Here is a 90,268-nt window from a genome sequence, read left to right as displayed (position 1 = left end):
ACGCAAATATTTGTGAGCACTGCCCCAGCTTCCACGCCGAGCCCAGTTCACTGCCGATCCTTGCCGCACAACGCGTTGATGCCGATGCACTCGCCCGCGACGCCGAACAACAAGGCTGGATCGCCGAAGCCGAACGACACAAACAGCTCATCACACGACTCGACAGACTGATCAACGAGGCCACCGCAGGATGACCAACACGAACACCCTCAACCGCGTCGAGCGCGCCTGCGCCGAGCTCCTCCGGAACGGACAGGCAGTCACCTTCACCGCCGTTGCCGCCCATACCGGCGTGGGCCGCACCACTCTCTACCGGGACGCCATGCTCCGGCGTGTCATCGAGGAGAACCGTCACCGCACCGCCGCCAGCGGCACCCTCACCGCCCCCACCGACGAGATCGCCACCCTCCGCGCCGCACTCGACACCCTCGCCACCAGCGTGCGGCGCCACGAAGAACAACTCCGGAAACTGACCTCCCGAAACAACTAAATCCTTAACCGGCCAATCCCCGCACTCCTGGGCCATTAGCCGGATAATGCTACGACAACGCCGTCATAGAGAACTTCTTCGGGCACCTCAAAGAAGAGCTCTTCAACCGCGTCCGATTCCTCAACGCCGACGCACTGACGGCCGCGCTGCACGACTACATCCACTGGTACAACACCGAAAGAATCTCCACCAAGCTCAACGGCCTAAGCCCCGTTCAATACCGCGTTAAGGCCCTGGTGGCCTAGAGCATGTCGCCTCATTCCGGTGTGTCTGGGGACGGAGCCTTTCCGTGAAGAGCCGATCCACTGCCCCCTAAAGTGAAGATCTCACAAACCGTCGTAGAGAACTTCCTTGGACACCTCAGGGAAGAGCTCTTCCGCCGTGTCCAAATCCTCGGCACGGAGGCACTGGCAGCAGCGCTGCACGAATACATCCGCTGGTATAACGCCGGGTTGCGTTCAGCCGCTCAGCTGCGCCCTCCTCAGCGGCGGCTCACGCGTGGCAGCAACGCGAACGCGCTCTCGGCAATCTGGGTCAAGCGGGCAGGACCGTGGCCGTACGCACCGACGACGTCGGTCCCGCGGATAACGGTCAGCAAGAGGTATGCAAGATCTTCAGCATCCGCGTCCGGGTCGATGTCTCCGTTGCGCTGCGCCGCGCGCACACACTCGGCCACCGCCATCACGAGCACAGCGAAACACTCGGCAGCAAGGCGCTGCACCTCGGCGTCGGAGGCGCCGATCTCCAGAGCCATCTTGCCCGCGAAGCAAGCAGCCGCCGCCCGGTCGGAAGCTGGGGACACATCGTCGGCAAGAGGCACCCCGTGGACGGCGCGGAGCAGATAGCCGTGGAGGCGTTCGAGTGCGCCCTCGTCCGGGCCGGCAAGCACCTTCGGCGCAACGTTTCCCAGCCGGTCGAAGTATCCGGCCATCGCTTGCACCAGCACACCGTGTTTACCGTCGAAAGCGGCATAGAGACTGCCACGGCCCAGGCCCGTGGCTGCGCTGATGTCGTCGACGCTCGTGCCGTTGTAGCCCGACTCACGAAATTGCCGCTCGGCGGCATGGAGAACGTGGTCGCGGTCGAAGGTTCGTGGTCTCGCCATACATACAAGGTAGAACCAAACGGTCGTTATTGACAAATCAGTACAGAACCCTCTAGCGTTATTGACTGTTCAGTACACAAACGTCTCCCCCCACATCTGGCGAGGCGAAGTCACGCCTATAGACGAAGGAATCAACATGCAGACAGCTTCCCCGGTAGCCCTCGTGACGGGCGCTTCCTCTGGGATCGGACGGGCGGCAGCGCGAGCCTTCGTGGACGCCGGCTTCGCGGTGGTCGGTACGAGCCGCAACGCCGCGAACGCCAGCCCGATTGCCGGGGTGTCGTTCCTCGATCTCGATGTAGCCAGCGACGAATCGGTCCATTCCCTGGTAGAGGAGGTGATCGAGCGGTTTGGTCGGATCGACGTCCTGGTCAACAACGCAGGCGTGGGCGCAGTCGGTGCCGGAGAGGAAAGCTCGATCAATCAGACCAAGGAGGTCTTCGACATCAACGTCTTCGGCTTGATGCGGATGACAAAGGCAGTGCTGCCCCACATGCGCGCCCAGGGCAGTGGCCGTGTGGTCAACGTCTCCTCGGTACTCGGTCTGATCCCAGCCCCCTTCATGGCCAGCTACGCCGCCACCAAACACGCAGTCGAGGGCTACTCGGAGTCCATCGACCACGAGCTTCGCGAACACGGCGTCCGGGTGCTGCTGGTCGAGCCGGCCTTTACAAGCACGAGTTTCGAGGCGAGCAGCCTTGCACCGGACTCACCCCTGCCGGTCTACGCAGCACAGCGGAAGATCTCCCGAGACGTACTGGCCACCGCTTTACGTACCGCCGACGACCCTGACGTTGTCGCAAAGGTGATCGTCGCGGCCTCCACCGATTCCAAGCCCGCACCCAGGTACACCGCCGGTTCGATGGCCGGACGCGTGAGCGTCCTGCGCCGGTTCGTGCCCTCGCGCGCCTTCGACAAACAGATCCGGAAGCTCAACCAACTGGCCGGCTGACACCGAAGCCAGCACCAGCATCTCTCGTCCGCCCAACCTCGAAACAGGCGCAACACATATGGACTTCGAACACGTCACTTTCGACTTGCCGCATGGCACTTTTCACGCTCTGCAGGGCGGTGACCCCACAGGTCAACCGACGATCTTCCTGCACGGGTTCCCGGACCACCCGCCGACGGCGAAGGCGTTCCTCGCCGAACTCGGCCGCCAGGGTCGCTACGTCCTCGCGCCCTGGCTTCGCGGTTACGCCCCGTCCCCGACCGCGGGTCCATTCGATTTCGCATCCTTGACCGGCGACGTGGTCGCACTGATCGACCAGTGGTCTCCCCGGCGCCAGGTGGACCTCATTGGCCACGACTGGGGCGCCTTCATCACGTACGACGCCACCGTCACCGCGCCGGAGCGCATCAAACGCGCAGTCACGCTCGCTATCCCCCACCCCCTCACATTCATCGGCCGGCCTCGCCCCGCCCAGCTCCGCCGGAGCTGGTACATGGCCTTCTTCCAGCTTCCCGGAAGCGGCATGATCGCCCGAGCCCGCGACTTCGCCCTCATCGACCGCCTCTGGCGTCAATGGTCACCAAGCCTGACGCTCGACCCGGCTCTCCAAGTGGAGCTACACGAGCACCTCGGAGCGAGCTTTCCCGCGCCCCTCAAGTACTACCGGGCGATGACTCGCCTGGGCATGCTGAAGGCTGCACGCCGACTCTCCCACCCCATCACGGTGCCCCTGCTGCACATCCACGGCGCAGACGACGACTGCATCCTCCCCCCGAACGTCGACGACCGGCATCGATACGCCGCTCCGCATGTGCGCGCGATCGTCCCCAACCTCGGCCACTTCCTGCACATCGAAGCCCCCGAAGCGATCGCGGAACGGATCGCGACATGGGTGGCGAGTGGCTCACCTGACCCTCGCGGCGAAACCAACCCAATGGCCGTCCAGAACCCGAAAGGCTGACCAAACCATGACTGAGACGACTCCTCCATTCACGAGCGACGAACTGGCCGAAGGCACTATCGACACGGTGGTGATCGGAGGCGGCGCCGCAGGACTGAACGGCGCTCTGATCCTCGCCCGTTCCCGCCGCTCGGTCGTCGTGATCGACAGCGGCTACCCCCGCAACGCGCCAGCGGAAGCCGTGCACGGCCTCCTCGCCCTAGACGGCACTCCGCCGTCCGAGATCCTTCGACGAGGACGGGAGCACGTGCGCCACTACGGCGGACGCATCGTCCTCGGCGAGGTAGTCACGGCTGAGCCTGCCGCCCCCTCAGCTGACGGGGATTTGCGGTTCACCATCACCCTCGCCGCCGGCCGCAGCATCACCGCCCGCCGCATCCTCGTGGCCACCGGCCTCACCGACGTTCTGCCGGACGTGCCCGGTCTCGCCGAGCACTGGGGGCACAGCGTGGTGCACTGCCCTTACTGCCACGGCTGGGAGGTCCGCGACGAACCCATCGGTATCCTCGCCACCGGTCCGGTCTCCATCGCCCACGCGTATCTGTACCGTCAGCTGACCGAGGACCTGACCTACTTCACGGACGGCACCGAGCTGGACGAGGACAACCGCGCCCGCTTCGCCGCCCGCGGCATCCGTGTCATCGACACCCCGGTCACCGAGGTCGTCAACGGCGAGGAGGGCGCTCTCGCCGGGGTGCGCCTGGCCGACGGTCAGGTTGTGGCCCGCCGCATCCTCGCGGTCCTTGCGCAACTGCAGATCCGCGCCCAGGGCCTGGAAGGTCTACACCTGCCCGTGCAGGACCTGCCGAACAAGGGCCGCAGTTTCGCCTCCGGCACGGCCGGCATCACCGACGTGCCAGGGGTGTGGGTGGCCGGCAACGCCACTGATCTGACCGCCCAGGTCGGGGCCTCCGCAGCGGCCGGCGCACTGGCCGGGGCCGACATCAACAGGATGCTGGCCATAGCGGACACCGACGCGGCCCTGCACGCGGCTGGACCGAGTCCGACACCCCATGTCTGAACGCGCCGGCGTCGAAACCACCACTCCCGAAAGGTACGAGATCCCATGATTGCTGCTGAAGACACGTTCGACGCGCCCAATCCCATGGACAAGAACATGACATTGCGACAGCGGGCCCTGGTGGTCGGCCTCGGGATCAGCGGGACCGCCTCCGCGCTGCGACTGCATCGCGCGGGCTGGGACGTGGTAGTGCTGGAGAAGGCCCCCGAGCGGCGCCGCGGCGGATACTTCATCGCCCTGTTCGGGACCGGGGTCGCCGCCGCCGAACGACTGGGCATCGCCGATGCCGTACCGAATCGCGTCGCTCCGGAAGCCTTGAGCTACGAAGTCGACCGCACGGGCCGGCGCCGGCCCGGTCTAAGCTACGCCGAAGTGTTTGGCGGGTCTCGCCTCGTCTTGCGGGGCGACATCGAAGACGCAGCCTTCAACGCCCTGCCCGACGAAGTGGAGATCCGGTACTCGACCGTGCCGATCGCGCTGGAGCAGTACCTCGACGGGGTGGACGTAGAAATCCGAGACCTGACGACGGAGACGGCCACCGTCGAACGGTTCGACCTGGTGGTCGGGGCAGACGGACTGCGCTCAACAGTGCGCCGGCTTGCGTTCGAACCCGAGCAGAGCCCAACCCGTCCAATGAACTACATGATCGCCGCGTACAGCCTGCCCGGGGCGGTACCTGGCTACCGCCCGCAGGACGGGCTCATCCTGGCCGAGGAGGGCCGATCAGCCTGGGTGTTCCCGTTCGCTGACCGCCCGCCGACGGTGCTGCTCTCCTACCGAACCGACGACGTGGACGCCGAGTTCACCCGGCCGGCCATCGACTCGCTGCGCGCCGCCTACGGCCCCGAGCCCACCGGCTCCACGCTCGGTTGGCTGCTCGATCAGTTCGAGAAGGCCCCGGACCACCTGTTCGACTCCGCCGAGCAGGTTCACCTCGACCATTGGCACCGTGGCCGAGTCGTCCTCGTTGGCGATGCCGCGTGGTGCCTGACCGTTTACTCCGGCATGGGGGCATCCACCGGCCTGGCCGGGGCCGACCTGCTCGGCACCATGCTCGAACGCCACCCGCACGACGTGCCACGAGCGCTGCAGGACTGGGAGGACCACCTGCGCCCGTTCGTCGCCCACCACCTCGGCAGCGGTGTGAACATGCGCAGCTTCTTCACCCCAGGCAACCGCGCCGAGTTGCTGCTTCGGTCCGCGATGATCCGCCTCGCCCGGCTGCCGATCGCCGGCCGGTTGCTCGCCAAGATGAGGACCAACAGCGCGGGCGTGCAGATGAAAAGTCTGGATATCGCCGACGCTGCAGCGTGAGGCCAACCCGGTGCGGACCGTGTCGACCTGAGCACATAGAGAGGCATATGCCAGCCAACACGCCCGCCGACAGCACCCGTTGACGACGGGCATTACCGCCACGCGAAGAAGGCTCCGTCCCACGTGGGGACGGAGCCTTCTCAGAAGAGCCGGTCGCTGGCCGCTAAAGTGGAGACCTCACAAATTTGAGAGTCCAACTTTCGGGGACCAGTTCATCCCGCCGGACCTTTGCTGTTTGGTGGGTTGTTGAGTGTGCCGGACCAGCCGTGCCGGATTATTCCTTGCCGAGCCCGGCCGCGGATGTCTTCTGCCCGGTGACCGTGTTCAGCGTGGTGAGGTCGAAGATGCCGTTGATGTCGGCCTTTTTGGTGGTGCCGGCGTCCACGCCGTCCTGCAGGAGCTTGGTGAAGGCGCCGGCGAGCGGGTCAACGGTGAACACGATGTTCTGCAGCGAGCGGTCGATGACGTCCTGCGGCAGCGCCTTCCCGGCGGCTTCCTTGAGTGCGGCGTTGACGTCGGTGGCCTTCTGCGCGGCCGGGGTGTCGTTGAGCCACTTCACCGCTTCGACGTGCCCCTTGAGCAGTCCTTCCACGGTCTGCGGGTGCTCGGCGGCGAACTTCTTGTTCACGATCAGGACGGTGGTGGGGAACGCGCCCGGCTTCCCGGTCAGCGAACCGTCCCACAGGTCCTTCTCATCCACCAGGACCTTCGCGCCGGCCTGGAGCACCAGGCGGGAGGCCCAGGGCTCGGGCAGCCACGCGCCGTCGAGCTTGCCGTCCTGGAACAGTTTCAGCGTCTGGGCGTTCTCGGTGGGGTTGATCGCCACGTCTCCGCCGCCGTCGGTGTTGGTCTTGTAGCCCTGCTTGCCCAGCCAGGCGCGCAGCGCCACGTCCTGGGTGCCGCCCAGCTGCGGCGAGGCCAGGGTCTTGCCCTTCAGATCCGCCGCGGTCTTGATCCCGGGCTTGACCACCAGCTGCGCCCCGCCCGAGGCGGCGCCGGCGATGATGCTGATGGACTCGCCCTTGCTCTTGACGAAGGAGTTGATGGCCGGGTTCGGGCCGATGTAGGTCGCATCGATCGCTCCGGCGTTCAGCGCCTCGATCGCCGCGGGGCCGGCGTTGAACACCTGGGTGGAAAGCTTGGTGCCGCCCAGGTTCTCCTTAATGAAGCCCTGCTTCACGCCCACCAAAGCGGCGGCGTGGGTGATGTTCCCGAAGTAGCCCAGCTTCAGCTCCGCGGCCGGGCTCGTGGCGGCGGCGGGGTTGGCTGCTGCCGGTTGCGTGTTTTGGGCGGCCGTGGACGCCACGGCGGCGCCGGCGCCGAGAACGGCCAGCACGCCGGCGGCGATGCCGATCTTGAGCCGGCGGGAGTACTTCGGGCTGCGGGTCTCACCCGCTGCGATGCGGGTGGATCCCGGGTTGTCCTGTGAGGTCGACATGGTGTTTCCTTCGGGGCTGTGTTGGGGGTGTTGGACTGAGGTTACGTAGAGCCTCAGGCCGCCCACAACGGCCGCCGTAGCAGGGATTCACCGGGCGTCGCGAACGTTCATCTTGAGTCGCAAACCGTTAAAAAGCGTCAGGCGCGGACGCCAGTGCGCCCAGTACGGCAGGCAGGAGGCGGTCGTTCCGCCCCCACACGGGATCGAGCAGCTCGAGGTACCAGGAGTCGGCAAGGACCAGGGCAAGCGTCTCGTTGCTTTCGTCGGCCCAGTCCCGGATCTGTTCGGATTCGATGGGGCTTTCGCTGGTCCCGAGGACGGTGACCACCTCGTCGCCGTCGATCGTCACCGGAATGGACGCGCTGCTCATCTCTCCGGGGGCGTGGGCGACGGCGACGATCTCGGTCTGCGTCGAGAGCTGCAGGAGAAGCCGTGCCGACTCGGCAGAGCAGAAGCCCGTCACGTACTGCCGCTGGGCGTGACTCGCCCCGGGTGGCAGGCCCGGCTGGGATTCCTTCGTGAAGAGCCCGCTGCGGTTGATCTCGGCGAGCTGCCCGGCGATGGGTCCGGTTTCGGCGTCGAAGCTTGGGGCGAGGGTTCCCGCCTGGTACTGGCTCTTGCCTTCCAGCCACCGTGCGGTCAGCTCGCCCGCGGCGGCAAGCGTGGTGGCCTGCCGCCACACTTCCCTGTCCACCAGGAGCCTGCCGTAGCCGTCCCGCTCGTCCGTAAAGTGATTGTTCATAGTTTCGAGCCTAGAGCCGTTTGCCGGCCGCCGGACAGGGGACATGACGGCGGCGGACGCAGGATGAACCGCCGTTACGCCGTGTATCCCACCGTTTCAGGGTGCTTTGACGGCGTTTTTCCGCTGCCGGATAGTTGCTGCCACAAGAACCTCAGCCGCTACTTCCAAGGGGAAAATCATGGCCCGCAACTCTCTCACATCCGGCCTCGGAACGCTCAGGCCCGGCGTTGGCCTGGCTCTCGCGGCCACTGCGCTGCTGGCGCTGTCCGCCTGCTCGGATCCGGGGGCCGCGGCCGCAGGAAATGCTCCCACAGCCTCCTCGTCCTCTGCGGGAGCCAAGACTTCCGGAGCCAAGACCTTCAACCTGTCTCCGCAGCAGGACCGCGTCCCGGTCACCGTGGACCAGGCCGCGGCCGCCCTCGTTCCGGAAGCCATCAAGAAGGACGGCAAGCTGACCGTGGCCGTCAGTCCGTTCGCACCGCCGCTGGCGGTGTACGCCACCGACAACAAGACGCCAGTGGGCAATGAGGTGGACATCGCCGTCGCGCTGGCCCAGACGCTGGGACTGGAGGCCGACATCGTGCCGACCGCCTGGGCGGACTGGCCGCTTGGCGTGGAATCGGGCAAGTACGAGGCCGTACTGTCCAACGTCACGGTGACCGAGGAGCGCAAGCTCAAGTTCGACTTCGCGAGCTACCGGGACGACAAGCTGGGCTTCTACGCCAAGAACGACAGCGGCGTGACCAAGGTCGAATCCGCCGCGGACGTGGCCGGAAAGCGGATCATCGTCGGCTCGGGCACCAACCAGGAAGCCATCCTGCTGCGCTGGGACGACGAGAACAAGGCCAAGGGGCTCAAGCCGGTTGAGTTCCAGTACTACGACGACGACTCCGCCTCGAACCTGGCGCTGCAGTCCGGCCGGGCGGACCTCACGTTCGGACCGAACGCCACCGCAGCCTACAAGGCCGCCAGCGACGCCAAGACCAAGCTCGTGGGCCTGGTGGACGGCGGCTGGCCGCTGAAGGCAAGCATCGCGGCCACCACCAAGAAGGGCAACGGCTTCGCGGCCGCCGCCCAGGCCGGGCTGAACCACCTGATCGACGACGGCAGCTACGCCAAGATCCTGGACCGCTGGGGCCTCTCCTCCGAGGCCGTGCAGAAGTCCGAACTGAACCCGGCGGGCCTGCCCAAGAAGTAGGCCCGCCGACGTACCTCCGCCGCCTGCCGGACGCTGCCGTTTGCTGAACCTATCGGTGGTTGAACACTGTGCGGCGGAGGAAGCCGTTCCGGAACTTTTCTTCCGGATCCATGGCGGTGGCCAGCGCCACGAAGTCCCCAAAGCGCGGGTACAGCGGCGCAAGGCCTGACGCGTCGCTGGTGAAGAGCTTGCCCCAGTGCGGGCGAGCGCGGAATGGTGCCAGCGCCGCCTCTATGACCGGCAGGAATGCTTCGACCCGCTGCTGGTCGGGCTGCCACGTGAAGTGGAGGGCGATCCCGTCGCGCCCGTAATTCGGGCTCATCCAGAGGTTGTCCGCAGCCACCGTACGGATCTCTGAAATGAGCAGGAGCGGCGTCACCAGGTGAGAGAGGGAGCGCATGGTCCGGATGGCGTCCACCGCGTGCTCCCGGGGTACCAGGTATTCGGACTGGAGCTCATCGCCCTTGCTGGGCATGTGCTCCATCCGGAAGTGGGCGAGCCTGTCGGACCAGGGCCCGGGAATACCCAGCTGCTCACTGCAGGTACTGCCGGCTACCCCCGGAATGGGGTGCTGCGCTTCCGCCGCGGGGGTTCCGCCGAAGAAATCAGCAGCAGCCGGCCCGGACGGATCCGTGGTCCGCCGCTTCAGCCACGCCTGCCCGGCCGCGGCGCCGGACCAGTCCGTGAACAGGCTGACGCTGTAGGCCGAGGACGTCACGGCATCGAAGTCTGCCAGCACCTGGTCCCAGGCGGGCTTTTCGAAAACCGTCTGGGCCACCTCGAACGCGGGCTCGATGTCCAGGGTCAGCCGGGTGACAATGCCCAGGGCCCCCAGCCCGACCACCATGCCCTCAAAGTCCGGCGTCTCGCCGCGGAGCGCGGCCAGGAGGCTGCCATCGGCCGTCACCATTTCGAGGCCGGCAACCGCGGTGGCCAGGTTCCCGTTGGTGTCCCCCGAGCCGTGGGTGGCGGTCGCCACGGCCCCGGCGATGGAGATGTGGGGCAGCGAGGCGAGGTTGTGGAGGGCGAAACCCTGGCGCTGCAGTTCGGCGGCAGCGGTCCCGTACAGGGTCCCTCCACTGACGGTGACCGTTCGGTTGGCGGCATCCACGGCGATTTCCGGGTCCAGCCTGTCCAGGGCGGCCAGGACACCGGCGGTGTCGGCGATGTCGTTGAAGGAGTGGCGGGAGCCCAGCGCCCGGATCTTGCCGGCGCCGGCTACGAGCTCCTGCAGTTCTTCAACGGTTTCCGGATGCGCCACGTGCTCGGCGCCGTAGGCGAGGTTTCCGGCCCAGTTTCGTTCGCTGACGCGGACAGGGGTCATTGCGGTTCCTTCTGGTTGGCGAGCACGGTCAGTTGGAGAGCACAGCGTCGTTGGCGAGCACTGTCAGTTCGACGGCGTCCGGCCGCTCGGCGGTGCTCTGGATGATGACCGATGCGCCGCTGCGGGCAGATTCGAGGACCGATTCCATGACGTCGAGGACGTGGTACGCCAGCCTCCCGCCTGCCCGCGGCTCTGCGCCCGGCGGCGTTGAGGCGAGGTCGGCGATGCCGAAGCCGCGGCCCGAGTCAACGTAGCCGGCCGACACCGGCAGGGTCTCCCATGCCTCGGCGCCGAGCGGAAACAGCTGGACTTCGCCGTCGAAATGGTTCGGATCCGGCACCACCAGCGATCCGAGTTCGCCGTGGATCTCGATGTTGGACGACTTGGAGTTTACGGCGTCAAAGCTCATGAACAACGTGGAGAGCGCGCCGGAGGCATGGACCAGGACCCCGGTGACGTGGGAGTCGATGTCAACGGGGACTCGTTCGCCCTGGCGCGGCCCCGAACCGATGGTGCGTGCGGTGCGCGTATGGCTGGCGGCACCCATGACCGAGACCACGGGGCCGAGCAGGGTCACCAGGGCGGTGACGTAGTAGGGTCCCATGTCCAGCAGCGGGCCGCCGCCGGGCTGGTAGTAGAAGTCCGGGTTCGGGTGCCACCGTTCGTGCCCGGGGGTCACCATGGTGGCGGTGGCGGAAACCGGTGCGCCGATCAGGCCGTCGTCGATCGCCTTGCGGGCGGTCTGGATCCCGGTGCCGAGCACCGTGTCAGGGGCGCAGCCGACGGCTACGCCCGCCTCGCGGGCGGCCTCCAGCACCTGCCGCGCCTCGGCCGTGGCCGCCGCCAGCGGCTTCTCGCCGTAGACGCTCTTCCCAGCGGCAATGGCCTTCAGGGCGACCTCGGCGTGCGCGGCGGGGATGGTCAGGTTCAGTACCAGGTCGACGTCGTCCGCGGCGAGCAGGTCCTCCACGGAGACGGCACGGACGCCGTCGTAGCCCAGGGCGACGGCCTCGGCGCGTGCGGGGTCCAGGTCCGCGACGGCCACCAACTCGATCTGGTCGAGTCTGCGGAAATTGGTCAGGTACTGGGCGATGATGGCGCCGCAGCCAATGATTCCTACTTTCAACGGCTTGCCCACAGCAGGCCCCTTTCAATGATGGTGCGTACGTTCTGGTCTTGGAGGATTTCGACGCGGTGGCCGGGGGTTGCGACGAAGATCCGGCCTTCGCCCCACTGCCGCGTCCAGATGGCCGGTGAGGTGACTTCCCGGTGCCAGGGGTCCCATTCGCGGGCTTTCTGGGTGGTGGTGGCGAGGACGTCGATGTAGTCGTCGGAGAGCACCCAGTACTGCTCGGTGACCAGATCGAAGTCGGAGATGCCCTCGGTGATGGGATGAGTGGCCGCGGCGGGCAGCATGTTCACGGTGTAGGGCACGTAGTTATCGGACTGCTCACCGGCGCACTCGTCCGGGTGCTTGCCGGGATGGCAGGCAAACTGGCCGCCGATCAGGTGCAGGTAGTCGGAGTTATTCCGGTAGGAATCGGCGATCCCGCCGTGCCAGCCGGCCAGTCCCGTGCCGTTTTCGACGGCGGTCCGCAGGCCGGCGAACTCCTCTTTTTCGATGGTGGTCATGGTCATGCACTGCAGGATCAGGTCGACGCCGGCCATGAAGGCAGCGTCGGCGTAAATCTTGGGCGACTCCTCGACGCGGACTTCATAGCCGTTGTCTTTAAGGTACGGAATGAAAAGTTCGGTGGCTTCGAAGGGCTGGTGCCCGTCCCAGCCGCCACGGACCACCAGGGCGGTCTTGCGTTCTGTCATGGGGTTCCTTTGATGAGCGCCGGCGGTGGCCGGCGGAAGTGTGGTCAGCGGGTGGCGAAGGCGGCGTCGAATGCCGCGGCGGGCGGGGCGATGGCAGCGAGGCCTCTCACGAGGGCGAGGGCCTGCGGGGCGCCGGTGAGGCGGTCCATGCCGGCGTCTTCCCATTCGATGCTGGTGGGTCCGGCGTAGCCGATCGCGTTCAGCGTCCGGAAGATCCTGTTCCACTGCACGTCCCCGTGCCCGGCCGTCACGAAGTCCCAGCCGCGGCGCGGGTCGGCCCAGGGCAGGTGCGAACCGAGCCGGCCGTTGCGGCCGTCGAGCTGGCGCACGGATTCCTTCACATGGACGTGCAGGATGTGTTTGGCGAAGTCCTGCAGGAACATCACGGGGTCCAAGTCCTGCCAGATGAAGTGGGACGGATCGAAGTTAAGCCCGAAGGCCGGCCGATGCCCGATGGCCTCGAGCGTGCGTTTGGTGGTCCAGTAGTCATAGGCGATTTCGGAGGGGTGGACCTCCAGGGCGAAGCGCACGCCAACCTCATCGAACACATCAAGGATGGGGTTCCAGCGGTCCGCGAAGTCCCGGTACCCGGCGTCGATCATGGCCTCGGACGCCGGCGGGAACATCGCCACGGCCTTCCAGATCGAGGAACCGGTGAAGCCCGTGACGGTCTTCACGCCAAGCCGGGCCGCGGCCCGGGCCGTGTCCATCATGGAGCGCGCGGCGCGGGAACGGACGCCTTCCGGGTCGCCGTTGCCCCAGACCTCCGGGGTGAGGATGTCCCGGTGGCGTTCGTCGATCGGGTCGTCGCACACGGCCTGGCCGGTCAGGTGGTTGGCGATGGCGAAGACCTGCAGGTTGTTCTTTTCGAGGATATCCAGACGGCCCTGGAGATACTCATCGTCCTCCGCGGCGCGGCGCGGGTCGAGGTGATCGCCCCAACAGGCAATCTCCAGCCCGTCAAAGCCCCACTCGCCGGCGAGCCGGGCTACCTCCTCAAAGGGCAGGTCGGCCCACTGGCCGGTGAACAGCGTAATAGGTCGGGTCATGGTGCTTTCCTGTTCTGTATTCATGCGCTTAGACCGCCTGCCACTGGCTGGAATGTGCCGCGCTGGATTCCACGGCGGCCAGCACCCGCTGGACCTGGAGGGCGTCCGCGAACGTCGGTTCCGGCTGCCGTCGTTGCGCCAGCGCGTTGACGAGGTCCACCACCTGGTGGGTGAACCCGTGCTCGTAGCCCAGGCCGTGGCCGGTAGGCCACCAATGGCCCACATAGGGGTGTTCGGGTTCTGTCACGAGGATCCGGCGGAATCCGGCGTCGGGGGAGTCGGCGGCCTCGTAGAAGGAAAGAACGTTCATGTCCTCGAAATCGAAGGCGAGGGATCCCTTGGTGCCGTTCAGCTCCAGGCGCATCGCGTTCTTCCTGCCGAGGGCGTACCTGGTGGCTTCGAAGACGCCGACGGCGCCAGCTGAAGCAGCGCCGCCGTCGAACCGGGCACTGAAGATCGCGGCGTCGTCAACGGTGACGGCCCCGCGGGGCGCCTCAGCGCCTGCGTCACCCTGCCCGCCGAGCCCCACGAGGTTCCCGGCCAGGGGCCGCTCGGGCACGAACGTTTCCAGCAGCGCCGAAACACCGGCGATCTTCTGGCCGGTGAGCCACTGGGCGGTGTCGGTGATATGCGCACCGATGTCGCCTAGGGAGCCGGATCCGGATTTGCCCTTGTCCAGCCGCCAGGTCATGGGCGCGTTCTCGTCGCTCAGCCAGTCCTGCAGGTAGTGGGCGCGGACGTGCCGGATGGTTCCGAGCCGGCCTTCCTCCACCATCCGCTTGGCCAGTGCCAGCGCCGGCGTGCGGCGGTAGCTGAATCCGCACATGGCGAACACCCCGCGCTTTGCGGCCGCCTCGGCTGCGGCGGTCATGCGCTCCGCCTCGTCCACGGAGTTGGCCAGCGGCTTTTCGCAGAGCACGTGCTTGCCGGCCTCAAGGGCGGCGACCGCGATTTCGGCATGGGTGTCGCCGGGGGTGCAGATGTCGACCAGGTCGATGTCGTCGCGTTCAATCAGGCGCCGCCAGTCGGTTTCGGCCGACTCCCAGCCCAGTTTCCCGGCGGCAGCCCGGACGCCGTCGGCGTTCCTGCCGGCCACCGCCGTGAGCTGCGGCTGCAGGGGCAGGTCGAAAAAGCGGGGCGCCGTCCGCCAGGCGTGTGAGTGGGCGGCGCCCATGAACGCGTACCCGGCCATGCCGACGCGCAGCGGCTGTGTATCAGTCAAGAGTGGTCCTTTCGGCTATTCGGTGGTCGAGGTTCTGGTGGTTGAGCTTCTGGTGGCGAGCTTGCCGAAACCGGGCCTCGACAAGCTCGACCACCGCGGCATTATTTGCTGAAGCCCGCGGTCAGGCCGCTGAGAAGCTGGCGCCGGGCCACAACGTAGAGCACCAGCAGCGGCAGCGTGGCCAGCACCACGGACGCCAGAACCGCGGGGATGTTGACGCTGAATTCGCCCTGGAACGTCCACAGCGAGAGCGGCAGCACGCGGGTGCCCGGGCTCTGGGTCAGGATCAGCGGGAACAGGAAGCCGTTCCAGACGTGCAGGGCGTTGTAGATGCCCACGGTGATCACGGCCGGCTTGGTCATCGGCAGCGCGAGGCGCCACAGCATGGACCAGTCGGAGCAGCCGTCCAGCCGCATTGACTCGAAAAGTTCGTTGGGCACGTCCCGCATGAAGTTGGAAAGGATCAGCACGGAGACGGGTATGGCGAACGCTATGGACGGCAGGATGAGCGCCAGCAGGGTGTCGTACAGGTGAGCGCGGGTGATCATCCAGTAGATCGGAATGATGGTGGCGTGCAAGGGAATGGCCAGCCCGAGCAGGAAAAGGTTGTTGGTCCAGCTCAGGAAGCGGCCCTTGCCGCGGACGATTGCGTAGGCGGCCATGAACGAGACGAACAGTGCCGGAATGACGGTGCCCAGCGTGACGATGACGCTGTTGGTGAAGTACCGGACAAAATCGTTTTCCAGGACCAGCTTGTAGTTGTCCAGTGTGGGTGCAGCGGGCGGCAGCATGGGGTTGGAGGCGAAGAACCCGGCCTGGTTCTTCAGGCTGGTGACCACCACGTAGTAGATGGGCAGGATGATGACGAGGAGCCAGAGCCAGCCACCGAGGCCGCCGAGGAGGTTCGGCCGGAAACGCGAGGCACGCCTGATTGCCGGACGGGGGGCCGCCGCGGTGCGGACGGGTGCCGCCGGCGGAACCGGAAGCTGTGTCGTGGAAGCCATCAGGCTCCTTCCAATTGGCTTGCGTTCCGGTTTTTGCCGCCAAGCCGCTGCAGGAGCAGGGCGAGGCCCAGCCCGATGGCGATCAGGATGACGCCGAGGGCACTAGCGGCGCCCATGTCGTTGGCCTTGAAACCGGTCAGGTACATGTGCAGCGGCAGTAGCCTGGTGCTGTAACCGGGGCCGCCGCCGGTCAGGACGAAAATGAGGTCGAAGTAGGCCAGGCTTCCCACCACCATGAGGGTGGAGGAGGTGATGATGGTGTACTTCAGCTGGGGCAGGGTGATGTTCAGGAACTGCCGGACGCGGCCGGCGCCGTCGATTTCTGCCGCCTCATACAGCGATGTGGGGATCTGCCGCACGCCGCCTTGGTAGATGAGCGTGTGGAACGGGACGAACTGCCAAGCGATGACGAACACCACCACGAACAGGACCAGGTCCGAGTTTCCGAGCCAGTCCTGGATCAGGAAGGGCACCTGGAGCCCGGGGCCGAGGCCGAAGTTGGGGTCCAGGAGCGCCTTGAACGCGATGGCAACAGCGGCTGACGATAGCAGCAGCGGCAGGAAGTAGAGGACGGCGAGTGCTGCCCGGTATTTCTGACCGCCCGCCGTGAACACCCCCAGCAGGAGGCTGATCGGCGCCTGCACGATGAAGGAAAAGAACATGATCTTGGCGGTTACGAGCAGAGCGTTGCCGGTGACCGGATCGCTGAGGACGGTCGCCCAGCTGCTCAACCCGTCAAGGCGGATCTCGCGTAGCCCGTCCCAGCTCGTGAAGCTGAGGAAAACCACGCCCGCCAGCGGCACAACGGCGAACACCAGGAAGAATACGAGGGCCGGCACTGCCAGCCACCCCGAGGGCCCCGCGTCGCGGACCCCCCGGCGGATGGAACTGTCTACAGCCACGGCTCTACTTTCCGATCGTGGCGTTCATCGTGGAGACAAACTGCTCGGGCGTGATCTTCTTGAGGAAGATCTGGTCAAGGTTGGACAGCATCGCGTCGCCCTGGGCGGGGCTCAGCGCCTGGTCCCAGGAGAGGGTGAAACTCGGGGCCGCCTTGGCCAGGCCGTAGACGAACGTGAGGAAGTCCTTGTCCGGTGACGCTGCGAGCTTGCTGTCGATGCCGTTGACCACCGGCACAGCCCCGGAACTGATCAGGGCGTCCTTATCGGTGTCAGTGAACATTCCGTCCTTGACGTAGTTGAGTGCGGCCTTCTTTTGCTCGTCTGTGGCCTTGGAAGAGATCGACCAGAAGTTGGACGGATTGCCGACGACGTTGGCGGGGTCGCCCTTTCCGCCCGAGACAGTGGGGAAGGTGGTGAAGCCGAGCTTGCCGCTGCTCACGAAGTCTGCCGCGTCCTTCTTCATGCCCTGGTAGATCCAGCCGCCCTGCACCACCATGGCTGCCTTGCCGGTATAGAGCAGGGCCTGGTCCGCGTTGCTGTCAGCCGCGATGGAGGAGAAGCCGTTCACGAAGCCGCCGGCGTCGACCAGTTCCTGGATCTTGGTCAGTGCCTCGCTGACCGCGGGGTCCGACCACGCACCGGCCTTGTTTGCAGCGATGTTGGCGAAGACCTCGGGGCCGCCGATGCGCTCAACAAGGTATTCCAGCCACATCAGGTCCGGCCACTTGGACTGCCCGCCCAGGGAGAACGGCGCAATTCCGGCCTCCTTGAATTTCGGCACGAGGGCCATGACGTCGTCCCAGGTCTTGGGCGGCTGGGCGCCGACCTTGTCGAACACTTCCTTGTTGTAGTACAGGACGACGGGCTGGACGTTGTTGTTGGGCAGCGCGTAGGTCTTGCCGTTGATTTCACCGTTCTTCAGGACGGAGGGAAGGTAGCGGTCCTTGACCTGGGGGTTCTCCTTGATGAACGCGGAGAGGTCCTCCACCTGGCCGGCATCCACGTAGGACTTCAGGACACCGCCGCCCCACCCGTAGATAAAGGTGGGGCCCTCGCCGGCGCCCACAGCTGTGCGGACCTTCGTCTTGTAGGCATCGTTGGCGAAAAAGTCCAGCTTGATGGTCTGGTCGCTGTGGGCGCTGTTCCATGTCGCCACCGACTTCTGCAGCACAGGCTGGTTGCCTCCGGTCAGTCCCCACATCGTGGCGGTGCCGGAACCTGCGGAGGTGGAACCTGCGGGGCCGCTGGAACCGCACGCCGCCAGACTGACAGACAGTGCGGCGGCGGAGATGGCCATGGCGGCGGTGCGCAACTTACGGGTATTCATCTGATCTTTCATCCGTCCTCCGGGGTCGGCGCTGATTGCCCGGGTGTGAGAGGTGGCAGGCCTGCCGTCCAACGGGAGGCCGCGTGCCGCTGATGATGATTTGTGTGGTCTGGGGTTTCGAAAAATTTCGTAAAACCTGCGACTCGTGCAACCCAAAGTAACGGTGACCCAGATCACCAGTCAAGACCAAAACTGAAAAAAGTTCAGAACGTTGACTAATAAACGGTTGACCTCGCGGGGCGCACGGTACAAACTGTTTGCATCGAAATTTTTCGAAACTTCCGGGGGTTCTTGTGTCAACTGTTCAGGGCGTGGACAGGCCAACGCTGGCCGCTGTCGCGCGGGAAGCCGGCGTCTCGGCTCCGACCGTCTCCAAGGTCATCAACGGGCGGGAAGACGTTGCTGCCGTCACCCGGGCCAAGGTTCTGGCCGCGCTTGAGCTCACGGGGTACCAGTCTCCCCTGCAGCGCAGGACGGCCGAGGGCCGCACACCGACCGTGGAAGTGGTGTTCGATTCCCTCAACTCCGCTTACTCCGTGGAGGTCCTCAACGGAGTGATGGAACATGCCGCCGCCGAGGACGTCCAGGTCATGTTGAACGTCACCAGCCAGCAGTCGGCATCAAAGCTGACCCCCGAGCGGCGGGCCCAGCGCATCCTGGATGAAGGCCGCGTGGGGCTGATTGTTGTGACTTCCGCGTTTGGGGAGGCGCAGCTGGACGCGTTCTACCGGCGGCACATTCCCGTCGTCGTCATCGATCCGCTTAATCCGCCGCCGGGAGATGTGGTGAGCGTCGGCGCGAGCAATTGGGCCGGTGGAAAATCCGCCACCGCCCACTTGCTGGAGCTGGGGCATCGCCGGATTGCCTACCTGGGCGGTCCGCCGGAAGCCGAATGCAGCCAGGCCCGCCAGCACGGCTACATGGCCGCGCTGATGGCAAGCGGGGTGGCGGTGAACGACGAGTACGTCGTCCCGGGCGTTTTCCGTCCGGAGCACGGCGTGCGGGGCCTGCGGAAGCTTCTGGCCCTGGATGAACGCCCGACGGCGATATTTGCGGCCAGTGACAGCATTGCCCTGGGCGTGCTTGCCGAGGCCCGCCGGCAGCGCATCCGCATTCCCGATGATCTGAGCCTGGTGGGCTTCGACGGCACGTTCCAGGCCGAGGAGGCGGTGCCCGCGCTGACGTCCGTGGCGCAGCCCCTGCAGGAGATGGGTCGGGCCGCAATGCGCTTCGTGCTGAGGCAGGCCCGGGGCGAGCTGCTGGACTCCCGCCGCGTGGAATTGGCCACTCACCTGGTGGTCCGCGAGTCGACTGCGCCGCTGACCGCCCGCCGCTGAGAGCCCCCGCTGAAGACCCCCGCCGAAGCACCCCGGTGAAGGGTCAGCTCAGCCGGTCAGCTCAGCAGGTCATGCGGACTGGCAAAGACCTCGCGCAGCCTGCTTCCCGCCGCCCCGCGCAGCGCAGCGGTCTGCCCGAGGCCGGAGAAGGCGACGCCGTCCGGGGGCACCACGCCGGGGGCGTAACTGCCGAGGCTCCGCAGCAGGCTCGGCCGGATCCACCGGTCCAGCCCGGCGAAATGCCCGCCCAGGATCACCGCGGACACGTTGACCATGCGGGCGGCGGACGCGAGTGCCACGCCCAGGTAATGGCCGGCCGTCTCCACGGCCCGGGACGCCTCCGGCGAGCCGGCCCCAAGGGCTCCCAGGAGTGCGGCCATCCGGTCGGCGGTCGTTGTGCCGTCGATGCCCGCGGCGGAGAAAATCGCCTGCTGTCCGGCGACGGTCTCCAGGCATCCGCGGCCCCCGCAGCTGCATGGCCGGCCATCGGGCTGCACCACCAGGTGCCCGATTTCGCCGGCATGTCCGCCCGGGCCCGCGAAGAGCTCGGACCCGAAAATGAGCCCGCCGCCCACGCCGACTTCGCCCGAGACGTAGAGGTAGTCCCGGAAGGAGGAGCCATGGCCGTACCAAAGTTCCGCCAGGGCTGCGCTGTTGGCCTCGTTGGAGAGGACGACGCCGAGCGGCGCCCCGGGGAGCAGGGCCTCCAGGTGCTGCGCCAGCGCGGCATCCCGCCAGCCGAGGTTCGGTGCGGTCAGGACGGTTCCGCGTGCCGGATCCACGAGGCCGGGCATCGCCAGCCCTCCGCCCAGCAGCACCATCCCGTCAGCCTCGGCTGCCGTGGTGACCCGCCGCGCCACGGCGCGTAGTTCCCCGAGCACCTCCTCCGGGCTGCCGCCCGGTGGCCGCTCAACCACTTCCTGGACGCGCACTTCACCCAGGAGGTCCACGACGCCGGCTGCCAGGTAGTCAACGTTGATCTCCGCGCCGAGCGCCCCCCGCTGCCGGTTGAGCACGAGTCCGCTTCCGGGCCGGCCGCGCTCGCCGTCGCGGGTGACCCCCACTTCCTCGACCAGTCCGGTTTCCAGCAGGCCGGCGACCAGGCTCGAGACAGACGCCTTGGTCAAGCCCGTGCGTGCGGCGATCTCGGCGCGGGTGCAGCGTTCCGTCCGCCGGATGGCACCCAGCGCCACGGCCAGATTCTGCCGGCGCACATCCTGCACCCGGCCGGGAGCCTCAGCCTGCACTGTCTACCCCGCGCATCGTCCGCCCTTCCGCTGTTCTTTCCGGCTTCTTTCGGCATCGCGCCAAAAACTATTGACCCAAGTTCACCACAAGCCATATAGTTCAGATTCCATACTAATTCGTTTCCATTTCTGGAACCACATCCTGCTAGCCCAATGAGGTGCTCACTATGGCTGTTACGCCAACCCCGGAAGACCGCTTTACCTTCGGCCTGTGGACTGTCGGCTGGACCGGCGCCGATCCGTTCGGCGTCGCCACCCGCCCGGCCCTGGACCCGGTGGAGGCGGTCCACAAGCTGAGCGAACTCGGCGCCTATGGCATCACGTTCCACGACAACGACCTCGTTCCCTTCGATGCCACGCCCTCCGAGCGCGAGCTGATCCTGAAGAACTTCAAGGCAGCCTTGGCCGAGACGGGCCTGAAGACCCCCATGGTGACCACCAACCTCTTCAGCCACCCGGTTTTCAAGGACGGCGGCTTCACCTCCAACGACCGGTCCGTCCGCAGGTTCGCCCTCGCCAAGGTGCTGCGCAACATTGACCTGGCCGCTGAACTCGGCGCCGAAACCTTCGTCATGTGGGGCGGGCGGGAAGGCAGCGAATACGACGGCTCAAAGGACCTCTCCGCCGCCCTGGATCGGATGAAGGAGGGCGTCGACACGGCGGCCGCCTACATCAAGGACAAGGGCTACGGCCTCCGCATCGCCCTGGAGCCCAAGCCCAACGAGCCCCGCGGCGACATCTTCCTGCCCACCGTCGGGCACGGCCTGGCCTTCATCGCCCAGCTCGAGCACGGCGACATCGTCGGACTCAACCCCGAGACCGGCCACGAGCAGATGGCCGGACTGAACTTCACCCACGGCATCGCCCAGGCGCTGTGGGCCGGCAAGCTCTTCCACATCGACCTCAACGGCCAGCGCGGCATCAAGTACGACCAGGACCTGGTCTTCGGCCACGGCGACCTGACCAGCGCCTTCTTCACCGTGGACCTGCTCGAAAACGGCTTCCCCAACGGCGGCCCGAAGTACGACGGCCCGCGCCACTTCGACTACAAGCCCTCGCGTACGGACGGCTACGACGGCGTCTGGGAATCCGCGAAGTCCAACATGGCCATGTACCTGCTGCTGAAGGAACGCGCCCTAGCCTTCCGCGCCGACCCCGACGTCCAGGAAGCCCTGAAGACCTCCGGCGTTTTCGAGCTGGGCGAATCCACCTTGGCCGCCGGCGAGACCACCGCGGACCTGCTGGCTGACGCCAGCGCGTTCGCGATGTTCGACGCCGACAAAACCGCCGAGCGTTCCTTCGCGTTCGTTCGGCTCAACCAGCTCGCCATCGAACACCTGCTCGGCGCCCGCTGATACCGGAATCCTCAACCGCTGCCGGGCCCGCTCCTGCGGGCCCGGCAGCACCGGCCCCCGCCCCGGCGTGGGCCCCGACCGAAAGAACAGCCGATGCCCCTGGTTGCCGGAGTCGACAGCTCCACCCAATCCTGCAAGGTGGTCATCCGTGACGCCGAGACCGGTGCGCTGGTGCGCCACGGATCAGCCCGGCATCCGCGAGGCTCCGAGGTGCACCCCGACGCCTGGTGGGAGGCCCTGCAGGAAGCGATCGCCCAGGCGGGCGGCCTCGACGGCGTTGCCGCGATATCAGTGGGGGGCCAGCAGCACGGGATGGTCTGCCTCGACGCGTCCGGCGACGTGGTCCGCCCTGCCCTGCTGTGGAACGACACGCGTTCCGCCCCGTCCGCAGCGGCCCTGATCAAGGAAGCCGGACAGGGGAGCGACGACGCCGGCCGACGGCACTGGGCCCGGACCACCGGTACGGTACCCGTCGCTTCCATAACGGCCACCAAGCTGCGCTGGCTGGCCGAGAACGAACCGGACAACGCAGCCCGCACGGCCGCCGTCTGCCTCCCGCACGACTGGCTCAGCTGGCGGCTGGCCGGGTTCGGACCCGGAAGCGGCGCGGAGGGCCTGGCCGCGCTCCGGACGGACCGCTCAGATGCCTCCGGAACGGGCTATTGGTCACCCGCAACCGGCGCCTACCTCCCCGAGGTACTTGGGGGCACGCTCGGGCACGTGCCCGTGCTGCCTGCGGTCCTTGCGCCGCTTGCCAGCGGTTTCGCCACGCCCGCCGGCGCACTGATCGGCCCCGGCGCCGGGGACAACGCCGGGGCGGCTCTCGGCGTGGCCGCCGGGGTGGGCGACGTCGTGGTTTCGATCGGGACATCCGGCACGGTCTTCGCCGTCGCCGACAAACCCACGGCTGATCCCCTCGGCCTGGTTGCGGGTTTCGCTGACGCAACGGGCCACTACCTGCCCCTGGTGTGCACACTCAACGCTTCCCGGGTGCTCGACGCGACCGCCGCCTTGCTGTCGGTGAGCCTGCCGCGGCTCTCCGAGCTCGCGCTTTCTGCCGGTCCCGGCGCCGACGGCCTCGTCTTCGTCCCGTACTTCGAGGGTGAGCGCACCCCCAACCTCCCGGACGCGACGGGCTCGCTGCACGGGATGACGCTGCAGAATTTCACGCCGGAGAATCTGGCCCGCGCCGCCGTCGAGGGAATCGTCTGCTCCCTCGCGGACGGGTTGAAGGCGCTCACGGACCTGGGGGTTTCCGCGGAGCGGATCATCCTGGTTGGCGGAGGCGCGCGCTCCGCCGCCGTGCAGCAGGCGGCGGCAGCCATCTTCGGCCTGCCGGTCGTGGTGCCGGAACCGGGGGAGTACGTGGCCGACGGCGCGGCCCGGCAGGCTGCCGGCGTGCTCCTGGGTTCCTTCCCTGAATGGCAGAGCGCAAGGGCCGCCGTCGTCACCGCCCGTCCGGCCCCCGACGTGCTCGCACGCTACCGCGCCGCCGCCGCCGGCGGCCACTTTTAGTGACTGCCGGCGGGCGGAGTGCCCGTTCCGGCGAGGCGACCATGCCGCCGTCGTCAGTTTGGCCGCATCACTGAGCGGGCTGCAGTGCCGGATCCGCAGATCCGGGTTGCCGGGCACGGGCGCGTTTGCTCTTGGCGAACCGCAGATACAGCGACGGCACAATGAAGAGGTTGAGCAGCGTTGAGGTGAGGAGGCCGCCCAGGATGACGATGGCCATCGGGTGCTCGATCTCGTGGCCCGGCACGTCTCCCATGATGACCAGCGGCACCAGGGCGAGCCCGGTGGCGAGGGTGGTCATGAGGATCGGCGACAGCCTTTCCCCTGCGCCCCGCAACACGAGCGGACCGCCGAAGGCGACTCCCTCATTCCTTTCCAGGTGCTGGCAGTGGCTGATGAGCAGGATGCCGTTTCGGGCCGCGATTCCCATGACCGTCAGGAACCCTACGAGCGATCCGAGCGAGAGGACCCCGCCGGTGAAATATGCGGCCAGCACCCCGCCCACCAGCGCGATAGGCAAGGTGAGGAGGGCGAGGAGGGCCAGCCGCCAGCTCCGGAACGATGCCTGCAGGAACACGAAGATCAGCGCCAGGGCCGCCACCGCGAAAATCGTCAGGCGTTCGGTGGCAGCCTGCCGCTCGGTGTATTCGCCAAGAAGCTGCACGCTGTAGCCTTCGGGCAGGTCAAGGGATTCCAGCCGGTTCTGCAGCTGTGAGACCACCTGGCCCAGGTCCGCCCCGGCATCGATGAAGGAACCGACTTCGACCCTGCGCGAACCGTTGGTCCGGTCGATGAGGTTCGGGGTGGGCTGTACGCTGACCGCGGCGACATCGGCAAGGCGCACACGCTGCCCGCTCGGCGTATCGATGGGCAGGTCCTGGATGCTCGTGACGCTGGTGCGGGTCTCCGGAGTGCTCCAGACCTGGACATCGTAGGCCCTTCCGTCCCGGAAGACGTCGCCCACCTCTTCGCCGGCCACGAGCGTTGCGGCCGCCCGCCGCACGTCGCCGGGTTTCAGCCCGTACTTTTCCGCCGCCGCGAGATTCACCTTGACGGTGATCTGCGGCACTTCAACCTCCAGGGAGATGTGCGCATCGTCAGTTCCCGGGATGTCGGTGAGGATCTTGTGGATCCGTTGTGCCTGCTCACGCAGCACGTTGAGGTCGTCCCCGTAGACGCGCACCAGGATCGGTTCGCTGGCGCCGGTCAGGACTTCTTCGATCCTCTCCTTCAGGTACGTCTGCACGTCACGGTGCAGGCCCGGGTAACCGTCGACGACTTCCTGGACCGCTGCCACTGTCTTGTTGTAGTCGGCGTGGCGGTCGATGCTGATCCAGTGTTCGCCGGCGTTGACGCCGACTATTTCGTCCGCCTGGAAAGCCTGCCCGATGTGCGTCCCGCAATTGAGGACACCGGGCACCTTGAGGAAGGCCTCGCAGCCCCGCTGGGCAATGCGGTATTCCTCTGCCGCCGACGTGCCGGGCTCGGACACCCAGTGCATCAGGAAGTCGCGTTCCTTGAACGTGGGGAACAGGGATTGGCCTAGCAGGGGAGCGGCCATAAGCCCCACAACCGCCAGTGCTCCGAAACCGAGGTAGCCGTAGCGAGGCCGTTTCATGATGCGGGACAGGACGGCATGGTATCCGCGCTTGAGGACGCGGACCAGCGGCGGGTCGCGTTGTTCCAGTTTTGCCCGGCCCAGCAGGATCAGCGCCAGGGCGGGCGTCACTGTCAGCGCCACCAGCATCGACGCCATGACAGCCAGGGTGTAGGAGACGGCCAGTGGCCTGAAGAAGACGCCTGTCAGCCCGTCCAAGAAAAGGATGGGAAAGGCGGCCACGACAATAATCAGGGTCGCGTAGACAATGGGGCTCCGCATTTCCAGCGAGGCCTTCAGGACCACCGACGCCGTGGATTCGTCGCTGCCCCGGGCGCGGTACTGCCGCAGCCGGCGCATGATGTTTTCGACGTCGATGATTGCGTCGTCGACGACGACCCCCACCGCAATGACGAGCCCGGCGAGGACCATCGTGTTCACCGAACTGCCGGTGGCGTAGAGGACCATGACGGCCGTGAGCAGGGAGAGCGGAATGGCCGCCAGGCTGATCAGCGCGGTGCGCCATTGGAACAGGAAGGCGCTGAGAATCATGACCACCAGCAGGCAGCCCAGGAGCAGGGCCAGGCTCAGGTTGGAAATCGCCTCCTCGATGAAGCTGGCCGGGCGGAAGATGGTGGTGTCAAAGGTGATGCCGCTCATTCCCGGCTGGAGTTCGTGAAGGGCTTCCTCGACCCCCTTCGTCACGTCCAGCGTGTTTCCCCACGGAAGCTTCTCCACGATGAGCATGAGCCCGTGCCCGTTGTTGATGACCGCGTCGCCGATCAGCGGCTGGTGGTCCTCGACGACCCGTGCCACGTCGCCCAGATGGAGCGCGACGCCGTGATTTTCCCGAATGGTGACGCGGGCCAGGTCAGCGGGGCTGGTGATCGGCTGGACATGGCGGACGCTCATCCGTTGATTCGGGCTGCCGACGAAGCCGCCGGTGCCGATGAACTTTCCGGGCGAGTACTGAAGCAGCCCCGCGTCCACGGCTCCGGCGGTGACCTCCATGACCTGGTTGAGCGAGACATTCTGGGCTTTGAGCCGCTCGGGCTGGACCTGGACCTGCAGCATCTGGAGCCGTTCGCCCCAAATGGCCACGTTGGCCACGCCCGGGACCCTGAGCAGCCTGGCCCGGATGGTCCAGTAGGACAGCATGGACATTTCGATCATGGACCGGTTGGACGAGGTCATGCCGATCTTCATGACGCGGCTGGTGGACGACAACGGCTGCAGCATCACCGGCGGAGCGGCCCAGGTGGGCAGCGCCGCCGTCACCGACGCCATGCGTTCCGATACAAGCTGGCGGGCGTTGAGCAGATCCGTGCCCTGTTTGAACACCAGCACGATCGAGGAAAGCTGGGGCACGGATTTCGAGCGGAGCTCGTCGAGACCGGGCATGCCGCTCAGGGATGCCTCGATGGGCACCGAGACCAGCTCCTCGACTTCCTGCGCGGTCAAACCAAGGCAGGCAGTCTGGATTTCCACGCGTGGCGGCGCGAATTCGGGAAAGACGTCGATTGACGCAGAACTGAGCTGGAGGGAACCCAGCACCATCACCACGCACGCCAGCGCAACGACGATCGTTCGGAACCTGAGGCTGATTCCTATGATCCAGCGCATGTCAGTTCGCCGTATCCAGCTCTGCGCCGAACAGTTCCTCGGCCCCGAGGGTGACCACCTTGGTGCCCGGCGCCGGGCCGCCGCTCAGCTGGGCGACTTCCCCGTCGATGCGCACCACGGTTACGGGCTGGCGGACGAAGGCCAAGGGCTCGGGATTCGTGTACACCCACGTCTTTCCCTGGCTGTCGTACAGGATGGCCAGGTACGGAACACTGAGTTTCCCGCTCTTCGGATCCGCTGACGTCGTGGAGGTCTGCAGCCCGATGTTCCCAAGCGCATGCTCGGTGAGGACGATGCGCTTGACGTCGGATCCCGGAATCTCCTGAAGGCTAGCAGCGGCGTCGCCGGCGGTGGTAGCCTCCGCCGACGGCTGGCTGCAGCCGGGCAGGGTCAGCGCCAGGAGGACCAGGGCGAGTAGAACCAGTAGGCGGCACGGCCGCGGCGATTTCCCCATCATGACGGATCCCGGCTTTCAGATGCTGCCCGGCGGTCGCCAAAAATGCCGTCCGCGGGTGCCTGGTCGGGCGCGAAGCGGAGCAGTGTGGCGGGCAGGACAAAGAGGGTGTAGAGGGCGGTTGTCAGAAGGCCGCCCCAGATGATGATTGCGAGCGGTTGGATGACCACGGCACCGGTCGCTCCGCCGAGAAGAACCAGCGGCAGCAAGGCCAGGCCCGCCATCACAAAGGAGGCGAGGGTCGGCTGCAACCGATGCCGCGCGGCACGGATCACGTCGGCCGGCGCGGGAGTGGCACCCGCCCTGGAGCGGAGGTTCCGCACCTCGCCGGCGAGAAGCAGGCAGCTGCGGGCTGCGATTCCCAGGACGGCCGAGAACGCGATCACTGCCACCAGGGAATTGGTTCCGCCCGCAAGCGAGGCGGCAAAGACGCCGCCGGACATGGAAACGATCAGCCCAAGGAAGACTGCGGCGGCGAGGCGCCAGCCTCCCAGCGCGGTCTGGAGGAGGACCAGGATGCCGAAGGCCGCCACGGCCGCCAGCAGCCACAACCACTGGAAAGCGGACTGCTGCTGGGCATACTGGGTGAGGATCTCGGCATGGTAGGCCAGCGGGAACTGGATCGCCTGGATGCCCCTTTCGATGTCCTGCTGGATATCACTCAACGCGCGCCCCTGAATGTCGGCCTTCACATCAACGCGCCGTGACGTGTCGTCGTGAAGAATCACGGCTTCGTTCGGCACCACGTTGACCCCGGCGACGTCGCCAAGGCGCACATGGCCGCCGTTGGGGGTGTCGATCAGCAAATCGCGGACGCTGGTGACGCTGTTGCGGGTGGACGGTGTTCCCTTCACCACCACGGAAAAGACTTTCTGCTGTTCGTAGACGTTGCCCACTTCGATGCCCTGCAGCAGGGCTGCAGCCGCGCGCCGCACTTCACCGGGAACGACGCCTGCCTTCTGGGCCTTGGCCAGATCGACCTTGACCTCGACGGTGGGTTGTTCGTTGGGCGCATCTACACGCGGGTTCACCACACCGGCCGTGTGTGCGAGGACCTGCCGCACCTCCTCTGCCTTTTGGCGGAGGGTAGCCATGTCCACGCCGTATACACGGACCGCAAATCCGGAGTCGGCGGCTTCCCGGATCTGGTCGATCTTCTGTTGCGGGTATGTCGAGACTTTCCCGGTCAGGCCGGGGTAGCCGTCCACGACCCTCTGGATGGCGCTAACGGTGTTGCGGTAAGACGCATCCGCGGCCACAGTCACCCAAATCTCGCCGGAGCTGACGTCACCCACATGGTCGGACGTAATCGCGCGCCCCACCTCCGTTCCGACAGTGGCGACTCCGGGCAGGGCCCCGAGTTCGCGCGCGGCAGCGTCGGTGATCCGGGTCATTTCCTGGTCCGACGTGCCGGTCATCGCCTTCCACTCAACTACCAGCGTCTTGTCTGCGAGCACGGGCACCACAGGCTTATCGGTGACCAGCCCGGGTGCCAGGGCAAGTCCGGCCAGGGCGATGACCGCGACGGCGGCGAAAGCCCACCAGGTCTTGCCGTTCCGGCGTGCCAGGAACCGCCCGTACCGGATGCGCAGGCGCTGCATGGCCCGGCCTTCCCGCTTCCGGGAGGAGGATTCCGGCAGGAGGAACGCCAGGGCCATGGTGGCGGTCAACGCCACAATCATGGAGACGGCCAGTGCCAGCAGGTAGGTGAGCACCAGGGGTCCGAACATCGCGCCGTTCTCACCCGGAACGAAGAACGCCGGCAGGACGCTCAATGCGATGATCAGCAGGGAGTAGACCAGCGGCGTCCGAACCGCCTGGAAGGCCCCAACCAGCAGGTTGCTTCGTGGCTCCCCGGTATCCGCTGTGCGTGACGTGCGGTGGGCCCTGATGGTGCCGGTGAGGTCTTCGGTCACGTCGCCGATGATGACCGTGAGGGCGAGGATCATGCCGGCCAGGACCATGGTGTTGAGTCCGCCGCCACGCAGGGAGAGCAGCAGGGCTGCCGCGATGAGCGAGAGCGGAATGGCGATCAGGCTGATGAGCGCCGTGCGCCATGAACGGAAAACGAATCCAAACATTGCCCCGATCAGGAGCAACGTGACGAGCATCGCGTCGCCGAGGCTGCCCACCTCGTCCTGAATAAATGACGACTGGCGGTACACGCTGGTGTCCACGACCACGCCCTGCAGCCCGGGCTGAAGTCCGTGCAGGGTCTCATCGATTCCCCTCGTGACGTCAGCGGTGTTCGTGTCCGGGAACTTCTCGATCACGAGCAGCAGCTCAGCGTTCGGGCCCACCTGGGCGTCACCGATCAGCGGCTGATGGTCTGTCTGCACCTTGGCGACATCGCCCAGGAGCAATTTGTGGGATGTGCCCTGGAGGCTGACTTTCCCCAGGTCCTGGGGTGTGGTGATGGGAAGGACGTGCTGGACGCCAAGCCGCTGATGTCCTGTCTCCAGGAATCCGCCGGTGCCGGGTGTGGACGCCTCCAGATAGCTCAGCGGTGACACCCACACGGAGTTTCCGGTGGTTCTGATGACCTGGTCCAGCGTCACTCCCTTTGCCTCGAGCTGCGCGGGATCCACGAGCACCTGGAGCTGCTGGTCGCGCTGTCCCCAGATGGAGATGTTCGCGACTCCGGGGACGGCCAGAAGTGCGGGCTTCATGGTCCACCGGGCCAGGACGGACATGTCGATGGCCGATATGTCTTTGGATGTGAGCCGGATCATCATGACCCGGCTGGTTGATGACAGCGGCTGCATGAGGACCGGTGCGGCCGAAACGTTCGGCAGGGCCCTGGCCTGGGTCAGGCGTTCCGCCACCAGTTGGCGTGCCCGGAACATGTCAGTCCCCGGCTTGAACACCAGTTGTATCGAGGACAGGCCCGGAACCGACTTGGACCGGATGGCTTCCACCCAGGCCACGCCGTTCAACAGGTCGGCCTCCATGGGGGAGGTGATCAGCTGTTCGACCTCCGCGGCAGACAGTCCCAGGGCCTCGGTCTGTATCTCAACCTGTGGCGGGGCGAATTCCGGATAGGCGTCCACGGACATGCCCGGCAGTGCGGTGAACCCGTAGGCGAGGACGCCTGCTGCCACCACGAGAACCAAGAGCCGGAACTGCATAACCCATCGAAGTACCGCGGCCATCATGGCCGTTGCCGCGCAGACTGCGGGGCCGGTATTTCTTTGTGGATCCAGCCGGGGCGCCACCGCCATCGGCCTACGTTCAGGCGGGTCGGTTCCCGGGTTCCCAGGAACGCCCCGCGCGGATTTACCTTCAGATTTTCTCCGAGGTGACCAACGAAAACTTTCTGGACTGAATCAACGTTCACGGCGCGGCTCCATTGCGTGTGCCTTAGCGCCCCCCATCGTCTAGGAGAATAATGGTCCTAGAGACCCTGCGCGTCAACGGTCCTTTGGGAACGCCCGTGCGCTTGGCGTTAGATGGGCTGTTCGCGCAGGGTCAGCAGCAGCCCGATGATGCCGGCGGTGTCATTGCCGGCGGTGTCAGCGTCCGCCGTTTCGGTACCTGCGGCCGCGCCGGCCCTGTCCACGCGCTCACACCTCCAGTCCGACGGCGGCTTCCGCCCTCCGCGGGGAACCCAGCCCCAGGTTTTCCCGCAGCGTCCGTCCGGCGTACTCGGCGGGATAGATGCCCCGCTCCTGGAGTGCGGGGACGAGGTGGTTGACGAGGTCGTCCAGGCCGGTGGGGACCAGCCACGGCGAGATGTTGAACCCGTCCACCGCGCCGGTGCGTGCATAGTCCACCAGCCTGTCCGCCACCTCCGTGTAGGAACCTGTGAACGTGGCGTCGACGCGGCTGGTCCTGGCCGAGACGAACTGCCGGATGCTGAGGCCCTTTTCCTTTGCCTCGGCCCGCCATTGGTCCGCCAGCTGCCGGGCCTTGGCGCCGTGGAAGCCGCTGCCGCGGGTCTCGGATGACTCCTCCACCACGGGATCGATCGCGGGCAGGGGTCCGTCCGGATCGAAGTCCTGGAGTTCGCGCCCCCAGAACTGCTCGAGGTAGGCGAGGGCCTGCTGCGGGCCGATCTGCAGGCTCCGCACCCATTCCTTCTTGTCCCGTGCCTCCTGCGGCGTGGCGGCGAGGATGAATTCGCTGGCCGGCATGATCTTGACGTCGTTCGCGCCGCGGCCCGCTTTGAGGGTGCGCCGGACGATGTCGCGGCGGAACTCGAGGGCGTCGTCGAACTTGGGGTGCGCCGAGAAGATGACGTCGGCCTGCCGGGCGGCGAAGTCCCGGCCGTCCGGCGAATCGCCGGCCTGGAACAGGACGGGCCGGAACTGCGCGCTGCGCGGCAGCCTGGGGCGGTAGTCCACGGTGTAGTGCTGGCCCTCGTGGTGCACAATCCGGGCGGAACCGGGGGCAGCCCAGGAGTCGGCACCCTGCGACGCGGCGACGGCGCCGTCCTCCCAGGAGTCCCAGATCCGCTTGGCCGTCTGCACGAACGCCTCGGCGTGGACGTAGCGGTCGGCGTGGTCCAGGTAACCGCCGCGGCGGAAGTTGGCCCCCGTCCAGGCATTGTCCGTGGTGACGACGTTCCAGGCGGCCCGTCCGCCGGAGAGCAGGTCCAGGGTGGACAGCCGGTGGGCGAGGTCCGCGGGATCGTTGTAGGTGGTGTTCTGCGTGGCGACCAGGCCGATGTGCGAGGTCACGGAGGCCAGGGCGGCGAGCATGGCCTGCGCGTCCGGCCGGCCGGCGACGTCCAGGGCGTGGGGCCTGCCGAGGTGCTCGCGGAGCCGCAGGCCTTCGCCGAGGAAGAACGCGGCGAAGAGGCCCCGCTCGGCGGTCTGGGCGATCCGGCGGAAGGACTCGAAGTCGGTCTGGGAGCCGGATTCCGATGACTTCCAGAGGGTCCCCGAGTTCACGCCCTGGAAAAAGACGCCGAGCTGCAGCTGGCCGGACGGCACGAAACCGCCGCCGATAGGTGTTTCAGTCATGGTTTTCTCCCTAGATTTCGGCGCCGGAAGGCACGGCGGACTGCGCGGCCGGCTGATCGCCGGACTCCGCAGCAGGCTGAACGGCGGCATAGCGGCTGGCCGGCCGGCGAAGCCCCAGCAGCTCGCGGAAGCTGACGCCCGGCCGGACCGGAGCCAGAAGCCCCCGGCGCCGCAGCGCCGGAAGCACCAGCTGGGCCAGTTCCTCCAGCTCCACGTCCAGGACGGCCGGGTGCAGCCGGACGCCGTCGGCCGTTTCCAGCAGGACGGCCAGCAGCTCCGTGAGCCCGGCGGCGGTGCCGACGAAGCGGGCCCTCCGGCTCTGCCACGGGGTGTGCGCGTCCAGTTCGGCGAGCCGGGCCGCGGCGGTCTGGCCGCGGGCGTCGAGGACGACGTCGAGCTCGGCAATGACCGCCGGTTCGGCAAGGATGGCCGGTGCGCCGGCCGCGGTGGCGGTGGCCGCCCGGAACCGGACGGCGCCGCGGGCATCGGCGACCTCGGCGGCCAGCAGCTCGGGCGCCGGCGCGGATACGAGCAGCACATCGGCAGCCCCGGACGCCACGACTTCCTGTGTCAGCAGTCCGGCGGGCACCAGGACGGGCAGCTGGCCCTGGAGCGGCCGCGGGATGATCGACGGGCCCTTGACGGAGTAGTTCTCTCCCGCGAAGTCGGCGTAGTGCAGCTTGTCGACGTCGAGGTAGCGCCCGGTGGCGACGTCGCGGATCACGGCGCCGTCCTCCCAGGAGTCCCAGAGCCGGCGGCTGACCTCGATTGAATCGGCGGCCTCCCGTGCGAGTCCTTCCGCGCCGACGGCCTCGCGTCCCACGGCGGCGGCGTCCTCCGCGCTGCCCGACGCCGCAACAAGCCAGCCGGCGCGCCCGCCGGACACGTAGTCCAGGCTGGCGAGCTGGGTGGAGACGTGGAACGGTTCGGTGTAGACGGTGTCCACCCCGGGGACCAGGACGATGGAGCTGGTGACGGGACCGGCAAATGCCGCGCGCTGCAGGGCGTTCAGGCGTCCGGCGATGTCCCGGCCGCCGGACTGGGCACCCCCGGTGACGGGGCCGTCCGCGAACGTTGCCACGTGGAAGCCGGCGGACTCGGCGGCGAGCACCGTGGTCCGGATCCGGGTTCCGTCCAGCAGCTCGGTGGGGGCATGCCGGGCCTTGCGCCACGCCGCGGGGTGCGCGCCGTCACCGTCGAGTTCCAGGGCGATGAAGCCCGGCCGGGCGGGAATCGGGGGAGTGCTCACTTGCTGGCCTGCCTTTCGGAGGGAATCTGTTCGCCGGCCTCGATGGCCACGGGCAGCCGGTTTTCGGCCGGCGGAAGCGGGCACGTGGCGAGGTCCGTGTAGGCGCACGGCAGGTTCACCGCCCGGTTGAAGTCCAGGGTCACGCGGCCGTCCCGGCCCGGGGCGCCCACCGTGAGTGAACGGTTGGCCGCGTAGGTGGTCTTGCCGGAGGTCTGGTCCGTGAAAAGCACGGACAGGGTGCCGGGCGCGTGGCCGTTGAACGCCGTGAGGGTCAGGTCCCGGCCGTCCAGGCGGAAGCGGATCTCGCCCGGAGCCTCGTAGACGTGCCGGATGCCTTCGACGGCGGCACCCACAGTGGTGGGGCGCGGCTGGTCGAAGGCCACGAACGTCCCGCCCACGGCGAAGCGCGCATCCGGCGCGTAGGCCGGCGTGCCGCGGTATCCGCTGAGCAGCGGGTTCTCCGGGTGCCGGGGCCGGACGATGTACTCGCCCCCGCGCTTGGCGAGTTCGACGACGGCGGCACCGGCCGTGAGGTTGATGCCGTCCCGGTCCGCGATCGGACCGAATGCAACGGTGACGCTGCCGCCGTCGGGGTTCAGTTCCTTGCCGTCGCGAAGGAGGCTTTCGCCGGGCTCCAGAACCACAGTGACGGCGTCGTCCGCCACGCTCCAGGTGCCGGGAACGCCATCCAGCCGGGCAGGCTCGGCGCCCAGCCAGTGAAGATGGGTCACGGCGAGGAAGCCGTGCGGGTCGGCCCGGTGACGTTCGTGGGCGGCATGCCACTCGTTCCATTCGGCGGCGAAGACGGCCGCCGGCTGAGCGGTTTCAGTGTGCGTAGACGTGGGCATGATCGCTCCTGTAGTTGTCGTGGTCGGCGCTGACGGTGGCGGCCGCGTCCGGCTCGGTGGCTCCCGCGGACTCGGGACGGCCGCCGAACGGGTCCGCGGACTCCCACAAGGTGGTGGGCGCTGCGGCCCGCACAGCCGGGATGACCTCGAGCGCGAACCGCTCCAGGATGTCCAGCTGCTGCTCGAACGGAAGGGTGGTGGGCAGGGAAATAAACTGGAGGTCGTGCCCGTACAGCCCGTGGTAGCTGAGGATCTTGTCGATCACCTGTTCCGGGCTTCCCACCAGCGCGGGGCCTTCGGCGACCGCGTGGTCGATGTCCCGGAACGGCGAATTGTTGCCGGGGACGTTGCGGGCTGCCGTGAGGGCCTCGTACACGGGGCCGAACTGGCGCTTGGCTTCCTGGGTGGTGTCCGCGAGGAACACGCCGCCGGCGCCGCTGCCCGAGCCCAGGTAGGCGTGCCGCGGGTCATGGGCGTGGCGCGCGTATTCCTCCCGGTAGTGGTCGATGAGCGCTTTGTAGTTTTCCCGCGGCTGGATGGCGTTCGCCGTGAACAGCGGATCCCCCCACCGTCCCGCCAGCGCGGCGGAGGTCAGCGTGGTGGCGGAACCGTGCCACACGCAGGGCGCCCCGGCGAACGGCCGCGGCGTGGTGCTGGCTGCGCTCAAGGGTGCGCGGAAGCGGCCGGACCATGTGACGTGCTCCTCCCGCCAGAGCCGGCGCAGCAGCGCATACTTTTCGGCCAGCAGGTCCCACTGGTCGGCCAGGTCCAGGCCGAACAGCGGGTACTGCAGCACCTCGTTGCCCTTGCCGACCACCAGCTCCAGGCGTCCCCGGCTGAGCTGGTCGATCGTGGCGTAGTCCTCGGCCACCCGCACCGGGTCCAGGACGGACAGGACCGTGACGCCGCTCTGCAGCCGGATCGTGCGGGTCACGGCGGCGATCGCGGCCAGCACGGTGGTGGGCGAGGACGAGATGAACTCACCGGCATGGCGCTCGCCCACGGAGAAACTGTCATAGCCGAGCTCTTCCGCGCGCCGGGCGGTCTGCACCACCTGGTTCAGCCGGTCGGCGGTGGAGACGATCCCGCCGGTCACCGGATTCTTCAGGTGCGGAATGATGTCCAGGACCTGGAACTTCATTTTGCGGCTCCGGACTGCGCTGCCGCGAAGTTGGCCTCGGTGACGGTCTTGGACTCCGGCAGGGCTTCCTCGGACAGGCCCCAGCGGTCCAGCACCTTGGCGTAGGAGCCGTCCTTGATGGCGGAGTTCAGCGCGTCCGTGATCACGGGCGCCAGGCCGTTGCCTTTCAGCGTGGTGGCGGCCACGAGCGTCTCGGACGGCCAGCCGGCGTTGACCTTGCCCACGATCTTGAGGTCGTCGCGGGTGTTCTCCCGGTACGTGGTGGACGGGTACGGCGCGATGTTCAGGTCTGTGCGCCCGGAGGACAACGCCAGGATGGTGTCGGCGTCGGAGGAGTAGTACTGGAGCGTGGCCGGGGCCTTGCCCTTGTCCTCGAGCTCCTTGTTCCAGGCCAGCAGGATCTTCTCCTGGTTGGTGCCGGAGCCCACCGAAACCTTCAGGCCGGAGATGTCATCGGCGCCCTTGATGTCGTAGGACGTGGACTTCTTCGCTTCGAAGCCCATGTAGGCGGCGCGGTAGCTGGCAAAGTCGAACAGCTTGACCCGGTCCTTGTTGATGCCCACGTTCGAGAAGACGGCCTCGAAGTCGCCGGACTGGGTCTTCAGCGGCCAGTTCTCCCAGGAGGTCACCTGGATGTCGAGCTCCAGGCCCAGCTTGTCCGCCACGAGCTGGGCGATGTCCAGCTCGGAGCCGATGGGCGTCTTGTCATCCGTGGCGTGGAAGGACAGCGGGATGGAACCGGCCGTGGTGGCCACCGTCAGCTTGCCGTCCTTGGCGATCAGCTCCGGGACCTTCGCGGCCAGCGCCGCATCCTTCGCTGCGCGGATCCGCTGCTGGTCCGGCGAGGTGTTGTACACGACTCCGTTGCGGGCTGCCGTCGTGGCCGGATTTCCTCCAGAGCCGGAGGAACCGGAGGCGGCCGCCCCCGGATCGGAGCAGCCGGCCAGCGCCGCGGTGCCGATGAGCGCGGCTGCACCGAAAAGTACGACGGCGGGACGCGCCGCGAGCGCGCGGGTCCGGGTTCCGGCGGGCTTCTTGGCGGGGGACTGGTTGCCTGCGGACGGGCGGGGAGGGAGTGCCATGGGAGGTCCTTAGATGTTGAAGGCGGGTTCGATCACCTTGGAGAAGAAACTCCGGGTGCGTTCTTCCTGCGGGTTGGTGAAAATGTCCTTGGGGGCGCCCTGTTCCACGATCTGGCCCTGGTCCATGAACACCACGGTGTCCGCCACGTCCCGGGCGAAGCCCATCTCGTGCGTGACGATGATCAGGGTGGTCCCGGACTTGGCCAGTCCGCGGATCACGTCCAGCACCTCGTTGACCAGCTCGGGGTCAAGGGCGGATGTGGGCTCGTCGAACAGCAGGATCTTGGGATCCAGCGCGAGCGCCCGGGCGATGGCCACCCGCTGCTGCTGGCCGCCGGAGAGCTGGCGCGGGTAGGCGCCGGCGCGGTCCTTGAGCCCCACCCGGTCCAGCAGTTCGAGGCCGCGCTCGCGGGCCTCCGCCTTGGAGGGGCGCGGTTTTCCGGGACGCTGGGCCACCACGGGTGCCTCGGTGACGTTTTCCAGGGCGGTCAGGTGCGGGAACAGGTTGAAGTTCTGGAACACCATGCCGATTTCGGTGCGCTGCTGCAGGATGTCCTTTTCGCGGAGTTCGTGGAGCCTGTTGCCGCGGACGCGGTAGCCCACCAGTTCGCCGTCGATGGCGATGAACCCGCCGTCCACCTTCTCCAGGTGGTTGATGGTGCGCAACAGGGTGGACTTGCCCGAACCCGAGGGGCCCACGATCACCGTCACGCCGCCGGGCTCCACGGTCAGGGTGATGCCCTTGAGGACCTCGGTAGCGCCGAAGGACTTGCGGACTTTCGTGATTTCCACGAGCCCGCGGGTGGCGGGCGGTGCAAGGGTGGCGGTGCTCATCGGAGGCTCCTGACGGTGGCGTGGGTGGCGAAGAATTTCCGGGCCTTCTGCAGCGGGGTGAGCGGCAGGGTGCGCACCGCGCCCTTGGAGTAGTGCCGCTCGATGTAGTACTGGAAAACGCTGAGCACCGAGGTGATCACGACGTACCAGAGCGTGGCCACGAGGAGCAGGGGCAGGACCTGCTGGGTGCGGTTGTAGATGACCTGCACGGTGTAGAACAGCTCCGAATAGGCCAGGACATAGACGATGGACGTGCCCTTGACCAGCCCGATGATCTCGTTGAACGCGTTGGGCAGGATGGCGCGCATGGCCTGCGGGAGCACGATCCGGGTGGACCTCCGCCACGCCGGGATGCCCAGGGCCGCCGCCGCCTCAAGCTGGCCCTGGTCCACCGACAGGATGCCGCCGCGGATGATTTCCGCGGAATAGGCCGCCTGGTTCAGGGTCAGGCCGAGCCCTGCTGCCGCAAACTGGCTGATCAGTGTGGTGGTCTGGACCTCGAAGAACCTGATGTCCGTAAACGGGATGCCGAGGCTGATTTTCTCGTAGAGGTAGCCCAGGTTGTACCAGAGCAGCATCTGGACCAGGAGCGGAGTGGACCGGAAGATCCAGGAGAACGTCCAGGACACGGAGAGCAGCAGCGGCGAGGACGAGAGCCTCATGAGGGCCAGGATGAAGCCCAGGACAAACCCGAGCACGCCGGAGATGGCCGTGAGCTTGAGGGTCTCCACGACGCCCTTCACCACGGACTGCGCGGTGAACCACTGAGCCACCACGCCCCATTCCCAGCGCGGGTTCGTGGCCAGCGACCATGCCACCACGGCCACTCCCAGCGCCACCACGGCGGTCCCCACCCAGCGCCAGGGCCGGGGACCAGCGACGAGGGGGTAGTCCGCGTAGTCGGCGGCCGGCTTTCGTGATGCGGGCACGCCGCCGGACGGTCCGGACGTGTTGCCGGACGGGCCGGATGCGCTTGCGGCTTCGGGTGCAATTCCTGCCGGGTCGCCCTGGGCGGCGGCTGGCGCAGCAGACGCCGGCTCCGGTGCGGACTGCGGCACCGTGGTTGCTGCTGAACTCATACGCCACCTCGCTTCTTCGTTTGGTCTTTCGGGGTTGGATGGCTGCCAATCTAGGTGGGCCGCAGACGTCCGGCAAAGCGGCAAGTTGCATTCGTTCATCCGGCTTATCCGGGCGTCATGAGACGAATTCTTGCGCGGATTTACGCGCCGTTACGCGGGGTGAACGGCCATGACCAGGCCCCTCGACCGGCGCCCCGTGCGCCCCCTAGCCTGAGGGCTCCGAGCCCGTCCCGAACAGGAGTTCCCGATGCCAGCGCAGCACCCGTCCGTGGTCTTCATCGGCGGCGGTCCGCGCACCGCCGGCATCCTCGAGCGGCTGGCCGCCAACAGGCCCGAGCTGGCGGCCGGGCCCCTGGACGTCCACGTGGTGGAACCGTACGAGCCCGGTTCCGGCAGGATCTGGCGCTTCGACCAGGACCCCGGGCTCATGCTGAACTCGGCGGCCGCGGACGTCACCATGTTCACCGACACGTCGGTGCTCTGCGAGGGCCCGGCAGTGGACGGCCCGGGACTCGCCGGCTGGGCCGCCGGCGTGCTGGACGGCTCCATCACCGATGTTCCGCCGCTGCCGCCGCATCTGCTGGAGCAGCTGCGCTCGCTGTCCGGCACCACGTTTCCCACGCGGCAGCTGCAGAGCAAGTACCTTGAGTGGTTCTACCGGCGGGCAGTCCGCGCCCTCGGCAGCGGCGTCACGGTCACCGTTCACCGGGACACGGCGGTCGCCGTCGAACCGCTGACCGCCGAACCCGACGGCGCAGGGTACGGCGTGCGGCTGGCCGGCGGCGGGACGCTGCACGCCGACGTCGTGGTCACCGCACTGGGGCACACGGACTCCCAGCCGGACGCCCGCTCGAAGCGCTGGGTGGACTTCGCCGCTCGGCACGGCGGGTTCCATGCAGCTCCCAGCTACACCACCGACATCGACTATTCCGCCGTGGCCCCCGGGCAGGACGTGATTGTCTCCGGGATGGGGCTGGCCTTTGTTGACCTGCTGGTGCTGCTGATGGAAGGGCGCGGCGGCCGCTTTGAAGAAGCGCCCGACGGCGGCCTCCGTTACGTGCCGTCCGGGGCAGAACCCCGCCTCTGGGCCGGATCACGGCGCGGCGTTCCCTACCATTCCAAGATTTCCTCGGCCCTCCGCGGCGAACCGGCCGGGAATCCCAGGTTCTTCACGGCGGAGGCCGTTGACGCGTTGTTGGCGCGCCACGGCGAGCTCGATTTCCGCACGCAGCTGTGGCCGCTCATCGCGAAGGATGCCGGCTACGGCTACTACCGCGAACTGTTGACCGGCAGCCCTGCGTCCACGGGGCAAAGCGGGAGGGCCGCCATGGGCTGGGCCGAGTTCTCCCGCCGGTTTGCCGCCCTGGACTGGTACAGCGCCAGCCGCCGGGAACTCGTGGCGGAGGCCGTCCCGGACACGGCATTGCACCTGGACCTTGAGCGCCTGGACCGGCCGTTCGACGGGCGGCAGTTCGCCGGCCACCGCGAAGTGCAGGACGCCGTCGCCGCGTATGTCGAGCACGACCTTGAGCTCCGGACGGGCCCCGACCATCCGGAAACCCTGGCGCTGTTCATCGCGCTGCTCAAGGTCTACATGGACCTGGGCCGGATCGTTCCGCCCGAGCGGCTGAACGCCCGGTCGCAGCAGGACGTGCACGGCTGGTGGCACGGATTCTTCAGCTTCGTGGATTCCGGGCCGCCGCCCCGGCGGCTGCGGGAGATGCTGGCGGTCCACCGGGCCGGGCTGCTGCAGTTCCTTGGCCCGGGGCTGAGCGTCGCCGCGGACGAGGAGGCCGGGCAGTTCGTGGCCACGTCACCGCAGTCCGGCCTCACGGTGCGGGCCACGGCGTTCATCGAGGCCCGGCTGCCCGCACCGTCTGCGGCGGAGTCCGCCAACCCGCTGCTCCGCTCCCTGCATGCCGCGGGGCTCGGTACCGAGCAGCACCTGCTCACGGCGGACGGCGCACATTCCACGGGGCGCCTCCTCGTCTCCTCCGCGCACCAGCTCGTGGGACGCGGGGGACACCCCCAAAACCGGCTGTTCGGCGTCGGGCCCGGAACCTCCGGGTGGGGCGCCGGCGCCTTCGCGCGCCCGGGCACCAACGCGGCGCCGTTTCGCGAGAACGATGCCCTGGCGCGGCGGATCCTCACCGCGCTGGCCGAACTCACTCCGTCATCCACCGTCACCGCCGCCGTCGGAAAGGCCTGAACATGCAACTCGAAACCGCTCCGCCGCGGCCGGACGCCGCTGCCTTCACCGTCCTGGAACTGCCCATGGACGACCCGCGGGTCCGGCTGCTCCTGGACGAGCTCGCCGTCGAGTATGACTCCCGCTACGGCGACCTGTTCGGCCGGGGCTCGGCCGCCGAGGAACTCAACAAATACCCGGCCGCGGAATTCCAGGCGCCGGCCGGGGCGCTGCTGATCATCCAGGAGAACGGGGAATCCGTGGCGGGCGGAGCGTTCCGCCGGTACGACGCGCAGACGGCCGAGTTCAAGCGCATCTGGACGCATTCGGCGCACCGGCGGCGCGGCCTTGCCCGCCGGGTCCTGGCCGAATTGGAGCACCTCGCGGCAGCGCGCGGGTACCGGGGCGTCTACCTCACCACGGGCCCCCGCCAGCCCGAGGCCAAGCATCTGTACCTGAACACGGGGTACACGCCGCACTTTGACCTGGCGGCGGACCCCGAGACAATCGGGCCGCTGGCGTTCACGAAGGACCTGCCGGGCTGACGGCGGATTCCTTGCGGGTCGTCTCTCCGCTCCGCCGGCCCGGGCAGCCGCGGCAAACAGCGAAGAACCCCGCGCAAGTGTCCCTGCGCGGGGTTCTCCTAAGTAGCAACTCCGCACATGGGGGAATGCGGAGGGGCTGAGACCAAACTATCGGTATCCGGCTCTCGGTTCAACCGGACCGTGGTCCGGCAAGTCCAGCCCGTGCGGCGGAGCTGTTAGGCGCGGACGGCGGACCCCAGGTTTACCGGGTCCTCGTCCGTGAGGTAGGCAAACTCGGAGTGGGCGGCCAGGTCGATGCCACGCAGTTCGTCCTCCTCGTGGATGCGAAGTCCCATGGTGACGTCCATGACCTTGGCGATGATCCAGGTCAGGCCGAAGGAATACGCCAGCACCGCCACCGTCGCGAGGGCCTGGATGCCCAGCTGCTGCGGCCCTCCGCCATACAGCAGGCCGCTGACGCCGTTCGGCGCGCTGCCGGTGGCAAAGATGCCGATCAGGAGCGTGCCGATGATGCCGCCCACGAGGTGCACGCCGACGACGTCCAGGGAATCGTCGAAGCCGAGCCGGAACTTCCATTCGATGGCCAGCGAGCAGACGGCTCCGGCAATGGCGCCGATGGCCACCGCACCGAGCGGGCTGACGGCACCGCAGGCTGGCGTGATGGCCACCAGTGCCGAGACAAGTCCGGAGGCCGCGCCCATGCTGGTGGTTGCTCCGTGCCTGACCCGCTCCACCGCCGCCCAGGCCAGGAGTCCGGCAGACGCCGCTACGGCCGTGTTCAGGAAAACGACCGACGCGGAGTGCCCGGCGGTCAGGGCGGAACCGGCGTTGAATCCGAACCATCCGACCCACAGCAGGCCTGCGCCCACCAGCACCAGGGGCCGGCTGTGCGGCTTGGTGTGCTCCATCTTGGGCCATCCGGAACTCCGGCCCAGAACCAGGGCCAGTGCCAGTGCCGCGGCGCCGGCATTCATGTGCACCGCTGTTCCGCCGGCGAAGTCGATGGCTTTGATTCCGTTCGCGATCCAGCCTCCGGTCACCGAGCCGTCGGCGGAATTGAACGCGAACACCCAGTGGGCAATCGGAAAGTACACCAGCGTGGCCCACACGCCGGCGAACGCCATCCAGGCGCCGAACTTCATCCGGCCCGCGGCCGCCCCGGCCACCAGCGCGGTGGTGACGCAGGCAAAGAACAGCTGGAAGGCAGCGAAAAGGGCTGTGGGCAAGGCCTGATCTGGATTATCGGCCAGCACGGGCTCCATGCCGGCGTACTGGGTGATGTCCCCGATCAGGCCCAGGCCGTTCACGGAATTGCCAAAGGCCAACGAGTAACCGAACAGGGCCCACAGCACTGCCACCAGGCTGGCCCCGCCAAAGCACATCATCATCATGTTTAGGATCCGGCGCGATCCCACCATGCCACCGTAAAAGAGGGCCAGGGCGGGAATCATCATGCAGACCAGGGCGGAACTTGCGAGGATCCAGGCAACATCTCCAGCGTTCACGGGAACTCCACTCGTAATCGGGGTGAGGCATCTTGCTGAGACCGACGAATGCCGTTGTCCACACAACATAGAGCGCGGAGAACTGCCGTAGGTTTCGCTCACGTTAAATGCATGTCACCGCCGGACGGCTGTCATACCGGCGACGGCGGCCCCCAGACCGGGGTCCGCCGTCGCCGGGCTTCAGCAAACGCGTTCCTAATGGGTGGTGCTGTGCGTGATGTCCCCGGCGCCCGCATCGCCGAACCAGCCCGGCACCGTTCCGGTGAGGCCGATGACGCCCACGGCGATCGCTGCCACCACCGTGAGCGAGCGGATATGGGAAGAGGCTGGCGGAGGTTCCGAACCGTTGCCGGCCCGGGAACGGGCACTGCGGCGCAGCAGGACGGCGGCCAGCATCACGGCGCCCAGTTCAAGGACGCAGGAGGCAACGTCGGCCACGCCCACCGGTTCGGGAATGCCGGCTCCGGGACCGAACGGCAGCCCCGTGGTGCGGGACCACGCCCAGACGCACAGCGGTAGGACCGAGACGGCCGCAGCGACGTACAGGGCATTGGTGCGCCGGCCGGCGCGCAGCAGGGTGATGCCCACGACGAGCTCCGCCAGGGCTAGGACCAGGAAGAAGGCTGCGGCCTCGGTCCAATGGTCCAGGTGCTCCGGGATGACGGCGGCGTGGATGGCTGCCGCGCCAAAGAGCGCGGCCGCCAGAACCAGCCTGCGGTGGTCAAGCGCCGGCCGGCGGGCCGCGCGGGGTGCGGCTCCTGCTTTCAGGCGCCCCCCGCGGATAGCCACCAGCCAGCCGACCACCACCACGTTGGTGGCGAGGATGATCGCGCTGCCGTAGCCGAGGGCCGCAAACTGCAGCCCGAGAGTCGCCGGCCCGAGCTCTGCCGTGGCGTCGGCCGTCGAATTGTGGTGCATGACTTCCATGAGCCGCAGCTGCAGGACGTAGTCCCACGCCGAACTGGCCGCACTCTCCACGACCCCGGCCACCGTGCCTGCCGCCGCGACCAGCAGCCCGGTGGCTATCACGGTCCGCGGCCTGGACGGCTCGGGGCCGAACCAGCGCACTGCCAGTGCTAGGGCTGCGAGCACCGCCACCATGAATACCGGCACGGCGGCGGCTGACTCGCGCAGCCAGCCCAGGAAGGGCTCCTGCGTGCGCTCGATGGCACCGACGGCACCCCGCATCGACATGATCCAGAAGCCGTCGGCGAAGGACAATGCCGCCGCGAGGAGCCCCACGGTTGGCCACGGGACGGCCGGGCGCCCCCGCGTGGGGGCGCCCGTTCCGGTGGTGGCATTCGCCTGCTGGGTGGTCACGGCGTGATCTCCCAGCCGAACATCATGGCATGGTCTTCATGGGCGAGGTTGTGGCAGTGCGCCACGTACGGTCCCACGAAGTCCCGGAACCCGCGGTAGACGATCGTGGACTCGCCGGGATCCAATGCCACCAGGTCCTCACGTGAGACGTCGTCCGGATGGGACTTGTCGCCGCCGCGGGTGACGTCCTTGCCGCCCCGCATGACCACCCGGTGCTCCTCCATGTGCAGGTGGAAGGGGTGCACCCAGCCGCCGCCGCCGTTGCGGATCTCCCAAAGGTTGAAGCTGTTCTTCTTTTGCTGCGCCAGGGGCGTGCGGCCGGCCCGGTTCTTGAGGCTTGCCGCCACGGTGTTTGGTGTGAACGGCTTGCCATTGATGAGCCATTCGGTCTCACCGCCGGCGCTGCCCCGCTCCACCTCGAAGATAAGGCGGTTGTCCAGCATGCTCTGCCAGTTGGACGGTAGCGGCGGAAGGTCGCGCATCTTCACGGGGATCTCGCTGTCGTCCGGCGCGTCGTCACCGATGACGATCTTGATCATCGGCACCTTGTAGGCAGGGTCCGGCGCAAACCGGGACGAGTTGGCCCACATCCGCCCATTGGGCATCTTCATGACGTTGGTGAGGTAGATGACGTCGCCCTTGGTAGTGGGCGTGCCGTCCTGGTACCGGCTGAAGTCGACCACAACCTCGCGGCGCTTGGCAGGCCACAGCTCGAACGAATCCCGCTTGATCGGAAAGGGCAGGAGCCCGCCGTCAGAGGCGATCTGGGTGAACTGCATGCACTGCTGGGCATCCGGGATCCGGTACTGTCCTTCAAGCTCGTCGCCCTTGTAGCCGAGCGAAGCGGAGGTCTTGGGGCCCTGGGTGGAGCTCATCAGCTTGAACTCGTAGATTCTGGCAATCGAGGCGTCCAGGAACCGGAAACGGTACTTGCGCCGCTTCACTTCCATCACCGGATAGGCGGTGCCGTTCACGGTGAAGATGTCGCCCACGAACCCGTGGCTGGGGAAGTGCTTGTAGAAGGTCTTGCCCCACCATTCCGGGTGCTTCGCCGGGTTCTTGGCGTCCGGGAAGTCGCCGTGCACATCGTGGATGTCCTTGTGCATGGTGACGCCATCGTCGAGCCGGCAGTCATAGAAGGCCAGCGGGATGTCGTAGTCGACGTCGAAGGACCCGTCCGGGTTGTCCTTGCGCACGCCCGGCAGCCGCAGACCCTGCCGCTCGTCGCCCATGTCCATGCCGTTCTTGGGGTCGTAGATGGGGTAGAGCCCCACCATGCCCTTATAGACGTTGGAACCCGTGTGATCCATCCGGTGATCGTGGAACCAGAAGAAGCTCTGCTTCTCGCGGTCGTCGTTGCCGGCCGGCCAGTTCAGGTACAGGTTGTCGCAGAACGTCTTCGGCAGGTATCCCTCATACTTGGGTCCGGCGGTCATCGAGTAGTGCGGGTTGCCGTCGCTTTCGGGCGCGGTATGACCGTTGTGCAGGTGGGTCAGGAAGGACCAGTCCGGCGAGCCGAAGTCCTGGCGGTCCAGGTTCAGCGGGTTCTCGTCCAGGTGGTTCTCGAACCGGACCAGGGCCGGCCTGCCGTACTCGGCGTTGATCATCGGTCCCGGGAACGTCCCGTTGAAGCCGTAGATCGTGCTGAGCGGAAGGGTCCGCTTGGTGCCGGCGGGGTATGACTTGCGCTTCTCATCGAAGGAGATCGTCGGCCGCCCGTTGGCATCAATCGGCAGCACCTGGGACGTGGTGAAGGCATGTTGCCGCAACAGGATGTCGATCTTGTACACGAGGGGGTCGGGCGAACCGATCTGGCTCGGCCAGATCTGGTGCCGTTCATTCCTCATGGAGTTCTGCTGGCCCTGGCCGGGTCCCGGCGGCTCGTTCCACTCGGTGTAGCCCTTGACAAAGCTGTCGCCCACCGCGGGCGTCGGGGCCAGGGCCTTGGGTATGGGCAGCTGGTCCTTGAACGGGGTCAGGATCAGCGGGCTCGTGGGAAATGCCTCGATGTAGAACAACAGATCACCGAGTGCGGTGGACGAGGCGGCGAAGGCGCCGTCCGGGGAGAGCAGGCCCTTCTGCGCGAGCAGCGGACCGGCCCAGCCTTGTGCCGCAACGAGTGCGGCTCCGGCCCCGCCGGCGGCACCCAGCCGCAAGAGCGTACGGCGGGACACATTGGTTGTTCCTGCGGATTCTTCTGACATGGGTATGCGCCTCCTTCACGGGGCAGAAAAAGATGGCCTGCTGGCCCCGGGTTCGATCAATGAAGGTCCTGCCCGGCGGTTTCTGCACCGGGAAGCTATTGCCTGCGGGAACCGGCTGCGCTTGTCGTTGCCCCGCGCAACCACTGTGTGCGGGAGGGCTTGGAAAAACGTTGTTGTGTTGCCGGCGCATACCCCTCATTGAGATGGGTATAGCGACCCCTCGATTACTGGTTTGCTGTCAGCATGGCGATCGCTGAAGAGCTGCGGCCGTGCCTGCGCGCCCGGCAGGCCGACGACGGCCGGACTAGAAAATCGGTGCCAGGCCGTTCCAACCGGGGCCCACCTGCGCCCTTGGAAGAAATGTGCCGGAGCCACTGCCGGGGTAGAGCCACAGAACGCCGGCGCCGTCGCGCGCCAGAAGGTCGGGGTTGCGGTCGCCATTAAAGTCGCCTGGGCTCACGACGGCGGTCATGGTGTTCCAGCCGTTGCCAACCCGGACGCGGGGCAGGAATCCGCCGGTGCCGTTGCCGCGGTACAGCCAGAGATCCCCGGTGGCCGCCTCCCGGGCCAGCACGTCTGCGGCTCCGTCGTTATTCATGTCGCCGGGACCCACGAGGGCGTTAAAGATGGTCCAGCCGTTGCCCGCCTGGACACGTGGCAGGAATCCGCCGGAGCCGTTACCCGGGTATAGCCACAGCCTTCCGGTGATGCTCTCCCGCGCAAGGACGTCCACGCGCTGGTCGCCGTTGAAGTCGCCCGGGCCCAGAATGGCGCTGAAGATGTTCCAGCCGTTGCCCACTTGGATGCGGGGCAGGAATCCGCCGGTCCCGTTGCCGCGGTAGAGCCACAGCCTTCCGGTGGAAGTTTCCCGGGCAAGGACGTCCAGCGGGCCGTCGCCGTTGAAGTCGCCTGGTGTTTCAAGTGAGTTGAACACGTTCCAGCCATTGCCGATGCGGATGCCGGGAAGCCTGCCGCCCAGCCCCGTCCCGGGATACATCCGCAGATCGCCTGTGGCGGTCACCCGGGCGAGGACGTCGTTCTTCCAGTCCCCGTTGAAGTCTGCCGTCGCCCTGGACAGGGTGGAGGCCGGAACGGGCAGCGGAGTGAAAGCGTACGGGTCGCAGGTCAGATCGTAATCCCGCGCATCGTCGTACCACTGCGAAAGGTAGACCCGGCCGCCGGAGAAGCTGGCTTTCCGGCAGAGATCCAGAGCCTCAGAGGGGAAATCGAGGCGGCCTGCAGTGGCCCAGACCGCGACGCCGGAGAGACGCCAGGAGCCGGTGATGCTAGCCCAGCCGGAGGCGAACGAGTAAACGCCGTACGAGAATCCGGCGTCGCGCAGGCCCCGCATGTTGCCCTCGATGATGTAGCGGTTCTCGCGCTGCTGCAGGGCCGTGGCGGTGGGCCATGGCTGGGCGGGCCGGGGCTCCACGTCGATCCACACCATCCGCGGCGCAAATCCGGCCCGGGTGAGGCTGGCCACCGCGAAGCGTGCCTCCGCGTAGCCGACGTTGGAGAACTGTCCGGCCCGGGTGGCGGAAGCCCACGGCCCTTGGGCCCCGTGGGCGACAATCTGCGCCGGCGTGGGGAAGGCCGCCATGGTGTAGGCCTGCGCCGGCTTCCCGTTCGTCCTTGCCCAGGCCACCTGGCTGGCCAGGCACGGGTTTTCGGTGAAGGGCAGCCCTTTGGTCAGGCCGATAACCACGAATCGTGACGAGGCGGGCGGAAGGGGTAGGCCAAAGCCGCCCACCGCCGTCGGGCATTGGGGCCAGGAGATATCGTGGCCGTTCAGCGTAATGGCCTGCGCGCGGGGTGCCGCGGGGACGAAGCCGAGGAGGACGGCCAGGCAAACAATGAGTGCCGTCAGGAGGCGCCGAGCCGATGCCGCCTTCACGTCTCTCCCGGCCGCGCTCGGCGGATGCGGGCACGGGCCGCTTGCCGGCGTTCCACGCGGGAAAACCAGCCCCGAATGATGAATCTTGCCGTCCATCTCCGACTGCTCCTTAGCCACCCCCATTTTATGTCCGGACGGAGCAGTATGTCCGGACGGCACAGCACATCACGTGCCGGCCGGGCCGCCGCTCGCGGAGCGGCCGGGAGCGGCCCTGGCTATCGCATGGACCGCTGCATGTCCGCAGCTGCCGCCCGGTGATACGTGAGGGCGTCGGCGGCGTCGAGAACCTCCAGCGCCGTCATGTGGGCCGCGGCGGCCACGTCTCTGATGGGCATGCCGCGGGTGACCGCCCTCGCCACGGCAGCCTGCAGCTCGGGCGCAGAATGCTCGTGTTCAAAATCTGGGAATGTGTATGTCGCGGCAGCTTCTTCAACCGCCCGGATAGCTTCTTCGCTAGTCATCGCCGGCCTCCATCCCGCTCCACTGCGCTGGCCTGTCGCTGTGGATCGCGCATCTCCTGTGTCATCACGCTTGGTCGCAAATTCTGGGCAGCCCTTGGAGTAGTTCATGGCCCTGGGCTGGTGATCGGTGGGGGATCCACCGTGGGTTGCAGATGGTGCAGGCGATTGGCACGGAGGCGCATATTTCGTGGTTATGCTCCTGGAGGTGGCATCGAAGAGGCCGGTTGGCCCGCAGTCCTGCTCGAAAACGACAATGCCGCACCGCATTGAGCTTCTGGTTGCCGTGGATTTTATTGGCTCCTCCTGGTATGGCGCTACAAAAGAGCGCTGCCAGGGTCTGGGGCAACAATCAAAGTTTAAGGGAAGCTCAGCGAGCTGAAAAGGTCTTGGCGAAACTCGTCAGCTAGAGGTTCAGCGTCCGCCCGATGACTTGCGACGCGGTGTCGTGCAGGGTCTGGTTGTTGGCGCGGGCAAAGGTGCGCAGCCTCCTGAACGCCTCTTCCATGTCCACCCCGGCGGTGTAGGCGATGACGCCCTTGGCCTGCTCGATCAGGACCCGGCTGTTCAAGGCGCGCTGCAACTGTTCGTTGACGAGGGCTGATTCCCGGAGCGTGCGCTCCTGCAGGATGCTGATGGTCGCGACGTCCGCCAGCGCCTGGCCGATGGCGGCGTCCTCCTGGCTCAGGGCTCCGGGGTGCTCACCGAACAGGCCCATCGCTCCGATGGTCTTGCCGTGAACGCGCATGGGTACGGCGTGAACGGAACGGAAGCCCTGGGAGAGGGCGGCTGCTTGGAATTCGGGCCAGCGCCGGTTCAGGGACCGGATGTCCTCCACGGCCACGGATGTTCCCGTCTGGTAGCTTTCCACACATGGCCCGCTGCCGGCCTGCAGCTGGAGGATCTCCACCAGCTGGCTGCGTTCACTGGTGGAGGCCACCACCTGCAGTTGGCCATGCGGATCAGCCAGCAGCAGGCCAGCAGCCGCGGCGTCGAGCAGGTCGACGGAGGACTCGACGAGGGCATGGAGCAAGTCCAGAACGTCGTAGTCACCAACTAGCGTGTCTGTGATCCTTACGAAGGCCGCACTGACGCGCTCAGCGCGGCTTGTGGTCACCATGTGCCCATTTTATCGCAGGCCCGGGTTGCCGCGTGTGTCATTCTGCGGGGCAAAACTGAGCAGGCCCTGCAGAACCGCATCAGCCGTTTCGCGCAACGTCATTCCATTGGCGAACGCATGCGCGCGGAGCAACAGCGGGGCATCCGCGGCGCTCGCCCCGGACTGCGCCAGTACCATCCCCGTTGCCTGGTGGATTTCCCGCCTCGACATCAGGGCGGCTTCCAGTGCCGGGTCTTTGTCGGGCGAGTTCACTTGGAGAACCCGTCGAAGCAGGTGCCATGCGGTCTGGCCGGCGAGGATCGCTGCGGTTGAATAGTCGGCATGGCTCAGGTTCCCCGGCTGCATGCGGTGAAGTTCCACCACCCCCAGGTCCAAGGCGCCCACGGTAACCGGGAAGACAAACAACGCCGCAGCCTCCGTCTCCAGGAGCGCCTTCGAAAACACCGGCCACACGTACGGGTGGGTGTGCCGCACGTCCGGGACGAGGACGGGGAGCCGCGTCTGGAGAGCCTCCCACCTGGGACCTTCCCCCAGATCGAACTGCAGTTCATCCAGGCGTGCCGCCAGCGTGTCGCTCGCGCACACCAAGGGCTCGGCCGCCGCCCCGCCGAACATGGAGACGGCAGCACCGGCCACGGGGAGTTGTTCCAGGAAGGGTCTGCAGAGGTTCCCGCCGGCCGGGCGGGCGGCCGCGGAAGCGTCGGAATCAGCCATGGATCCTGCCCCGCTGGAACGGGAACATCTGCGGGGCGGCATGCGCAGTGTCCATGGTGTGCCTCAGATCCCCACATCGGCCCCGTCGGGCAGAATCGAGTTGCGCCGAACGGGAGCAACAGGTCTTTCACCGCCAAGAATAGTCCGTTCCTGCCGGTCTTTGCAGGTCGGGCGGTCGCGGCGCCAAACGGTCGGGCGGAGTCGATGGTTTGCCGGCGGGCCGTTGCATGCAATTTACCTATGGTTTACAGGCGAAGCCTTGTGCGGCCATGCGCGTCCGCGACAGACTTTTAGCAGTTGATGAACGGCTCGTTCGAGGCCGTTCGACCAGACCAGCGGGAGCCGGACACAGCGAGGCGTTCGGACCTGCTCCGCGGCAGGGAGGCTCGCGGAGGAGCCGCCCCCAGACCGGAAGGACAGCCATGGCCGGCAAGTTTGAAGTGTTCGTGGACGCGGAGTCGCATTTCCGGTTCCGGCTCAAGGCCTCCGACGGTACAGTGCTCGCCGTGTCGGCCGCCTACGATGACAAGCGCGGGGCCGCCGCCGGCATCGCCGCCGTGCGCGAGTGTGCCGGGATGGGGCTGGTCACCGACCTGTGCTCCGCCAGCCGGCCGAACGCAACGCCCCAAGCGGCGGAGCATGCCGCCGTCCCGCAGGCATGGGAGAACCACCAGCCCGCCCCGGCAGGCGGCTTCCGCGCCCGGGCCAGGAAGCTCCGCCCGGCCGCGGCCAGGCCCCGGTGGACGGGCGCCGCCTGAGCAGCGCACGTGTTGCCGGGCTCGGCGCGGCAGGCGCTCTGCGGCGTTGCTACAGGGTGGCTTCCGGTTGCGCGGTGCGGGACGCCGGCTCGGATTGAGCGTGCCATATCCAGGACGCCCATGCCGCGGCCGTTGGCGGGGCCGGTCGCCGGAATGGTGGTCCAGTCCTCGTCGCCCGCGCGCCAGAGCCGGATGTCGCCGTCGAAGTAGTTGGGGTCCGGCAGCGAGATCGTGGCTTCCGTGCCGGTGATTTCGACGAAGGCCATGCGCTGGCGGGGGGATTCGAAGCTGAACACGCTATGCGAGGAGGCCCCGCCGTCGAACTGCGCCATGGCGCTGACATGCGTGGGGACCTCGACGGCGAATTCTTCCCCGGCTTTGGGGCCGGAGCCGATGACGCGGACTTCCTTGGCCTTGGAGCCGACGGCGGCCACCTTGCGGACGGAGCCAAACGTCTGGACCAGTGCCGTGATGTAGTAGGGCCCCATGTCGAAGAGGGGGCCGGCGCCGTGCTGGAACAGGAACGCCGGATTGGGGTGCCAGGATTCCGGACCCGGCGTCTGGAACGTGGTCAGGGCGGTCAGCGGCATCCCGATGTCGCCGCGTTCGATCAGCCGCCGGGCGGTCTGGAGCCCGGCGCCGAGGGTTGTGTCCGGGGCGCAGCCAAGGCGTAGTCCGGCGGCATCCGCCGCCTTCAGCAGCGCCAGGCCCGAGGCCCGGTCCAGCGAAAACGGCTTCTCGGTCCAGACGTGCTTTCCGGCGTTGACGGCGGCGGTGGCCACCTCCACATGGGCGGCCGGAATGGTCAGGCTGACGATGATTTCGACGCCGGGATGATTCAGTGCCGCGTCCACCCCGCCCCATGCCGGTATGCCGTATTCCTTGGCGCGTGCCGCCGCGGCCTCCTCGAAGAGGTCGGCGATGATGTGCACCTTGAGGTCGGGGAAGACCGTCAGGTTGTCGAGGTACTGCTTGCTGATGTTGCCGGCGCCGATGACCGCGACGCCGACGGATCTGCTGCGGCTCATGCTTCCGCCGCCAGCAGGTAGGCCAGGCTCTGGGCAATTCCGTCGAAGATGTCACCGGAGTAGTCGTCGAACTCCACCACTCCGACTTCCAGGGCGGTGGCCGCGGCGATGACCTCCAGGACGGGCACCCGGCCATGTCCCGCAGGCTGCTGGGCCTTGGTGTCGGTGATGAGCGGGCCGTCCTTGATGTGGATGAACTTCACCCGGTCACCCAGGCGCTGGAGCAGTTGCACCGGGTCCTTTGCGGGGTCCGGTGATCTGTAAACCTAGGCCGAGCCTAGCCTAGGAAATCTGAGCGACGGTGTATTCGAAACGGCCGGAACCGACCTCCCGGGGCTCCTGGCCCGGCAGCTCAACGCGGGCAGTGGCTCCGGTGGGCACCTCGATGGAGACGCTGTGCCCGCCGTCGGCGTTTCGCCAGGAGATGGAGGCGGTCCCATAGGGGGTCTCGTGCCGGGCGGAGGCAGAGGTGAGGCCGCCGCGAGGCTGGGGACGGAAGAGGATCCGGCGGTAGCCGGGCTCGAGCGGCGCGATGCCGGCCACCACGCGGTGCATCCAGTCGGCCACGGCGCCCAGCGCGTAATGGTTGAAGGACGTCATCTCGCCCGGGTTGATGGTTCCGTCGGCAAGCATGGAGTCCCACCGTTCCCAGATGGTGGTGCCGCCCTGCTTCACCGCGTACAGCCAGGAGGGGCACTCCTTCTCCAGCAGCAGGTCGTAGGCCGTGTCCACGGCGCCTGCGGCCGTCAGCGCATCCGAGATGACCGGCGTTCCCGCGAACCCGGTCCCGATGCGGTTCCCGCCCTCGCGCACCAGCTGGGCCAGGCGTTCGCCGCCCATGCGGGCCAGCTCCTGGTCCGGGTACAGCCCGAACACGATGGCCAGGGCATAGGCGGTCTGCGCGTCGCTGGTCATCCGGCCATCCGGCAGGATGTACTCCGAGGCGAAGGCATCCGCCGCGGCGCGGGCGAGTTCGAGGTAGTGCAGCTCGTCGTCGGCCTTGCCCAGCACGCCGGCCGCCTTTGCGAGGTGGCGGGCCGACCAGGCGAAGTACGCGGAGGCGACGAGGTGCCTGTCCGTCATGGCCTGGGTGGGGTCCTCCGGCGGGGCGGTGGGATCAAGCCAGTCACCCAGCTGGAAACCGGTGTCCCACAGGTGGCTGTCGCCGGCCAGGCTGTCCAGCAGGTCCACCCAGGCCTTGGCGCTCGCGTACTGGTCGGCCAGGACTTTTTCATCGCGGAACCGCTCGTACAGCACCCAGGGCGTGAGCACGGCCACGTCGCCCCAGACTGCGCCCGGGCGGATCGGGGTCCAGTAGTTGCCGCCGGGAATCACCGGGACGTACCAGGGAACAGTGCCGTCGGGCAGCTGTTCGGCGGCGACGTCCTTCAGCCAGGAGGAGAGCATGCCGGAGCAGTCGTAAAGGAAGCTGGCGGTGGGGGTGAAGACCTGGATGTCTCCGGTCCAGCCGAGCCTTTCGTCACGCTGCGGGCAGTCCGTGGGGATGTCCACGAAGTTGCCCTTCATGCTCCACAGCACGTTGTCGTGGAGCCGGTTCAGGTCCGGATCGGAGCACTCGAACCAGCCCGTGCGTTCCATATCGGTGTGATGGACGCGCGCCACCACGTTCTCGGCGACGTCCCCGCCGGTCCAGCCGTCGATCTCGGCGTAGCGGAAGCCGTGGAGGGTGAAGCGCGGCTCCCAGGTTTCCGTGCCGGCACCGGCCAGGGTGTAACGGTCGGTGCTGTCGGCCAACCGCAACGGGCGGGTGTAGAGCTCGCCGTCCTGGAGGACCTCCGCGTGGCGGAGGGTGACCACGGACCCGGCCTGTCCGCTGACGGTGATCTGCAGCCGGCCCACCAGGTTTTGCCCGAAGTCGAGCAGGACCTTCCCCGACGGCGAGGTCCGGACGGTCACCGGCCGCATCTCACCGGTGCAGCGCACCGGCGGCCCCTCGGGGGCCACCAGGGTTGCGGGATCGCGCTCGACGCCGACGACGGGCTGCCAGCCCGAATCGTCGAACCCGGGCCGGCTCCACCCTGCCGCCAGCTCCCGGGCGTCGAAAATCTCACCCTTGTAGAGGCTGCTGAACAGGATGGGGCCGAAGGACGCCTTCCAGCCCTGGTCGGTGCCGACAACGGTGACGGAGCCGTCGTCGTGCGTGACGTGCAGCTGCGCCAGCAGCGCGATCTTGTCCCCGTAAAGGTTCGCGTTGCCGCCGTTGAAGCCGATGCGGCCCCGGTACCAGCCGTCGGCGAGCCAGGCGCCGAGCGCGTTCTCGCCCTCGGCGAGATGGCCGGTGACATCGTAGGTGTAGTAGCGCAGCCGCTGGCCGTAGACGGTCCAGCCCGGCGCCAGGGCGTCGTCGCCGACCCGCGATCCGTTGAGCTCCATCTCGTACAGGCCGTGGGCGGTCACGTAGAGCCGGGCCGAGGCAACCGGCCGCGGGAGGGTGAAGCCGCGGCGCAGCAGCGGCGGCCGCCGGTCGGCATCGGCGTCCTCTTCCCAGCCCGGGGATATCGCTGTGGCCGTCCAGTCCCCGGCGTTCAGAAGGCCGGTTTCCACGGCGGCGGCCGGGCTCCATTCGCTCGGCTCCTCCTGGCCGCCGCCCCAGACGCGGACGCTGACGTCTGCCCGCTGCGCCGAGGCCAGGGGAGCGCCGGGCCAGGGAACCAGCACTGATTCCGGGGAGTCAACGCGTTCACTCGTCCAGGTGCCCTCGGGCGTGGCCACCGTCAGCTGGTAGGCCTCCTGCGTCCAGCCCGCCTCGGCGCTCGCCTTCCACGAGATCCGGGGCGTCGGGGTGCCGATGCCGAGGGCGCCGGGGAGGTGTTCAAAAGTCACGGGTCGGACGGTGGCAGGCATGGAGGAAGTCTCTTTCTGGGGTTTCGACTGGCTGGCCGTATCCGGCCCGGTGCTGTTGGCGGTTAGTCCTGCTGGCGGTTAGTCCTGCTGGCGCTGGGGCTCAGCCCTTGACGGCGCCAGCGGTCATGCCGGCGACGATCTGGCGGTTGAAGAACAGGTACATGATGAACGGCGGGATGGTGATCAGCAGGATGTTCATGAACAGCAGGTTGTAGCTGGTGGTGAACTGGCTCTGGAAGTTGAACAGGGTCAGCTGCACGGTGGCGTTGGCGTCGCCCGGGAGGAAGTAGAGCGGGTTCTGGAAGTCGTTGAAGATGTGCACGGACTGGACCACGATCACGGTGACGATAACGGAGCGCAGCAGCGGGAAGATGACCCGGAAGAACAGCCGGACCGGGCCGCAGCCGTCGATTACGGCGGCCTCGTCGAGCTCTTTCGGGATGGAGGCGATGAAGGCGCGGAAGAGCATGACGCAGAAGGACAGTCCGAAGGCCACTTCGATCAGGATCAGGCCCGGCAGGGTCTTGAACAGGCCCATGCTTTGCAGGACCCAGATGGTGGGGACCACGGCGGGCGGGATGATCAGCCCCGAGAGGATGAGGAAGTTCGCCACTCCGTTCCAGCGGGACCGGCGGCGCTGCAGGATCCAGGCGACCATCGCGGCGAGGATCACCAGGACGGTGACACTTACCACCGTGAGGATCGTGCTGTTGATGAAGGCCGTGACGAGCATGAACTTGCGGGCGGACAGGACGTCCTGGAAGTTCTCGAGGAAGTTGAAGGTGGTGGGCCAGGAGAAGTCGAGCTTGGCGGCCTCCCGGCGGTCCTTCACGGCGGTGAGCGCCATGAAAGCGAGCGGGACGATGAAGACGACGACGGTGACGGCGATGGCCAGGGCGCCCAGCCCGTAGCGCTTGAGTGCGGTGGTCACTGGTCGACCTCCTTGCGGTTCAGGAACATGGACAGGGGCAGGATGATCGCGGTGACGATCAGGAACAGGACGACGTTGCCCGCCGTGGACAGGCCGTAGAAGCCGGCCTGGTACTGCTTGAAGATGACCGAGGCGATGACGTCCGAGGTGAAGCCCGGGCCGCCCTTGGTCATGGCCCAGATCAGGTCGAAGGAGCGGAGCCCGCCGATCAGGGACAGGATGATCACCGTTGCCGTGGCCGGTCGGGCCAGGGGGAGGGTGATGTTGAAGAAGCTCTGGAACGAGCTGGCGCCGTCCACTTTGGCGGCCTCGAAGTACTCCTGCGGGATGGACACGATGCCGGCGATGTAGATAACGGTGGCGAGGCCCACGCCCTTCCAGACGTCCACCAGGGCGACGGAGAGCAGCGCCCAGGCGGGATCCACGAGCCAGGCCGGCCCCTGGATCCCGATGACCTCGAGGGCCTTGTTGATCATGCCCTTGGATGGGTCCATCAGGATGGTGAAGACGATGCCGACGCCGATGCTGCTCAGGAGTACCGGGAAGAAGATCACGGACCGGAGGTAGCCGCGGGCGATGATCTGGGAGGTCAGCAGTACTGCCAGCAGCATGCCCAGGACCACTTTGAGGGCGGACGTCACGAGGCCGTAGATGAACGTGTTGGTCAGGCCTTTGAGGAGGGCCGGCTCCTGGAAGAACTGGACGAAGTTGTCCAGGCCAATGAAGGTGAAGTCCGTGAGGGTCCAGCGGGTGAAACTGAAGAAGAACGACGCGAAGGTCGGGATCAGGAACAGGGCCGTGTAGACGACGGCAGCGGGAAGGTAGAACCAATAGGGGTACGTCGACTTCCCCTTGGGGCGCTTGGGCTGCACGGCCTGGCGCGGGCGCGTGGCCGAAACTGTCGGTGCGGTGTTGACTGTCATGGGAATCTTCCTAGGGGCCGTCCGGGCCGGCAGGCGGCCCGGACGGCGGGTTGAGTTAGGAGGCTAGTTCCAGCCGGGCAGGTTCAGCTGCTTGGCCTGCTTCTTGACGTCCTCGTCGTAGAGGACGGCGGCGTCCTTGGCGGACCGGATGCCCGAGCCCACCTCGACGGTGATCTGTTCGAGGGCAGGGCCCTTGACCGGGGAGAGGTACTCCAGCGCGGGGCTGTTCTTGGACTGGTCCTCGAAGTACGGGAGCATGTCCTTCACCGCGGCGGGCACGTCCGCGGGCAGGTCGCAGCCCTTGACGAGGTAGGGGCCGTTGGCACCGACGGCCTTGGTCTGGGAGTCGCAGCCGGCCTTGCTCGCGATGAACGCCTGGAACTTCTTGGCTTCATCGAGGTTCTTCGTGGACTTGGGGATGTAGACGCCGCCCGGCAGCCAGACCGTCAGGGCGTTCTTCGACGCGTCCTCGCCCGGAAGCGGGAAGAGGCCGATGTCGTTGAGCTTGTCCGGGAAGGTCACCTTGAGCTCCGGCAGGGCAAAGCTCAGGATCGGGTATTGCGCGCCCTCACCGTTGGCCAGCTTCTCGAGCCCCTGAGCGTATGTGGCGGAGGCGAAGTCCTTGTTGAACAGGCCGGCCTTCGCGGCTTCCTCGAGGTGCTCGAAGCCCTTGACAGCCGCCGGATCGGTGGCGTACTTGGCCTTGTTGGCCGTGTAGTTGGCGGCGAAGTCCGGGTCCGCCTTGGCCACGTTGGCGAAGTCGCCGAGGACGAACAGCTGGGAGGTCCACGTGGTCTGGTACGTCTGGATGATCGGGTCGATGCCCGCTTCCTTGATCTTGCGGCTGTTGGCCAGGAACTCGGACCAGGTCTTGGGAACGGACAGGCCCAGCTTTTCGTAGACCTTCTTGTTGTAGAGCACCGCGCCGGCGTTGCCGGTGCCGACCGGGACGCCGTAGATCTCCTTGCCGGCGGTCACGACGGGCTTGAACGAGTCGGAAACGTTGGCCATGTAGGGCTCGCTGGTGACGGGCACCAGGTTCTGCTCCGGCGAGATCTGGTGGAAGAGGGAACCTGAGTTGTACGAGAACACGTCTGCCATGTCTCCGGTGGACAGCCTGGTCTTCACGATGTTGTCGCCTTCGCCGCCCTGCGGCCGGGTCTCGACCTCGACCTTGATGGTCGGGTTCGCGGCGGTGAAGTCCTTGGCGAGCTGCTCCGCGTATGTGACGGTGTTCTCGGTGTTGTCCACCAGCCAGGTGATGGTCTTCTCGCCGCCGCCTGCGCTGGTGCTGCCCCCGGCGCAACCCGTCAGTGCTACCGCCAGCGCCGTGACGCCTCCAGCCAGGGCGGCCCAATGCCGTGTGCCCGTAATGGCCATCTTTACCTCCTCGTAAAGCCCGCAGGCCCTCGGGCCTATGGAACGTTTCAATTTTGCCTAGCTACGCCATCCAGACTCCGTGCTTGGATTGTGTAGATCGGTCTACGTTTTCCACTGTAAGGCATGTCACAGATCCTCGCAAGAGATTTGTGTAGATCAGTCTACAATTTCCTGTAGAACGGCTCCACGAGGACGCTGGAGGGGGAAATGATGTCGGAGCAAGTGAAGCGGGCCACCATCAGCGACGTGGCCCAGCATGCCGGCGTGTCAAAGGCCGCGGTCTCCAAGGTGCTGCGGGGCGCCTACGGCGTCAGCGGCGCCATGAAGGCGCGCGTCGAAGCCTCGATGGCCACCTTGGGCTACCGGCCCTCCGCCCTGGCCCGCGGCATGCGCGGCAGCAGTTTCACCCTGGGTGTCTTCGTGGTGGACCTGCACAACACGTTCATGTCGGTGCTTATCGAGGGGATCCGTACGGAAGCGGAGCTCAACGGTTACCAGGTCTTCATCGGGGAGGCGAGCAGGGGGCTTGCCCAACAGCGGCAGATGATCGAGGCCATGGTCGACAGGAAGATGGACGGCCTTCTCCTCATTGCCCCGTTCGGCACCGCAGACGACCTTGAGGATATAGCGCGCGGCACCCCGACCGTTGTCCTCGGCCGGCATGGGCCGAGCCGTTCCTACGACACGGTGGCCAGCGATGACATCGCGGGCAGTGCGCTGATTGTGGACCATCTGGTGTCCCTGGGCCACCGGCGGATTGCCCACCTCATGCACGTCGGGAGGGAGAATAACGAGAGCGGCATGCCTCAGGTAGTGCGCGCCACGGGATACAAAGACGCGATGATGCGGAACGGCCTCGAAGCCGAGATCGATGTCTGGGAAGGCCGGTGGAGCCAGGAGGGCGGTCAGCATGCCGCCGGGCTGATGGCGCAGCGGAAGAACCGGCCCACTGCCGTTCATGCCGGAACAGACATGGCAGCCCTCGGCGTTCTCGCCGGGCTCCACGAAGCCGGAGTCAGGGTGCCTGAAGACTTCTCCGTGGTTGGCTACGACAACGTGTTCGCGGCATCACTGCCCCAGGTGGGACTCACCTCGGTGGATCAGTCGGGCATCGAGATGGGCGCGCTGGCGGCGAAGCTGCTGGTGGAGCGCATCCAGGGGCGTCAGGAAGCTGTTTCGGCCATCGTGGCCCCGCGGCTCGTCATCCGCAGGACCACGGCGCCCCCTGCCGGCATGTGAAGGGCTTAGGTCCTTGGGCGCCAAGTCGCTGTTGAGGACCGGATCTTGAGCTGGGGTTGTATGAGGGTCAGCTGCGTGGGCAGTTCGGAATTGCCGTCCGCGAGGCGTTCCATCAGCATCTCGGCGCCTGTGGTGCCGATCTGCTGCGGGAAGCCTGCCACCGAGGTCATCGGCGGAACCTGCCTCGCGGCGATGCGCGTGTCGTCGAAGGACGCGACGGCGATATCGCGGCCGGGTTCGAGCCCCCGGCGGCGCATCTCGCCGTAGACGCCTTCGGCCACAATGTCGTTGTAGGCGACCACCGCATCCGGAAGCCGGCCCAGATCGAAGAGCCGGCCCACCGCCGTCGCGCCTCCCTCGGGGGTGATGGGACTGCGGAACTCATCCACGCTCCACAGTTCGCAGCCTTTGCGCTCGAGCGATCCGCGAAGGCCTTCCTCCCGTTCCGTGAGGGACGGAGCGGGCCGGCCGCCGAGGAACGCAACGCTCCTGCAGCCCAGCGCGGAGAGGTGTTCCCCGAGCATCGTCGCGCCCTTGACGTTCTCGCTGCCGACGTAGTCGAAGCCGGCGAACCGGCGCGCGAGGAGCACCACCGGGACGTTGGCGGCATTGACCTGCTTGGCGAGCCTTTCCGGGTCCGTATCGGGAGCCGGGAGCAGGAGCAGCCCGTCGACCTGGCGCTCAATCATGGAGGCGATGATTTCGTGCTGCCGGTCGGCAAGGTCGCGGCTGTAGCCGATGAAGATCGTGTATCCGGCGTCATGGGTGATCTGGTCCACGGCCATGGCCAGCTCGGCAAAGTACGGGTTGATGATCTCGGTGACGATGAGGCCGATGGTCATGGACCTGCTCTGCCGCAGGTTGGCCGCCTGGCGGTTGTACACGTAGCCAAGCTGGTCCATGGCTTCGCGGACCTTCAGGGCGGTGGACTCCGGAATGCGGGAGCTGCCGCGAACGACGAGCGAAGCGGTTGAACGTGAGACGCCCGCGGCCTTGCTCACGTCTTCGAGGGTGATGCGCGGGGCCATGCTGTAATCCTGCCGGTGAGTCGATAGGCGGAGAAGCGGCGCTCCCCGCCTATCGACTTTACCAACGCGGATGTCCCGGACGGGGGACATCCTGTCCGTCAGGCTGCCTTCTCGTGGATTGCGTCCCGCGGGTCTTCCAGGTTCCGGCCCCTGGTCTCGGGAACGGCGAAGGTCGCGGCGATGGTGATGGCCGTCAGCAGTGCGAGGTATCCCGCGATGGGAAGCCACGCGCCGGCGCCGGCACCCTGGACGGAGCTGCCACCCTCGGCGGTAACCGCGAGGGACATCAGCCAGGCACCGATCATGGGAGCGATGCCGCCGGCGATGACCGCGGAGCCTTCCCGGGCCACCGAGACGCCCAGGTACCGCTGCCGTGATCCGAAGAGTTCGCACATGAGGGCGCTTTGGGAACCGAACATGCCCCACGTGCCGACGCCCAGGCCGATGGAGACGACCACGATGGTCAGCACGGTGTCACCGAAGCTGAGCGCGTACCAGACGGGGAACGCGGCGGCCAGCTGGAAGACCGCGAACGCGCGGTACGTGCGGACCCGCCCGTACCTGTCCGTCAGCCAGCCGGCAAGGGGCACGACGGCGGCGCCTACGGCGGCGGCGAAGACCAGCGAGAGAGCCCCGATGGGGCCCTTGATGCCGATCGCTGCGCTGGAGACGTAGGCAATCGCGAGCGCCTGGTAGATGGACGAACCGCCGTTTTCCGCCATGCGCAGCCCGATTCCGAGCAGGACGGTCTTTCCGGAGCGCTTCAGGAGCGTCCTGAGGGGCCGCTCGGTGACCTGTTCGGAGGGTTCGAGTTTCGCGAAGGTGGGGGGACTCCTTGAGGCGGAGCCGGATGTAGATGGCGATGCCGAGGATGAGGACGCTGGCCAGGAACGGCACCCGCCACAGCCAGGTCTCGGTGATCTTGACTGCCTGGTTCGTGTTCAGCAGCAGGAAATAGACCAGAGCCGCCGTAACCGTGCCCATCTGGACGCCGAGGAAGGGCAGGGACGCGATGAATCCGCGGCGGCGTGCGGGAGCGTACTCGGTCATCAGGATGGACGCGCCGGCCATCTCGGCTCCTGCGCCGAGTCCCTGCATCAGCCGAAGCGCTATGAGCAGGATCGGGGCGAACATTCCTGCGCCGGCCCCGTACCAGTCACCGGGGGAGCCGTTGTACGTGGGCAGGACACCAATGAGGGTGCTGGCGCCGCCCATCAGCAGGATGGTGGCGAGCAGGACGAACTTGCGGCCGAGCCTGTCACCCAGGCGGCCGAAGATGATGCCGCCCAGCGGCCGGATGGCGAAGCCCAGGAAGTACGTGCCGAAGCTCAGGATCAGGCCCGTCGCAGGGTTGCTGCCAGGAAAGAACAGGGGGCTGAACACGAGGGCGGAGGCCAGGCTGTACAGGGCGAAGTCGTAGTATTCCAGGGCGCTGCCCAGGGAGCTGGCCCAGGCAGCCCGGGCCAGGTCGCGGGTCGAAACCCCGGGCTCCTGGGCGGCCCCTGCTTGTGTTGTCTCGTAGTTAAGGCTCACGTGAGTGCCTGTCTGTCGTTGGTGACGGTGGAGTCGGCTGAACGCTTTCGGCCGGGCGAGCTGCCGCCGGCGAGGATCCTGTCCGCGACGCGAAGTGAATTGGCAGCGATGGTCAGCGCGGGATTCAACGCAGCCGAGGAGGGAAAGAAGGAGCTGTCCACGATCCAAAGGTTGTTGAGGTCGTGTGCCCGGCAGTCGGGCGTGAGGACGCTGCTGTTCGGGTCGTGCCCGGCCACCGCGGTTCCGCACTGGTGGGAGTTGGTCTCGATGCCCATCCGTTCGGTGAAGATCACCGGATAGCCGGCCTTTCGGATGGCCCGGCTGACCCGCCGGACCAGTTCCTTGTGGGGCGCGAGGTTGTTCGGCTCCCACCAGACGTGGATCTTGCCGTTGACGACGCTGACGCCGCTGTTCCGCCGCGGCAGGTCTTCGGTGGTGAGGTAGATGTCGATGCTGCGGTCCGACATGGCCTTCAGGAGCCAGGTCGGTGCCCAGCTTCGGGCCATCTTGAGCATGCTGGCGCGCAGCTTCCCGAGCATCTGGAGGTTCCCGAGGGGGTACGGGTTGGTCGGTCCGGCTTCGTACCAGTCGTTGAGGCCGAGCGTCTTCTGCCACAGGGTGCGGTTGATCTTGAACGGGTTGATGCCGATGAAGAACGTGCTGTTGTGCACCATGTAGTTCCGGCCCACCAGTCCGGACGAGTTGGCCAGGCCGCGGGGGTGTTCCGGAGTGGCCGATCGCAGCAGCAGCGCGGCCGAGTTCACGGCCCCGGCGGCGAGGATGAATTTGTCCGCCTCGACGCGGATGAGCCGGTCGCCGCGCTCGGCGAGGGCGGCGACGATGGTGCGCCCGTCCGGTCCCGGGATGAGGCGAATCACTTTGGTGTCCGTCATCAGGGTGGCGTTGCTTTCGAGCGCCGGGTTGATGGCGATCTTTTCGGCATCGGACTTCAGCCCGGCTTCGTTGGGGGCGCCGTCGCTGGTCGCGCACAGGGCACGCTTTTCCGGGGTGCCCGCGTCCAGGCCGTTGGCCATCCGGAAGGGGTGCAGCCCCTGGCGCCGCAGCGAGTCGGCCAGGTCCTGGACGGCCGGTTCGTGGTCCAGGGCGGGGTACGGGTAGGCCTCGGAGTGCAGCGGCTCGGTGGGGTCCTCACCGATCTGTCCGCGGACCTGGAAGAGCTGCTCGGCACGGCTGTAGTACGGTTCCAGGTCGGCGTAGCTGAAGGGCCACGCCGGTGAGGTCCCGTCCTGGTGCTGTGTTTCTTCGAAGTCGCTGGCGCGGAACCGGGGCAGGCATGCGCCGTAGACCTTGGTGCAGCCCCCAACCCAGTAGTAGACGCCCGGTTTGAAGGGGACACCGGTGCGGCCGTTGTACCAGGTGTCGGCATTCTTGTACCGGCCCTTGAGGTAGACCTCGTCCAGGTCCGAATTCTCCGGCTCGGCCGGGAGGCGGCGGCCGCGTTCGATGATGAGGACTTTGGCGTCGGAATCTTTCAGGGCGTAGGCCATGGTGCCACCGCCCATGCCGGAACCGATGATGGCGATGTCGGTCCGGACCGCCTCGTCCGGGGCCGCCGCCTCTGCCGGGGCCGCCGGCAGAGGCGCTTCGTCGATGCTTTCCCAGGACATGGTGGTCACCGGCTCCGCGGGGCTGCGTCGAGGCGGTGGGCTTCGTCGAACTGCTGGATCTGGTCAACGGTGTCCAGGAACCAGTAGTCCCCCCACATGACCGATTCATCGACGCCCAGGTCCTTGCCCTCGTGGTAGCTGCCGTGCTTGAGCATGCCCTCCCACTCTTCGTCCGGGCTGGCCAGGAAATCGTCTTCGGTGAGGCGGCGGAGGATGTTCACGGCGTAGTCGGCATAGATTGTGGCCTTGGTGCGGTCTTCGACGAGGCCGGCCAGCTGCCAGAACCCGCCGGCAGCTGCGGCAGCTGCGGAGGATTCATACGGACGGACGGGTGCGGGTTCTTCCCAGTCGTTCGGCGGCACGAGGCGCTCGCCGGTCTTTTCCATGTAGAAGTCGGCGGCCGCCACTGCCGTCTCGAGGAAGCGGCGCTCGCCGGTGAAGCGGTACACGGTGCCGAAGCCGTAGAGCGCCCAGGCCTGACCGCGGGCCCACGAGCCGTCGTCGGAATAGCCCTGCTGGGTGGTCTGCTTCAGGAACGCGCCGGTGGCGAGGTCGAACATGCCTTCGTGGGACGCCGACCCGTCGCCGCGCATAAGGAAGCGGCGGGTGGTGAGGCAGTGGTCCACGGCCTTGCGGGCCATGTCCTGGTCGCCGGTCTGCTGCGCGGCGTACAGGGCCATGTGGATGTTCATCATGATGTCGATGAACAGGCTGTCCGGTTGGCGGAAACTGGGCATGTAGCGGCCCGCCTCCCGGTAGCGGCTGGCCGTGGTGCGTCCGGCCTCGATGACGACGTCGCGCTTGGCGGTGTCGCCGGTGGCCTCAAACCAGCGCCGGTACGTGGACCAGAACAGGAAGCCGAGGTCGTGGACGGTGTCGTCGTCCTTGCGGTGTTCGATGAGCTCCGAGTAGTGCTCGGCGGCACCGCGGAAGCGGGCCCGGTCGGCGTCGCCGGCACGTCGGGCGAGCATCCACAGCTGGCCGCCGAGGAACCCCTCACACCAGTTGGTCCAGGCCTCGCCGTCAACCACCCATTTGCCTTCCTCGGTGTAGAGCGGGAACCGGTCCGGGTGTTTGGTGATGAGTCCGTCCAGTTTCGCGGAGGCGGTTTTCCAGGCCTTGGACGCGGCCTCGCGGAACAGTGCCGGCACTTCGTAACCGGTGGGGAGGGTGAGCGGCAGCATGACGGGCAGGACGGTGGCGGCGGTTGCCGGGGCTGTTGCGGTGGTGGCAGTCATGGTTATTCCTTCGGGGTTTCTGTGGATTAGCGGCGGGGTGCGTCGGGGGCGTCGACCCACCGGGTATGGCGGGCGCCCACCTGGAGCTGGATGGTCTTCAGTTCGCTGAACTCGGCGAGGGCCTGGCGGCCGAGCTCGCGCCCGATCCCGCTTTGGCCGTAGCCGCCAAACGGCAGCTCCGGGTAGCCGTCCATCCAGCGGTTGACCCAGACGGTGCCGGCGCGCAGGTCCCTCGCGGCGGTGAGGGCCTCGTTGATGTCGTTGCTCCAGATGCCGGCGGACAGTCCGAAGGACGTGGAATTCGCGATCCCGATGGCCTCCTCGAGCGTGTCGTAGGGAAGCACGGACAGGACCGGGCCGAAGATCTCGTCGGTGGCAATGGACATCTGAGCCGTGACGCCGGTGAAGACGGTGGGCTGGTAGAAACGGCCGTCCAGGCCCGTGTCGAGCCGGTCGCCGCCGGTGAGAAGGTGGGCGCCGGCTTCGCGGCCTTCGGCCACGTAGCGTTCGACGACGGCGAGCTGGGCGTCGTTGACGAGGGACCCGACGAGGGTGTCGGCCTTCAGCGGGTCGCCGACGCGCATGTGCCTGGCCCGTTCGACGACGGCGGCGGCGAACTCATCGGCGATGGAGCGGTGCACGATCAGGCGGCTGCCGGAGTTGCAGCACTGGCCGACGTTGAAGTAGCCGCCGAAGACGCCGGCATCCACCGCGGCGGTGAAGTCCGCGTTGGGCGTGACGATCTGCGGGTTTTTCCCGCCGAGTTCGAGTTCCACCTTCTTCAGGTCCCGGCCGGCGGAGGCGGCGATGCTCTTGCCGACGCCCGTGGAGCCGGTGAAGCTGACCATGTCGATGCCGGGGTGCTCCGCGATGGCCGAGCCGACCACCCGGTCGCCGGTGACGATATTTACGACGCCGGCGGGGAAGCCCGCTTCGCGGATGAGCCGGCCGAGCATCACCGTGGTCGCGGAGGTGCTTTCGCTGGGTTTGATCACGGCGGTGTTGCCGGCGGCGAGGGCGAAGGGAAGTTTCTGGCTGATGATCAGCAGCGGGAAGTTCCACGGCGTGATCATGCCGATGACGCCGATCGGTTCGTGCACCACCAGGGCGAGGGTGTCGGGTCCCAGGGCGTTGTGGGCGTCGCCCTGGGTGTTGCGGGCCAGGCTGGCGGCGTATTCCCACAGCTCGGCGGTGCCGGCGACTTCGTTGCGGGACTGGGTGATCGGCTTGCCGGTCTCCAGGGTTTCGGCCAGGGCCAGTTCCTCTGCATCCCGGCGGACGAGCTCGGCGACCTTCAGCAGCAGCTTGGAGCGCCGGGAGCCGCTGGACTGCCGCCAGCCCCGGTCCAGTGCCCGCCGGGCCGCGCTGACTGCCCGGTCGACGTCAGCCTCGGCGCCCTTGGGGAACGAGGTGACCTCGACCTCGTGGGCCGGGCTCAGGCGGGTGAAGGTCTCTCCGCCTTGGGCCTGGGTGTCTTCGCCGTCGATGATCATCGGGCGGTAGGTGGGCTCGACGTCGTCGAGCGTGTAGCTCTTGGTTTCCATCTCGGGTGTCCTTAGAAAGTGTGTGATTCGCGGGCGGCGATTTAGTGGTCCGTGAAGTGCGGGGTGCGCTTTTCCCGGAAGGCTGCGACGCCCTCGGCGAGGTCATCGGTGGCGGCTGCGAGGCCGCCGGCCAGCGCCTCAAGTACTCTGGACGGCGCCCCGTCCGCTGCGGCGTCGATGATCTGCTTGCCCAGCTGCACGGCGAGCGGGGCGCCGGCAAGCAGATCGTTGCTGAGCTGCGAAACGGCCTCTTCGAGGCCCTTTTTGGGTGCGACGGCGGTGGCCAGCCCCCAGGCGACGGCTTCCTCGCCGGTGAGCTGACGGCGGGTCAGGACGAGTTCCTTGGCCCTTGCCCTGCCGATGAGTTCGGTGGCTCGCTCAGTGCCGCCCCAGCCGGGTACCGTGCCGAGGCCCGTCTCGGGCAAGGCAACGCGGGCTTCGGCGGCGATGACGCGGAAGTCGCAGGCCAGCGCGAGTTCCAGGCCGCCGCCGAACCCGAGGCCGTCGACGACGGCGATAGTGGGCTGGCGCAGGCGGGCCAGGGCATCGAAGGCCCGGTGGCCCGTGGCGATCCAGTCCCGCCACATCCGGGCCGCGGAGAGGCCGGCGAAGTGGTTGATGTCCGCGCCGACGCAGAAGACCCTCTCACCCGCGGTTCGTACGACGACCACCCGCGCCGCCGAAGCGGAAACCTCGCGGGCCGCGGCGGCAAGGTCATCGAGTAGTCCAAGGGTGAGGGCGTTCAGCTTCGCCGACCTGTCGATCAGGATGGTGGCGGTGTGGCCGTCCTCTGAGTATTCGACGGTGACCTGCCCGGTGATCTCTTCCGTTGCGGTGCTCATGGCTGGTCCTTTCGCTGGCCGCCGAGCTCGCCGGCCAGGTGTTCGGCCGCGCGCATCACGATGGCCCAAATGGTCAGGGTGGGGTTGATGCCGGGGCAGCTGGGGAAAGCGGCGCCGGAGTACAAGTACAGGTTGCGGGTGTCGTGCACGGCGAGGTGTTCATCCAGGACGGAACCGGCCGGGTCGTGGCCGAAGCGGGCGCCGCCGAGGTCGTGGCTGGAGCCGACGCCGGTGAAGTACGGGCCCTGCCAGGTTTTGGTGGCACCCATGTCCTTGAGCAGCCCGGTTGCCGTGTCCGCCATCCAGGAGGCCAGGCGGCGTTCGTTGTCCCGCAGCCGGTAGGTCACGCGGACCAGCGGCATGCCCAGGCCTGAGGAGTCGCGGTGCCGCGGGTCGATTTCCAGGCGATGGGAGGCGTATGGCAGGGCGTCGGGCTGGATCCGAATCACGCCCTGTTGGGACCAGAGCTTCAGGTGGTTGCGGTAGCCGGCGCCCCAGCGCCGGACGTCCTCGGGCAGGGTTTCGCGGGCGATCTGCAGCGGCAGGGCCTGCTGCTCGGCGCCGAGGGTGGCGCCTCCGATGAAGCCGTGGTCCAGGGAACGGAACCCGGGGGAAAGGAAATCGTCCAGGACCACGCCCTGCGCGGCCGGGCCGGTGTGCCGGTTGAACTCCGTGCCCGGGAAGAGCGCATCGACGTGGCCGAACATCTTGGTCATGTAGTGCATGCCCAGCTGCCCGGTGTTGTTGCCGAGGCCGTTCTCGTGCCGGGAATCGGAGGACAGGTACATCAGGCGGAGGTTTTCGTAGGTGTAGGCCGAGAGGATGACGGCGCGGGCGTACTGGCGCCGGACCCGGCCCAGGGGATCCACCCATTCGACGCCCCGTGCCGCGCCGGATTCATCCATGATGATGCGGGTGACGCGGGAATGGGTCCGCAGCTCGAAGTTGCCGGTGGCGATGGCCGCGGGCACGGGGCCGAGGCCGGGGTGCCAGCGGTCCCCGCGGAACGAGCCCAGCCCGTTGTTCCAGGCGCTGTAGCCGGTGGCGGGACGCCCGCCGTAAGACTCGGTGGTGAATCCGACGGGAACGGGGTGGGGGTGGAGGCCGGCGGCCCGCGTCGTCTCGGTGAACTTGTTGCCCAGGATGAACGGACGGGTGGGCGGCAGCGGCAGGGGCCTGCTGCGCTTGATGAACGGGTTGGACTCGTCCCCGGCGATGCCGATCAGGTGTTCGAGCCTGGTGTAAAACGGCTCCAGCTCCTCGTAGCTGACGGGCCAGTCCGCCAGGGTGCAGTCCTCGGGCAGGGCGTCGGGCCCGTAGAGGCCGTCGTAGTGGCTCTTCGGCGCGAACTGCCAGGGGTGGAAGCGGCGCAGCCAGGACCCGTAGTGCCCGGCGGATCCGCCGACGCCGTTGACCATGCGGCCCAGGGAGAACGTGGCTTCCCGGCTGTCCTCTTCGTCGGCCGATTCGCGCCAGCGCGGGGTCTCCTGCTGGAACTTCGGGCCGAGTCCGCCGCGGGTGTAGTAAGCGTGTTCGAGTTCGTCGGGGAGGAACTCGTCCAGCGGCCGGAACGGTCCGGCTTCCATGCCGACCACGCTGAGGCCGGCTTCCGCGAAGACCTGGGCGCTGAGCCCGCCCATGGCGCCGACACCGACCAGCAGGACGTCCACTTCATCGGTCAGCTGCGGGTTGACGGCGTTCTCGTAGCCGAGCTGCTTCAGCTTGTGGCCCTCGGTGTCGCGGGGGATTTCCTGCATGGCGTCCGCGAGGGTCTTGATGACTCCGCCCTTGGTCACGTGCCCGGTGCTGAGGTTTTCCTCGGCCGAGTTTTCCAGCCAGGCACCGGGGTGCTTGAGGAATTTCCAGCCGACGGCGTCCTTGTTGCCGCCGTGGGCGGGATCGGCGAACAGGCCTTCCTGCAGGTGGGCGACGACGAGCCCGAAAAGATCGCGCTGTTCCTTCGCCGGCAGCTGGGCTGTGAGTTCGCCCTGTTCGAGCAGGGCCACCACGTCCGTGCGCTCGTCCAGGGTGAGCGCGGCGAAGTTCCGCCCGTGCTTGTCCTCGGCGTAGCGGTCCAGGGCGCCGAACAGCCATTGGTACCGCGGAAGGTCCTTGCGTCCGTAGCCCTCCAGGGTCAGGTCCAGGTATTCGGTGACTCCGGCGTCGCGGACGTCGGGGCTGTCGCCGTCGGAGGGGAACATCGCTTCGAACAGGGCATCGGCGAGCTCGGTTTCGTACGGGGTGAGGATGCGGAGGCTTCTCATCGCAGGGGTCCTTTCAGGCTGTTCAGCCGGCGTCAGCGCGCGGCCAGGGAGGAAGTGCGCTGTTCGATCCGCTCGTGCAGCGGCAACGCGGGAAGGCGGAGGCCGACGGGGGCGTCGGCGAAGAGAGCGAGATCCATGGTGCGCAGTTCGTCCGAGACGATCAGCGGGTACTCGCTGCGGTCCAGGACGTCTTTTTGCAGGTCCACGCCGGGGGCGATTTCGGTGACGACGAGGCCGTCGGCGGTCAGCTCCAGCACGGCGCGTTCGGTGATGTATTTGACCTTCTGGCCGCGGGCCAGGGCTCTGGGTCCGGAGAACGTGACGGCGGAGACGTCGTTGACGAGCTTCGTGAAGGGCCCGTCGGAGCGGATGTCCAGGCCGGCCTCCCCGGCGGCAATGTCACGGCGCCCGGCCGTGAAAGCGCCCATGAAGACGATCTCCGGGGCCGAGGAGGTGATGTCGGCGAAGCCTCCGACGCCGGCCGTGACGTGGCGCTTCTTGGGCAGGTGGTGGACGTTGACGTTGCCGTGCCGGTCGATTTCCAGGAAGGAGAGCAGCGAGCGGTGGAAGCCGCCGCCCTGCAGGAGGGTGAACTGGTCGATGCTGGGCATGATCGCGTCCGGGTTCTGGGCGCAGCCGAAGGCGAAGTCCAGCAGCGGGATGCCGCCGACGGCTCCCTGTTCAATGACCCAGCTGACTTCCCGTCCCTGGTTTTCCTCGACCAGGACGTGGGGCACCAGGGCCGAAACGCCGAAGCCGAGGTTGACGATCTCCCCGGCCCTGAGCTCCTGGGCGGCACGGCGGGCGGTGATCTTCTCGATAGAGAATTCGATGTGGGGGAGCGAACTCAGCGGCCGGCGCAGCTGGCCGGAGATGGCGGGATCGTTGGGGGTGAGGGTGGTCTGCAGCTGGTCTTCGGCGATCACTACAGCGTCGATGAGGATGCCCGGGACTTTCACATGCTGGGGGTGCAGGCTGCCGGCCTCGGCCACACGTTTCACCTGCGCGATGACCACGCCGCCGTTGTTGTGGGCGGCGTAGGCGAGGTCCAGCGCACCGAGGGGCGAGCCTTCGTCCTCGAACGTCAGGTTGCCGTATTCATCGGCGGTGGTGGCGCGGATGATGGCGACGTTGGGGACCACCGAGGGGAAGAACAGCCACTCCTGCCCGGCCACCGTGGCCGTCTCGACGTGCGCCGCCGGGGTGGAGCCGTTCATCCGGCCGCCCTGGAGGCGGGGGTCGATGAAGGTGTCGAGTCCCACCTGGGTGAAGACGCCCGGCTGCTTCGCGGCGGCCGTGCGGTGCATCTGGTAGATGACGCCGGAGGGGAAGTTGTACGCCTCCACTTCATCCCGCTCGATCATCTGCCAGATCAGGGGCGGCTCCGCGCTGGAGGGTCCGGAGGGGTAGGAACCGGCGATGACCTTGCGCAGCAGCCCGGGCCGGGCGATGTGGTCGATGCCCTTGACCCCGTACATGTCTCCCGCTGCGATCGGGTGCACGGAGGTCAGGTTGGCCGGGTGGGTGGTTTCCTCGAACCGCTGGCCGATGCCGGCCAGGACGCTGTCCGGGCACCCGAGCGCACTGGAGGAGCTGACGGTGATGACGTCCTCGTCGTTGATGAGGTCCGCTGCTTCGCGGGCTGAGAGGATCTGTACCTTCTGCATGGCGTTCTTTCTGGCTGTTAGTTGATGTGGACGGTGCGTCCGGAGATTGCGGATTCCTGCGCTGCGAGGGCCACCTTGAGGGCCATGAGGCCGTCGCGGCCGCTCGCCGCTGGGACGCCGGTTCCTTCGACGGCGGCGGCGAAGGCGCGCAGGCCGGTGACGTAGAGGTCTTCGGAACAGTCGACGTCGACCGTTTGGCTGCCTGATCCGGTGGTCAGGATGACCTGGCCCCCGGTGTCCTGTGTCATCGCGTCGAGGACTTCGATGGTGCCTTCGGTGCCGTGGACTTCCAGGGAGGTCCTGGCGTATCCCACCGTGAAGGAATCATGGGTCTGGGCCAGGACGGGAGGGCGTCCGTCGTTCTCGTACCGGATAACGGTCATGGCGGCGTCTTCCTGGCCGCCGGTGTTCCACACGGCCTGCTGGACGGCCACGGCGGTGACTGCCACGGGACGTCCCAGCAGGGGGTTGAGGACCGACGCATCGTGGCAGGTGATGTCCAGGATGACGCCGCTTCCGGGCGTTCCCTGCCCCAGCCGCCAGCCGCGCAGCCGTTCCGGCAGGAGCACGGCGTGGGCGACCTTGGCCGAGAGGACGGTTCCGATGGCCCCGGCCGCCACCAGTTCGCGGACTTTGGCATGCAGGGGGCTGCCGGGGAGGTGGTGGTTGGCTGCCAGGGTGAGGCCCATTTCTTCCGCCAGTTCCACCATGGCTGCTGCCTGCTCCGCTTCGAGGGCGAGCGGCTTTTCGCACAGGACGTGCTTGCCGGCCTTGAGCGCCCTGGTTGCCTGGTCGAAGTGCTTGTCGTTGGTCGAGGAGATGTAGACGGCGTTGATGTCACCGGTCAGGAATTCGTCCAGATCGGTGGTGGCGCTGGCCAGCCCGTGGCTGGCCGCGAAGTCGCGTGCCCGGTCGGCGGATCCGCTGAAGACCCCGACGGCGTTCCCGCCGCTGGTGCGGATGGCACCGATCACTCGCGTGGCGGCGATGTCGCTGGCGCCGATCAGGCCCCAATTCAGTGCTGGCATGGTGTTTCTCCTACGTTCGGGGTCGCCATTGGGCGGTGGAAGCTCGGACCTTAAGAGCCGGTTCGACAAGGAATCGTTGCGGCCCCAGCGACGAGTCGCGGATGCGGTGGAGCAGCATGTTCGCTGCCTTGCGGCCGATGAGGTCCGGGTATGTGGACACCGACGTCAGGGGCGGCAGCAGCAGCTCCGCCATCGTGATGTCGTCGAAGCTCGCCACCGACACGTCACGGCCCGGTTCAAGGTCCCGCCGGCGAAGCTCCGCGTAGATTCCCAGGGCCACCGCGTCGCTGTAGGCGATGATGCAGTCCGGCCAGATTCCCTGGTCAAGGACCCCGGATACACCCTGGGATCCGCCGCCGGCGTTGTTCGTGGTTGGCGCGGAGCGGGACGGATCGAAGGCCACACCGCTGCCGGCGAACCCGGTTTCCAGGCCCTTGATGCGTTCCGTCCGGGCCGATGAATGCTCCGGACCGCCGATCAGGACCGCGGAGGACGCGCCCAGCGAGGAGACGTGCCTGGCCAGCTGCTGACCGGCCGCGATGTTGTCCGGGCCGACGTAGTCCATCTCTTCGGAGAAGTAGCGGGCCAGCTGCAAGACCGGTACCGCGGAGCGGTCAATGATCTGACAGACCGGGGTCAGCTCGGTTCCTTCGGCCGGCAGCAGGAAAATACCGTCCACCTGCTGCTGGACCATGGTCTCGAGCTGCAGGGCCTGCCGCTCGACGTCGTCCCGGCTGTAACCGACGAACAGCGTGTAACCGGCCTCGTGGACAGCTTCCTCGATGGTCATGGTCAGCCCGGCGAAGTAGGGGTTGCGGATGTCCGTCACAATTAGCCCGAGGGTCATGGATTCGCTGCGGCGCATGTTGGCGGCGTGGCGGTTGTAGACGTAACCGAGCTCGGCCATGACGAGCCGGACCCGGTCCGCCGTCGCCTCCGGAATGCGGGGATTTCCGCGCAGGACCAGCGATGCGGTAGATCGAGATACTCCTGCGGCCCGGCTGACGTCATTCAGTGTCACCCTTTTCATTTCCTGTCCACCTCCTCCGAGAACCTGTTGATCATTTTTAGCACGTTATTCAGTCGGGCGGTAGACCGATCTACCAACATTTTTGCGAGTTAGTTCCCGAAAACAAGCGGAATTTCGTTGATCAACCTGATGAGCGCGGTGCAGCGCCGTAGAAATAACGCCGTCGTCACACAAATCTATTGCATCGATCTACTTAACTATGTAACCTGAACCACAACGCAGGCTCTAGCCGGGCCTTATCCGGCGTCTGACAACCCAAAGGAGAGTAGTCATGCGTGCACCAAACAAGCTCAAGATCTCGCTGGCCGTAACGGCCGCGGCAAGCCTCATTGCAGTAACCGGATGTTCCGCCAACCAGCCCGCGGGAAGCTCCACCGGCGGCTCCGACAAACTCGAAATCACTTCATGGTGGACCTCCGGTTCGGAAGCCGACGCCCTGAACGTTCTGATTGACGGTGTGAAGGCGGCCAAGCCCGGACTGTCCGTGGATAACGCCGCAGTCTCCGGCGGCGGCGGCTCCAACGCCAGGCAGGCACTGGCGGCGCGGCTTCAGGCCGGCAGCCCGCCGGATGCCTGGCAGGTACACCCGGCCGGACAGCTCAAGAGCTACGTCGACGGCGGGCAGGTCGCGGACCTGACCGAGCTATGGACGCAGAACGATTGGGCATCCCAGATGCCCAAGGACGTGGCCGAAGCCCAGCAGGTCAACGGTAAGTACTACACGGTCCCGATCGGAGTCCACCGCGGCAACGTGCTCTGGACCAACCCCGCCGTGCTCGCCAAGGCCAACGTCAAGATTGATCCGGCAGGCGGCGTGGACGGACTGATCAGCAGCCTCAAGCAGGTTCAGGCGGCCGGGGCCACACCGGTGTGCCTGGGGGACAAGGACATCTTCGCGTCCTCCCAGCTGCTCGAGTCCATCATCATGTCGCGGGCCGGCGCCGACAACTGGAAGAAGCTCTTCAGCAACGAGTACTCCTTCGACGCACCCGAGGTAAAGCAAGCCCTCGAGGACTACAAGACCATCCTGTCCCTTGCCAACAAGGACCACTCCGCCATCACCTGGGATGAAGCCTCGAAGAAGATGGCAAACGGTGCCTGCGCCGTGAACCTCATGGGTGACTGGGCCTACGGCGAGCTGATCAACGCCAAGAAGAAGCCGGGCACGGACTTCGCCTGGGTGACGTTCCCCGGCAAGGAAGACATCTTCGACTACGTCGGTGACGGCTTCTCCATCCCGGCAAACAACATTCCGCACGCGGAAGCTGCCAACGCCTGGCTGAAGACGCTGATGGACCCCAAGGTCCAGACTGACTTCGCAGCCAAGAAAGGCTCCATCCCCGCCGTGAAGTCCGCCGACATCTCCGGTCTGTCCAAATACCAGCAGGAAGCCGCCAAGAGCTTCGCTTCGGCCAAGGTTGTTTCCTCCCTGGCCCACGCCCAGGCCGCGGGAGCGGAATTCGCCCAGACTTACGCGGATGCCGTTTCCACCTTCAACGGCAGCGGTAACGCCGATGCCTTCATCGCCAGCATGACGGCGGCCCAGAAGACCCAGCTCTAGCAGCCGGTCAGCCAACCAAGTCGCAAAGGGTGTGGCTGCAGACCCCTGCAGCCGCACCCCGGACAGGATCAGTTTTCATGACAACCTCAACAGCACTGCCGCCCGCGCCGGCCAGCCCCGGCCCGCGGCCCAAGAAACAAGTCCCCCATAACGTCAAGACCTCCCGCCGGGCAGCCTGGATCTTCGCACCCAGCCTTCTGGTCAGCTTCCTCTTCGTCTACGTCTTCATCGGCATCACGGTCTACATCTCCCTGTCGAACTGGAAGATCGGCACCAGCCCGGATCTGTCACTGCGCCAGCCTTTCGGAGGCACCTACGCCGAGATCGTGAAGGAACAGCGCTTCCAGGCAGACATCCGCAACGTGGTGATCTTCACCGTCATCTTCCTGGTCCTGGCCATCCTTGGCGGACTCATCGCAGCCCTCTTCATCCACCACGTCTCGATCGGCAAGGGCCTCTTCCGGACTGTCTTCCTCCTGCCCTACGCCCTGTCCTTCATCGTCACCGGTGTTGCCTGGCGCTGGATATTCTCCCCATCCACCGGCGTCAATGAAATCCTTCGGAGCATGGGCATCGAGAACCCGCCCGGCTGGACCACCGACCCGACCGTCCTGGGGGCACTGAACGACCCCTCCGGTACGGACTTCCTGAAGGTTCAATTCGGCATCCCGGTGGCGCTGCTTCCGATCATCTTCGCCGCGGCCTGGCAGCTCGTGGGCTTTGCAATGGCCATGTACCTGGCCGGCCTGGCCTCAATTCCGGAAGAACACCTGGAGGCGGCAAGCGTTGACGGCGCCAATATCTGGCAGCGCCTGCGCCACATCGTCCTGCCCCAGCTGTGGCCCTCCACCATCACCTGCTTCGTGCTCCTGCTGCACGTCGCCCTGAAAATCTTCGACCTCGTCGTCGCCATGTCCGGTTCCGGCCCCGGCTTCGTCACGGACGTCCCGGGCATCTACATCTACAACTACCTCACCAGCCGTTACGACAAAGCCTCGGCAATGGCGATCATCCTGCTCCTGCTAACCCTCGCGGTAATCGTTCCGTACCTCATCCGCGGATACCGCAAAGAGCGAAAGGCATAGAAATGGCTGTCGAAACCCTCGAAGCGACCCCTGCCCGGCCCGCCCGCACGTCGCGCCGACGCCCCGGGAAGCCGGCCCCCAAGCCCCGGTCCTGGAGCCTGCCCAGGTCCCCGGGCGGCTGGATCGTCCTGGCCGCCTGCGCCATTGCCACCCTTGGCATGCTGGTGCCCGTGTACGTCATCATCACCACGGCGCTCTCCGGAAGCACCGGGGCGCCCAACTTCTTCCTGGCCTTCCCGGACGCGCCCAGCCTGGATGCCTTCAAGGGGGCCTGGACGAAACTCCACGGCTCCCTGGCCAACTCGCTGCAGATCACCGTCCCGGCCGCACTGATTTCCTGCCTCCTCGGATCGATCAACGGCTACATCCTCTCCAAGTTCCCGTTCCGGGGCTCCAATGCCCTGTTCACGGTGCTGCTGGTCGGCATGTTCATTCCGTTCCAGGCCGTCATCATTCCCGTCTTCCAGTTCCTGAACATGCTGCACCTGCAGGGAAGCATCATCGGCCTGATCGTGGTCCACATCATCTACGGCATCCCGATCACCACACTGATCTTCCGCAACTACTACGAAGGCATCCCCAGCGCCATCATCGAGGCCGCCTCCATTGACGGCGCCGGGATCTGGAAAACCTATGCCCGCGTGATGCTGCCGCTGTCCGTGCCCGGTTTTGTCGTCGCCGGAATCTTCCAGTGCACCAACATCTGGAATGACTTCCTCTTCGGCTTCATCCTGGCCTCCCCGGCCGCGTGGCCTGCCACCGTGACCCTGAACAACCTCATCGGAACCACCACCGTCGACTACTCCGAGCTGATGGCCGGCGCCGTGCTCGTTGCCGCACCCACCGTCCTGCTCTACCTCGTCCTGGGCCGGTTCTTCGTCAGCGGGCTCACCGCCGGAGCCGTCAAATGAACCTGGACGTGCTCTGCGTCGGAGAAACCATGGCCGTCGTTACGCCGGCAAGGGCCCAGCCGCTGAGCGAGGCTGAGGAATGTCTGCTGGGTTACGGGGGAGCGGAGTCCAATGTCGCCGCGCACCTGGCCGAATTCGGCTACCGGTCCGGGTGGGCAAGCCGCCTCGGCCAGGACCCGTTCGGGGACCGCATCATGGAGGGCCTGACCGCCCTGGGCGTGGACGTCAGCCTGGTCGCCCGCGACAGCACCGCCCCCACCGGCGTGTACTTCAAGGACCCCGACCTGGGGCATGGTGCCAGGACGCTCTACTACCGGGCCGGGTCGGCGGCCTCAGCCATGGCGCCCGAGGATTCCGGCGCCTGGCCGCTGGAGCAGACCGGCTGGATCCACACCAGCGGCATCAATGCGGCCCTGTCGGCCAGCTGCTCCGCGCTGACAGAGCGCCTCCTGAGCCACGCCAGGACGAAAGGCTACAAGGTTTCCTTCGACGTCAACTACCGCCCCGCGTTGTGGAACGTGGACGTCGCCGGCCGTCGGCTGCTGGAACTCGCCGGCATGGCAACCGTGGTCCTCGTTGGCCTGGACGAAGCAGCAGCGCTGTGGGGCTGCGCCACCGCCGTAGAAGTCTCGAACCTGCTGCCCGGTCCCCGGCACGTGATCATCAAGGACTCGGCAACTGAAGCGGTGGAATTCGTCCGGGAACAAAACGGGGAAGAACGCGCCTTCCGCGTCCCCGCCCACCGGGTTGACGTCGTCGAACCCGTCGGCGCGGGCGACGCGTTTGCTGCAGGATATCTGGCCGGACTGCTCCGGGGAGACCAGCCCGCCGACCGGCTCGCCCTGGGCCATTCCTTCGCAGCCTGGACGCTCGGAACCCGCGCCGACTTCCGCCCCGGCCACGGCACCAGGCCCCGCAGCTACGCCACCCGCTGACGTCCGGTGATCGAGCTTGTCGAGATCCGGGAGTTAGCTCCCCGCCACCCCACAGCCCTAGCCCGGAAAGAGGATACTTTGGCACACGCACCCCTCCACGACTGGTTTGACGACGACTTCTTCCGCATCCCCGTCATCGCCGTACTTCGCGGGCTCACCCCCGATGAAGCCGTCAGGTCCGCTACGCGGGCCTGGGACGCCGGCGTCCGGCACGTCGAAGTCACCATCGAAACACCCCAGGCCGTCCGCGCGCTGGCAGCTGTGGCCAGCGCCGCCGCCGAACGGGGCGTGGCCGCGGGCGCAGGAACCATCATCAGCCTCGATCAGCTGGACGCCGCCGTCTCCGCCAATGCGTCCTTCACCGTTTCGCCGGGGCTGGATGACGGCATCGTGGAGGAAAGCATCCGTCGCGGTATCCCGCACCTGCCCGGCGTGGCTACGGCGAGCGAGATTCTCCGTGCCAAAGCCTTCGGCCTGTCCTGGCTCAAGGCGTTCCCTGCCTCGGTTCTCGGCCCGGAGTGGGTCAAAGCCATGAAGGGTCCCTTCCCCGACGTGCGATTCGTGGCCACCGGCGGCATGAAGGCCGCCAGCGCACGCACGTACCTGGCAGCCGGGGTCAGCGTCGTAGGCTTGAGCTCCGACTTCTCCTCGGACGAGGGCGCGGCCGCCGTCCGGGATCTGCTCGCATCCGTCGCCGGGAACGCGGTGCGCGGATGAAGGCAACAGTTCTCCGGACTTCCGAAAGGACGGTTGGGGTGATGACGTCAACAGACCCGCAGCGCCTCAAAGCCGTTCTCTGGGACATGGACGGCACCCTGGTTGACACGGAACCGTACTGGATGGCGGCCCAGCGCGATCTTGCCGCGACACATGGCGTGGAGTGGACCGCCGACGACGGCCGCTCCACTGTCGGGCAGGCCATGCAGGTCTCCGCGGCCATGCTTCAGAAACACGGCGTGCCGATGTCCGCGGAGGAGATCATCGACGAGCTCCTCAGGCGCGTTGTGGCGAAGCTCGAAGAGGGCATCCCGTGGCTCCCGGGCGCCGAAAGGATCCTCGCTGAACTCGCCGCGGCCCGGATTCCCTCGGCCTTGGTCACCATGGCCTTCAGCCCGGTCGCCACCCGCGTGGCATCCGCAGCACCCATCGGCACCTTCCACGCCGTCGTCGCCGGTGACATGATCCCGCAGGGAAAGCCCCACCCGGCGCCATATTTGGCGGCCGCCGAACTCCTCGGCGTCGACCCCTCCAATTGTGTGGCCGTGGAGGATTCCGTCAGCGGCACAACAAGTGCGCAGGCCGCGGGCATGGACGTCGTGGTGGTCCCGGGAGTCGTCCAGCCCCCAGCCGCCGCCGGCCGCCACTTTGTGCCGTCGCTTGAGGCCGTCACCGTGGAGAGCCTCCGGAACATTCTCCGCGGGTAGGGCGGCGCCCTACCCGCCTCTTGACGGACGGACCAAAACCCGTTGGCGGACGGACCAAAACCCGCCGGTGATCAGTCCGACCCGGGGGCGGCCGAAAAGGCCGGGCTCGGTTCATAGCGGATCGTTTCGGATCGTCCGCTGCGGAGGGATGCCGTGGCCGCCTCCGCGATGGCCTGCGCCTTCAGCCCGTCCTCCAGCGAGGGCGTGATCAGCGTACGGGGCCCTGCGCCGGCGCCGTCCGCACCGCCGTCCGGACCGCCCTTCAGGACGCCGTCCAGCGCATCGACAAAGTGGGCGAGGGAGGCCGCATAGGTGGGCTGGACCCTTTCGAACCAGCCCGGGTGCAGGCCGTCGTCGGTGACGCGTCCGGCCTGGTAGCGGGAGACGGCGCCAGCCCTGTGGCGGCGGGCCTCTGCCATGCCGGTGGACCCCATGATCTCGATGCGTTCGTCGTAGCCATAGCCGGTGCGGCGCGCACAGTCGATCTGAACCAGGGCGCCACCGTGGAGCCGGAGCGTCACCGCGGAGGTGTCGACGTCGCCGTACTCCGCGAGCCGGGGCTCGGCCAGGGCGGATCCTGTGGCGAAGACCTCCACCGGGTCGAGGCCGGTGAGCCAGCGGGCCAGGTCGAAGAAGTGGACGGTCTGATCGCGCATCTGGCCGCCGGACGTGGCGATGTAGGACAGCGGCGGCATCGCGGGGCCGCGGCTGGACAGCTGAATGAGTTCCACCCGGCCGATCTCACCGGCGTCGACGATCCGTTTGAGCTCGGCGTAATCGCGGTCGAACCGGCGGTTGAAGTCCACCATCACCGGAATCGCGCGCTCGGCGGCGAACGCTGCCGTCTCCCGGGCCCGCTCCAAGTCCAGGTCGATCGGCTTCTCGCACAGCACCGCCAGGCCGGCCTCGGCCGCCCGGCGCAGGTGCTGCGCATGCGTGTCCGTGGAGGATGCGATGAAGACGGCGTCGATGGCGGACGCGTCAAACACCTCGTCCAGGGAGCTGGCCGCCCGTGTGCCGTGGGCCGCGGCCAGGGTCCGGGCCCGGCTTAGATCGACGTCGTACACGAGGCGGAAGTCGACGCCGGGGTTTGCCGCAAGGTTGGCGGCGTGGACCGCGCCGATGAATCCGGCGCCGATGAGCGCAAAGCGTTGCATGGCTAGACCTGTGCTTTCTGTGTGGCGCCCGCCGGGACAGCCCAGGCGGCATCGTGGTGGTGGGAGGCGGCGACGGCTTCGACGAACCTGACACCGGCGAGGCCGTCCTCGCCGGTGGGGAAGCTCAGCTCGCGGGTGGCAGGCAGTGTTCCGTCCCGGCGGGCGCGCAGTTCCCCTGCCAGGTCGCGGTAGAAGTTGGCGAAGGCCTCGAGGAATCCTTCGGGGTGGCCCAGGCCGACCCGGGTGAGGCGCGAAGCGTCCTCGGACAGGGTGCTGAGGCCCTCGGTGAGGATGGTCGTGGTCCCGTCCAGGTCCTGAACCCTGAGGTGGTGCGGATCCTCGTGTTCCCACGCCAGGCTTCCCTGGTCACCGAAGACGCGGATGCGCAGGCCGTGGTTGTTGCCGGTCGCGGCCATGCTGGCCCAGAGCCGGGCGGGAACCTCGCCGGTCAGCTGCAGTTCGACGGTGGCGTGGTCGAACACGCGCCTGCCGGGAACCAGGCTGCGGAGCCGCCCGGACAGCCGCTCGGCCTCGAGCCCGGTGATGTAGCGCAGCAGGTGGAAGGCATGCGTGCCCAGGTCTCCCACCACGCTGGGGAACCCCGCAACGTCCGGATCGGTGCGCCAGGCGGCCTGCTTGTGCCCGAGCTGCTCCAGCGGAGAGGCGGCCCAGCCGGACGCGTGCTCCACGTCCACGAACTTGATGTTGCCCAGCCTGCCGTCGCGGACCATCCGGGCCGCCTGGCGCACCATGGCGTAGGCGGAGTAGCAGTGCGGGACCGCCAGCACCACGCCGTTCGCCGCGGCCACCCGGACCAGCTCCGCTGCGGTGGCCGAATCGCTGGTCAGGGGCTTCTCGCACACCACCGAAATGCCTGCTTCGAGAAACGTCCGGGCGATTTCGAAGTGGCTGTCATTGGGCGTGGCAACAACCACCACGTCCACGGCGTCCGCGCGGCCGGATTCCGCTTCGGCCATGTCCCGGTAGTCCCGGTAGACACGGTCCGCCGGCACGCCCAGCCCGCCGGCCAGCACCGCGGACTGGAGGGGATCGCGGCCGAAAACGCCGGCCCGCAGGTCGAACAGGCCGTCCAGCCGCATCGCATGGCGGTGGGTCTTGCCGATGTCCGCGCCGGAGCCGCCTCCCACCATGCCGGCCAGCAACTGTCGTGTGTGCGGTGCGCTCATGAAGATTCTTCCTGTTTGGACATTCCTTGGACCGGTCCATAATGGATGACGCGAGACAGCACCGTCAACCCCTTAGGCTGAGATGGCACCGAGAGGAGTAACCGTGACCCACCCGTCCGCCGCGAGCGGCGCGCCCGCCAACAGGCCCACCATCCGTGATGTCGCCACCCAGGCCGGGGTGTCGAAGTCGCTGGTCTCCCTTGTGCTGCAGGGGTCCGGAAACGTCAGCGAAAGCCGACGCCGGGCGGTGCTGGAGGCGATGGAGGAACTGGGATACCGCCCCAACAAGCTGGCCCGCGGGCTCTCGATGCCCCGCACCGGCACGGTCGGGGTGCTGCTGAACGACCTCCGGAACCCCTGGTTCGTCGAACTCCTCGAAGGGCTGACCGCCTCGCTGCACGCAGCCGGAGTGTCCCCCATCCTCGCGGATTCCTACACGGACCGCCGGGTGGGCCGGCGCTCGGTGGAAGCCCTGCTCGATCAGCGCATTGACGGGCTCGTGGTGGTGGGAACCACCACGGAATCGACGGCCATCGAAATTGCCGCCGCAGCCGTGCCGGTCGTCCTGGCCGGAACGCTAGACCCTGCCCTGCCGGGCGTGGACATCGTGGTCAACGACGACGAAGCGGGCGCGCGAAAGGCGACCGAGCACCTGCTGGCCCTGGGCCACCAGCGCATTGCCCATCTGCAGGGGCCCGACGAAATCGGAAAGCGCCGGCGGGCGGGCTACGAACATGCGATGAAGGCCGCCGGACTCGAACCGAGGGTGGTGTCGGGCGGCATGAGCGAGGAAAGCGGCTTTGCCGCCGCCGGCCGCCTTCTAGCCGGCGGCGGCCGGCCAACGGCAATCTTCGCCTTCAACGACATCGCCTGCATCGGCGCACTTTCCGCTGCGGCCGAGCACGGCCTGGCCGTGCCGGGGGACCTCTCGCTGGTCGGCTATGACAACACGTACCTCGCTCGGATCCGCCACATCTCCCTGACCTCGGTGGACAACGGCAACCTGGCCGTTGGGGTCCAGGCGGGCAAATTCATCCTCGAACGCATCGGGAGCCCGGATGTGCAGGGCCGCCTTCATCTCGTGTCCAGTGAACTGCAGGTGCGGGGGTCCACCGGCCACCCGCCTGCTGCGCCGTAACGCGGGAGGGCGGCGGCCCGACCGGTCGGCTCTGCGTGCCCACGTAGACTGGGAGCATGCGGTTGGTAGCGAGTGACATAGACGGAACGATCCTTGGGCACGACGGAAAAATCAGTGACCGCACCGTCCGCGCCTTCCACGCCTGCCGGAGCGCCGGCGTCGAACTCGTTTTCGTCACCGGGCGCCCGCCGCGCTGGCTGCACCCGCTCGAAGAGCAGCTGGGCCACACCGGCACGGTGATCTGTTCCAACGGTGCCGTGGTGTGGGACCTCGAGGCGGACAAGATGGTTTCCGCCCGGACCATGGCCCTCAACGATGTCTTCGAGGTCCGCCGGATCATCAAGAGCCTGCGCCCCGCGGCCCTGTTCGCCGCGGAAACCCTCACCGGCTTCCACCTCGAGCCCGGCTTTATCGAAAACGGCTCCAGCGAGCTTCTTGCCGAGTTCACCCCGGCGCCGCTGGCCGAGACGCTCACGGCGGATGACGCCGTCGTCAAATTCCTGGCGATCGTCCGCGAAGGCACCGCCGACGACTTCCTTGCCGAGGTGGCGCCCGCCGTCGGGAACCTCGCCACCGTCACGCATTCGGCGCCCACCATCGCCATGCTGGAGCTGTCCGTCCCGGGCGTCAACAAGGCCGTCACGCTGGCGGAGTACGCCGCCTCGCTGGGCATCGAAGCCGCGGACGTCGTGGCCTTCGGTGACATGCCCAACGATATCGAGATGCTCCGCTGGGCCGGCCACGGTTACGCCATGGCCAGCGGCCACCCCGAAGCGATCCGCGCAGCGGGGCAGCAGGCGCCGCACTTTGACGACGACGGCGTGGCCCAGATCCTCGAGGAAAGGCTCGCCGCGCTCGGCGTCAGGCTGCCGTAACACTGCCGTCTCCGGCCTGCCACCGTTCTCCCAGCTGGCGGTCAACTCACGTTCACGTTCGAACCCTAGAGTGGGGCGCGTCCGATGATGCAAGAGTGTGACCGATAGGGGACGTCGTGGCCAGGAACAAGACACTAAACGCGGCCGATACTCCGTTGCGCCGCGCGGAACCGGATGCGCACTGGTCCGCCCTGCGCCCGGGGGGCCGTGTCACCGTACGGCTCTCGCCGGGCTACGAAACCGGCGGGCTGATTTCTGCGGTCACGCCGGATCACGCGGTGGTCTGGGTTGACCTCGACGGCGGCCGCGGCCGCACGCTGCTGCACTGCGGCGACGGCGTGGAGATCCTGCCGGACTGACCGGCAGCCCGGGCCCTCCGCTACGCTTCGAAGGTGACCGAACCGCTCCCGTTCTTCTCCGCTGCCGGCACTGGTGCGCATGCTGCCAAGGCCGCTCCCGGTGTGGGCAGGCCGGTCGCCCTGGCCCACCGCGGATTCTCCCGCGAGGGCCTGGAGAATTCGATGGCCGCGTTCCGCGCCGCCGTCGAACTCGGCTGCCGGTACGTGGAGACGGACGTCCACACCACCTCCGACGGCGTGCTGCTGCTCTTCCACGACTCCTCGCTGGACCGGCTCACCGACGGCATCGGGCGGATCGCCAGCCTTAGCGCGGACGAGGTTTCACGGGCGCGGATCCGCGGGACGGAGCCGGTGCCGAGCTTCGACGAACTCGTGGCGGCCCTCCCGGACACGCGGTTCAACCTCGACGTCAAGGACCGGCACTCCGTGCGCAGCCTCGCCGCGGCGATCGAACGCCACGGCGTCCATGACCGGGTGCTCATTGCCAGCTTCTCGGACCGCCGGCGGCGGGCCGTGCTGAAGCTGCTCAGCCGCCGCACCGCGTCCTCGGCCGGGATCGGCAGCAACGCCCTTGTGGTGCTGCTGGGCCCCCTGCTGGCCGTTCCGGGGCTGGGGTCGTTGGTGCGGGCCGCGCTGCGCCGGGCCCTGCGCAGCGTCGACGCCCTGCAGGTGCCGGTCAGCTACAAGTCCGTTCCCGTGGTGACGCCGGGTTTTGTCCGCCGGGCGCACGGGCTCGGGCTGTACGTGCACGTGTGGACCGTCAATGAGCCGGCGGAGATGCGTCGGCTCCTGGACCTCGGCGTTGACGGGATCGTGACGGACCGTGCCGACCTGCTGAAGGAAGTCCTGCAGAGCCGCGGCGAGTGGTCCTGACCGGTTTCACAGCCCGGCGCTTGGGGCAGGGTCACCGGCCCTTTCCGCGCCGCGCGGCATCTGGCTGTTCCGGAATTATCAGCATGCTTACAATTAGTCCCGTGTCGTCGGTGACGGAAATGCCAAGCTTCACCGACCCCCGGCGTCATCAGCAGGTGACCCTAGCCACGGAGGACCGCAGGAACATGAGCAGCTACCATCCCGAAAACGACCCCGCCAACCCGGACCGGCCCGCCCCGCGGGACAGTGCGGATGAACAGTCAAAGACCACACAAGAGGACTCGGCCAGCTCGCCGAATCCGGATCCGCTGAACGGCAACATCACCGGCCTGGAACCGGGCGGCGGAGTCCCGCCGGGGGAGACGCCGCCCGCCGAAGACCAGATGAGCGGGGACCAGGGGCACGGGGAGTAGCCCTGCGCCTGCTTACGCCAGCCAGCGCTGGCCTAAGGATGTGCCGCCTGAACGGGGCGCTGGCCGCAAGACGCCCCGCGCTGCCCGGATGTCGGAAATGGTAAGCGCGTTCCCCTGCATTGCTGGCAGGATGGTGCCATGCGTATCCTGATCGCCCCGGACAAGTTCAAGGGGTCCCTCACCGCCGTCGAAGCCGCCGCCGCCATCGCCGAGGGTGCCCTCCGCGTGTATCCCGACGCCATCGCCACCCAGTTCCCGGTGGCCGACGGCGGCGAAGGAACACTTGAGGCGGCGGTCGCTGCCGGCTACGAAGAGCGGATCAACGCGGTGGTGGGCCCCATCCTGGCCCCGGTCGGCGCGGCCTGGGCGCTGCGGAAAGACGGCGCCGGCGGAGGCACTGCAGTGATCGAGACAGCGCAGGCTTCGGGCCTCGCCCAGATGGAGCCGACGCCCGAGAACTCCCTCCGGGCGCACAGCTACGGCTGTGGCCAGCTGATTGCGGCCGCTCTGGATGCCGGTGCCACGGAGATCGTCCTGGGCGTCGGCGGTTCCGCCATGACCGACGGCGGCAGCGGCGCCTTGCGCGCCCTGGGCCTCAAGCCACTCGACGTACGGGGAAACGTAGTGCCGCTGGGCGGCGGATCCCTGGCCGATGTGGTGTCGATCGATGTCTCGGGGCTGGACCCGCGCCTGTCCGCCGTGACGTTCAGGATCGCCGTGGATGTCCAGAACCCGCTGTACGGCAATACCGGCGCCGCGTATGTGTTCGGCCCGCAGAAGGGCGCCGACGCCGCCGCCATGGAAAACCTCGACGACGGCCTGCGCAACTGGGCGTCCCTCCTTCGGGAGGCCACGGGCCGGGACGTCAACGTACCGGGCGCGGGCGCGGCCGGCGGCTTCCCGGCGTCGTTCCTTGCCTTCACGCATGCCACGCTGGAAGGTGGCTTCGCGCTCGTGGCGGGGCTGACGGGACTGGACGAACAGCTCAAGGACGCCGACCTGGTGATCACCGGCGAGGGCTCGATGGACTCGCAGTCGCTGACGGGCAAGGCGCCCATCGCGCTTGCGGACGCGGCCCGGGAACGGGGGATCCCGGTGATCGTCGTGGCCGGCAGGATTCTGGTTACACCGGAGGACCTGGCCCAGCACGGCGTGGTGGCCGCGGCGCAGCTGCTGGACGTTGCCGACAGCCCGGAAGACGCCATCGCCAATGCCGGCAAATACCTCGCCTGGGCCACGCGGCAGGTTCTCGAAGGGGCCTGACCGCCTCCGACCAGCCACAGCCTCCGACCAGCCACCCGTCTCGAACTGCGCTGTCTCCGACGGCGGGCGGCTCAGGCTCCGGTCTCGTAGTGCGGTTCGGCCACCGGTTTGGACTCGGGCGAGCCCTTCTCGCGCAGGTAGACCGACATGCCCACCAGCACCGCGACGGCGAGGAATTCGCTCTGCCAGTTCTGGAAGGACTCGAACCAGAAGCGGCTGGTGGCGAGGTAGCCCAGGACGCTCACCGTCGGTTGGCCGTGCGTTTCCTGTTCGCTGTTGTATTCCTCGCTGCCGCCGATCGCGTGCAGTGCGAACGAGGCGAGGAACAGCAGCAGGAACATGATCGAGAGAGAGTGTTCATAGAGCTTGAGCACGACGCCGCCGCGCTTGACGGGCCACGGCGTGGAAGGCTTGATGGTCGCGTCGCGCGGATCCTGGTCCTGCGGCGCGTCCTTGCCCATGGGCTTGGATTCCGAGGACCCCTTTTGGAAGAGGAAGACGGTGAGGATGACGTACATGCCCATCTGCAGGAACTCGGATTCCCAGTTTTCAAAAGTTGCTTCCACAAAAGCGCCGGTCCCCAAATACTGCGCGACGGTGACGGCGGGCTCGCCGTGGGTCAGTTGGTCGTCGCTGTAGCTGCTGGCGCCGCTAAGGATCATGCCGCCGAAAAAGATCAGGAACAGCGCCACATTTGCCAGCAGCAAACCGTGCTCTTTGACCCACTTGCTCATTAATCCTCCGTGTTTAGTTGAGTTGAAGCCCCGACTGACCGGATGCACCCGTCCCGCACTGAATGTCCCCGCCTGGCCCCGGCAGCCTATTTCCGCGCCTGCCGTTGCAGGTGGAGCGGCACATAGACCAAGAGGATGGCGAGCACCGCGAGGAGCGCGGCTCCCGCGATGAGGCCGACGCTGCGGCCGGCCGTGACATCGAAAACGAGAGCGGCTGACCCTACGCTGAGGGTCGCCACACCGCCTAGGGCGATCTTGGTGATGTTGTCCGCGCTGGTCACGAGCGTTTCCTTGAGCCGTTGCCGGAAAAGCCGCCGGTGCACGCTGACCGGCAGCAGGATGAAGGCGGTGGTCAATGCGGCAAGCGCCACATTCACGAGGTAAAGGTTGGTCTGAAAGCCGTCGAGCGTTTGGAACCGCTGCTGGAACGGCAGCGTCAGCAGGAAGCCGGCAAGGATCTGCACGCCCGTCTGCAGCACCCGCAACTCCTGGAGCAGTTCCATCCAGTTCCGGTCGAGCTGTTCCTCACGGGTCTCATTCCTGCCGCTGCGAGCCGGGCTGTCGGGATCGGTCATGCATCCTCCTCCCTCGGCGTCGCTGCTGGCGCTTTTGCTCCAAACCTAGGCTCAACCCTAGTCGAATTCAACAACTGCTAAGTTTGCTGTCTATTTTCTGCCAGATGATGGACTTGGTCCTTGAAACTGCGTTAGGTTCGAAGAGCCGGACCGTCCGGCCGTACCGGAGCGGGGATGGACGTTGGGGGGCGGACCTTGGACCTGACGCCCCGAATGCCGGCCCTGAACGATGCACCGTTATTAGCCCGACACTGTGAGTAGGTGGACTATGAGTGATTCAGCGAAGCAGCCTGACCAGCCCGCCGATCCCCGCGGGACGTACCATGCAGGACCCTTTCCGAAGCAGGAACAGAAACAGCCTGGCCTGACGGCCCCGATGGATCCCCAGCCGGACCATGGCGAGTTGAGCTACGAAGGCAGCGGCGCCCTGCAGGGCAAGGCTGCGCTGATCACGGGCGGCGACTCCGGCATCGGCAAGGCTGTCGCCATCGCCTTCGCCAGGGAGGGGGCCGACGTCGCCATCTCGTACCTCCCCGAGGAAGAGGACGACGCCCAGGACACCGCCGAATGGATCCGCAAGACGGGCAGGCGTGCGCTGCTCCTCGCAGGGGACGGCAGGACCGAGGAGTTCAGCACAGGGATCGTGGACGACGCCGTGGCGGAGTTCGGCCGGCTCGATGTGGTGGTGCTGAATGCCGCCTACCAGAAGAACCGCGACAGCTTCGAATCGCTCCCCACCGAAGAGTTTGACCGCGTTTTCAAGACCAACGTGTATTCGCTGCTGTGGACCGCCCGCGCGGCCGTGCCGCACCTCAAGGCCGGGGCGTCCATCATCACCACGGCTTCCATCCAGGCGTTCAACCCGTCCCCGGGGCTCATCGACTACGCCATGACCAAGGCGGCACAGGTGGCCTTCACCAAGGCCCTCGCCCAGGAGCTGGGGCCCAAGGGAATCCGTGTCAACGCCGTGGCGCCCGGCCCCATCTGGACCCCGCTCATCCCGGCCACCGAATGGCCGGACAAGCTCCCAACGTTCGGCCAGGACACGCCCCTGCAGCGGGCAGGCCAGCCCGCCGAGCTGGCGCCCGCCTACGTCCTGCTGGCGTCCGACGCGGGTTCGTACATGTCCGGGGCAGTGGTTCCCGTCACCGGCGGCAAGGGGCTCTGACTGCGGCGCCCGCACTTCCAGAATTTCCAGCCAACCATTTCCAGCCAACCAGGAGGAAAAACATGAGCCAGGACAACCAGCACGAAGCCCCCGACGAGGTGGCGGGAGGTTACGGCACGCCCACTGTGGAGCAGGAAACCGGCGGCGATGCCAAGCAGTTCGCCCAGCCCCGTGAGGAAGAGGATTTCGATGCCGCGGGCCTGAACCAGGAAAGCCCGGACGGCCAGACCTTCGAGACCGGAACCCCCAACCTCAGCCACTTCGCCGAGGAGGACCAAGACAGCGCCGGCGAGCCCGGGGCGGGCCGCTTTGGAGGGACCGACGAACAGCTCCATGCGGAAGGTGACAGCAGCGGAGCAGGATTCGGCCAAGGCTCAGGGGGGTCTCCCATTCCCCGCGATCCCGGTGCTCCCCCCGGGGCAGAGCAGGACGACGTCGCCGTGCCGTCCGCGGACGCCGAAATCGATGAGGGCAATGCGGACGAGCCGCGGTCCGGGCAGTTCTCCTCGGAACCGGGCCAGGAGGCCGCGGGCGTGCCGGACGGCAGCGGGAACGATCTGCCGAAGGAAAAGTCACCTAATGACGACGACGAGACCTTCGACGCCGGGTAGCCTTCGGCCCGCTTAGTCCGCCGTGGGCCGCATTTCTGCACCACTTTGGAGCCCGAAAAGCCCTTGGCGTCCCGGATTTCCGGGGCGCCAAGGGCTTTGCTGCGCTGAAAACGGTGCAGAAATGCGCGCGGGGAAGCCTGAAACCGCAGGCCTAGCGCTTCTTCGAAGACCGTTTGGCGGCCGCGTTGATGGCCGCCTTGGCCGCCGGGGGCAGGTTGTGCTGCGCCGGACCCTCGGTTTCCGGTTCGGCCGCCGTTCCGCGGGCCTTCGCGATCGCCTTCATGCCGTGGTAAATCACCAGGGCGGCGGCGGATCCGAGCGCGATGCCGGTGAACTTCAGGTCGCCGATGGTCCACGTGTAGTCCGCGATGCCGATGATCAGGGCGACGGCGGCGGTGGTCAGGTTAACGGGGTTGGAGAAGTTGACCCTGTTCTGGACCCAGATCTTCACGCCCAGGATGCCGATCATGCCGTACAGCATGGTGGCGGCGCCGCCCAGCACGCCCGGGGGCACGGTGGCGATCAGTTCGCCGAACTTCGGGGAAAAGCTCAACAGGATGGCGAAGATGCCGGCCACCCAGTACGCGGCGGTGGAGTAGACCTTGGTGGCTGCCATGACGCCGATGTTTTCCGCGTACGTGGTGGTGCCGGAACCGCCGCCGAAACCGGCCAGCACGGTAGCCGCACCGTCGGCCATCAGGGCGCGCCCGGAGACACCGTCCAGGTTCTGCCCGGTCATGGCGGACACCGACTTCACGTGCCCGATGTTCTCGGCCACGAGCACCAGCACTACCGGCACGAAGAGGCCCACCACGCCGAGGTGGAATTCCGGAGTCTGGAAATGGGGCAGGCCCACCCAGGCGGCCGCGTCCATCTTGGCGTAGTTCACTTCACCGCGGATCATGGCCGCGAGGTAGCCCACCACCACGCCGA

General features: G+C 67.2%; 78 protein-coding genes and 1 pseudogene (1 of these 79 running past the window's edge). 28 read left to right on the top strand and 51 right to left on the bottom strand.

Features of this window, described 5'->3' with window-relative positions:
• The 3 genes and pseudogenes from ABFP37_RS10010 to ABFP37_RS10000 form a co-directional block, all read left to right on the top strand.
• Positions 1-194 (top strand): hypothetical protein (locus tag ABFP37_RS10010; protein WP_347033448.1); only part of this gene is annotated, 194 nt, incomplete at its 5' end.
• Positions 191-490: a DUF6262 family protein gene (locus ABFP37_RS10005; RefSeq protein ID WP_347033447.1), complete on the top strand. Its 300-nt coding sequence runs from the start codon at positions 191-193 to the stop codon at positions 488-490. The genes ABFP37_RS10010 and ABFP37_RS10005, both read left to right, overlap by 4 nt.
• Before the next feature lie 47 nt (positions 491-537).
• Positions 538-735: pseudogene (locus ABFP37_RS10000) on the top strand (IS3 family transposase); the annotation flags it as partial.
• 236 nt (positions 736-971) lie between these two features.
• On the opposite strand, the gene ABFP37_RS09995 reads toward ABFP37_RS10000, so the two are convergent.
• Positions 972-1,595, bottom strand: a complete 624-nt coding sequence (locus ABFP37_RS09995; RefSeq protein WP_309980536.1) for a TetR/AcrR family transcriptional regulator — start codon at positions 1,593-1,595, stop codon at positions 972-974.
• 136 nt (positions 1,596-1,731) lie between these two features.
• Here ABFP37_RS09995 and ABFP37_RS09990 point away from each other — a divergent pair, with 136 nt between their 5' ends.
• The 4 genes from ABFP37_RS09990 to ABFP37_RS09975 are packed head-to-tail and all read left to right on the top strand — an operon-like array spanning position 1,732 to position 5,843.
• Complete coding sequence (locus tag ABFP37_RS09990) at positions 1,732-2,547, top strand: oxidoreductase (RefSeq protein ID WP_307048930.1); 816 nt, start codon at positions 1,732-1,734, stop codon at positions 2,545-2,547.
• A 58-nt stretch (positions 2,548-2,605) separates the two neighbouring features.
• Positions 2,606-3,508, top strand: coding sequence for an alpha/beta hydrolase (locus ABFP37_RS09985; RefSeq protein ID WP_307048928.1), 903 nt, complete (start codon positions 2,606-2,608; stop codon positions 3,506-3,508).
• Between the two features lie 7 nt (positions 3,509-3,515).
• Entirely contained in the window at positions 3,516-4,529 is a 1,014-nt protein-coding gene (locus tag ABFP37_RS09980) for an NAD(P)/FAD-dependent oxidoreductase (protein WP_347033446.1), read from the top strand.
• A 45-nt stretch (positions 4,530-4,574) separates the two neighbouring features.
• Positions 4,575-5,843: an FAD-dependent monooxygenase gene (locus ABFP37_RS09975; protein WP_347033445.1), complete on the top strand. Its 1,269-nt coding sequence runs from the start codon at positions 4,575-4,577 to the stop codon at positions 5,841-5,843.
• Between the two features lie 274 nt (positions 5,844-6,117).
• Here ABFP37_RS09975 and ABFP37_RS09970 read toward each other — a convergent pair whose 3' ends face one another.
• Both ABFP37_RS09970 and ABFP37_RS09965 read right to left on the bottom strand, forming a co-directional pair.
• Positions 6,118-7,281 carry an ABC transporter substrate-binding protein gene (locus ABFP37_RS09970; protein WP_347033444.1) on the bottom strand — a complete coding sequence of 388 codons (1,164 nt, stop codon included), beginning with the start codon at positions 7,279-7,281 and terminating at the stop codon, positions 6,118-6,120.
• Positions 7,282-7,408: 127 nt separating this feature from the next.
• The gene (locus ABFP37_RS09965; RefSeq protein WP_347033443.1) at positions 7,409-8,023 is read right to left on the bottom strand and encodes a hypothetical protein; all 615 of its coding nucleotides are present in this window, start codon (positions 8,021-8,023) and stop codon (positions 7,409-7,411) included.
• A 178-nt stretch (positions 8,024-8,201) separates the two neighbouring features.
• Here ABFP37_RS09965 and ABFP37_RS09960 point away from each other — a divergent pair, with 178 nt between their 5' ends.
• A complete protein-coding gene (locus ABFP37_RS09960; protein WP_347033442.1) occupies positions 8,202-9,221 on the top strand; it encodes an ABC transporter substrate-binding protein in 1,020 nt (339 codons plus the stop codon).
• A gap of 49 nt (positions 9,222-9,270) precedes the next feature.
• Here ABFP37_RS09960 and ABFP37_RS09955 read toward each other — a convergent pair whose 3' ends face one another.
• From ABFP37_RS09955 to ABFP37_RS09920, 8 genes are all read right to left on the bottom strand, one after another.
• Positions 9,271-10,545, bottom strand: coding sequence for an FAD-binding protein (locus ABFP37_RS09955; protein ID WP_347033441.1), 1,275 nt, complete (start codon positions 10,543-10,545; stop codon positions 9,271-9,273).
• Positions 10,546-10,573: 28 nt separating this feature from the next.
• The gene (locus ABFP37_RS09950; RefSeq protein WP_347033440.1) at positions 10,574-11,683 is read right to left on the bottom strand and encodes a Gfo/Idh/MocA family oxidoreductase; all 1,110 of its coding nucleotides are present in this window, start codon (positions 11,681-11,683) and stop codon (positions 10,574-10,576) included.
• A complete protein-coding gene (locus ABFP37_RS09945; RefSeq protein ID WP_078027505.1) occupies positions 11,668-12,366 on the bottom strand; it encodes a ThuA domain-containing protein in 699 nt (232 codons plus the stop codon). The genes ABFP37_RS09950 and ABFP37_RS09945 overlap by 16 nt, the downstream gene beginning before the upstream one ends.
• Positions 12,367-12,410: 44 nt before the next feature.
• A complete protein-coding gene (locus ABFP37_RS09940; protein WP_078027504.1) occupies positions 12,411-13,415 on the bottom strand; it encodes a sugar phosphate isomerase/epimerase family protein in 1,005 nt (334 codons plus the stop codon).
• A 28-nt stretch (positions 13,416-13,443) separates the two neighbouring features.
• Complete coding sequence (locus tag ABFP37_RS09935) at positions 13,444-14,637, bottom strand: Gfo/Idh/MocA family oxidoreductase (RefSeq protein WP_347033439.1); 1,194 nt, start codon at positions 14,635-14,637, stop codon at positions 13,444-13,446.
• A 101-nt stretch (positions 14,638-14,738) separates the two neighbouring features.
• The gene (locus ABFP37_RS09930) at positions 14,739-15,641 is read right to left on the bottom strand and encodes a carbohydrate ABC transporter permease (protein WP_078027502.1); all 903 of its coding nucleotides are present in this window, start codon (positions 15,639-15,641) and stop codon (positions 14,739-14,741) included.
• Complete coding sequence (locus tag ABFP37_RS09925) at positions 15,641-16,543, bottom strand: sugar ABC transporter permease (protein ID WP_078027501.1); 903 nt, start codon at positions 16,541-16,543, stop codon at positions 15,641-15,643. The genes ABFP37_RS09930 and ABFP37_RS09925 overlap by 1 nt, the downstream gene beginning before the upstream one ends.
• A 4-nt stretch (positions 16,544-16,547) precedes the next feature.
• Positions 16,548-17,870: an extracellular solute-binding protein gene (locus tag ABFP37_RS09920; RefSeq protein ID WP_078027500.1), complete on the bottom strand. Its 1,323-nt coding sequence runs from the start codon at positions 17,868-17,870 to the stop codon at positions 16,548-16,550.
• Between the two features lie 293 nt (positions 17,871-18,163).
• Here ABFP37_RS09920 and ABFP37_RS09915 point away from each other — a divergent pair, with 293 nt between their 5' ends.
• Positions 18,164-19,207 (top strand): LacI family DNA-binding transcriptional regulator, encoded by a 1,044-nt coding sequence (locus ABFP37_RS09915; RefSeq protein WP_078027499.1) that lies wholly within the window; start codon positions 18,164-18,166, stop codon positions 19,205-19,207.
• A 56-nt stretch (positions 19,208-19,263) separates the two neighbouring features.
• Here ABFP37_RS09915 and ABFP37_RS09910 read toward each other — a convergent pair whose 3' ends face one another.
• A complete protein-coding gene (locus tag ABFP37_RS09910; RefSeq protein WP_347033438.1) occupies positions 19,264-20,400 on the bottom strand; it encodes an ROK family transcriptional regulator in 1,137 nt (378 codons plus the stop codon).
• A 221-nt stretch (positions 20,401-20,621) separates the two neighbouring features.
• On the opposite strand from ABFP37_RS09910, the gene xylA reads away from it, so the two are divergent.
• Positions 20,622-21,809, top strand: coding sequence for a xylose isomerase (gene xylA / locus ABFP37_RS09905; RefSeq protein ID WP_347033437.1), 1,188 nt, complete (start codon positions 20,622-20,624; stop codon positions 21,807-21,809).
• Between the two features lie 93 nt (positions 21,810-21,902).
• Entirely contained in the window at positions 21,903-23,324 is a 1,422-nt protein-coding gene (locus ABFP37_RS09900; protein WP_078027496.1) for an FGGY-family carbohydrate kinase, read from the top strand.
• 67 nt (positions 23,325-23,391) lie between these two features.
• On the opposite strand, the gene ABFP37_RS09895 is transcribed toward ABFP37_RS09900, so the two are convergent.
• From ABFP37_RS09895 to ABFP37_RS09850, 10 genes are all read right to left on the bottom strand, one after another.
• Complete coding sequence (locus ABFP37_RS09895) at positions 23,392-26,541, bottom strand: efflux RND transporter permease subunit (RefSeq protein ID WP_347033436.1); 3,150 nt, start codon at positions 26,539-26,541, stop codon at positions 23,392-23,394.
• Position 26,542: 1 nt separating this feature from the next.
• Complete coding sequence (locus tag ABFP37_RS09890; RefSeq protein ID WP_078027494.1) at positions 26,543-26,998, bottom strand: hypothetical protein; 456 nt, start codon at positions 26,996-26,998, stop codon at positions 26,543-26,545.
• The gene (locus ABFP37_RS09885; RefSeq protein ID WP_347033435.1) at positions 26,995-30,150 is read right to left on the bottom strand and encodes an efflux RND transporter permease subunit; all 3,156 of its coding nucleotides are present in this window, start codon (positions 30,148-30,150) and stop codon (positions 26,995-26,997) included. Before ABFP37_RS09885 ends, ABFP37_RS09890 begins: the two co-directional genes overlap by 4 nt.
• Before the next feature lie 408 nt (positions 30,151-30,558).
• On the bottom strand, positions 30,559-31,959 hold the full coding sequence (locus ABFP37_RS09880) for an NtaA/DmoA family FMN-dependent monooxygenase (RefSeq protein ID WP_347033434.1): 1,401 nt from the start codon (positions 31,957-31,959) through the stop codon (positions 30,559-30,561).
• Positions 31,960-31,969: 10 nt separating this feature from the next.
• Positions 31,970-33,208, bottom strand: coding sequence for an LLM class flavin-dependent oxidoreductase (locus ABFP37_RS09875; RefSeq protein WP_347033433.1), 1,239 nt, complete (start codon positions 33,206-33,208; stop codon positions 31,970-31,972).
• Positions 33,205-34,056: a DUF1684 domain-containing protein gene (locus tag ABFP37_RS09870; protein ID WP_078027491.1), complete on the bottom strand. Its 852-nt coding sequence runs from the start codon at positions 34,054-34,056 to the stop codon at positions 33,205-33,207. The genes ABFP37_RS09875 and ABFP37_RS09870 overlap by 4 nt, the downstream gene beginning before the upstream one ends.
• Positions 34,034-35,197 (bottom strand): LLM class flavin-dependent oxidoreductase, encoded by a 1,164-nt coding sequence (locus ABFP37_RS09865; RefSeq protein ID WP_347033432.1) that lies wholly within the window; start codon positions 35,195-35,197, stop codon positions 34,034-34,036. Before ABFP37_RS09865 ends, ABFP37_RS09870 begins: the two co-directional genes overlap by 23 nt.
• Complete coding sequence (locus ABFP37_RS09860; RefSeq protein WP_078027489.1) at positions 35,194-36,279, bottom strand: ABC transporter substrate-binding protein; 1,086 nt, start codon at positions 36,277-36,279, stop codon at positions 35,194-35,196. The genes ABFP37_RS09865 and ABFP37_RS09860 overlap by 4 nt, the downstream gene beginning before the upstream one ends.
• Before the next feature lie 9 nt (positions 36,280-36,288).
• Positions 36,289-37,113 carry an amino acid ABC transporter ATP-binding protein gene (locus ABFP37_RS09855; protein ID WP_078027488.1) on the bottom strand — a complete coding sequence of 275 codons (825 nt, stop codon included), beginning with the start codon at positions 37,111-37,113 and terminating at the stop codon, positions 36,289-36,291.
• On the bottom strand, positions 37,110-38,192 hold the full coding sequence (locus tag ABFP37_RS09850) for an amino acid ABC transporter permease (protein WP_347033431.1): 1,083 nt from the start codon (positions 38,190-38,192) through the stop codon (positions 37,110-37,112). Before ABFP37_RS09850 ends, ABFP37_RS09855 begins: the two co-directional genes overlap by 4 nt.
• 247 nt (positions 38,193-38,439) lie before the next feature.
• Here ABFP37_RS09850 and ABFP37_RS09845 point away from each other — a divergent pair, with 247 nt between their 5' ends.
• Entirely contained in the window at positions 38,440-40,401 is a 1,962-nt protein-coding gene (locus ABFP37_RS09845; RefSeq protein ID WP_347033430.1) for an FAD/NAD(P)-binding protein, read from the top strand.
• A gap of 2 nt (positions 40,402-40,403) precedes the next feature.
• Complete coding sequence (locus ABFP37_RS09840; protein WP_078027486.1) at positions 40,404-40,925, top strand: GNAT family N-acetyltransferase; 522 nt, start codon at positions 40,404-40,406, stop codon at positions 40,923-40,925.
• A 215-nt stretch (positions 40,926-41,140) separates the two neighbouring features.
• Here the strand turns inward: ABFP37_RS09840 and ABFP37_RS09835 are convergent, their stop codons facing one another.
• The 13 genes from ABFP37_RS09835 to ABFP37_RS09775 all read right to left on the bottom strand — a co-directional run bounded on the left by ABFP37_RS09835 (position 41,141) and on the right by ABFP37_RS09775 (position 58,025).
• Positions 41,141-42,430, bottom strand: a complete 1,290-nt coding sequence (locus ABFP37_RS09835) for an ammonium transporter (protein ID WP_347033429.1) — start codon at positions 42,428-42,430, stop codon at positions 41,141-41,143.
• A 195-nt stretch (positions 42,431-42,625) separates the two neighbouring features.
• Positions 42,626-43,750, bottom strand: a complete 1,125-nt coding sequence (locus ABFP37_RS09830) for a hypothetical protein (RefSeq protein WP_078027484.1) — start codon at positions 43,748-43,750, stop codon at positions 42,626-42,628.
• Positions 43,747-45,954, bottom strand: coding sequence for a multicopper oxidase domain-containing protein (locus tag ABFP37_RS09825; RefSeq protein WP_078027483.1), 2,208 nt, complete (start codon positions 45,952-45,954; stop codon positions 43,747-43,749). Before ABFP37_RS09825 ends, ABFP37_RS09830 begins: the two co-directional genes overlap by 4 nt.
• Positions 45,955-46,258: 304 nt before the next feature.
• Complete coding sequence (locus tag ABFP37_RS09820; RefSeq protein WP_347033427.1) at positions 46,259-47,848, bottom strand: FG-GAP-like repeat-containing protein; 1,590 nt, start codon at positions 47,846-47,848, stop codon at positions 46,259-46,261.
• Between the two features lie 215 nt (positions 47,849-48,063).
• The gene (locus tag ABFP37_RS09815; RefSeq protein ID WP_078027481.1) at positions 48,064-48,309 is read right to left on the bottom strand and encodes a hypothetical protein; all 246 of its coding nucleotides are present in this window, start codon (positions 48,307-48,309) and stop codon (positions 48,064-48,066) included.
• A 403-nt stretch (positions 48,310-48,712) separates the two neighbouring features.
• Complete coding sequence (locus tag ABFP37_RS09810) at positions 48,713-49,426, bottom strand: GAF and ANTAR domain-containing protein (protein WP_347033426.1); 714 nt, start codon at positions 49,424-49,426, stop codon at positions 48,713-48,715.
• Positions 49,427-49,435: 9 nt separating this feature from the next.
• Positions 49,436-50,140, bottom strand: a complete 705-nt coding sequence (locus ABFP37_RS09805; RefSeq protein ID WP_347033425.1) for a GAF and ANTAR domain-containing protein — start codon at positions 50,138-50,140, stop codon at positions 49,436-49,438.
• 517 nt (positions 50,141-50,657) lie between these two features.
• Positions 50,658-51,926, bottom strand: coding sequence for a Gfo/Idh/MocA family oxidoreductase (locus ABFP37_RS09800; RefSeq protein WP_347033424.1), 1,269 nt, complete (start codon positions 51,924-51,926; stop codon positions 50,658-50,660).
• Positions 51,923-52,159 (bottom strand): hypothetical protein, encoded by a 237-nt coding sequence (locus ABFP37_RS09795; protein ID WP_347033423.1) that lies wholly within the window; start codon positions 52,157-52,159, stop codon positions 51,923-51,925. Before ABFP37_RS09795 ends, ABFP37_RS09800 begins: the two co-directional genes overlap by 4 nt.
• A 49-nt stretch (positions 52,160-52,208) precedes the next feature.
• Complete coding sequence (locus ABFP37_RS09790; RefSeq protein ID WP_347033422.1) at positions 52,209-54,770, bottom strand: glycoside hydrolase family 78 protein; 2,562 nt, start codon at positions 54,768-54,770, stop codon at positions 52,209-52,211.
• A 121-nt stretch (positions 54,771-54,891) separates the two neighbouring features.
• Positions 54,892-55,722: a carbohydrate ABC transporter permease gene (locus ABFP37_RS09785; protein WP_078027477.1), complete on the bottom strand. Its 831-nt coding sequence runs from the start codon at positions 55,720-55,722 to the stop codon at positions 54,892-54,894.
• A complete protein-coding gene (locus tag ABFP37_RS09780) occupies positions 55,719-56,645 on the bottom strand; it encodes a sugar ABC transporter permease (protein ID WP_078027476.1) in 927 nt (308 codons plus the stop codon). Before ABFP37_RS09780 ends, ABFP37_RS09785 begins: the two co-directional genes overlap by 4 nt.
• A gap of 63 nt (positions 56,646-56,708) precedes the next feature.
• Positions 56,709-58,025 (bottom strand): extracellular solute-binding protein, encoded by a 1,317-nt coding sequence (locus ABFP37_RS09775; protein ID WP_078027475.1) that lies wholly within the window; start codon positions 58,023-58,025, stop codon positions 56,709-56,711.
• A 207-nt stretch (positions 58,026-58,232) separates the two neighbouring features.
• Here ABFP37_RS09775 and ABFP37_RS09770 point away from each other — a divergent pair, with 207 nt between their 5' ends.
• Positions 58,233-59,264: a LacI family DNA-binding transcriptional regulator gene (locus tag ABFP37_RS09770; RefSeq protein ID WP_260680914.1), complete on the top strand. Its 1,032-nt coding sequence runs from the start codon at positions 58,233-58,235 to the stop codon at positions 59,262-59,264.
• 5 nt (positions 59,265-59,269) lie between these two features.
• Here the strand turns inward: ABFP37_RS09770 and ABFP37_RS09765 are convergent, their stop codons facing one another.
• The 11 genes from ABFP37_RS09765 to ABFP37_RS09715 form a co-directional block, all read right to left on the bottom strand.
• Complete coding sequence (locus tag ABFP37_RS09765; protein ID WP_078027474.1) at positions 59,270-60,292, bottom strand: LacI family DNA-binding transcriptional regulator; 1,023 nt, start codon at positions 60,290-60,292, stop codon at positions 59,270-59,272.
• Between the two features lie 98 nt (positions 60,293-60,390).
• The gene (locus tag ABFP37_RS09760) at positions 60,391-60,762 is read right to left on the bottom strand and encodes a hypothetical protein (protein WP_347033421.1); all 372 of its coding nucleotides are present in this window, start codon (positions 60,760-60,762) and stop codon (positions 60,391-60,393) included.
• Between the two features lie 4 nt (positions 60,763-60,766).
• On the bottom strand, positions 60,767-61,825 hold the full coding sequence (locus tag ABFP37_RS09755) for an MFS transporter (RefSeq protein ID WP_347033420.1): 1,059 nt from the start codon (positions 61,823-61,825) through the stop codon (positions 60,767-60,769).
• Positions 61,822-63,453, bottom strand: a complete 1,632-nt coding sequence (locus ABFP37_RS09750) for a GMC family oxidoreductase (RefSeq protein ID WP_078027524.1) — start codon at positions 63,451-63,453, stop codon at positions 61,822-61,824. Before ABFP37_RS09750 ends, ABFP37_RS09755 begins: the two co-directional genes overlap by 4 nt.
• Before the next feature lie 5 nt (positions 63,454-63,458).
• Complete coding sequence (locus ABFP37_RS09745) at positions 63,459-64,691, bottom strand: glycoside hydrolase family 88 protein (protein WP_078027472.1); 1,233 nt, start codon at positions 64,689-64,691, stop codon at positions 63,459-63,461.
• A 26-nt stretch (positions 64,692-64,717) separates the two neighbouring features.
• Positions 64,718-66,235, bottom strand: a complete 1,518-nt coding sequence (locus ABFP37_RS09740) for an aldehyde dehydrogenase family protein (protein WP_347033419.1) — start codon at positions 66,233-66,235, stop codon at positions 64,718-64,720.
• A gap of 41 nt (positions 66,236-66,276) precedes the next feature.
• Positions 66,277-67,077 (bottom strand): enoyl-CoA hydratase/isomerase family protein, encoded by an 801-nt coding sequence (locus ABFP37_RS09735; protein WP_347033418.1) that lies wholly within the window; start codon positions 67,075-67,077, stop codon positions 66,277-66,279.
• Positions 67,074-69,341, bottom strand: coding sequence for a GMC family oxidoreductase (locus ABFP37_RS09730; protein WP_347033417.1), 2,268 nt, complete (start codon positions 69,339-69,341; stop codon positions 67,074-67,076). Before ABFP37_RS09730 ends, ABFP37_RS09735 begins: the two co-directional genes overlap by 4 nt.
• 32 nt (positions 69,342-69,373) lie before the next feature.
• A complete protein-coding gene (locus ABFP37_RS09725; protein WP_347033416.1) occupies positions 69,374-71,008 on the bottom strand; it encodes a CoA-transferase in 1,635 nt (544 codons plus the stop codon).
• Between the two features lie 17 nt (positions 71,009-71,025).
• Positions 71,026-72,036 (bottom strand): Gfo/Idh/MocA family oxidoreductase, encoded by a 1,011-nt coding sequence (locus tag ABFP37_RS09720; protein WP_347033415.1) that lies wholly within the window; start codon positions 72,034-72,036, stop codon positions 71,026-71,028.
• A gap of 10 nt (positions 72,037-72,046) precedes the next feature.
• Positions 72,047-73,066: a LacI family DNA-binding transcriptional regulator gene (locus ABFP37_RS09715; protein WP_078027466.1), complete on the bottom strand. Its 1,020-nt coding sequence runs from the start codon at positions 73,064-73,066 to the stop codon at positions 72,047-72,049.
• A 271-nt stretch (positions 73,067-73,337) separates the two neighbouring features.
• On the opposite strand from ABFP37_RS09715, the gene ABFP37_RS09710 reads away from it, so the two are divergent.
• The 6 genes from ABFP37_RS09710 (at position 73,338) to ABFP37_RS09685 (ending at position 78,982) form a co-directional block, all read left to right on the top strand.
• Entirely contained in the window at positions 73,338-74,627 is a 1,290-nt protein-coding gene (locus tag ABFP37_RS09710; protein WP_347033414.1) for an ABC transporter substrate-binding protein, read from the top strand.
• 77 nt (positions 74,628-74,704) lie between these two features.
• Positions 74,705-75,712, top strand: a complete 1,008-nt coding sequence (locus ABFP37_RS09705; RefSeq protein ID WP_078027464.1) for a sugar ABC transporter permease — start codon at positions 74,705-74,707, stop codon at positions 75,710-75,712.
• A 2-nt stretch (positions 75,713-75,714) separates the two neighbouring features.
• Positions 75,715-76,623, top strand: coding sequence for a carbohydrate ABC transporter permease (locus ABFP37_RS09700; RefSeq protein WP_347033413.1), 909 nt, complete (start codon positions 75,715-75,717; stop codon positions 76,621-76,623).
• On the top strand, positions 76,620-77,558 hold the full coding sequence (locus ABFP37_RS09695; RefSeq protein WP_347033412.1) for a sugar kinase: 939 nt from the start codon (positions 76,620-76,622) through the stop codon (positions 77,556-77,558). Before ABFP37_RS09700 ends, ABFP37_RS09695 begins: the two co-directional genes overlap by 4 nt.
• A 78-nt stretch (positions 77,559-77,636) precedes the next feature.
• Entirely contained in the window at positions 77,637-78,275 is a 639-nt protein-coding gene (locus ABFP37_RS09690; RefSeq protein WP_347033411.1) for a bifunctional 4-hydroxy-2-oxoglutarate aldolase/2-dehydro-3-deoxy-phosphogluconate aldolase, read from the top strand.
• Positions 78,276-78,316: 41 nt separating this feature from the next.
• A complete protein-coding gene (locus tag ABFP37_RS09685) occupies positions 78,317-78,982 on the top strand; it encodes an HAD family phosphatase (RefSeq protein ID WP_347033410.1) in 666 nt (221 codons plus the stop codon).
• Between the two features lie 71 nt (positions 78,983-79,053).
• Here the strand turns inward: ABFP37_RS09685 and ABFP37_RS09680 are convergent, their stop codons facing one another.
• On the bottom strand, positions 79,054-80,139 hold the full coding sequence (locus tag ABFP37_RS09680) for a Gfo/Idh/MocA family oxidoreductase (protein ID WP_347033409.1): 1,086 nt from the start codon (positions 80,137-80,139) through the stop codon (positions 79,054-79,056).
• Positions 80,140-80,141: 2 nt separating this feature from the next.
• On the bottom strand, positions 80,142-81,326 hold the full coding sequence (locus ABFP37_RS09675; protein WP_347033408.1) for a Gfo/Idh/MocA family oxidoreductase: 1,185 nt from the start codon (positions 81,324-81,326) through the stop codon (positions 80,142-80,144).
• A gap of 103 nt (positions 81,327-81,429) precedes the next feature.
• Here ABFP37_RS09675 and ABFP37_RS09670 point away from each other — a divergent pair, with 103 nt between their 5' ends.
• From ABFP37_RS09670 to ABFP37_RS09645, 6 genes are all read left to right on the top strand, one after another.
• Positions 81,430-82,464, top strand: a complete 1,035-nt coding sequence (locus tag ABFP37_RS09670; RefSeq protein WP_260680913.1) for a LacI family DNA-binding transcriptional regulator — start codon at positions 81,430-81,432, stop codon at positions 82,462-82,464.
• 56 nt (positions 82,465-82,520) lie between these two features.
• Complete coding sequence (locus tag ABFP37_RS09665; protein WP_078027456.1) at positions 82,521-83,339, top strand: Cof-type HAD-IIB family hydrolase; 819 nt, start codon at positions 82,521-82,523, stop codon at positions 83,337-83,339.
• Positions 83,340-83,455: 116 nt separating this feature from the next.
• Entirely contained in the window at positions 83,456-83,698 is a 243-nt protein-coding gene (locus tag ABFP37_RS09660; RefSeq protein WP_347033407.1) for a hypothetical protein, read from the top strand.
• Positions 83,699-83,731: 33 nt separating this feature from the next.
• Complete coding sequence (locus tag ABFP37_RS09655; protein ID WP_347033406.1) at positions 83,732-84,571, top strand: glycerophosphodiester phosphodiesterase; 840 nt, start codon at positions 83,732-83,734, stop codon at positions 84,569-84,571.
• Positions 84,572-84,654: 83 nt separating this feature from the next.
• Positions 84,655-84,984: a DUF6480 family protein gene (locus ABFP37_RS09650; protein WP_347033405.1), complete on the top strand. Its 330-nt coding sequence runs from the start codon at positions 84,655-84,657 to the stop codon at positions 84,982-84,984.
• A gap of 138 nt (positions 84,985-85,122) precedes the next feature.
• Positions 85,123-86,247: a glycerate kinase gene (locus ABFP37_RS09645; RefSeq protein WP_347033404.1), complete on the top strand. Its 1,125-nt coding sequence runs from the start codon at positions 85,123-85,125 to the stop codon at positions 86,245-86,247.
• A gap of 71 nt (positions 86,248-86,318) precedes the next feature.
• Here the strand turns inward: ABFP37_RS09645 and ABFP37_RS09640 are convergent, their stop codons facing one another.
• Both ABFP37_RS09640 and ABFP37_RS09635 read right to left on the bottom strand, forming a co-directional pair.
• Positions 86,319-86,981: a DUF6766 family protein gene (locus ABFP37_RS09640; protein WP_078027451.1), complete on the bottom strand. Its 663-nt coding sequence runs from the start codon at positions 86,979-86,981 to the stop codon at positions 86,319-86,321.
• Positions 86,982-87,067: 86 nt separating this feature from the next.
• A complete protein-coding gene (locus ABFP37_RS09635) occupies positions 87,068-87,556 on the bottom strand; it encodes a DUF6328 family protein (RefSeq protein ID WP_078027450.1) in 489 nt (162 codons plus the stop codon).
• 268 nt (positions 87,557-87,824) lie between these two features.
• Here ABFP37_RS09635 and ABFP37_RS09630 point away from each other — a divergent pair, with 268 nt between their 5' ends.
• Together ABFP37_RS09630 and ABFP37_RS09625 are read left to right on the top strand one after the other, a co-directional pair.
• Positions 87,825-88,724: an SDR family oxidoreductase gene (locus ABFP37_RS09630; RefSeq protein WP_078027449.1), complete on the top strand. Its 900-nt coding sequence runs from the start codon at positions 87,825-87,827 to the stop codon at positions 88,722-88,724.
• Positions 88,725-88,786: 62 nt separating this feature from the next.
• Complete coding sequence (locus ABFP37_RS09625; RefSeq protein ID WP_347033403.1) at positions 88,787-89,335, top strand: hypothetical protein; 549 nt, start codon at positions 88,787-88,789, stop codon at positions 89,333-89,335.
• A gap of 151 nt (positions 89,336-89,486) precedes the next feature.
• On the opposite strand, the gene ABFP37_RS09620 is transcribed toward ABFP37_RS09625, so the two are convergent.
• On the bottom strand, positions 89,487-90,268 hold the 3' portion of the coding sequence (locus tag ABFP37_RS09620; protein WP_347033402.1) for a solute carrier family 23 protein. 580 nt of this gene lie beyond the right edge of the window; the window shows 782 of its 1,362 coding nt (coding positions 581-1,362); the start codon falls outside the window, past its right edge — the gene reads right to left on this strand; it ends in the stop codon at positions 89,487-89,489.

Origin of the sequence: Burkholderia sp. RS01 (genome assembly GCF_039748055.1) — a bacterium.
GTDB lineage: Bacteria > Actinomycetota > Actinomycetes > Actinomycetales > Micrococcaceae > Arthrobacter.
This window is presented reverse-complemented; position numbering and strand designations above follow the sequence as displayed.

Bases quoted from the DNA above. Each gene is read 5' to 3' on its own strand.
- ABFP37_RS09880 (WP_347033434.1), bottom strand. From the start codon at position 31,959: ATGACTGAAACACCTATCGGCGGCGGTTTCGTGCCGTCCGGCCAGCTG.
- ABFP37_RS09955 (WP_347033441.1), bottom strand. From the start codon at position 10,545: ATGACCCCTGTCCGCGTCAGCGAACGAAACTGGGCCGGAAACCTCGCC.
- ABFP37_RS09855 (WP_078027488.1), bottom strand. From the start codon at position 37,113: ATGAGCACCGCCACCCTTGCACCGCCCGCCACCCGCGGGCTCGTGGAA.
- ABFP37_RS09665 (WP_078027456.1), top strand. From the start codon at position 82,521: ATGCGGTTGGTAGCGAGTGACATAGACGGAACGATCCTTGGGCACGAC.
- ABFP37_RS09920 (WP_078027500.1), bottom strand. From the start codon at position 17,870: ATGAATACCCGTAAGTTGCGCACCGCCGCCATGGCCATCTCCGCCGCC.
- ABFP37_RS09780 (WP_078027476.1), bottom strand. From the start codon at position 56,645: ATGACAGTCAACACCGCACCGACAGTTTCGGCCACGCGCCCGCGCCAG.
- ABFP37_RS09745 (WP_078027472.1), bottom strand. From the start codon at position 64,691: ATGACTGCCACCACCGCAACAGCCCCGGCAACCGCCGCCACCGTCCTG.
- ABFP37_RS09705 (WP_078027464.1), top strand. From the start codon at position 74,705: ATGACAACCTCAACAGCACTGCCGCCCGCGCCGGCCAGCCCCGGCCCG.
- ABFP37_RS09635 (WP_078027450.1), bottom strand. From the start codon at position 87,556: ATGACCGATCCCGACAGCCCGGCTCGCAGCGGCAGGAATGAGACCCGT.
- ABFP37_RS09695 (WP_347033412.1), top strand. From the start codon at position 76,620: ATGAACCTGGACGTGCTCTGCGTCGGAGAAACCATGGCCGTCGTTACG.
- ABFP37_RS09995 (WP_309980536.1), bottom strand. From the start codon at position 1,595: ATGGCGAGACCACGAACCTTCGACCGCGACCACGTTCTCCATGCCGCC.
- ABFP37_RS09720 (WP_347033415.1), bottom strand. From the start codon at position 72,036: ATGCCAGCACTGAATTGGGGCCTGATCGGCGCCAGCGACATCGCCGCC.
- ABFP37_RS09680 (WP_347033409.1), bottom strand. From the start codon at position 80,139: ATGCAACGCTTTGCGCTCATCGGCGCCGGATTCATCGGCGCGGTCCAC.
- ABFP37_RS09930 (WP_078027502.1), bottom strand. From the start codon at position 15,641: ATGGCTTCCACGACACAGCTTCCGGTTCCGCCGGCGGCACCCGTCCGC.
- ABFP37_RS09945 (WP_078027505.1), bottom strand. From the start codon at position 12,366: ATGACAGAACGCAAGACCGCCCTGGTGGTCCGTGGCGGCTGGGACGGG.
- ABFP37_RS09890 (WP_078027494.1), bottom strand. From the start codon at position 26,998: ATGATGGGGAAATCGCCGCGGCCGTGCCGCCTACTGGTTCTACTCGCC.
- ABFP37_RS09775 (WP_078027475.1), bottom strand. From the start codon at position 58,025: ATGGCCATTACGGGCACACGGCATTGGGCCGCCCTGGCTGGAGGCGTC.
- ABFP37_RS09650 (WP_347033405.1), top strand. From the start codon at position 84,655: ATGCTTACAATTAGTCCCGTGTCGTCGGTGACGGAAATGCCAAGCTTC.
- ABFP37_RS09885 (WP_347033435.1), bottom strand. From the start codon at position 30,150: ATGATGGCCGCGGTACTTCGATGGGTTATGCAGTTCCGGCTCTTGGTT.
- ABFP37_RS09990 (WP_307048930.1), top strand. From the start codon at position 1,732: ATGCAGACAGCTTCCCCGGTAGCCCTCGTGACGGGCGCTTCCTCTGGG.
- ABFP37_RS09900 (WP_078027496.1), top strand. From the start codon at position 21,903: ATGCCCCTGGTTGCCGGAGTCGACAGCTCCACCCAATCCTGCAAGGTG.
- ABFP37_RS09765 (WP_078027474.1), bottom strand. From the start codon at position 60,292: ATGGCCCCGCGCATCACCCTCGAAGACGTGAGCAAGGCCGCGGGCGTC.
- ABFP37_RS09710 (WP_347033414.1), top strand. From the start codon at position 73,338: ATGCGTGCACCAAACAAGCTCAAGATCTCGCTGGCCGTAACGGCCGCG.
- ABFP37_RS09770 (WP_260680914.1), top strand. From the start codon at position 58,233: ATGATGTCGGAGCAAGTGAAGCGGGCCACCATCAGCGACGTGGCCCAG.
- ABFP37_RS09965 (WP_347033443.1), bottom strand. From the start codon at position 8,023: ATGAACAATCACTTTACGGACGAGCGGGACGGCTACGGCAGGCTCCTG.
- xylA (WP_347033437.1), top strand. From the start codon at position 20,622: ATGGCTGTTACGCCAACCCCGGAAGACCGCTTTACCTTCGGCCTGTGG.
- ABFP37_RS09850 (WP_347033431.1), bottom strand. From the start codon at position 38,192: ATGAGTTCAGCAGCAACCACGGTGCCGCAGTCCGCACCGGAGCCGGCG.
- ABFP37_RS09730 (WP_347033417.1), bottom strand. From the start codon at position 69,341: ATGAGAAGCCTCCGCATCCTCACCCCGTACGAAACCGAGCTCGCCGAT.
- ABFP37_RS09675 (WP_347033408.1), bottom strand. From the start codon at position 81,326: ATGAGCGCACCGCACACACGACAGTTGCTGGCCGGCATGGTGGGAGGC.
- ABFP37_RS09685 (WP_347033410.1), top strand. From the start codon at position 78,317: ATGACGTCAACAGACCCGCAGCGCCTCAAAGCCGTTCTCTGGGACATG.
- ABFP37_RS09800 (WP_347033424.1), bottom strand. From the start codon at position 51,926: ATGAGCCGCAGCAGATCCGTCGGCGTCGCGGTCATCGGCGCCGGCAAC.
- ABFP37_RS09715 (WP_078027466.1), bottom strand. From the start codon at position 73,066: ATGAAAAGGGTGACACTGAATGACGTCAGCCGGGCCGCAGGAGTATCT.
- ABFP37_RS09630 (WP_078027449.1), top strand. From the start codon at position 87,825: ATGAGTGATTCAGCGAAGCAGCCTGACCAGCCCGCCGATCCCCGCGGG.
- ABFP37_RS09735 (WP_347033418.1), bottom strand. From the start codon at position 67,077: ATGAGCACCGCAACGGAAGAGATCACCGGGCAGGTCACCGTCGAATAC.
- ABFP37_RS09895 (WP_347033436.1), bottom strand. From the start codon at position 26,541: ATGCGCTGGATCATAGGAATCAGCCTCAGGTTCCGAACGATCGTCGTT.
- ABFP37_RS09725 (WP_347033416.1), bottom strand. From the start codon at position 71,008: ATGCAGAAGGTACAGATCCTCTCAGCCCGCGAAGCAGCGGACCTCATC.
- ABFP37_RS09645 (WP_347033404.1), top strand. From the start codon at position 85,123: ATGCGTATCCTGATCGCCCCGGACAAGTTCAAGGGGTCCCTCACCGCC.
- ABFP37_RS09845 (WP_347033430.1), top strand. From the start codon at position 38,440: ATGCCAGCGCAGCACCCGTCCGTGGTCTTCATCGGCGGCGGTCCGCGC.
- ABFP37_RS09980 (WP_347033446.1), top strand. From the start codon at position 3,516: ATGACTGAGACGACTCCTCCATTCACGAGCGACGAACTGGCCGAAGGC.
- ABFP37_RS09810 (WP_347033426.1), bottom strand. From the start codon at position 49,426: ATGGTGACCACAAGCCGCGCTGAGCGCGTCAGTGCGGCCTTCGTAAGG.
- ABFP37_RS09985 (WP_307048928.1), top strand. From the start codon at position 2,606: ATGGACTTCGAACACGTCACTTTCGACTTGCCGCATGGCACTTTTCAC.
- ABFP37_RS09840 (WP_078027486.1), top strand. From the start codon at position 40,404: ATGCAACTCGAAACCGCTCCGCCGCGGCCGGACGCCGCTGCCTTCACC.
- ABFP37_RS09740 (WP_347033419.1), bottom strand. From the start codon at position 66,235: ATGGAAACCAAGAGCTACACGCTCGACGACGTCGAGCCCACCTACCGC.
- ABFP37_RS09700 (WP_347033413.1), top strand. From the start codon at position 75,715: ATGGCTGTCGAAACCCTCGAAGCGACCCCTGCCCGGCCCGCCCGCACG.
- ABFP37_RS09815 (WP_078027481.1), bottom strand. From the start codon at position 48,309: ATGACTAGCGAAGAAGCTATCCGGGCGGTTGAAGAAGCTGCCGCGACA.
- ABFP37_RS09865 (WP_347033432.1), bottom strand. From the start codon at position 35,197: ATGAAGTTCCAGGTCCTGGACATCATTCCGCACCTGAAGAATCCGGTG.
- ABFP37_RS09860 (WP_078027489.1), bottom strand. From the start codon at position 36,279: ATGGCACTCCCTCCCCGCCCGTCCGCAGGCAACCAGTCCCCCGCCAAG.
- ABFP37_RS09975 (WP_347033445.1), top strand. From the start codon at position 4,575: ATGATTGCTGCTGAAGACACGTTCGACGCGCCCAATCCCATGGACAAG.
- ABFP37_RS09805 (WP_347033425.1), bottom strand. From the start codon at position 50,140: ATGGCTGATTCCGACGCTTCCGCGGCCGCCCGCCCGGCCGGCGGGAAC.
- ABFP37_RS09940 (WP_078027504.1), bottom strand. From the start codon at position 13,415: ATGACCCGACCTATTACGCTGTTCACCGGCCAGTGGGCCGACCTGCCC.
- ABFP37_RS10005 (WP_347033447.1), top strand. From the start codon at position 191: ATGACCAACACGAACACCCTCAACCGCGTCGAGCGCGCCTGCGCCGAG.
- ABFP37_RS09640 (WP_078027451.1), bottom strand. From the start codon at position 86,981: ATGAGCAAGTGGGTCAAAGAGCACGGTTTGCTGCTGGCAAATGTGGCG.
- ABFP37_RS09960 (WP_347033442.1), top strand. From the start codon at position 8,202: ATGGCCCGCAACTCTCTCACATCCGGCCTCGGAACGCTCAGGCCCGGC.
- ABFP37_RS09825 (WP_078027483.1), bottom strand. From the start codon at position 45,954: ATGTCAGAAGAATCCGCAGGAACAACCAATGTGTCCCGCCGTACGCTC.
- ABFP37_RS09870 (WP_078027491.1), bottom strand. From the start codon at position 34,056: ATGCCCACGTCTACGCACACTGAAACCGCTCAGCCGGCGGCCGTCTTC.
- ABFP37_RS09625 (WP_347033403.1), top strand. From the start codon at position 88,787: ATGAGCCAGGACAACCAGCACGAAGCCCCCGACGAGGTGGCGGGAGGT.
- ABFP37_RS09750 (WP_078027524.1), bottom strand. From the start codon at position 63,453: ATGTCCTGGGAAAGCATCGACGAAGCGCCTCTGCCGGCGGCCCCGGCA.
- ABFP37_RS09970 (WP_347033444.1), bottom strand. From the start codon at position 7,281: ATGTCGACCTCACAGGACAACCCGGGATCCACCCGCATCGCAGCGGGT.